The sequence below is a fragment of the Pseudomonas sp. PDM05 genome (genome assembly GCF_014851685.1).
In the GTDB taxonomy this organism is placed as follows: domain Bacteria; phylum Pseudomonadota; class Gammaproteobacteria; order Pseudomonadales; family Pseudomonadaceae; genus Aquipseudomonas.
In genome coordinates this window covers 228,022-339,374 of the sequence record NZ_JACVAC010000005.1, presented here as the reverse complement: position 1 = coordinate 339,374, position 111,353 = coordinate 228,022, and the positions used below count along the sequence as shown (strand labels likewise).

The 111,353-nt window shown below is 61.1% G+C and carries 96 protein-coding genes, 8 tRNA genes and 2 pseudogenes; 42 read left to right on the top strand and 64 right to left on the bottom strand.

Annotated features, from left to right (window positions below):
• Nucleotides 1–174 precede the first annotated feature (174 nt).
• Nucleotides 175–915, bottom strand: a complete 741-nt coding sequence (locus IB241_RS13605) for an FKBP-type peptidyl-prolyl cis-trans isomerase (protein ID WP_192298880.1) — start codon at nucleotides 913–915, stop codon at nucleotides 175–177.
• A gap of 247 nt (nucleotides 916–1,162) precedes the next feature.
• Between IB241_RS13605 and IB241_RS13600 the strand changes: the two genes are divergently transcribed.
• Entirely contained in the window at nucleotides 1,163–2,971 is a 1,809-nt protein-coding gene (locus IB241_RS13600) for a di-heme-cytochrome C peroxidase (RefSeq protein ID WP_192298879.1), read from the top strand.
• The gene (locus IB241_RS13595) at nucleotides 2,968–4,134 is read left to right on the top strand and encodes a catalase family protein (RefSeq protein ID WP_192298878.1); all 1,167 of its coding nucleotides are present in this window, start codon (nucleotides 2,968–2,970) and stop codon (nucleotides 4,132–4,134) included. Before IB241_RS13600 ends, IB241_RS13595 begins: the two co-directional genes overlap by 4 nt.
• A gap of 228 nt (nucleotides 4,135–4,362) precedes the next feature.
• Here the strand turns inward: IB241_RS13595 and IB241_RS13590 are convergent, their stop codons facing one another.
• The 6 genes from IB241_RS13590 to IB241_RS13565 all read right to left on the bottom strand — a co-directional run bounded on the left by IB241_RS13590 (nucleotide 4,363) and on the right by IB241_RS13565 (nucleotide 10,920).
• Nucleotides 4,363–5,634: an MFS transporter gene (locus IB241_RS13590; protein WP_192298877.1), complete on the bottom strand. Its 1,272-nt coding sequence runs from the start codon at nucleotides 5,632–5,634 to the stop codon at nucleotides 4,363–4,365.
• A gap of 6 nt (nucleotides 5,635–5,640) precedes the next feature.
• A complete protein-coding gene (locus tag IB241_RS13585; RefSeq protein ID WP_192298876.1) occupies nucleotides 5,641–6,576 on the bottom strand; it encodes a LysR substrate-binding domain-containing protein in 936 nt (311 codons plus the stop codon).
• 173 nt (nucleotides 6,577–6,749) lie between these two features.
• Nucleotides 6,750–8,759, bottom strand: a complete 2,010-nt coding sequence (locus tag IB241_RS13580; RefSeq protein WP_192298875.1) for a CocE/NonD family hydrolase — start codon at nucleotides 8,757–8,759, stop codon at nucleotides 6,750–6,752.
• 84 nt (nucleotides 8,760–8,843) lie between these two features.
• Nucleotides 8,844–10,427, bottom strand: coding sequence for a BCCT family transporter (locus tag IB241_RS13575; protein WP_192298874.1), 1,584 nt, complete (start codon nucleotides 10,425–10,427; stop codon nucleotides 8,844–8,846).
• A gap of 321 nt (nucleotides 10,428–10,748) precedes the next feature.
• Nucleotides 10,749–10,825: transfer RNA gene (locus IB241_RS13570), tRNA-Asp, on the bottom strand.
• 19 nt (nucleotides 10,826–10,844) lie between these two features.
• Nucleotides 10,845–10,920, bottom strand: a tRNA-Val gene (locus IB241_RS13565).
• Between the two features lie 200 nt (nucleotides 10,921–11,120).
• Between IB241_RS13565 and IB241_RS13560 the strand changes: the two genes are divergently transcribed.
• The 3 genes from IB241_RS13560 to IB241_RS13550 all read left to right on the top strand — a co-directional run bounded on the left by IB241_RS13560 (nucleotide 11,121) and on the right by IB241_RS13550 (nucleotide 15,140).
• A complete protein-coding gene (locus IB241_RS13560) occupies nucleotides 11,121–11,639 on the top strand; it encodes a sigma-70 family RNA polymerase sigma factor (protein ID WP_192298873.1) in 519 nt (172 codons plus the stop codon).
• Nucleotides 11,640–11,645: 6 nt separating this feature from the next.
• Nucleotides 11,646–12,629 (top strand): FecR family protein, encoded by a 984-nt coding sequence (locus IB241_RS13555; protein ID WP_192298872.1) that lies wholly within the window; start codon nucleotides 11,646–11,648, stop codon nucleotides 12,627–12,629.
• A 78-nt stretch (nucleotides 12,630–12,707) separates the two neighbouring features.
• Nucleotides 12,708–15,140, top strand: coding sequence for a TonB-dependent siderophore receptor (locus tag IB241_RS13550; RefSeq protein WP_192298871.1), 2,433 nt, complete (start codon nucleotides 12,708–12,710; stop codon nucleotides 15,138–15,140).
• A gap of 71 nt (nucleotides 15,141–15,211) precedes the next feature.
• Here IB241_RS13550 and IB241_RS13545 read toward each other — a convergent pair whose 3' ends face one another.
• The 3 genes from IB241_RS13545 to IB241_RS13535 all read right to left on the bottom strand — a co-directional run bounded on the left by IB241_RS13545 (nucleotide 15,212) and on the right by IB241_RS13535 (nucleotide 16,273).
• Nucleotides 15,212–15,517 carry a hypothetical protein gene (locus IB241_RS13545; RefSeq protein ID WP_192298870.1) on the bottom strand — a complete coding sequence of 102 codons (306 nt, stop codon included), beginning with the start codon at nucleotides 15,515–15,517 and terminating at the stop codon, nucleotides 15,212–15,214.
• A gap of 584 nt (nucleotides 15,518–16,101) precedes the next feature.
• Nucleotides 16,102–16,178 (bottom strand) — tRNA-Asp (locus IB241_RS13540).
• Between the two features lie 19 nt (nucleotides 16,179–16,197).
• A tRNA-Val gene (locus tag IB241_RS13535) sits at nucleotides 16,198–16,273 on the bottom strand.
• Nucleotides 16,274–16,432: 159 nt separating this feature from the next.
• On the opposite strand from IB241_RS13535, the gene rdgC reads away from it, so the two are divergent.
• The 3 genes from rdgC (at nucleotide 16,433) to sugE (ending at nucleotide 18,917) form a co-directional block, all read left to right on the top strand.
• Nucleotides 16,433–17,353 (top strand): recombination-associated protein RdgC, encoded by a 921-nt coding sequence (gene rdgC, locus IB241_RS13530; RefSeq protein ID WP_192298869.1) that lies wholly within the window; start codon nucleotides 16,433–16,435, stop codon nucleotides 17,351–17,353.
• A gap of 174 nt (nucleotides 17,354–17,527) precedes the next feature.
• Nucleotides 17,528–18,493 (top strand): bile acid:sodium symporter family protein, encoded by a 966-nt coding sequence (locus IB241_RS13525; protein WP_192298868.1) that lies wholly within the window; start codon nucleotides 17,528–17,530, stop codon nucleotides 18,491–18,493.
• Nucleotides 18,494–18,602: 109 nt separating this feature from the next.
• Complete coding sequence (gene sugE / locus IB241_RS13520; protein ID WP_105524638.1) at nucleotides 18,603–18,917, top strand: quaternary ammonium compound efflux SMR transporter SugE; 315 nt, start codon at nucleotides 18,603–18,605, stop codon at nucleotides 18,915–18,917.
• Nucleotides 18,918–19,035: 118 nt separating this feature from the next.
• Here sugE and IB241_RS13515 read toward each other — a convergent pair whose 3' ends face one another.
• The 3 genes from IB241_RS13515 to IB241_RS13505 all read right to left on the bottom strand — a co-directional run bounded on the left by IB241_RS13515 (nucleotide 19,036) and on the right by IB241_RS13505 (nucleotide 23,398).
• Nucleotides 19,036–20,904: an MFS transporter gene (locus tag IB241_RS13515; RefSeq protein WP_192298867.1), complete on the bottom strand. Its 1,869-nt coding sequence runs from the start codon at nucleotides 20,902–20,904 to the stop codon at nucleotides 19,036–19,038.
• 67 nt (nucleotides 20,905–20,971) lie between these two features.
• Nucleotides 20,972–22,120: a TDT family transporter gene (locus tag IB241_RS13510; protein WP_192298866.1), complete on the bottom strand. Its 1,149-nt coding sequence runs from the start codon at nucleotides 22,118–22,120 to the stop codon at nucleotides 20,972–20,974.
• A gap of 93 nt (nucleotides 22,121–22,213) precedes the next feature.
• On the bottom strand, nucleotides 22,214–23,398 hold the full coding sequence (locus tag IB241_RS13505) for an MFS transporter (protein WP_192298865.1): 1,185 nt from the start codon (nucleotides 23,396–23,398) through the stop codon (nucleotides 22,214–22,216).
• A 91-nt stretch (nucleotides 23,399–23,489) separates the two neighbouring features.
• Here IB241_RS13505 and IB241_RS13500 point away from each other — a divergent pair, with 91 nt between their 5' ends.
• Nucleotides 23,490–24,029, top strand: coding sequence for a TetR/AcrR family transcriptional regulator (locus IB241_RS13500; protein ID WP_192298864.1), 540 nt, complete (start codon nucleotides 23,490–23,492; stop codon nucleotides 24,027–24,029).
• 134 nt (nucleotides 24,030–24,163) lie between these two features.
• Here IB241_RS13500 and IB241_RS13495 read toward each other — a convergent pair whose 3' ends face one another.
• The 4 genes from IB241_RS13495 to IB241_RS13480 form a co-directional block, all read right to left on the bottom strand.
• Nucleotides 24,164–24,943: an ABC transporter permease gene (locus IB241_RS13495; protein ID WP_017737220.1), complete on the bottom strand. Its 780-nt coding sequence runs from the start codon at nucleotides 24,941–24,943 to the stop codon at nucleotides 24,164–24,166.
• Nucleotides 24,940–25,872, bottom strand: a complete 933-nt coding sequence (locus tag IB241_RS13490; RefSeq protein ID WP_192298863.1) for an ABC transporter ATP-binding protein — start codon at nucleotides 25,870–25,872, stop codon at nucleotides 24,940–24,942. Before IB241_RS13490 ends, IB241_RS13495 begins: the two co-directional genes overlap by 4 nt.
• A gap of 134 nt (nucleotides 25,873–26,006) precedes the next feature.
• Complete coding sequence (locus tag IB241_RS13485) at nucleotides 26,007–26,624, bottom strand: glutathione S-transferase family protein (RefSeq protein ID WP_192298862.1); 618 nt, start codon at nucleotides 26,622–26,624, stop codon at nucleotides 26,007–26,009.
• 43 nt (nucleotides 26,625–26,667) lie between these two features.
• Nucleotides 26,668–27,327 carry a transglutaminase-like domain-containing protein gene (locus IB241_RS13480; RefSeq protein ID WP_192298861.1) on the bottom strand — a complete coding sequence of 220 codons (660 nt, stop codon included), beginning with the start codon at nucleotides 27,325–27,327 and terminating at the stop codon, nucleotides 26,668–26,670.
• 158 nt (nucleotides 27,328–27,485) lie between these two features.
• Between IB241_RS13480 and IB241_RS13475 the strand changes: the two genes are divergently transcribed.
• Nucleotides 27,486–29,933 carry an acyl-CoA dehydrogenase gene (locus IB241_RS13475; RefSeq protein WP_192298860.1) on the top strand — a complete coding sequence of 816 codons (2,448 nt, stop codon included), beginning with the start codon at nucleotides 27,486–27,488 and terminating at the stop codon, nucleotides 29,931–29,933.
• Between the two features lie 75 nt (nucleotides 29,934–30,008).
• Nucleotides 30,009–30,416 carry a PA2817 family protein gene (locus IB241_RS13470; RefSeq protein ID WP_192298859.1) on the top strand — a complete coding sequence of 136 codons (408 nt, stop codon included), beginning with the start codon at nucleotides 30,009–30,011 and terminating at the stop codon, nucleotides 30,414–30,416.
• 131 nt (nucleotides 30,417–30,547) lie between these two features.
• On the opposite strand, the gene IB241_RS13465 is transcribed toward IB241_RS13470, so the two are convergent.
• Nucleotides 30,548–31,480 (bottom strand): LysR family transcriptional regulator, encoded by a 933-nt coding sequence (locus IB241_RS13465; RefSeq protein ID WP_192298858.1) that lies wholly within the window; start codon nucleotides 31,478–31,480, stop codon nucleotides 30,548–30,550.
• Nucleotides 31,481–31,569: 89 nt separating this feature from the next.
• Between IB241_RS13465 and IB241_RS13460 the strand changes: the two genes are divergently transcribed.
• The 4 genes and pseudogenes from IB241_RS13460 to IB241_RS13450 all read left to right on the top strand — a co-directional run bounded on the left by IB241_RS13460 (nucleotide 31,570) and on the right by IB241_RS13450 (nucleotide 34,920).
• Nucleotides 31,570–32,244, top strand: a complete 675-nt coding sequence (locus tag IB241_RS13460) for an alanyl-tRNA editing protein (RefSeq protein WP_192298857.1) — start codon at nucleotides 31,570–31,572, stop codon at nucleotides 32,242–32,244.
• A 27-nt stretch (nucleotides 32,245–32,271) separates the two neighbouring features.
• Nucleotides 32,272–32,460: pseudogene (locus tag IB241_RS27505) on the top strand (phospholipase); the annotation flags it as partial.
• Between the two features lie 86 nt (nucleotides 32,461–32,546).
• The gene (locus tag IB241_RS13455; RefSeq protein ID WP_192298856.1) at nucleotides 32,547–33,020 is read left to right on the top strand and encodes a hypothetical protein; all 474 of its coding nucleotides are present in this window, start codon (nucleotides 32,547–32,549) and stop codon (nucleotides 33,018–33,020) included.
• A gap of 160 nt (nucleotides 33,021–33,180) precedes the next feature.
• Nucleotides 33,181–34,920 (top strand): dipeptidase, encoded by a 1,740-nt coding sequence (locus tag IB241_RS13450; RefSeq protein ID WP_192298855.1) that lies wholly within the window; start codon nucleotides 33,181–33,183, stop codon nucleotides 34,918–34,920.
• Between the two features lie 103 nt (nucleotides 34,921–35,023).
• On the opposite strand, the gene IB241_RS13445 is transcribed toward IB241_RS13450, so the two are convergent.
• The 4 genes from IB241_RS13445 to IB241_RS13430 all read right to left on the bottom strand — a co-directional run bounded on the left by IB241_RS13445 (nucleotide 35,024) and on the right by IB241_RS13430 (nucleotide 35,437).
• Nucleotides 35,024–35,099: transfer RNA gene (locus tag IB241_RS13445), tRNA-Gly, on the bottom strand.
• Nucleotides 35,100–35,102: 3 nt separating this feature from the next.
• Nucleotides 35,103–35,178 (bottom strand) — tRNA-Glu (locus IB241_RS13440).
• 104 nt (nucleotides 35,179–35,282) lie between these two features.
• A tRNA-Gly gene (locus IB241_RS13435) sits at nucleotides 35,283–35,358 on the bottom strand.
• Between the two features lie 3 nt (nucleotides 35,359–35,361).
• Nucleotides 35,362–35,437 (bottom strand) — tRNA-Glu (locus IB241_RS13430).
• Nucleotides 35,438–35,795: 358 nt separating this feature from the next.
• Here IB241_RS13430 and IB241_RS13425 point away from each other — a divergent pair.
• Nucleotides 35,796–36,566: a hypothetical protein gene (locus IB241_RS13425; protein WP_192298854.1), complete on the top strand. Its 771-nt coding sequence runs from the start codon at nucleotides 35,796–35,798 to the stop codon at nucleotides 36,564–36,566.
• A 204-nt stretch (nucleotides 36,567–36,770) separates the two neighbouring features.
• Nucleotides 36,771–37,583: an alpha/beta fold hydrolase gene (locus IB241_RS13420; RefSeq protein WP_192298853.1), complete on the top strand. Its 813-nt coding sequence runs from the start codon at nucleotides 36,771–36,773 to the stop codon at nucleotides 37,581–37,583.
• 36 nt (nucleotides 37,584–37,619) lie between these two features.
• Here the strand turns inward: IB241_RS13420 and IB241_RS27945 are convergent, their stop codons facing one another.
• From IB241_RS27945 to IB241_RS13405, 4 genes and pseudogenes are all read right to left on the bottom strand, one after another.
• The gene (locus tag IB241_RS27945) at nucleotides 37,620–38,462 is read right to left on the bottom strand and encodes a methyl-accepting chemotaxis protein (protein ID WP_412547874.1); all 843 of its coding nucleotides are present in this window, start codon (nucleotides 38,460–38,462) and stop codon (nucleotides 37,620–37,622) included.
• 15 nt (nucleotides 38,463–38,477) lie between these two features.
• Nucleotides 38,478–38,705 (bottom strand): annotated as a pseudogene (locus IB241_RS27940) (HAMP domain-containing protein); the annotation flags it as partial.
• A gap of 996 nt (nucleotides 38,706–39,701) precedes the next feature.
• On the bottom strand, nucleotides 39,702–41,114 hold the full coding sequence (locus IB241_RS13410) for a PLP-dependent aminotransferase family protein (RefSeq protein ID WP_192298851.1): 1,413 nt from the start codon (nucleotides 41,112–41,114) through the stop codon (nucleotides 39,702–39,704).
• A gap of 202 nt (nucleotides 41,115–41,316) precedes the next feature.
• Nucleotides 41,317–42,078, bottom strand: a complete 762-nt coding sequence (locus IB241_RS13405) for an SDR family oxidoreductase (protein WP_192298850.1) — start codon at nucleotides 42,076–42,078, stop codon at nucleotides 41,317–41,319.
• 228 nt (nucleotides 42,079–42,306) lie between these two features.
• Between IB241_RS13405 and IB241_RS13400 the strand changes: the two genes are divergently transcribed.
• A complete protein-coding gene (locus IB241_RS13400) occupies nucleotides 42,307–43,314 on the top strand; it encodes an NADP-dependent oxidoreductase (protein WP_192298849.1) in 1,008 nt (335 codons plus the stop codon).
• A gap of 152 nt (nucleotides 43,315–43,466) precedes the next feature.
• Here IB241_RS13400 and pyrF read toward each other — a convergent pair whose 3' ends face one another.
• Nucleotides 43,467–44,165 carry an orotidine-5'-phosphate decarboxylase gene (pyrF, locus tag IB241_RS13395; protein ID WP_017734306.1) on the bottom strand — a complete coding sequence of 233 codons (699 nt, stop codon included), beginning with the start codon at nucleotides 44,163–44,165 and terminating at the stop codon, nucleotides 43,467–43,469.
• Between the two features lie 259 nt (nucleotides 44,166–44,424).
• Between pyrF and IB241_RS13390 the strand changes: the two genes are divergently transcribed.
• A complete protein-coding gene (locus IB241_RS13390; RefSeq protein ID WP_192298848.1) occupies nucleotides 44,425–45,189 on the top strand; it encodes a response regulator in 765 nt (254 codons plus the stop codon).
• Nucleotides 45,189–46,226, top strand: a complete 1,038-nt coding sequence (locus IB241_RS13385) for a sensor histidine kinase (protein WP_192298847.1) — start codon at nucleotides 45,189–45,191, stop codon at nucleotides 46,224–46,226. The genes IB241_RS13390 and IB241_RS13385 overlap by 1 nt, the downstream gene beginning before the upstream one ends.
• Before the next feature lie 146 nt (nucleotides 46,227–46,372).
• On the opposite strand, the gene IB241_RS13380 is transcribed toward IB241_RS13385, so the two are convergent.
• The 9 genes from IB241_RS13380 to IB241_RS13340 form a co-directional block, all read right to left on the bottom strand.
• On the bottom strand, nucleotides 46,373–47,434 hold the full coding sequence (locus IB241_RS13380; RefSeq protein ID WP_192298846.1) for an AI-2E family transporter: 1,062 nt from the start codon (nucleotides 47,432–47,434) through the stop codon (nucleotides 46,373–46,375).
• A 72-nt stretch (nucleotides 47,435–47,506) separates the two neighbouring features.
• Nucleotides 47,507–48,325: a DUF4892 domain-containing protein gene (locus IB241_RS13375; protein WP_192298845.1), complete on the bottom strand. Its 819-nt coding sequence runs from the start codon at nucleotides 48,323–48,325 to the stop codon at nucleotides 47,507–47,509.
• A 102-nt stretch (nucleotides 48,326–48,427) separates the two neighbouring features.
• A complete protein-coding gene (locus IB241_RS13370; protein WP_192298844.1) occupies nucleotides 48,428–49,282 on the bottom strand; it encodes an alpha/beta hydrolase in 855 nt (284 codons plus the stop codon).
• A complete protein-coding gene (locus tag IB241_RS13365) occupies nucleotides 49,279–50,082 on the bottom strand; it encodes an alpha/beta fold hydrolase (RefSeq protein WP_192298843.1) in 804 nt (267 codons plus the stop codon). Before IB241_RS13365 ends, IB241_RS13370 begins: the two co-directional genes overlap by 4 nt.
• 97 nt (nucleotides 50,083–50,179) lie before the next feature.
• On the bottom strand, nucleotides 50,180–50,623 hold the full coding sequence (locus IB241_RS13360) for a hotdog fold thioesterase (protein ID WP_192298842.1): 444 nt from the start codon (nucleotides 50,621–50,623) through the stop codon (nucleotides 50,180–50,182).
• Between the two features lie 31 nt (nucleotides 50,624–50,654).
• Nucleotides 50,655–52,304 carry an AMP-binding protein gene (locus tag IB241_RS13355; protein WP_192298841.1) on the bottom strand — a complete coding sequence of 550 codons (1,650 nt, stop codon included), beginning with the start codon at nucleotides 52,302–52,304 and terminating at the stop codon, nucleotides 50,655–50,657.
• Between the two features lie 85 nt (nucleotides 52,305–52,389).
• Entirely contained in the window at nucleotides 52,390–52,839 is a 450-nt protein-coding gene (gene sixA / locus IB241_RS13350; RefSeq protein WP_192298840.1) for a phosphohistidine phosphatase SixA, read from the bottom strand.
• Nucleotides 52,836–53,183 (bottom strand): DUF4389 domain-containing protein, encoded by a 348-nt coding sequence (locus IB241_RS13345; protein WP_192298839.1) that lies wholly within the window; start codon nucleotides 53,181–53,183, stop codon nucleotides 52,836–52,838. Before IB241_RS13345 ends, sixA begins: the two co-directional genes overlap by 4 nt.
• A gap of 10 nt (nucleotides 53,184–53,193) precedes the next feature.
• Nucleotides 53,194–54,219 (bottom strand): NAD(P)H-dependent glycerol-3-phosphate dehydrogenase, encoded by a 1,026-nt coding sequence (locus IB241_RS13340; protein WP_192298838.1) that lies wholly within the window; start codon nucleotides 54,217–54,219, stop codon nucleotides 53,194–53,196.
• A 195-nt stretch (nucleotides 54,220–54,414) separates the two neighbouring features.
• Between IB241_RS13340 and IB241_RS13335 the strand changes: the two genes are divergently transcribed.
• From IB241_RS13335 to IB241_RS13305, 7 genes are all read left to right on the top strand, one after another.
• The gene (locus IB241_RS13335; protein WP_318652599.1) at nucleotides 54,415–56,535 is read left to right on the top strand and encodes a TonB-dependent receptor plug domain-containing protein; all 2,121 of its coding nucleotides are present in this window, start codon (nucleotides 54,415–54,417) and stop codon (nucleotides 56,533–56,535) included.
• Between the two features lies 1 nt (nucleotide 56,536).
• Nucleotides 56,537–57,466: an ABC transporter substrate-binding protein gene (locus tag IB241_RS13330; RefSeq protein WP_192298837.1), complete on the top strand. Its 930-nt coding sequence runs from the start codon at nucleotides 56,537–56,539 to the stop codon at nucleotides 57,464–57,466.
• The gene (locus IB241_RS13325; RefSeq protein ID WP_192298836.1) at nucleotides 57,463–59,364 is read left to right on the top strand and encodes an ATP-binding protein; all 1,902 of its coding nucleotides are present in this window, start codon (nucleotides 57,463–57,465) and stop codon (nucleotides 59,362–59,364) included. Before IB241_RS13330 ends, IB241_RS13325 begins: the two co-directional genes overlap by 4 nt.
• Before the next feature lie 248 nt (nucleotides 59,365–59,612).
• Nucleotides 59,613–60,128 (top strand): 3-hydroxyacyl-[acyl-carrier-protein] dehydratase FabA, encoded by a 516-nt coding sequence (gene fabA / locus IB241_RS13320; protein ID WP_010211704.1) that lies wholly within the window; start codon nucleotides 59,613–59,615, stop codon nucleotides 60,126–60,128.
• Nucleotides 60,129–60,139: 11 nt separating this feature from the next.
• A complete protein-coding gene (gene fabB / locus IB241_RS13315; RefSeq protein WP_192298835.1) occupies nucleotides 60,140–61,360 on the top strand; it encodes a beta-ketoacyl-ACP synthase I in 1,221 nt (406 codons plus the stop codon).
• Between the two features lie 238 nt (nucleotides 61,361–61,598).
• Entirely contained in the window at nucleotides 61,599–62,015 is a 417-nt protein-coding gene (locus IB241_RS13310; RefSeq protein ID WP_192298834.1) for an OsmC family protein, read from the top strand.
• 64 nt (nucleotides 62,016–62,079) lie between these two features.
• Complete coding sequence (locus tag IB241_RS13305) at nucleotides 62,080–62,946, top strand: pirin family protein (RefSeq protein ID WP_192298833.1); 867 nt, start codon at nucleotides 62,080–62,082, stop codon at nucleotides 62,944–62,946.
• Nucleotides 62,947–63,042: 96 nt separating this feature from the next.
• Here IB241_RS13305 and IB241_RS13300 read toward each other — a convergent pair whose 3' ends face one another.
• The 4 genes from IB241_RS13300 to IB241_RS13285 all read right to left on the bottom strand — a co-directional run bounded on the left by IB241_RS13300 (nucleotide 63,043) and on the right by IB241_RS13285 (nucleotide 66,751).
• Complete coding sequence (locus IB241_RS13300; protein WP_192298832.1) at nucleotides 63,043–63,765, bottom strand: dienelactone hydrolase family protein; 723 nt, start codon at nucleotides 63,763–63,765, stop codon at nucleotides 63,043–63,045.
• Nucleotides 63,766–63,831: 66 nt separating this feature from the next.
• Nucleotides 63,832–65,736: a molecular chaperone HtpG gene (gene htpG, locus IB241_RS13295; protein ID WP_192298831.1), complete on the bottom strand. Its 1,905-nt coding sequence runs from the start codon at nucleotides 65,734–65,736 to the stop codon at nucleotides 63,832–63,834.
• A gap of 89 nt (nucleotides 65,737–65,825) precedes the next feature.
• Nucleotides 65,826–66,278 carry a PaaI family thioesterase gene (locus tag IB241_RS13290; protein WP_192298830.1) on the bottom strand — a complete coding sequence of 151 codons (453 nt, stop codon included), beginning with the start codon at nucleotides 66,276–66,278 and terminating at the stop codon, nucleotides 65,826–65,828.
• Complete coding sequence (locus IB241_RS13285) at nucleotides 66,275–66,751, bottom strand: PaaI family thioesterase (protein ID WP_192298829.1); 477 nt, start codon at nucleotides 66,749–66,751, stop codon at nucleotides 66,275–66,277. Before IB241_RS13285 ends, IB241_RS13290 begins: the two co-directional genes overlap by 4 nt.
• A gap of 158 nt (nucleotides 66,752–66,909) precedes the next feature.
• Between IB241_RS13285 and IB241_RS13280 the strand changes: the two genes are divergently transcribed.
• The gene (locus tag IB241_RS13280; protein ID WP_192298828.1) at nucleotides 66,910–67,161 is read left to right on the top strand and encodes a hypothetical protein; all 252 of its coding nucleotides are present in this window, start codon (nucleotides 66,910–66,912) and stop codon (nucleotides 67,159–67,161) included.
• A gap of 89 nt (nucleotides 67,162–67,250) precedes the next feature.
• Here the strand turns inward: IB241_RS13280 and IB241_RS13275 are convergent, their stop codons facing one another.
• The 11 genes from IB241_RS13275 to sdhC all read right to left on the bottom strand — a co-directional run bounded on the left by IB241_RS13275 (nucleotide 67,251) and on the right by sdhC (nucleotide 81,384).
• Complete coding sequence (locus tag IB241_RS13275; RefSeq protein WP_192298827.1) at nucleotides 67,251–67,988, bottom strand: DUF599 domain-containing protein; 738 nt, start codon at nucleotides 67,986–67,988, stop codon at nucleotides 67,251–67,253.
• Nucleotides 67,989–68,235: 247 nt separating this feature from the next.
• Nucleotides 68,236–69,549 carry a branched-chain amino acid transport system II carrier protein gene (gene brnQ, locus IB241_RS13270; RefSeq protein ID WP_192298826.1) on the bottom strand — a complete coding sequence of 438 codons (1,314 nt, stop codon included), beginning with the start codon at nucleotides 69,547–69,549 and terminating at the stop codon, nucleotides 68,236–68,238.
• 417 nt (nucleotides 69,550–69,966) lie between these two features.
• Nucleotides 69,967–70,848, bottom strand: a complete 882-nt coding sequence (gene sucD / locus IB241_RS13265; RefSeq protein ID WP_071496227.1) for a succinate--CoA ligase subunit alpha — start codon at nucleotides 70,846–70,848, stop codon at nucleotides 69,967–69,969.
• Nucleotides 70,848–72,014, bottom strand: coding sequence for an ADP-forming succinate--CoA ligase subunit beta (sucC, locus tag IB241_RS13260; protein ID WP_003233235.1), 1,167 nt, complete (start codon nucleotides 72,012–72,014; stop codon nucleotides 70,848–70,850). Before sucC ends, sucD begins: the two co-directional genes overlap by 1 nt.
• A 204-nt stretch (nucleotides 72,015–72,218) precedes the next feature.
• Complete coding sequence (lpdA, locus tag IB241_RS13255) at nucleotides 72,219–73,655, bottom strand: dihydrolipoyl dehydrogenase (protein WP_192298825.1); 1,437 nt, start codon at nucleotides 73,653–73,655, stop codon at nucleotides 72,219–72,221.
• 106 nt (nucleotides 73,656–73,761) lie between these two features.
• A complete protein-coding gene (gene odhB / locus IB241_RS13250; RefSeq protein WP_192298824.1) occupies nucleotides 73,762–74,982 on the bottom strand; it encodes a 2-oxoglutarate dehydrogenase complex dihydrolipoyllysine-residue succinyltransferase in 1,221 nt (406 codons plus the stop codon).
• Nucleotides 74,983–75,026: 44 nt separating this feature from the next.
• On the bottom strand, nucleotides 75,027–77,858 hold the full coding sequence (locus IB241_RS13245) for a 2-oxoglutarate dehydrogenase E1 component (protein WP_192298823.1): 2,832 nt from the start codon (nucleotides 77,856–77,858) through the stop codon (nucleotides 75,027–75,029).
• A 261-nt stretch (nucleotides 77,859–78,119) separates the two neighbouring features.
• Nucleotides 78,120–78,824, bottom strand: coding sequence for a succinate dehydrogenase iron-sulfur subunit (locus IB241_RS13240; protein WP_003172807.1), 705 nt, complete (start codon nucleotides 78,822–78,824; stop codon nucleotides 78,120–78,122).
• Between the two features lie 11 nt (nucleotides 78,825–78,835).
• The gene (sdhA, locus tag IB241_RS13235; protein ID WP_192298822.1) at nucleotides 78,836–80,608 is read right to left on the bottom strand and encodes a succinate dehydrogenase flavoprotein subunit; all 1,773 of its coding nucleotides are present in this window, start codon (nucleotides 80,606–80,608) and stop codon (nucleotides 78,836–78,838) included.
• A gap of 3 nt (nucleotides 80,609–80,611) precedes the next feature.
• Nucleotides 80,612–80,980: a succinate dehydrogenase, hydrophobic membrane anchor protein gene (gene sdhD, locus IB241_RS13230; protein ID WP_016974690.1), complete on the bottom strand. Its 369-nt coding sequence runs from the start codon at nucleotides 80,978–80,980 to the stop codon at nucleotides 80,612–80,614.
• On the bottom strand, nucleotides 80,974–81,384 hold the full coding sequence (gene sdhC, locus IB241_RS13225) for a succinate dehydrogenase, cytochrome b556 subunit (protein ID WP_177429371.1): 411 nt from the start codon (nucleotides 81,382–81,384) through the stop codon (nucleotides 80,974–80,976). Before sdhC ends, sdhD begins: the two co-directional genes overlap by 7 nt.
• A 331-nt stretch (nucleotides 81,385–81,715) precedes the next feature.
• Here sdhC and gltA point away from each other — a divergent pair, with 331 nt between their 5' ends.
• On the top strand, nucleotides 81,716–83,005 hold the full coding sequence (gene gltA / locus IB241_RS13220) for a citrate synthase (RefSeq protein ID WP_192298821.1): 1,290 nt from the start codon (nucleotides 81,716–81,718) through the stop codon (nucleotides 83,003–83,005).
• A gap of 179 nt (nucleotides 83,006–83,184) precedes the next feature.
• Here gltA and IB241_RS13215 read toward each other — a convergent pair whose 3' ends face one another.
• From IB241_RS13215 to IB241_RS13205, 3 genes are all read right to left on the bottom strand, one after another.
• Complete coding sequence (locus tag IB241_RS13215) at nucleotides 83,185–84,843, bottom strand: cation acetate symporter (RefSeq protein ID WP_192298820.1); 1,659 nt, start codon at nucleotides 84,841–84,843, stop codon at nucleotides 83,185–83,187.
• Nucleotides 84,840–85,151, bottom strand: coding sequence for a DUF485 domain-containing protein (locus IB241_RS13210; RefSeq protein ID WP_192298819.1), 312 nt, complete (start codon nucleotides 85,149–85,151; stop codon nucleotides 84,840–84,842). Before IB241_RS13210 ends, IB241_RS13215 begins: the two co-directional genes overlap by 4 nt.
• Nucleotides 85,152–85,427: 276 nt before the next feature.
• Entirely contained in the window at nucleotides 85,428–86,279 is an 852-nt protein-coding gene (locus tag IB241_RS13205; protein WP_192298818.1) for a glycine betaine ABC transporter substrate-binding protein, read from the bottom strand.
• 332 nt (nucleotides 86,280–86,611) lie between these two features.
• Between IB241_RS13205 and IB241_RS13200 the strand changes: the two genes are divergently transcribed.
• Entirely contained in the window at nucleotides 86,612–88,165 is a 1,554-nt protein-coding gene (locus IB241_RS13200) for a glycosyl hydrolase family 17 protein (protein ID WP_192298817.1), read from the top strand.
• A 113-nt stretch (nucleotides 88,166–88,278) separates the two neighbouring features.
• Here IB241_RS13200 and IB241_RS13195 read toward each other — a convergent pair whose 3' ends face one another.
• Nucleotides 88,279–88,647 carry a hypothetical protein gene (locus tag IB241_RS13195; RefSeq protein ID WP_192298816.1) on the bottom strand — a complete coding sequence of 123 codons (369 nt, stop codon included), beginning with the start codon at nucleotides 88,645–88,647 and terminating at the stop codon, nucleotides 88,279–88,281.
• A gap of 237 nt (nucleotides 88,648–88,884) precedes the next feature.
• On the opposite strand from IB241_RS13195, the gene IB241_RS13190 reads away from it, so the two are divergent.
• Nucleotides 88,885–90,183, top strand: a complete 1,299-nt coding sequence (locus IB241_RS13190) for a serine/threonine protein kinase (RefSeq protein ID WP_192298815.1) — start codon at nucleotides 88,885–88,887, stop codon at nucleotides 90,181–90,183.
• Complete coding sequence (locus tag IB241_RS13185) at nucleotides 90,176–90,964, top strand: VacJ family lipoprotein (RefSeq protein WP_192298814.1); 789 nt, start codon at nucleotides 90,176–90,178, stop codon at nucleotides 90,962–90,964. The genes IB241_RS13190 and IB241_RS13185 overlap by 8 nt, the downstream gene beginning before the upstream one ends.
• A 53-nt stretch (nucleotides 90,965–91,017) precedes the next feature.
• Here IB241_RS13185 and IB241_RS13180 read toward each other — a convergent pair whose 3' ends face one another.
• The 7 genes from IB241_RS13180 to IB241_RS13150 all read right to left on the bottom strand — a co-directional run bounded on the left by IB241_RS13180 (nucleotide 91,018) and on the right by IB241_RS13150 (nucleotide 98,851).
• A complete protein-coding gene (locus tag IB241_RS13180; RefSeq protein WP_192298813.1) occupies nucleotides 91,018–91,932 on the bottom strand; it encodes a DUF808 domain-containing protein in 915 nt (304 codons plus the stop codon).
• Nucleotides 91,933–91,979: 47 nt separating this feature from the next.
• On the bottom strand, nucleotides 91,980–93,266 hold the full coding sequence (locus IB241_RS13175) for a histidine-type phosphatase (protein WP_192298812.1): 1,287 nt from the start codon (nucleotides 93,264–93,266) through the stop codon (nucleotides 91,980–91,982).
• A gap of 69 nt (nucleotides 93,267–93,335) precedes the next feature.
• Nucleotides 93,336–94,613 carry a histidine-type phosphatase gene (locus IB241_RS13170; protein ID WP_225595467.1) on the bottom strand — a complete coding sequence of 426 codons (1,278 nt, stop codon included), beginning with the start codon at nucleotides 94,611–94,613 and terminating at the stop codon, nucleotides 93,336–93,338.
• 16 nt (nucleotides 94,614–94,629) lie between these two features.
• Nucleotides 94,630–95,382, bottom strand: coding sequence for a porin (locus tag IB241_RS13165; RefSeq protein WP_329959603.1), 753 nt, complete (start codon nucleotides 95,380–95,382; stop codon nucleotides 94,630–94,632).
• 69 nt (nucleotides 95,383–95,451) lie between these two features.
• Nucleotides 95,452–96,822, bottom strand: a complete 1,371-nt coding sequence (locus IB241_RS13160) for an MFS transporter (RefSeq protein ID WP_192298809.1) — start codon at nucleotides 96,820–96,822, stop codon at nucleotides 95,452–95,454.
• Between the two features lie 61 nt (nucleotides 96,823–96,883).
• Complete coding sequence (locus IB241_RS13155; RefSeq protein ID WP_192298808.1) at nucleotides 96,884–97,708, bottom strand: inositol monophosphatase family protein; 825 nt, start codon at nucleotides 97,706–97,708, stop codon at nucleotides 96,884–96,886.
• Nucleotides 97,709–97,855: 147 nt separating this feature from the next.
• A complete protein-coding gene (locus tag IB241_RS13150) occupies nucleotides 97,856–98,851 on the bottom strand; it encodes a LacI family DNA-binding transcriptional regulator (RefSeq protein ID WP_318652598.1) in 996 nt (331 codons plus the stop codon).
• Nucleotides 98,852–99,016: 165 nt separating this feature from the next.
• Between IB241_RS13150 and IB241_RS13145 the strand changes: the two genes are divergently transcribed.
• Both IB241_RS13145 and IB241_RS13140 read left to right on the top strand, forming a co-directional pair.
• The gene (locus IB241_RS13145; RefSeq protein ID WP_192298806.1) at nucleotides 99,017–99,622 is read left to right on the top strand and encodes a TetR/AcrR family transcriptional regulator; all 606 of its coding nucleotides are present in this window, start codon (nucleotides 99,017–99,019) and stop codon (nucleotides 99,620–99,622) included.
• 210 nt (nucleotides 99,623–99,832) lie between these two features.
• Nucleotides 99,833–100,291, top strand: a complete 459-nt coding sequence (locus IB241_RS13140; RefSeq protein ID WP_192298805.1) for an REP-associated tyrosine transposase — start codon at nucleotides 99,833–99,835, stop codon at nucleotides 100,289–100,291.
• Nucleotides 100,292–100,416: 125 nt separating this feature from the next.
• On the opposite strand, the gene IB241_RS13135 is transcribed toward IB241_RS13140, so the two are convergent.
• Nucleotides 100,417–100,857, bottom strand: a complete 441-nt coding sequence (locus IB241_RS13135; RefSeq protein WP_192298804.1) for a GlcG/HbpS family heme-binding protein — start codon at nucleotides 100,855–100,857, stop codon at nucleotides 100,417–100,419.
• Nucleotides 100,858–101,113: 256 nt separating this feature from the next.
• Between IB241_RS13135 and gcl the strand changes: the two genes are divergently transcribed.
• From gcl to IB241_RS13095, 8 genes are all read left to right on the top strand, one after another.
• A complete protein-coding gene (gene gcl, locus IB241_RS13130; RefSeq protein ID WP_192298803.1) occupies nucleotides 101,114–102,889 on the top strand; it encodes a glyoxylate carboligase in 1,776 nt (591 codons plus the stop codon).
• Between the two features lie 10 nt (nucleotides 102,890–102,899).
• Entirely contained in the window at nucleotides 102,900–103,682 is a 783-nt protein-coding gene (gene hyi / locus IB241_RS13125; protein WP_192298802.1) for a hydroxypyruvate isomerase, read from the top strand.
• 174 nt (nucleotides 103,683–103,856) lie between these two features.
• Complete coding sequence (locus IB241_RS13120) at nucleotides 103,857–104,747, top strand: 2-hydroxy-3-oxopropionate reductase (RefSeq protein ID WP_192298801.1); 891 nt, start codon at nucleotides 103,857–103,859, stop codon at nucleotides 104,745–104,747.
• 200 nt (nucleotides 104,748–104,947) lie between these two features.
• Nucleotides 104,948–106,228, top strand: coding sequence for a glycerate kinase (locus tag IB241_RS13115; protein ID WP_192298800.1), 1,281 nt, complete (start codon nucleotides 104,948–104,950; stop codon nucleotides 106,226–106,228).
• Nucleotides 106,218–107,633 carry a pyruvate kinase gene (pyk, locus tag IB241_RS13110; protein ID WP_192298799.1) on the top strand — a complete coding sequence of 472 codons (1,416 nt, stop codon included), beginning with the start codon at nucleotides 106,218–106,220 and terminating at the stop codon, nucleotides 107,631–107,633. The genes IB241_RS13115 and pyk overlap by 11 nt, the downstream gene beginning before the upstream one ends.
• A gap of 119 nt (nucleotides 107,634–107,752) precedes the next feature.
• Nucleotides 107,753–108,628 carry an urea transporter gene (locus IB241_RS13105; RefSeq protein WP_192298798.1) on the top strand — a complete coding sequence of 292 codons (876 nt, stop codon included), beginning with the start codon at nucleotides 107,753–107,755 and terminating at the stop codon, nucleotides 108,626–108,628.
• Nucleotides 108,629–108,659: 31 nt separating this feature from the next.
• Entirely contained in the window at nucleotides 108,660–109,484 is an 825-nt protein-coding gene (locus IB241_RS13100) for an ion transporter (RefSeq protein ID WP_192298797.1), read from the top strand.
• 105 nt (nucleotides 109,485–109,589) lie between these two features.
• Nucleotides 109,590–110,594, top strand: a complete 1,005-nt coding sequence (locus IB241_RS13095; RefSeq protein WP_192298796.1) for a sulfate ABC transporter substrate-binding protein — start codon at nucleotides 109,590–109,592, stop codon at nucleotides 110,592–110,594.
• Nucleotides 110,595–110,736: 142 nt separating this feature from the next.
• Here the strand turns inward: IB241_RS13095 and IB241_RS13090 are convergent, their stop codons facing one another.
• Nucleotides 110,737–111,351 (bottom strand): DUF5666 domain-containing protein, encoded by a 615-nt coding sequence (locus IB241_RS13090; protein ID WP_192298795.1) that lies wholly within the window; start codon nucleotides 111,349–111,351, stop codon nucleotides 110,737–110,739.
• Nucleotides 111,352–111,353 lie beyond the last annotated feature (2 nt).

The window sequence follows — 111,353 nt, the reverse complement described above, 5'->3', positions numbered from 1 at the left end:
GGAGACTCTTGGTTCCAGGGCATGATCAGTTACCTCCTGATCATGCGTATTAACCTGTAAACCATGTCCCCGGTTAGATATGTAAACGATGTCCCCGGTTTGTACCGGGGCAAGCCCGCTCACTACAAACAACAACGCCCCGTCGAGACGGGGCGTTGTGTGTTCAGGCGCCGATTACTTCTTGGCGGCGGGTGCAGCAGGTGCCTCAGGGGCTTCAGCCTTGGCTGGGTCCTTGATGGCCAACAGTTCCAGGTCGAATACCAGCACGGAGTTGGCTGGAATCGCCGGGCTCGGGCTCTGGTCGCCGTAGGCCAATGCGGAAGGAATGAACAGCTCGACCTTCTCGCCTACGTGCATCAGTTGCAGGCCTTCGACCCAACCCGGAATCACACCGCTGACCGGCAGGTCAATCGGGCTACCGCGATCCACGGAGCTGTCAAAGGTGGTGCCGTTGGTGAGCTTGCCGGTGTAGTGCACAGTCACCACGTCGGTCGGCTTGGGCTGGGCGCCGTCGGCTTTCTTGATGATCTTGTACTGCAGGCCGGAAGCCGTGGTCACGACGCCGTCTTTCTTGGCGTTGTCTTCGAGGAATTTCTTGCCGGCGGCTGCCGACTCTTCGCTCATTTTGGTCATGCGTTCTTCAGCACGCTTTTGCAGGGCGGCAAACGCTTCAACCAGTTCGTCGTCTTTGAGCTTCTGCTCTTTCTTGCCGACGGCATCTTCAATGCCTTGGGCTACTGCTTTGGAATCCAGGTCATCCATGCCTTCTTGGGCAAGGCTTTTGCCCATGTTCAGGCCGATGCCGTAGGAAGCTTTCTGCGCCGGGGTTTTCAGCTCTACGCTGGTCTGCGAATCACAACCCGCAAGTACCAGGCTAACCAGGGCCACCGCCGCCGCCAACCGATGCTGTTTCATGCTATTTCCTTGTTCATGCGCCTAAAGGGCATTCGAATAAAGTCGCGAGCTTATCAGGCGGCCACGACCAATGGCTACCGGCATGTGAGCCGAAAACTTCTGATAAGTTCACGTGTTTAAAAGCATTTTCATTCATGATGGAGGCCCGCGATGGATCGCGGGACCACCTCAAACGAGGCTCATGGCCACTTGCCGCACCTGTGGCGTAGTGGCATAACAGCGCTACCACTCGACAAGGATAGTTATCTTGCGCATTTTTTCCCGCGTTTTACTCCTGATCCTCGCGGCTCTGGGGCTGATCCTGGCCGTGGTGCTCTATTACGTCGTCAATCCCAAGCTGCCGGACTACGTGCCCGTGCAACAGGTGCACTACGGGGACCAATGGAGTGCCGCCGACCGCCAGATCTATTACTTCACGCCCCAGGGCACCCAGGTAAAAGGCCTGCACTACGACTGGTTCACCGCCCTGGAACTGCCGTTCTCCGAGCAGCGCTTCGCCACGCCGGAATACCTGGCGCGCTTCGGTTTCCTGGTCGACCCCAAGCAAGTGCCCAGCGCTCAAAACCCCGGCAACCTGCCCGTGGGTTTCGCCCGGCACAAGAACGCCGACAGCACCGCCGAATACCTGGACATCACCTGCGCCGCCTGCCACACCGGCGAGCTGCATTTCAAAGGCCAGGCCCTGCGCATCGACGGCGGTTCGGCCCAGCATGTGCTGCCCTCCAGCGTACCGACCCTGCGCGGCGGCAGCTTTGGCCAGGCCCTTGTCGCCAGCCTTGCCGCCACCTACTACAACCCGTGGAAGTTCGAACGCTTTGCCCGCCAGGTGCTGGGGGATCGCTACGACGCCGAACACAGCCAACTGCGCCAGGACTTCAAACAGTCGCTGAACACCTTCCTCAAAGTCGCCTGGAATGACACCCATCGCGGCCTCTACCCCACCGAAGAAGGCCCCGGCCGTACCGACGCATTTGGCCGTATCGCCAATGCCAGCTTCGGCGACGCGATTTCCCCAGAGAACTATCGCATCGCCAATGCACCAGTGGACTACCCGCAGCTGTGGGACATCTGGACTTTCGACTGGGTGCAATGGAACGGCTCGGCCCAGCAGCCCATGGCACGCAACATCGGCGAAGCCCTCGGCGTCGGCGCCACCCTGACCTTCTTCGACAACGCCGGCCAACCCCTGCAAGGCGCTGCGCGTTACCCCTCCAGCGTGCGAGTGCGCGACCTCAACAGGATCGAAGAAACCCTGCAACGCCTCAAGCCACCGACCTGGCCCGAGGACCTGTTCGGTGCCGTGGACAAACCCCTCGCCGCCAGAGGCCGCGCGCTGTTCGCCGAAAACTGCGCCGGCTGCCACGTACCCAGCGTCACCCAGGAAAACGGCCGCCCGGTGCAACAGCTGAAAATGCTGCCGGTGGACTACATCGGCACCGACCCCGGCACCGCCAATAACATCGCCGACCAACGCTACGACCTCAGCGCCCTGCAATGGGACCCGGCCGAGCTGGCCCAACTGAATGTGCAACTGCACCCCACGCCGACCGACCCCCTGGACCTGAAGAAAATGTCCGTGGCCAAGGGCCTGGCCTACGTCACCGCATTCGTCGAAGAGCACGCCTACCGCGCCGCCGGCGTGACCCCGGCCGAGCGTCCGCGCCTGGACGGCTACAGCCTGCCCATCGGCGTGCGTGAGTTGCGCGCCTACAAGGCGCGACCACTGGCCGGTGTGTGGGCCACGCCACCGTTCCTGCACAACGGCTCGGTGCCGACGATCTACCAGTTGCTCTCGCCCCAGGACGAACGCAGCACCACCTTCTATAAAGGCACCTTCGCCTACGACCCGCGTCACCTGGGCTTCGAAACCGCCGCGTTCAAGAACGCGTTCCTGTTCGATACCAAAATCACCGGCAACCACAACAGCGGCCACGAATTCCGTGCAGGCCAGCGTGGCAATGGCGTCATCGGCCGCGGCTTGCTGCCGCAGGAACGCTGGGCGCTGCTGGAATACCTCAAAGTGCTGGGCGGCCCGCTGGAGCAACAACTGCCATGATTATCCGTTCTCGATACGACCAACCCTCCCTGCTCGCCCGCCTCTGGCTGCGCATCGGCGCGTTTCTCGGCAAGACCCTGCTGTGGCTGGTGGGCCTTGGCCTGCTGGGATGGCTGGCCTCCAGCGCCTGGTTCGCCTGGCAACACAGCGGCCCGGTGTCGCCGGAGGAGCAGATCCCGGCGGGTGAAGCCGCCATGACCCAAGGCATTATCCAGACCGCGGTGCGCATCGTTGACCAGCACCGCGAAGGCACGCGCTACCTGCGTGACGCCCATGCCAAGGCCCATGGTTGCGTGAAGGCCGAAGTCAGTGTACTCGCCGACCTCGACCCGGCGTTGCGCCAGGGCGTGTTTGCCCAACCGGGCAAGACCTGGCAGGCGATGATGCGGTTGTCCAACGGCAACGCGTACCCGCAGTTCGACAGCATCCGCGATGCTCGCGGCATGGCGATCAAGCTGCTGGATGTACCGGGCAAGCAGCTGTTGGCCGACCAGCAAAGCCGCACCGAGCAGGACTTCGTGATGTTCAGTCACCCGAATTTTTTCGTCAGCGATGTGGCCGAGTACGCACAGAACATCGGCGCCCAGGCTGACGGCAAAAAGGTGCTGGCGTTCTTCCCCAAGGCCGACCCGCGCAGCTGGCAGGTACGCCATCTGTTTATCGCCCTGGCGACCCTGGCCCCCGCACCGGCGAGCCCGACGCAGACCACATACTTTTCCGTATCGCCCTACAAGTTCGGCGCGGCCAACGCCAAATTCCGTGTCGCGCCCGACCCGCAAAGCTGCCCGCAATACCAGTTGCCGAAGCAGAACCAGGACCTGCCGAACTTCCTGCGCAGTGCGTTGAACCAGCAGTTGTCGACCGACCGCGTAGCGGTGTGTTTCGTGTTGCAGATCCAGCGGCAGAACCCGCAGAAATTCATGCCGATCGAAGACACTAGCATCGAGTGGAAGGAAAGCGATGCGCCTTACGAAACCGTGGCGAAAGTGACGATCCCGGCGCAGGACTTCGACACCCCGGCATTGAACCTGGCGTGCGACAACCAGTCATTCAACCCATGGTTCGGCGTCGCCGAACACCGCCCCATCGGCGGCATCAACCGCTTGCGCAAAGCGGTGTACGAAGCGGTCAGCGACTACCGTCACAGCCGTAACGCCCCGTAAAGAGTGCGTAACAATGGGCCCGACACCGTAAGGAAAACGTCGGGTCTATTGAGGCTCTTTCGCCCCGCCACTACGGTGAACACCTACCCCATCACGTAGGAATTCACCGTGGAAAGCTCAACCCTCGGCATGCTCGTACTGACCCTGATCGCCGTGTTCGGCACCGCGTCGTTTTGTTTCGAGCATTTGGCCACGCGCCGGCCGCGCAAGAAAAAAGCCGAATAGCCGTCACACCTTGATGTCGGGCGGCGGGTCGTTGATCACCAGCGCCTCGGGGATTTCGTCGACACGCGGATCGAGTACCGCGCCCATTGGATGTTCGGGCATGGCGACGTGGTGCAACGGTGCGCCGTCGACCAGGTATTCGCCGGTGACCTGCTTGGGCTGCACGCGCCAGATCAGCAGCAGCGCACAGGCGGAAAACAGCATGTAGAACGCGCCGTGGCCGTAGCTGTTCATCAACGCGCCGCTGAGTATCGGCCCCAGGCTGGCACCAATGCCGTGGGTGGCGAGCATCATCGCGCTCAACGGTACACGTCGCGGCTGCTCGACGTTGTCATTGGCCAGCGCCACCGCCAACGGGTAGAGGGTGAACAGCAGCAAGCCGCTGAGAAAACCGAACAGCAACAACCACGCGTAAGGCAGTTGTACCAGCCCCCACAGCGGGACCACCAACAGCCCCAACGCCAACGCGCAGGCGCGGATCAAGCGCGAGCGGTCAATGCGGTCCGACAGCCAGCCGATGGGCCACTGACCGCACAGCCCGGCAAAAATCGACACCGCGACAAACGTACTTGCCTCACCCGTGCTCAAGCCGTTGCGTGTGGCAAACACCGGGGCCAGGGCGTAGAACGCGCCGATCATCAGGCCGGTGACAAACACGGTGGTCAGCGCCTGGGGCACCCGTTGCCAGAAAAACCCCACTTCCAGCGGTGCCGCTACCAGCTTCGCCGGGTGCAGGCGCTTGGTCATGGTCACCGGCAGCAGGCAGGCGGCAAAGCAGATCGCGACGATAATCAGCGGTTTGAAATCCAGCTCCGGACGCCAGATCAGCACGCCCTGCCCCAGCATCAAGCCCAGGGACACCGCAACCATGTAACCGGCGAACACCGCGCCGCGCCGGTTGTTTTCCGCCTGCTCGTTGAGCCAGCTTTCGATGACCATGTACTGGTTCATCATCACCAGGCCCATCACAAACCGCAGCGCCAGCCAGAACGCCAACTGCTCGAACAACACGTGCAGCAGCACGATGATGGTGGCGACTCCGGCACAGGCCACATACGAGCGCACGTGCCCGACGCCGGCGATCATGCGGTGGCCGAACTTGGCACCGCAGACCATCCCCCCGTAGTACGCCGCCGTCAGCGCACCGATCCACACTTCGTTGATGCCCTGGCTACTCAAGCGCAGGCCGATAAAACTGAAAAACAAGCCGTTGCCGGTGAGCATCAGGATGGTCGCGCTGTACAGCGCGGGGAAGGTCAGAAAAGTCAGGTTCATGGTGGCTCAGAGAGGCTTGTTCACATGGCTGGCATGGGCCAGCAGCCATTGGCGAAAACTGCGCGCCGCCGATGGCGGGTTGCGGTGATGGGGTTGCATCAGGTGCAGGCGCCCCCGGCTGTGCATGGTGTGGGGCAAGGCCATTTGCAGGCGACCGGCGTCGAGTTCACCTTGCAGCAGACTCTTCCAGCCGAGGGTCACGCCATGGCCCATGACCGCCGACTGCATCAACAGCTGATAGCTGTTGGTGCGCAGCGCATGCCGCGGGGTGTGGTAGTGGGCGCCGACATCGGCAAACCAATCGGTCCAGGTCAGCCAGTCGTGGTAGTGGTCCTCGACGATCAATAAGGTGTGGGCGTGGAGCAAGTGCTCCACATCGCGAATCGGACCGTGACGCTCTATATAGGCAGGGCTGCACACAGTGATGACCTGCTCGTTGTCGAACACCGGCGACAGCTCCAGGCCATGGGGCGCCGGCAGTTCGTCGAGGTGATAGAACAGGCCCAGGTCATATTCGCTGACATCCAGGTGGCCGGGGCTTTCACTGCATAGGATGCGGATGTCCAGGTCCGGGTGTTCGCGCTGGAATTGCGGCAACAAGCCGGCCAGCCAGATCGAGCTGATGGTCGGCGTGCTGGCCAGGGTCAACTGGCGGTCGGCGCCGCGTCGGCGCAGTTCGGCGGACTCACGATCGAGTTCGCGCAGCAGGCGCTGGATCGTGCGGAAGTAACGCACCCCGGCGGGTGTCAGGCTCAGCCCCTGGGCCAGTCGATAGAACAGCGGGCGGGCGAGGTCTTCTTCCAGGCGCTTGACCTGGCGGCTGACCGCGCTCTGGGTCAGGTTCAATTCATGGGCGGCCTGGGTAAAACTCAAATGGCGGGCCGCCGCTTCGAAAGTCTGCAAGCAATTGAGCGGGGGAAGATCGACGTTTCGGCGCGACATGACAGGTTCCAATAGCAGAGACAGACTCGGGTGCCCTTGATGCCAGCCAGTCAAGCACCCGAAAGCGTAAAACGTCACCTGTGGCGAGGGAGCCAGCTCCCTCGCCACAGGTAGTGCGTTCGCCCTTTACTGACGACTGGCATTCGTTGGCAGGCATCCTGCCAGTTGCCCGCTTACAGCGCGACCCTGGCCAAGCGCTTGCTCCATTGGCGGCGGTGCTCCAGCTGGCCGTTCTCCCAGGCAGTCTGCTCCGCTTCGACATAGAACCACTCGGCATCGGCGTGCACGCTCAGACGGCTTTCCACCTCCACCGCCCATTCGTCGCGACCGACGCGGTAGTGCCACTGGATGTCGGCGCGGGTCGACAACGGGTCCCAGGCAGAGGTGCGGTATTGCTCAGTGCAACGTTGGTCCACCGCCAGGCCGTGGTCGGTGAAACGCACCGAGCCGAGGTCGTCCTCGATCTTCACGCAGACTTCGCCACTGCCCACGTCTTCGATCAAGGTGCGTTTCGGCGCCGCGGCGCGCAGCACTTGCAGGGCAACCGGAGTGGCGGCCTGCGGCGCTTCGAACGGGCAGTCCACCGCCGCGCCGCTGAACACCGGCAGTTGCAGGCTTTGCAGGGCGGGCAGCAAGGTCAGGGTGGTCAGCTCACGGCTCGGCCACAGCAACGGGAAACTCGCGGTGCTCAAGGCCAGGCGCAGACGATAGCCAGCGGGCAAGCGCATGCCGATGTGGTCCAGGCTCAGGTGCACGTCCATTGGTGCGCCAGGGACTACAGGGGTAACACGGGAAAAGTCCTCACGAAGCGTGAGATTGAGTACGCCATAGCTGATCTGTGTGACCTGGCCATCCGGCGCAATCGCATTCAGCCGCGCCACCAATTGGCCGCAAGCCGTGTCACTGGCCAGGCGCAGCGTGAGACGCGCATCGCCCAAAAGCGCCAGCGGGTCGGTCAGCACCGGCGAGTCGAAGCACAGCGAATGAGCGTCGTCGCGGCGCTGGTCAGTCGGGCCGTCGGGGCCGAACCAGATGGCGCAGTACTCGCCCTGGTGCAGGCCGGTGGTCAGCGGCGAGCAGATACTGCGCGGCGTGGCCAACGGTTGTCGGCCAGGGATCAGGCCGTGCTCGCCGAGGCTGAAATCAGTCCACTGCACCTGGGGCGCCGGCCACCCCGCCGTCTGCACCCAGATCCCCGGTCGCTCGGCGTAACTGCCCTTGGGCGGCAGCACATCCTGTAGGAAGAATGTGCAGGCTGCATCATCCATTACCCCGTTATCGATGCCTTTCAACCAGTGATCCCACCAGCGTTTGGCTTCTTGCAGAAAGCCGATGGCCGGATTCGGCACGGCGAAGTGTGGGTATTTGTGAATCCACGGGCCGATCATTGCCTTCTTCGGCCCCGGAAGATGCTGCATCAGCCGCGACACGGTATTGCGGTAGGCATCACCCCAGCCGCCCACCGCATACACCGCCGCCTTGATCTGTGAATAGTCCTCGCACACCGAGCCGTGGCGCCAGTAATCGTCGCGGGTCTGGTGTTGCAACCAGGTTTCGGCGAGCAGCGGCATGCTGTCCAGGCGTTGCTGCCAAAGGGTTTTCCAGGCGTCGCCAACCAGCAGCGGGTCGGGCACGGCAGCGCTGAAATTGAGCATGGTCGCGGCCCAGCCAAAGTTCTCCAGCAGCAGGTTGCCGCCCTTGTAGTGGATGTCATCGGCGAAGCGGTCGTCGGTGGAGCACAGGGTGATGATCGCCTTCAGCGCCTCGGGTTGGCGCGCCGCGACTTGCAGGCCGTTGAAGCCGCCCCAGGAGATGCCCATCATGCCGACGTTGCCGTCGCACCACGGCTGCTGGCACAGCCAGTCGATCACTTCGAGGGCGTCGTCCTGTTCCTGCAACAGGTATTCGTCGGCCATCAAGCCTTCGGATTCGCCGTTGCCGCGCATGTCGACACGCACGCACACGTAGCCCTGCCCGGCCATCCACGGGTGAGTCAGCGCATCGCGCACGGCCGTACCGTCGCGTTTGCGGTACGGCAGGTATTCGAGGATGGCGGGGAAGGTTTGCAGGCCGGCGACTTCCGGCAGCCAGATGCGCGCAGCCAGCTGGGTGCCGTCCTTCAGCGGGATCAGGCAGTGCTCGATTTCACGGACCTTGTAGGCAAATTCGGTAACGATTTCCATCGGTAACTCCACACTTTTATTGCGAACAAACGACGCCCCCGCGCTCGTCGTGGAGCGCGTGGGCAGACACACAGGTTTGAGGGTCTAGCGGGCAAATTCGGTGACGGCGCTGGTACCACGCAGCTCGGGCTCAGCGGTCGGTCGCAAGCGTTTCACGTCGAGCAACGCCGGGTTCTTCAGCCAGAAAATCAGTGAGGTACTGGCCAGCAGCACCAGGATCATCCCCGGCAAACCACCGAGGTTGGACAGCATCTTCACCCCGTCGATGCCGATGAACGACACCATCACCCACGACACTGTGCCGATGATCACGCCCCACACGATCTTCAACATCGGGTTGCCGTCGAGGTCGGAGTCGGCAGTCACACCTTTGCTGCACAGGTTGGCGATCACGTCGGTGCTGGAGTCCGCCGCGGTGACAAACGAGATGAACGCCACGAACAGCAGGAACGCGATCATCAAGCCGCTGGCCGGCAGGTGTTGGAACATCTGGTACAGCACATGCTCCACGCCCTGTTCGTTCAATACGCGGTTGAGGCTGCCGTCGCCGAGCGCATCGAAATACAGGCTGGCGCCGGAGAAGATGCAGATCCACACCGCCGTGAACAACGCCGGGTAGAGCATGTTGATATGGATGAATTCACGCACGGTGTAGCCCCGACCGATCTTGCCGAGAAACAGCGCGCTGACCGGCGCCCAGGCAAACCACACCGACCAGTAGAACACCGTCCAACTCTGCGGCCAGGTGTCGCCGCTCGCGGCGCCGGTGGACAGGCTGCGGCTGAAGAAGGTGTCGAGGTACACGCCGAGGGATTCGACGCCGAGGCTGAACATGTACAGGGTCGGCCCGCACAACAGCACGAACAGGCCGAGGGCGAGCATGATCCAGGTGTTGAACGACGACAGCATCACAATGCCGCGCTGCAGGCCGCTGGCGGCCGAGGCGACAAAGGTGATGACGATGATCGCGATGATGATCGCTAAACGGAACGGTGTAGTTTCGCCGCCGATGTATTGGCTCAGGCCACCGGCCAGAGTCAGTGCGCCCGTGCCCAGGGACGAGGCCATGCCGGCGACCAGGGCGAACATCGCCAAGGTGTCGATCAGCCCGGCGTAGCGCTTGACCCGCGCCGCGCCCAGCAAGGGTTCGAGCATCGCGCCAATCGAGAAGTTACTGCGGCGGTTGTAGAACACCAGCGCAAATACCAGGGACGGCACCAGGTAGATGGCGTACGGGGTGATGGTCCAGTGCAGGAACATGGTCGACATAGCAAAGCTTTTCGCCGCTGAACTGCCCGCTTCAATCGGCAGGCTGGTCGGTGGGGAATACAGGTGGTAGAGCGGTTCGGCAGTGGTCCAGAACAGCACGCCGACGGCCAGCGTGGTGCACAGCGCCACCATGAACCAGCGCCATTTGCTCAGCAACGGCCGAGCGTCCTCACCGCCGATGCGCACCTTGCCCAATGCGGAGAAATACACGATAGCGGTCAGCACCACCATGGCAAACGAGCCAGCGCTGAACAGCCAGGAGAAGTTCTTGAGGATCAGGTTGTTGAGCTGCTTGCTCAGCGCAAGGAATGCATTCAGGTCGACGTAGCTGGCGATCACCGCCGCCAGCAGGATCAGGAAAGTTGGCCAGAACACCAACGGACGCAATGGATATTTCATGTAGAGCCATTCCCCTTGCAGACTATTTTTATCGCCTTGAAAGGCCATTGTTAGAGGGCGGGCACCGCAGCATCCTGCCGTCGGCAGCTCGCCTGGAAGTCTTCGCGTGGCTATAGATAACCGTTTAAGCGGCCAGGGGCGCAATCGACCAATGTGCATGGGGGTATTCCCCCACGTCATGGCGCACCGGCACAGTTCAAGGTGAACGTGCAGTGCACAACGGCAAGGCGCCAAGAGGAAAATCGCAGACGAAAAAAAGCCCGCTCAATGAGCGGGCTTTCTAGTGGTGACCTGGCGTTCAGTGTTCCAGGTTACCGAATATGGCGCAGCGGACGGGACTCGAACCCGCGACCCCCGGCGTGACAGGCCGGTATTCTAACCGACTGAACTACCGCTGCGCGTAACACTTGAAGCGAATGGTGGGTGATGACGGGATCGAACCGCCGACCCTCTGCTTGTAAGGCAGATGCTCTCCCAGCTGAGCTAATCACCCTTCGTTTCGGTGTGGGCGGCATCATACATCAAAAATCCGCAATGTCTTGATTTAAATGCAATTTATTTGAAATATTTTTCTGTAGACGGCGCAAACCCCGTAAATACGGGCTTGCGGGGCCCAAACGCGACTCTATTGCGTTTACCCGACACTTGGCCTCACAATTAAAAACCATTCTCAATAACGCTCGAGCCACGCCTATGTCTGTGGGTGAACCGCCCTTCCAGCGGGAAATTACCGCGCTCTACAGCGAGCATCACGGCTGGCTGCTGGCGTGGCTGCGGCGCAAATTGGGCTGTCGCCAGAACGCGGCGGACCTGGCGCAAGACACCTTTGCGCGCATCCTCAATGCACGCGAATCCGTGGCGCACATCCGCGAACCACGGGCGTACCTGAGTACCACGGCGCGACGCCTGATAATCGATCAGGCGCGACGCAGGCAGATTGAACAAGCGTATCTGCAAGAGTTGGCACTGACGGTGGACGCCCTCGAAGGATTCCAATCGCCGGAACAGATCCACACCACCCTCGAAGCCTTGGAGCAGATCGCGTTTATCCTCGAAGGCATGCATGAGTACTCGCGCCAGGCGTTCGTACTCTATTACCTCGAAGAATTGACCCAGCAACAGATCGCCCAACAGCTGAAGTTGTCGGAACGCACCGTGCGCAAGTACCTGATCCAGGCACTCATGCATTGCAGCCATAGCCTGGATACTTGATCGCACATGCCCGACGCCCGCCAACAGATCGAAGAGCAAGCCGCCGAATGGATGCTGCGCCTGCACGAAGGGGAACTGAGCGAGGCCCAGCAGCTGGCATTCGAATGCTGGAAGCAACAGGGCCCGCACTACGCCGCAGCGGCCGCGCGCATGGAAGAAGTCATCACCCGGATGCAGGCCCTGCGTGGCACCAGGTCGCCGGCGCGGTCGGCATTAAGCGCGGCGTTTGCCCACCAGAAAGCCCATCGCCGCAAAAATGCCGTACGCGCCCTGCTGCTGGCGTGCAGCCTGGCGATTCCAGCGGCGGCGCTGCTGGTCAGCCCGTACCCGCAACAATGGATGGCCGATGTGCGCAACGGTCCGGGTCAGTGGCAAACCCTGCAACTGGCGGACGGTTCCACGTTGACGCTGAACGGGATCAGCGCGGCGAATCTGCATTTCGACGCCGTGCAGCGCCGCATCGAGCTGCTGCAAGGCGAGATCCTGGTGGAGGTGGCTCACGACCCGGCCCGGCCGTTTATCGTGCAGACCGCCCAAGGCACCTTGCGGGCGCTGGGCACGCGGTTTGTGGTCAAGCGTGACGGTGATGTCACCGTATTGAGCATGTTGCAGTCGCGGGTCGCGGCGCAGAGCGCGAACACCCAGCAGACCCTGGAAGTCGATGCCGGCACCCAGGCCCTGCTCAGCCACGACGGCGTGCGCCTGAGCGGCCGCATCGACCCCGCCAGCATCAATGATGCCTGGCGCCGTCACCAATTGGTCGTGGACAACCGGCCATTGCCCGAGGTGCTCGATGAGATCGCCCGTCACCATGCCGCACATGTGCAATTCGACCGCGCCGCCCTGCAAAACCTGCGCGTATCGGCGGTGATCCCCCTGGACGACAGCAACCACGCCCTGCAGTTACTCGCGCAAACCTTACCGATCAAGGTCAGAAACTTTACCAACTGGCTGATCTTCGTCGACCGCGACGACAGCGCCAAAAAATAATTATTCGCATTAGCTTCCGGTTTTCTCAGACTTGCCCGTCAAGCAAGGTAATTCGACACGTAAAGGATTGCCTTCACCATGCAGACCCCTTCCTACTCACGCGGGCGCTTTGACCTACTGAAAATCGCGCCCCTGTCCTTGGCCATACTCACCGCCACCGTGCTGAACATCAGACCGGCGCAGGCCGACACGGCCAACGTCGTCGCCCCCGCCTACGACATCCCCGCAGGCCCCCTGGGTGCATCGCTCAATCGCTTTGCGCAACAGGCCGGCGTGGCCATCGTGTTTCAATCCCCCGCGCTGGAGGGCCTCAACGGCCCGGGGTTGCAAGGCAACTACGCCATCCAGGAGGGCTTCGACCGCCTGCTGCAAGGCAGTGGTTATCGCGCGGTTAAAGACGGCCAGGTATATGCGCTGCAGCCCGCCCCCACCGCCGACAACGGCACCCTGGAACTGGGCCCGACCCAGGTCAGCGCCAACCTGCTGGGCAACGTCACCGAAGACACCGGTTCCTACACACCCGGCGCCATCGCGACCTCGACCCGCCTGGTGCTGACGCCCAAGGAAACCCCGCAATCGGTGTCGGTGGTCACCCGCCAGCACATGGATGACTTCGGCCTGAACAACGTCGACGACGTGATGCGCCACACTCCCGGCATCACCGTGTCGGCCTTTGACAGCGAGCGCAGCAACTACTATGCGCGCGGCTTCTCGATCAACAACTTCCAGTACGACGGCATCCCCTCGACCGCGCGCAACGTCGCGTACTCGGCGGGCAACACCCTGAGCGACATGGCGATCTACGACCGCGTCGAAGTGCTCAAGGGCGCCACCGGCCTGCTCACCGGCGCCGGCTCACTGGGCGCGACCATCAATCTGGTGCGCAAGAAACCCACTGCAGACTTCCAGGGCCACGCGAGCCTCGGCGCCGGCTCGTGGGACAACTATCGCAGCGAACTGGACGTCAGCGGCCCGCTGACCGACAGCGGCAACGTGCGTGGCCGGGCCGTCGCGGCGTACCAGGACAAGCATTCCTTCATGGACCACTACTCGCGCCAGAGCCCGACGTACTACGGCATCATGGAATTCGACCTGTCACCCGATACCCTGTTGACCGTAGGCGGTGACTACCAGGACACGCTGCCAAAGGGCTCGTCCTGGTCGGGCAGCTTTCCGCTGATCGACTCCCAGGGCAATCGCAACAGCGTCAAGCGCTCGTTCAACAACGCCGCCGAGTGGAGCAGTTGGGAGCAATACACCCGCACGGTATTCGCCATGCTGGAACATGACCTGGGCAATGGCTGGGTCACCAAGCTGCAACTTGACCACAAGATCAACGGCTACCACGCGCTGATGGGCTCGATTCAGGGCGACCAGCCGCAGCCGGACGGCACCGCGCAGTTGACCTCGGGCAAATACACCGGCGAGACCGTCAGCGATTCCGCCGACCTGTATGTGAGCGGGCCGTACAGCCTCGGCGGGCGTGAACATGAGTTGGTGCTGGGCGGTTCGATCAGCGCGTCGGAATGGAACGGCAAAGGCTATTGGAACCTGGCGCCCAATATTGTCGACTTCAATCACTGGCGCGGCCACGCGACGATGCCGGACTGGGGCAAGGCGCAATCGCTGATCGACGACACCGTGCGCCAGACCGGCGCCTACGCAACCACGCGCCTGAACCTCGCCGACGACCTCAAGGTGTTGCTCGGCGCACGCCTGGTCAACTATCAGGTCACCGGCTACAACCCCAACTATCGCGAGTCCGGGCGGGTCGTGCCGTATGTTGGTGCGGTCTACGACCTGAACGACACGTACGCGGTGTACGCCAGCTACACCGACATTTTCATGCCCCAGGAAAACTACAACCGCGACCGCGACAACAAGCTGCTGGAGCCGGACGAAGGCCAGAACTGGGAGCTGGGGATCAAGGCCGACTTCCTCGATGGCCGGGTCAACGCCAGCGCAGCGTACTTTGAGATCCATGAGTCCAATCGCGCGCTGTCTGACGACGAGTACAACAACCTCAAGCCGACACCGAGCAACTATGCCTACAAGAGCAGCAAGGCGGTAACCAAGGGTTATGAAGTGGAGATGTCCGGCGAAGTCGCCCCGGGCTGGCAGCTCCAGGCGGGCTACACACACAAGATTGTGCGTGACGATCAGGGCGTGAAAATCTCCACGTTTGAGCCTGAAGACCAGGTCAAGCTGTACACCACCTACAAACTCAAGGGCAACCTCGACAAGTTGACCGTCGGCGGCAGCGTGCGCTGGCAGAGCGTGGGCTGGCAGGACATCTACAACAGCCCGCGCGGCGGCTATGAAGAGTTTTCCCAGGATGCTTATTGGCTGGTGGACCTTATGAGCAAGTATCAGATCAGCAAAAACCTGTCGGCGACGTTGAACGTCAACAATATCTTCGACAAGTCCTACTACACCAACATCGGCTTCTATAACTCTGCGGCCTATGGCGAGCCGCGCAACTTCATGGTCACTACCCGCTGGGATTTCTAAACGCCAACAGACCTTGTGCCTACAAAAATCGCAGACAAAAAAAGCCCGCTCATTGAGCGGGCTTTCTACGTTCAATCATAGTTGAAGTTTGTTTTAACCTGGCCTCCACGCCGATAGGACATCACAAAAGAACGCCAGCACTCACCGCGCTCCCTGGCATTTTTATTAAGCTGCTTGGCAAGCATATACAGCGCCGTATCATCGAAATCAGTTCGGGCATCAGTGATCTCAACGCCGTCTCTCTCAACGGCCAGGCCTGTATCGATGAAGCCGTCGCCCACTGTTACGTCATAACAAAAATAATCATAACCATCGACAATACCGGCATCGATGATTGAAAAAATCTCTTTAACGACTTCGATATCTTCAGTAATCACTCTTCAACCCTCTGAAACTCTATTGGCTGCTTGAGCCGAAGCCGCCACCAGTGTAATCAGGCCAAGCCCCAGCATCATGGCAAAACGCAAAGGCGTCAGCCGCACTTCGCAGACGGGTGCAACCGTTGCGCAACCCACGCTACCGGCGGCTTTGGCGCCACTGCTGACGTTCTCGGCAACCACCATTGAGAGGGGTTGCGCTGAACAGGTCATAGGCAACCTGCGCATATCCGCCGCACAGACCAACGACCCAGCCCAACAGGCCAGCGCACGAACAAATGGATGGGGTATAAAAAACATGACACGTCCCTGATAGTGAAACTTCCTACACGCGCCGTTAGTCCGTGAGTCAGCAGAAAAGTGCACTTCAGAGAGGCAAAGAAACCGTCGAGGACGCCTTTTGTGGCGTAGCTCTCATTTATCGGAGCGTGCGCGTGGGCAAGAAGCGGCACGTAACCGCGCGCCACATCCAAGGTGTGTTCATATGAAAATATGCAAGGAAGGAATTTCAGGCACAAAAAAGCCCGCTCAATGAGCGGGCTTCCTGTGGTGACCTGGCGTTCAGTGTTCCAGGTTACCGAATATGGCGCAGCGGACGGGACTCGAACCCGCGACCCCCGGCGTGACAGGCCGGTATTCTAACCGACTGAACTACCGCTGCGCGTAACACATGAGGCGAATGGTGGGTGATGACGGGATCGAACCGCCGACCCTCTGCTTGTAAGGCAGATGCTCTCCCAGCTGAGCTAATCACCCTTCGTCTCGGTGTGGCGCGCATTCTACGGAGCGACCCAAGGTCTGGCAAGCACTTTCTTAAATCTTTTTTTTGAGGCCTTCCAATGGCTTAGGCAGGGTTGGCCTCAGACGTGATCAAGACAATAATGCCCGCCTTTGTATAAAGGAGAGACTCACCCCATGTGGTTCAAGAACCTGCTTATCTATCGCCTGACCCAAGATCTGCCCGTTGATGCCGAGGCGTTGGAAGCGGCCATGGCCACCAAACTGGCGCGCCCGTGTGCCAGCCAGGAGTTGACCACTTACGGTTTCGTCGCGCCTTTCGGTAAAGGTGAAGACGCTCCCCTGGTTCACGTCAGCGGTGACTTCCTGCTGATCGCTGCGCGCAAGGAAGAACGTATCCTGCCGGGTAGCGTGGTGCGTGACGCACTGAAAGAGAAAGTCGAAGAAATCGAGGCCGAGCAAATGCGCAAGGTCTATAAGAAGGAACGCGACCAGCTCAAGGATGAAATCATCCAGGCCTTCCTGCCGCGCGCCTTTATCCGTCGTTCGTCGACCTTCGCCGCCATCGCGCCGAAACAGGGCCTGATCCTGGTGAACTCGGCCAGCCCGAAACGCGCCGAAGATCTGCTGTCGACGCTGCGTGAAGTGATCGGCACCCTGCCCGTTCGCCCGCTGACCGTAAAAACCGCGCCAACCGCGATCATGACCGACTGGGTCACCACCCAGAAACCGGCCGATGACTTCTTCGTCCTCGACGAATGCGAACTGCGCGACACCCACGAAGACGGCGGCATCGTGCGCTGCAAGCGCCAGGACCTGACCGGCGAAGAGATCCAGCTGCACCTGACCACCGGCAAAGTCGTGACCCAACTGGCCCTGGCCTGGCAGGACAAGCTGTCCTTCATGCTTGACGACAAGATGACCGTCAAACGCCTGAAGTTCGAAGACCTGCTGCAAGACCAGGCGGAACAGGACGGCGGCGACGAAGCCCTGGGCCAACTGGACGCAAGCTTCACCCTGATGATGCTGACGTTCGGCGAGTTCATCCCGGCACTGGTTGAAGCCCTGGGCGGTGAAGAGACGCCACAAGGCATCTAAGCCATGTGAAGTTCTACCTATAGAAGCGGGCTTGTGCGGGAGCGGGCTTGCTCGCGAATGCGGCGGATCAGTCGCCACCACGGTTGACTGACACAGCGTATTCGCGGGCAAGCCCGCTCCCACATTTGATTGGGTTTCCAAGCAGAATCATTCACTAATAACAAGGACACTCCCATGCGCGCACTCGCCGCCCTGAGCCGCTTCGTCGGCAATACCTTCGCCTACTGGGTGCTGATTTTCGCGGTACTGGCGTTCCTCGAACCGGGCTGGTTCATCGGCCTGAAAACCGCCATCGTGCCGCTGCTGGGCCTGGTGATGTTCGGCATGGGGCTGACCCTCAAGATTGATGACTTCGCCGAGGTCGCCCGCCATCCGTGGCGCGTCGCCCTGGGCGTGGTCGCGCACTTTGTGATCATGCCGGGCGTGGCGTGGTTGCTGTGCCAGGCCTTCCACCTGCCGCCGGAAATTGCCGTCGGCGTGATTCTGGTCGGTTGCTGCCCAAGCGGCACCTCGTCCAACGTGATGACCTGGCTGGCCCGTGGCGACCTGGCGCTGTCGGTGGCCATCGCCGCCGTCACCACCCTCCTCGCCCCGCTGCTCACCCCGGCGCTGATCTGGTTGCTGGCCTCGGCCTGGCTGCCGGTATCGTTCATGGAGCTATTCTGGTCGATCCTGCAAGTGGTGCTGCTGCCGATCGTGCTCGGCGTAGTCGCGCAGCGTGTGCTCGGCGAACGCGTACGGCATGCGGTGGACGTGTTGCCATTGGTATCGGTGGTGAGCATCGTGATCATCGTCGCCGCGGTGGTGGCCGCCAGCCAGGCGAAGATCGCCGAATCAGGCCTGCTGATCATGGCCGTGGTGATGCTGCACAACAGCTTCGGCTACCTGCTGGGCTACTTCACCGGCCGCGTGTTCAAGCTGCCATTGGCGCAGCGCAAGTCGTTGGCGCTGGAGGTCGGCATGCAGAACTCCGGGCTCGGCGCCGCATTGGCCAGTGCACATTTCTCGCCGCTGGCGGCGGTGCCGAGTGCGCTGTTCAGCGTCTGGCACAATATTTCCGGGGCATTGCTGTCGACCTACTTCCGCCGCATGAGCGAGAAAGAAGACCGTCGCATACTGGAAAACACCCCACAAACTTGATCCGCCGGGCACAGTTCGGCACTCTAACGAACTTCGCGGGGACGACCCCGTGACGCTCTCAAGCGCCTAATCCGGGGACGACCCCACGTCTATATAGAAGAGGGTCAGCATGTCCTGGATCATTCTGTTTTTTGCCGGATTGTTTGAAGTCGGCTGGGCCGTCGGCTTGAAATACACCGATGGCTTCAGCAAGCCCCTGCCCACCGCCCTGACGATTGTCGCCATGGCCATCAGCCTTGGCCTGCTGGGGCTGGCCGTGAAGGAACTGCCGCTGGGCACCGCCTATGCAGTCTGGACCGGCGTGGGCGCCGTGGGTACGGTGATTGCCGGGATTATCCTGTTTGGCGAATCCATGGCGTTGTTTCGGTTGGCCAGTGTGGCGTTGATTATTTGCGGGCTCATTGGGCTCAAGATCAGCACTTAGGCCACTACCGCTTTCGCGAGCAAGCCTGCTCCCACATTTGACCGCGTTCCACTTTTGGAATACGGGCGAATGTGGGAGCGGGCTTGCCCGCGAAGAGGCCCGCCCCTTCAACACAAACCTACCTGACACTTCCCCGCAACCCACCAACCACCTCCTGCAATCTTGCAGGCGTCGGCTCTGGCACTGGCTCACCTGCCACCAACACCACCCGCGACCAGATCCGGTGAAAGAAGCCCTTGTTCGGATCGCGACTGAAAAAGCTCCCCCACAACCCCTGCAACGCCAGCGGAATCACCGGCACCGGCGTCTCCTCCAGAATCCGCGTCACCCCACCGCGAAACTCATTCATCTCGCCGTCAGCCGTCAACTTGCCTTCCGGAAAGATGCACACCAACTCACCGTCCTTCAGATACTGCGCAATCCGCGTGAAGGCCTTTTCGTAGATCTGAATGTCCTCATGCCGCCCGGCAATCGGAATCGCTCCGGCTGTGCGGAAGATAAAGTTCAGCACCGGCAAGTGGTAGATCTTGTAGTACATGACGAAGCGAATCGGCCGACGCACCGCGCCGCCAATCAACAGCGCATCGACAAACGACACGTGGTTGCACACCAGCAATGCCGCCCCCTCATCCGGGATCGCTTCCAGGTTGCGGTGCTCCACGCGGTACATGGAATGGCTGAGCAGCCAGATCATGAAACGCATGGTGAACTCGGGCACGATCTTGAAGATGTAGGTGTTCACCGCGATGTTGAGCAGCGACACCACCAGGAACAACTCCGGAATCGACAGCTTGGCCACGCTGAGCAGCAGGATCGAGACAATCGCCGACACCACCATGAACAACGCATTGAGAATGTTGTTCGCCGCGATCACCCGTGCGCGTTCGTTCTCGGCAGTACGCGACTGGATCAGCGCATACAGCGGCACGATATAAAAGCCGCCAAACACGCCCAGCCCGAGGATGTCGAACAACACCCACCACGCCTGGCCATGGCTCAACACCGCGAGCCAATCGTTGGCCTGTACGTTCTGCGCAAAGCCACCGGAGTGCCACCACAGCAGCAGGCCAAACACCGTCAGGCCGAATGAACCGAACGGCACCAGGCCGATTTCCACCTTACGCCCGGAGAGTTTTTCGCAGAGCATCGAACCGAGGGCGATACCCACCGAGAACACGGTGAGGATCAGCGTCACTACGGTTTCGTCGCCGTACAACCACTCCTTGGCGTAGGCCGGGATTTGCGTCAGGTAGATCGCACCGACAAACCAGAACCACGAGTTGCCGACAATGGACCGTGACACCGCGGGTGTCTGCCCCAGGCCCAGGCGCAAAGTGGCCCAGGATTCACTGAAGATATTCCAGTTCAAACGCAGCCCCGGCGTCGACGCCGCCGCCCGCGGAATGCTGCGACTGGCCAGGTAACCGAGCACCGCCACGCCGACAATCGCCACCGCTACCACCGGCGCGTAATGGGTCGACGACATCATGATCCCGGCGCCAATGGTGCCGGCCAGGATCGCCAGGAACGTCCCCATCTCCACCAGGCCGTTGCCGCCCACCAGCTCATCTTCGTGCAGGGCCTGGGGCATGATCGAGTACTTCACCGGCCCGAACAGCGCCGAATGGGTGCCCATGGCAAACAACGCCAGCAGCATCAATTCCAGATGGTTGGTCAAGAAGCCCGCGGCGCCCACGCCCATGATCACGATCTCGCCGATCTTGATCGCGCGGATCAACGCGTCCTTGTTGAATTTCTCGCCAAACTGCCCGGCCAGGGCCGAGAACAGGAAGAACGGCAGGATGAACAGCAACGCGCACAGGTTGACCCAGATCGAACGGTCACCGTCGATGGTCAGCTTGTAGAGAATGGCGAGGATCAGCGATTGCTTGAAGATGTTGTCGTTGAAAGCACCCAGCAACTGGGTAATGAAAAACGGCAGGAAGCGCCGTGTGCGCAGCAAGGTGAATTGCGAGGGGTGGCTCATCGTCCGTGTTCCTGCGTGGCCTGTTTTTTTGTAAAAGCATTCAGGCCACGACTTTACCTAATCCGGCTTACTTATTCCCTAGTCCTGCAATACACGGCGAAACAAAAAGCTCACCTTTATAGGCGCCCTGCACGGTGCGCCTGGCGACGATCAGCCACATCAACGCCAACGTCAGCACCAGCACACTGCCGAACACACTGAAGAACCCCAGATGCAGCAGGCTCGCCAGCTTCAACGTGGCCAGCGCATACACGCCCAGTGGAAAGGTAAACCCCCACCAGCCGAGGTTGAATGGGATGCCCGCACGCAGGTAACGCAGGGTGATCAACACGGCGATCAGCATCCACCACAAACCGAAGCCCCACAGGGTAATACCGGCCACCAGGCCCAGGCCGTTGGCCATCTCGCCGACACCGGGCATGCCGTTGGCGGCAAAGATCGCCGGGGCGTCGCCGCCGAGCAGCAACATACCCAGGGCACCGGTGCCGATCGGGCCAAGGGCCAGCCAGCTCGACGCAGCCATATTGGCGTGGGGCAGTTTATGCAGGGCCATGCGCAACATCAGGATGGTCAGGATGCTGAACGCCACCGGCAGGGAAAACGCCCACAGTACGTAGCCTGTCACCAGCATCACCAGTTGCCCATGGGCATCGGCCAAGTGCGGCGCCAACAGGCCACCGCTGGCAGCGGCCACTTCAGCAGCGACCACGGGCAGCAGCCACACGGCCGTCATCTGGTCGATGCTGTGTTCCTGGCGGGTGAACATCATGAATGGGATCAACACGCCACAGGCCAGGGCCATTGCCACGTCCAGCCACCACAGGGCTTCGACCAGCGGTATCACATCACCGCCCCAGCGCGGCAAGCCGAACAGCAGCAAACCGTTGAGAATGGTCGCCAGGCCCATGGGGATGGTGCCGAAGAACATCGAAACCGTGGAGTGCCCGAAGATCCGCCGCGCCTCGTGGAAAAACATCACCCAGCGGGCCGCATACAATCCGCTGAACAATACAAACAGGCCGATGGTGAGCCACCACAAGCCTTCGGCGATGACGTACAAGCCCGGCAGGTTGACCGGCACCTGCGCCAAGGCCAGCGCCAGCACGCCGGTGCCCATGGTCGCGGCAAACCAGTTGGGGGTGAACTGGCGAATCACTTCCCGTGGCCGGGCCAGGTGACTGAAGGGTTTGTAACTGATGGTATTCGAGCAGGTCATGATAATTATCCTCTTCCTCGCATGAGGTTGAGACCATGGTAGAACCCAATCGAATATCTATATAACGGGTAATTTCTCTAACTGTTATCTGTTTTACCTATAAGCACGTTTTACCGAGCCCTGTACCAGCAGACCGCCCAGGGCACCAAGCGATAGCAGGATCAGCACAACGCCATAGCCATCGGTGGTGGCGATCAGGCCGAAACTGCGGATCAGGTTGCCCGCCAGCAGCGACGGCAGGCAGAACGCCAGGTAGCTCAACACATAAAACGCCGACATCAGGCCGGCTCGCTCGTGGGGCAGCGCCAGGGGCACCACGCTGCGCAACGCGCCAAGAAAACCGGCGCCGAAACCGCTGCCCGCAACCAGCGTGGCCATGAAAAACAGCGGCAGACTGGCACTGTGCACCGCCGTGAGGATCAGCCCCACACCGACAGCCAGCAGGCTTGCCCCCAGGCGCAGGACTTTGTCGGCAGGCCGATTGCGCAGGCTGAAGATCATCAACGCGCCGCTCAAGGTCAGCACCGCCACCAGCCCACCGCCGATCAGGTTGGACGTGGACCCGGTCGCTGCCCGTACCAGCGAGGGCGCCAACGACAGATAGAACCCGCCCATCGCCCACACCGCCACATCCACCGGCAGCGACAACCACAAGGCCCGGCGCGCCTGGGGTGGCACATGCAAGGTCGGGCGCAACGAGGCCAAGGCTCCCGGAATGCGGCTCACGGTTTCCGGCAGACGCCATACGTACAGCGCCTGCAACAGCATCAGCACGAACAGTGTCCAGTAGATCAACTGCGTCGGCAGCGGCGCGAACTCCACCAGCACGCTGCTGCCCATCGCACCGCACGCCATGCCCAGCAACGGCGCCACACTGTTGACCAGCGGCCCCTGCTGGCGATCATGGTCGAGCAGCGCGGCACCGAGCACGGCGGTGGCCATGCCAGTGGCGAAACCTTGCAACGTGCGTGCAGCAATAAGCCAGGCCACGCTGCCCTCATTGATAAACAGCAACATCGCCAGCATATCCAGGACCAGCGCGGCGAAAATCACCGGCTTGCGCCCCAGGTGGTCCGACAGCGAGCCCACGGTCAACAACGCCGCCAGCAAGCTGATGGCATAGACCCCAAAGATCAGCGTGAGCATGCCCGCGGAAAAATGCAGGCCTTCCTGATACAGGTGATACAACGGCGTCGGCGCGCTGGACGCGGCAAGAAACGTCAGCAAGGTGATCGCCAGGAACACCAGGCTGGAACGGTTAGAAGGGTTGCTGGACATGGGCACGCTCCGCTAAAGCTAATATTTTGCTTTTGCGGAGTGTGCTACTGGCCGGCGCTTAAAGCAAATTCTTTGTGTTAAGGTCGCAAACATGGCGATAAAAGAAGGCCTCCGCCCGGGGGGCCGTAGTGCCCGGGTCCAAGAATCCGTCCATAAGGCGGTGCGCGAATTGCTGGAAGCCCATGAGCGTTCCAGCGTCACCGTGCCGATGATTGCCGCGCGCGCAGGCGTCACGCCGTCGACCATCTACCGGCGCTGGGGCGACCTTTCGGTGCTGCTGGCCGATGTGGCCCTGGCACGCCTGCGCCCGGACAGCGAACCGGCCAACACCGGCAGCCTGCGCGGCGACCTGCAAGCCTGGGCCGAGCAGTATCTGGATGAGATGAGTTCAGAGCCGGGACGCCACATGATGCGCGACGTGCAATGCAGCCAGACGCCGGGGTATTGCGTGGCGCTGATTGGCGGGCAGTTGCAGGTTATCGTGGATCGCTATCCCGGCGAACAGGCGCCCAGCGTGGAGCGGTTGATCAACCTGCTGGCGGCGCCGACGGTGTTCAGGATTCTGTTTGCGGATGCGCCGTTGCAGGTTGAAGAGCTGCATGCGCTGATCGAGTTGGCACTAAAGCCATAATGCCTTGCAGAAAACCAAATGTGGGAGCGGGCTTGCTCGCGAAAGCGGTGGGTCAGTGAATACATCTTTGACTGATACACCGTCTTCGCGAGAAAGCCCGCTCCCACATTTTCTGACCGCATGCAGTCAGTGAGTCAGGTACGCATCCCCCGCCCGCTCACCAGCAGCTTCGCGCAGCCGATATACAGCACCACGGTCGCCACCAGCATGAAGGTGATCGCCACGCTGATCTTGATGTCCGACACCCCCAGAATGCCGTAACGGAACGCGTTGACCATATGCAGCACCGGGTTGGCCAACGACACGGTCTGCCAGAACGGCGGCAACAAGGTGATCGAGTAGAACACCCCGCCCAGGTAGGTCAGCGGCGTCAGCACGAACGTCGGGATGATCGAAATATCATCGAAGTTGCGTGCAAACACGGCGTTGATGAAGCCCAGCAGCGAGAAGATCGTCGCCGTCAACACCACTACCAGAATGGTGACCCCGAGGTGATGCACCTGCAGGTGGGTGAAGAACAGTGACAGCAACGTCACGATCACGCCGACCATCAGGCCACGCAGCACGCCGCCCACGGTGTAGCCGATCAGGATGGTATGCGGCGACACCGGCGACACCATCAGTTCCTCGATCGAACGCTGGAACTTGCTGCCGAAGAAACTCGACACCACGTTGCCGTAGGCGTTGGTGATCACCGACATCATGATCAGCCCCGGCACGATGTACTCCATGTAGGTAAAACCACCCATGTCGCCGATCTGCCGGCCGATCAGGTTACCGAAGATCACGAAGTACAGGACCATGGTGATCGCCGGCGGTAGCAGGGTCTGCGGCCAGATCCGGGTAAAGCGTTTCACTTCGCGATAGATGATGGTTTGCAGCGCGACGAGGTTGGGTTGCAGTTCGGAACTCATAACGCCACCTTCGCCAGATTTTTCTCCACCAGGGACACGAACAACTCCTCAAGGCGATTGGTTTTGTTACGCAGGCTCAGCACTTCGATGTTCTGGGTCGCCAACTGCGTGAACAGCGCGGTGATGCCCATGGCTTTGTCCACCTGCACTTCCAGGGTGTGGCTGTCGACCAGGCGGCTCGGGTAGCCGAGCAGCTGCGGCGGCACCGACAGATTGTTCTTCAAGTCGAGCAGGAAGGTTTCCACATGCAACTGGCCCAGCAGGTTACGCATGCTGGTGTTCTCGACAATGGTGCCGTGGTCGATGATGCCGATGTTGCGGCACAGCTGCTCAGCCTCTTCCAGGTAATGGGTGGTGAGGATGATGGTGATGCCCTTCTCGTTCAGTTCGGTGAGGAAGGTCCACATCGAGCGGCGCAGTTCGATGTCCACGCCGGCGGTGGGCTCATCGAGGATCAGCAGGCGCGGTTCATGCACCAGCGCGCGGGCAATCATCAGGCGCCGCTTCATGCCGCCGGACAGCGAGCGCGAGGGGACGTCGCGCTTGTCCCACAGGCCCAGTTGGGTCAGGTATTGCTCGGCACGTTCCTTGGCGATTTTCGCCGGGATGCCGTAGTAACCGGCCTGGGTCACGACGATGTCGAAGGTCTTTTCGAACTGATTGAAGTTGAACTCCTGGGGCACCACGCCGATGGAACGCTTGAGCGCGGCCGGGGATGTGTCCAGGTCATGACCGAAGATGTTCACTGTGCCGCTGGTCTTGTTGACCAGGGTCGACAGGATGCCGATGGTGGTGGATTTGCCGGCACCGTTGGGGCCGAGCAAGGCGAAGAAATCACCTTCGGCAACGTCCAGATCGATACCACTCAGGGCCTGGAAACCGTTGCCGTAGGTTTTGGTTAGCTGCCGGATGGACAGAGCGGAACTCATATCGGATTACGCACCAAAGAAGGGAATAGGAAGAATAGATGAAGGCGCACGCCACGAAGTTCAACGGCGGCGCATGACAGGCATGGTGGCTGCCCGCGCCGCACAAGTACAGTCACCTGTATTAATAGTCAGTATTAAGTCAACGCGGTCATGACCGCTTTGCGATAGGCCGGGCGCTGTTGCAGGCGTTGGTACCAGGCCTCTAGATTGGGCATCGCAGGCCGTTCGATAGGCATTTCGAACCAGGCGTAGATAAAGCAGCCCAGGGGAATATCACCCATGCCGAATTCGCTGCCCGACAGATACGGCTGCTCGGCGAGGGCTTTTTCCACGGTGCCGAGCACATCGATGCAGGCTTGGCGCGCGGCGTGAATGCTGTCCCAGTTCTGTTTTTCCGCCGGGGTGCGCAGGATGCCCCAGAACACCGTCTTGAACGGCTCGGCGAGAGTGGAAGTGGTCCAGTCCATCCACTTCTCGGCGCTGGCGCGCGCCTTCACATCACTGGGATACCAACTCCCCCCCTGCTTGGCGCAGAGGTAACGCACGATGGTATTGGACTCCCACAGTACAAAGTCGCCATCCTCGATCATCGGCACCCGGCCGTTGGGGTTCAGCGCCCGGTACTGCGGGGTGTCGACCACACCAAACGCCCCACCCGCATCGATTGACTCATAGTCCAGGCCGAGTTCTTCGGCGCACCACAGTGCTTTCCTGACGTTTGATGAATTTTTACGACCCCAGATTTTCAGCATGACCGTGCCTTATTGTGTGGTGAGCGCAGCAGCATACGCCGGTTCACCCACGGCTTGAATCGGTGTGCATGTCACCGAGCAACGGCGGACTGTCTGCGGCAAACAGATGCGGGTAACACGTACGAATATGCTCGAAGAAAAACGCTTCAGGCACATCGGAAAACTGCCCATGGTCGACGATGTACTCCATCGAGCGCTGCCCCTGGCGGTTGAACGCGTGGAACACACTGTCATTGATCCCATCGAATTCCAGCGGCGGCACATCGAACACGTCACACAGCTGCCTGTTGAACGCCGGGGTGGCCTTGACCCAACGCCCGCGCAAGTAAAGTTCGGTGTAACCGTGCATGGCGAATACATCGCTTTTGAGTAAAGCGAGCAGGCGCGGCGTCGACAGATGATTGCGCACATCCGCCAGGCCGATACGCGCCGGGATGCCGCAGTGGCGGGCGCAGGCAGCGAGCAGGTTGGCCTTGGGCACGCAATAGCTTTCACCGCTGGCCAAGGCGAAGCTGGCATTCAAGGTGCTGGGATCGCGGCTGAAGGTATAGGGGTTGTAGCGAATCGCCTCACGTACGGCGTAATAAAGACTGACTGCCTGGTCATTAAAATCCGCACTGGTACTGCGATGTTTTTCGGCGAACTCCACCACCGCAGGGTGGTCACTATCGATGAAGCGGCTGGGACTCAGGTACGTATCCATGAGCGTTATCTCCGAAGGAAGCCTGGAGTCTAACCACAGGCCTGCCATCGAGATAACGACGAATCGGCCAAATCTCGTTACACCCGGATCACCCCGCTTGCTCGGATGCCGACTAAGCTCCCTGGTGGTTTCGCCCCTGGTTTCACGGAGGATTGAATATGCTGTTGTTGTGGATACTGGTTCTGGTGGTCGGCATTGCCTACCTGGCACACCGCCGCACCGCGCCCCTGCCCGCCCTGGGCGTGGTCGCCGTCTACCTGCTGGCGATGGGCGCATGGAGCCACGCGCCGGGCTGGCTGCTGCTGGTTTTCTGGGTACTGATCGCCGTTGTCGCCGCGCCGTTGCTGCTGCCCGACCTGCGCCGCCAATACTTCACCAAGCCGCTGTTCAGCTGGTTCCAGAAAGTCCTGCCACCGATGTCCGAGACCGAACGCGATGCCATCGACGCCGGCACCGTGTGGTGGGATGGCGAACTGTTCAGCGGCCGCCCGGACTGGGACAAGCTCCTCGCTTACCCCAAGGCCCAACTGACCGAAGAAGAACAGGCGTTTATCGACGGCCCCACCGAAGAACTCTGTGCAATGGTCAGCGACTGGGACATCGGCCAGGCCATGGACCTGCCGCCCGCCGCCTGGGAGCACATCAAGACCCATGGCTTCTTCGCCCTGATCATCCCCAAGGAATACGGCGGCAAGGGCTTCTCGGCCTACGCCCACTCCCAGGTGGCGATGAAACTCGCGACCCGCAGCGGCGACCTGGCGTCAACCGTGATGGTGCCCAACTCCCTCGGCCCGGCCGAACTGCTGCTGCACTACGGCACCGAGGAGCAACGCAACCACTACCTGCCGCGCCTGGCCCGGGGCGACGACATTCCATGCTTCGCCCTCACCGGCCCGCTGGCCGGCTCCGACGCCGGTGCCATGCCCGACACCGGGGTGATCTGCAAAGGTGAATGGCAAGGCAAGGAAACCCTCGGCCTGCGCCTGAACTGGGAAAAACGCTACATCACCCTGGGCCCGGTCGCGACCCTGCTCGGGCTGGCGTTCAAGGCCCATGACCCGGATCACCTGCTGGGTGAAGAGGAAGACCTGGGCATCAGCCTCGCGCTGATCCCCACCGATACACCGGGTGTGGAAATCGGCCGTCGCCACCTGCCGCTGGGCGCCGCGTTCATGAACGGCCCCAACTCCGGCAAGGACGTGTTCATCCCCCTGGAATTCCTGATTGGCGGCCAGGAGATGCTCGGCAAGGGCTGGATGATGTTGATGAACTGCCTGTCCGTGGGCCGTTCGATTTCCCTGCCTGCCGTGGGCACCGGCGCCGCCAAGTTCACCAGCCTGGTCACCGGCCAATATGCCCAGGTCCGCGAGCAGTTCAACGTCCCGCTCTCGGCGTTCGAAGGTATCCAGGAAGCCCTGGCGCGGATCGGCGGCAATGCCTGGCTGATGGACAGTGCGCGCATGCTCACCGCCAACGCGGTGGACCTTGGGGAGAAACCCTCGGTGCTGTCGGCGATCCTCAAGTACCACCTCACCGAACGCGGCCGCGAGTGCATCGGCCACGCCATGGACGTGCACGGCGGCAAGGGCATCATCATGGGCCCGAACAACTACCTGGGTCGCAGTTGGCAAGGTGCGCCGATCTTCATCACCGTGGAAGGCGCGAATATCCTCTCGCGCAACCTGATGATCTTCGGCCAGGGCGCGATCCGCTGCCATCCGTTCGTGCTCAAGGAAATGGCCTTGGCCGGTCGTGAAGACCACGATCAGGCGCTGAAGGAATTCGACGGCCTGTTGATGCAACACATTGGTTTTGCCGTGAGCAACGCCGCCAGCACCCTGGTGTTGAACCTGGGCATCGGTCACTTCGAGAAAGCACCGGGCAACCGCTTGAGCCAGGGTTATTTCCGCGCGCTGAACCGTCAGGCCGCGGCGTTCGCCCTGCTCGCCGACCTGAGCATGATGCTGCTGGGTGGCGAACTGAAACGTCGCGAACGCCTGTCGGCACGCCTGGGCGATGTACTCAGCCACATGTACCTGGCCTCGGCGGCGCTCAAGCGTTACCACGACCTGGATTCGCCGGGCCACATGGAGCCGCTGTTCGCCTGGGCCATGGAGGAAAGCCTGGGTGAATCGGAGCGCGCACTGGACGAACTGCTCAGCAACTTCCCGAACAAGGTGCTCGGTTGCCTGCTGCGGGTGATCGTGTTCCCGTTCGGCCGTCGGCATACCGGGCCATCCGATGCGCTGGATGCCGAAGTCGCCGCAGTGATCGGCCGCGCCAAGGGCGATCCGACCCTGGAAGAGTTGCTGGCTGGCTGCTACCGCCCGCAATCGGCGCAAGACCCGGTCGGCGCCCTGCAACATGCCTACGACCTCCTGGGCGCCAGCCATGCGTTGCAGAAGAAACTGCATACCGCGCTCAAGAGCGGCCAGGTCAAACCGGCGGCTGGCGAGCATGCCATCGACGCGGCGCTGGAAGCGGGCGTGCTGCAACCGGCCGAAGCGCAAACCCTGCGCGACGCCGAAGCGGCGCGGCGCAAGGTGATCGACGTGGATGATTTCAGCAAGGAAGAGCTGGCCCAGGCAGAGGGCACAGTCCGCTGATACCGGCGGTCATATAAATACGGGCACGAGGGCTATATACTCTCGCGCCCGTTTTTGCTTTAGAGGACTTATCTCGTGTCCAACGTCGTTGCCGATCATCTCGTCTTGCTCGACCACCTGCGCAGCATCCTGGTTGCCGTCGGCGAAGCCGAACAGGTGCCCGAGGAAAGCCACACCTTGTTCCTGGAGCGCTTCGACGAATTGCGCGCCCTGCTGCCGATCGACCCGATCGAAAGCCAGTACCTGGGCCAGGACCTGATGAGCCAGGTCATCTTGCGCTACCCACAAATCGCCCATCTGGTGCCACGCGACCTGCTGTGGTTCTTTGGCGGCGATTGCCTGCACTTCATGCCGGACGAAGAACTGGACATGTACCAGGCCCTGGAAGAGCGTCGCTTCGAAGCCGAACAGAACGACGAACCGTTCGACTGGAACCAGGAAAAGCAGCTGCTGGCCATGCCTGAAGACCAGAGCAAGCACTGATAGTCGAAACACCGCAGAACCCATTGTGGGAGCGGGCTTGCTCGCGAATACGAAGTGTCAGTCAATATATTCATCAACTGGCAGACCGCTTTCGCGAGCAAGCCCGCTCCCACATTTTTTAGACCGCGTATCTACCGTCGGCGCAACGTCGGCTCCTTGGCCATGCACTCCACCAGATAATCAATAAACACCCGCAACTTGGGCGGCAGATACCGCGTTGGCGAATGCAGCAGCCACACATCGCCGTGGTACGACGCAATAAAATCCCACTGCGGCAACACCTGCACGACCCTCCCCGCGTCCAGATCATGGCGCGCCGTAAAGTACGGCAGACTGCCAATACCCACATGCTGCAACACTGCATCCAACCGCACGCCGGTATGGTTCGCCGCATAACGCCCACGCACCCCGACCGTCACCGTCTTGCCAGCCTGGCGAAACTTCCAGCGCGCATCCGCGGCAGTTTCTCCCAGGTAGATGCAACTGTGCTCCAGCAGGTCATGGGGATGCTCCGGTGTGCCGTACTCAGCCAGATACTGCGGCGTCGCGCACAGCAAGTGTTCGATGGGAAACAATGGCCGCCCCACCAACCCCGGCGGCGGGCTTTCGGAGATGCGCAGGATCAGATCCAGGTTGTCGTCGATCAAATCCACCGGCCGGTCTTCCAGGATCAACTGCACATCCACTTTGGGATAACGGCGCAAGAACTCCGGCACATGGGGATGCACCACAAACCGCCCCACCGCCTTGGGCACGCTGACCCGTACCAGGCCTTCGGCCTCATGGGTAAATTGGCCGCTGACCTCCATCACCGAGCGCGCCGCGTTGACCATGTCCTGGCAACGCTTGAACACCTCTTCGCCGCCCTCGCTCAAACGCAATTTGCGCGTGGTGCGTTGCAGCAAACGCGTGGCCAGGGCTTTTTCCAGGCGCGAAATACTGCGGCTGACCGATGACGGCGAAGCGCCCATTTGCCGGGCGGCTGCGGAAAAGCTGCCGGTTTCCACCACCTTGACGAAAATCGCCATTTCGCCCAGCAGCGGCAAAGGAAGATTGATGCTCATGACGCACAGGTCCATTGATAGTTGAGCGGATTATCACCTATTGACGCACTATTTATACTGCGCGCAGAACCCTGATGCGGATGTAGAAAATGACCGAGCGCCTGTTTTTCACCCATGACCACCTGACGGCTGAGCTCGAAGTGCTCAGTTGCACGCCCCACGAGGCGCAGTTTGCAGTCATCCTGCAGTCGACGATCTTCCATCCCCAAGGCGGTGGCCAGCCATTCGATACCGGCTGGCTCGGTGATAGCCAGGTATTGCGCGTCATCCAGGAAGCCGACCAGGTGGTGCACTACGTTGATCAAGCGGTCGCCCCTGGTCCGATCAGCGCGCGCGTCGATGAGACACGCCGCGCCCTGCACACCCGCCTGCATTCTGCCGGGCACCTGATCGGCAACGCCGGCGAAAGCCTCGGCTGGATGCCGATCAAGGCCCATCACTGGCCGGGCGAAGGCAAGATCACCTTTATCCGTGGTGAAGCGGCACAAACCATCGACGCCGAGACCATCCAGCAACAGGTCAACCAATGGATCGCCGCAGATTACTCGCGCCATATGGCCTTGGATGAAGGCACCCGCGAAGTCGGCTTCGGCGAGTTGCCCGCCTACGCCTGCGGCGGCACACACGTCCAGGCCCTGAGCGAACTGGGCCAGGTAAAAATCCTCGCCCTCTCGGAAAAAAAAGGCGCCCTATCCGTCCGCTACGAGCTTTGTAGTGAGCAGGCTTGCCCCGCGCCGGGGGGCGAAGCCGCCCCAAAACCGTAAACCGCGGTATTTCAGAAAGACCGAGGCGCCTGGATTGGCACCAGCAACTGGTTGGGCGGCTACCTGGATAATTCACGCAACCTGGAGGTGGTGATGCGCAATGAAGCGATGGCTAAACGTGTAGGGCAACTGCATGAACAGTTGTGGGACGGGCCCTATACCAAAGCGCTGGAGGTGACAGACGAGTATCCAGCCCCACACCCAGGCACCTTGTAAAATGTCGTTCGCTTGCTAGCCTTGCACTCTCTGGGCGCAGCTTTAGCGGTGCTGCGCGTTCAGGTCACTCACATGAGAGCCCGTCCATGAAAACCGCCGCCCTTCGCTTTTCTTGCATGTTGCTGTTGCTTATCCCGCTGAGCGCCTGCGTCAACAACGCGCAAACACTCACCCTCGTCACCCTCGCCGACGGTACACGCGGCCTCAAAAACGCAGTCGATATCGGGCCTGTGGGCCCCTCCCAAGGCGATCTTTTTGTATTCGATCAACCCTTGATGGACCAGGACCGCAAAGACATCGGCAGCAACAGTGGCTACTGCGTCACCACCCTGCCGGGGGTACACAGCCAATGCCAATGGACACTGCTGTTCTTCGGCCCCGATAAAACCGTCATAGGCACTATCGTCGTAGGCGGGCAGGAGCTTGAAGCGGGTCAATCCACAGTCGCCGTCATCGGCAGCACGGGAAAATATGCCGGGGTTACCGGCACAATGACTTCCGAGCCCAACCTTGATGGAACATTCACCCAAACCCTGTATTTGGTTCGTCATCTACCGTGAAAATCGCCGCTTCTGATCGGGCAGTGATTGCAGAGCGAAGCAGAAAAATTCCCTCAATCGGGTCTCCCACCCCCTCCTTTGCAGTGTTAGTGTGTGGAAATGTTTCTGACACTTCAGTCAGAAACCTCTTACTCACTACCTGCAAAGGAATGCTCCAACAATGCACTTCCCACTCAAGCAACTGGCGGCTGCCAGCCTGTTCGCAGCCAGCCTCTCGGCGATCGTCACCCCCGCCCTCGCCAACATCTCCGTCGAGCAAAGCACCGCGATTCTCAAGAGTTTCAACGAAACCTCCGTCACTGATTTCCGTGGTTTCCTCGGCACCCTGGCCAAGGGCGACCTGGGCAAGACCGCCGACGTAGGCCCAGCGATCAGCGCCTTTCTCGACAACAAGCCACTGAACGCCGACCAGCAGAACGAGATCAATCGCCTGCTGGGCATTTATACCCGCGTGAAGTACGGCAAAGCCGCCACCGAAACCCTGCGCGAGCTGGTGGAAATTCCGACCTTCAACATCGACGGTATGCCGCAGTACAAAAACCCGGAGTTCCTCAGGATCGCGGCCAAGATCAAGGACCTGGCAGAGGCCTTCAACCTGAACTTCCGCAATATCGACAACCGCGTGTATGAAATTTCCCTGGAAGGCGCCAGCGATGAAGTGGTCGGCATTCACGCCCATGCCGACGTAGTGCCGGTCACGCCGGAAAACTGGGTGTTGAAAGATGGCACCAAGCTCGACCCATTCAAGGTCACGCTGATCGGCGACCGCATGTACGGCCGTGGCACCGAGGATGACAAGAACGGCATCGTGGTGGCGATGTATGCCATGAAGGTGATCAAGGAAGAGAAGCTGCCGTTGGCGCGCACGTTCAAACTGCTGGTGGACACCACCGAGGAAACTTCCGGCGATGCGATCCCGTATTACTTCGAAAAGAACCCGACACCGCAGTACAACCTGGCGCTGGACGGTGGCTATCCGGTGGTGATTGCCGAGAAAGGCTACGGCACCGTAATGGCCACCTTCCCGCGCCGTAAAGGCGAAGGCAAGGGTGCGGAAATCATCGCGATGACCGGGGGCATGGCGACCAACCAGATTCCATCGGCCTCGGTGGCGACCTTTGTCAGCGACAAGCCCGCCGAACTGGCGGCCAGCCTGCAAAAAGCCGGAGCGGCGTATGCCAAGGCCAATGGCGGCGACTTCGAGGTGGCAGCCAAGGCGGTCGGTAAAGAAGTGAAGCTGACGGTGACCGGTGTTTCGGCGCACTCCTCCGAGCCTGAATCCGGCATCAACCCGGTGGCGCGCATGCTCGAGTTGATCCACAGCATCGACGGCAAGATCGCCCTCAAGCACAACCACATCACCGACGCCGCGCGTTATGCGTCCGACAACTGGGGCCTGGACTACCTGGGCGGCAAGCTGGGGGTGGGTTTCTCCGACGAGTTCATGGGGCCGCTGACCACCTCGCTGACGTTTGTCGGCCAGGATGACAACGCCTTCAAACTGGCAGTGAACCTGCGGGTGCCGAAGGGTAAATCCCCGGAGAAGTTGAAAGCGGAAATCGCCGACAAACTCAGCGCCTGGGACAAGCACGCCAAGGTCAAGGTGGATTTCACCTACTCGGTGGCCGAGCCGATGTACCGCAACCCGGAAGGCGAGTGGGTCAAGGCGCTGCTGGCAGTGGCCAGCGAAAACCTGGGCATGGAGCACAAGTTCGGCACGTCGGCCGGGGCGACCTCGGTGCATGAACTGCCCAATGGCGTGCAGTTCGGCCTGGCGCGGCCCGAAGTGAAGTACACCGGGCACACCGACAATGAGTTCAAGACAGTCGAGCAGTTCCTGCTGGATTTGCAGATCGTCACTGAAATGATGGGGCGTGTCGGGCAGTTGCCGAAGCTCTGATCTCGACAAGGGAGCCCGCCGCGATGGCGGGCTTTTTTCATCGGCCATCAATCACGCACAAACAAAAACGCCGATCATCGCTGATCGGCGTTTTTGTTGAATATGGAGCGGGAAACGAGACTCGAACTCGCGACCCCGACCTTGGCAAGGTCGTGCTCTACCAACTGAGCTATTCCCGCAAATGGCGTCCCCTAGGGGACTCGAACCCCTGTTACCGCCGTGAAAGGGCGGTGTCCTAGGCCACTAGACGAAGGGGACACGCTACTGAAACACATGGTGTGTATTCCAGTGCCCAGAGGTTGGATCCGAAGATCATGCCCTGGTTTCACTCAGTGCCACCCGAGGGCAACACTGCTTAAATTTGGAGCGGGAAACGAGACTCGAACTCGCGACCCCGACCTTGGCAAGGTCGTGCTCTACCAACTGAGCTATTCCCGCATATGGCGTCCCCTAGGGGACTCGAACCCCTGTTACCGCCGTGAAAGGGCGGTGTCCTAGGCCACTAGACGAAGGGGACACACGTACAACATTCACTACTCGCCGCGTTTCGCTGTGTGCTTTACGCTTTAAGTGGCGCGCATTCTATGGATGGATTGGGAGGTCGTCAACCCCCAAGGATAAATTTATTAAAATCAATGACTTCGCCCCTCTTTACGAGACCGGGCACGCATTCTGTACAGCAGGGCTTTGACGCCTATATTCTGGCACCCCACAAGACGCTATAGTTCGCTGCAGCCGATGATGGCAATGTGCATCCATACATGGAACGTTCACCTATATAGAAGAATCTACCTGGGCAACTGGTCGATCAGTCCTATCCGCCGGCCAGCCCAGTCACTACACTCCACTGCAAACCCTATAAAGAGGTCACACCGGTGACACCACTCATGATCACCCTGCTGGTAATAGCCGGGATCGCAATACTGATCGCCATTGGCTACATGAACCACGTGGTGGAAAACAACAAGTTGGAAAAACAGCGCACTGTGATCGAGCTCAATGATCGCCTGCGTCGTTGCGGTGAAATCACCGAGACATTCCCTGGCCAGTTGATGAACCCGGCGCTCAAGCTGTTGATGACCCGCCTGGAACTGAACGTCAACCAGCGCCTGCTCAACCTCGACAAGACCAGCGCACCGCTCAAGGCCCGCATCGCCGAACTGAATGCACTGGTCTCCCAGGGCGAATCGATCCCGGTGAACAATCCGCCGGCGCCGATCCAGACCGAAGCCAAGGCCAAGGACGTGCGTTTCCTCCTCGAAGCCCTGCACGGCCAAGTCACCCGCGCCGCCCAGGATGGCTTCCTGCCGTCCAACGAAGCCAAGCACTGGATCAAGGAAATTCGCCACATCCTGGTACTGCTGCATATCGAATTCTTCAACAACCTCGGCCAACATGCCCTGCAACAAGGCCAGCCTGGCCAGGCACGCCTGGCGTTCGAACGTGGCGTGCAGTACCTGCGCAAACAGCCGGAACCCGTGCTCTACAGCGCGCAGTTGCAACACCTGGAAGGCCAACTGGCCCGCGCCAACTCCACGGTGCTGACCAACAGCAAGCCTGCCGAGGATGAAGTCAACGAACTGACCCAAGGCCTCAAGGCGGACGACGCCGACGCCGAGTGGAAAAAGAAAGTCATCTACGACTGACCGCTTGTAGTGAGCGGGCTTGCCCGCGCTGGGTGGCGAAGCCGCCCCAAACCCAGGCAACGCGGTGTTTCAGTAAGACCGAGGTGCCTGGGTTTAGGGCGGCTTCGCCACCCAGCGCGGGGCAAGCCCGCTCACTACAACTATCCATGGCGCGCCGAGTAGCGTAAAAAAGTGCCCCTCACTCCGTGAAGTCAGAGGCCTGCTATGCCTGTCACCGTGATAGATGGACAACCGCTGCACTACCTCGACCAAGGCAACGGCCCCGCCGTCCTGCTTGGTTCGAGCTACCTGTGGGACCGCGCCATGTGGACCCCGCAGATCGAAGCCCTGTCGCAACAATACCGCGTGATCGTCCCCGAGTTGTGGGGCCACGGCGAATCGGGCGCGCTGCCCGCACACACCCAATCCCTTGATGACCTGGCGCGCCAGGCCCTGGCGCTGCTCGACCATCTGGACGTCGCCCAGGTCAACCTGGTGGGCCTGTCGGTCGGCGGCATGTGGGGCGCCCGCCTGGCATTGCTGGCACCCGAGCGCGTCAACAGCCTGGTGCTGATGGACACCCACCTTGGCGCCGAGCCCGAGGCCACGCGCCAGTATTACTTCTCGCTGTTCAAGCTGATCGAAGACGCTGGCGCCATTCCCGAGCCGTTGCTGGATGTGATCGCACCGATCTTCTTTCGTCCGACCATCGGCCGTGAGTCAGCGCTGTATCAGGGTTTTCGCCAAACGCTGCAAGGCTTTTCCCGCGAGCGCCTGCTGGACAGTATCGTGCCCCTGGGTCGGCTGATCTTCAGTCGCGAGGATGTACTGGAACAACTGCCACGGCTGGACGCCGACACCACGCTGGTGCTGTGCGGCGAGCAGGACAAACCCCGGCCACCCGCCGAGTCCCGGGAGATGGCCGAGCTGATCGGCTGCGGTCTGATCCTGATCCCGGACGCGGGACATATCAGCGCCCTGGAGAACCCGGATTTCGTCAATGAAGCGCTGCTGACCTTCCTCGCCAACCACGCCTGAGCGCCCTGCCCCTTGATCGCTGCACCTGTGCAGCGATCAGAGGCGGAAGTGCCCGACCATGCCTTTGAGCTCCGCCCCCAGTTGCGCCAACTGAATGCTCGACGCGGCATTGCCCTGCATGCTCAACGCCGATTGGTCGGCACTCGCGCGGATGCTGGTGACGCTACGGTTGATCTCTTCGGCCACCGAGCTCTGCTCCTCGGCCGCCGCCGCGATCTGCTGGTTCATCTGCTGGATCAATGACACCGCCGTGGCGATGCTGCCCAGGGCGCTTTCGGTTTCCAGCGCATCGCTGACGGCCAGCTTCACCAACTCGCCGCTTTGCTGGATCTGCTGCACCGAAGACTGCGCGGCGCTGCGCAAGGTGCTGACCAGGCGCTCGATCTCTTCGGTGGACTGTTGCGTGCGCTTGGCCAGCGCCCGCACCTCATCGGCCACCACCGCAAAGCCCCGGCCCTGTTCACCGGCGCGGGCCGCTTCGATAGCGGCGTTCAACGCCAACAGGTTGGTCTGCTCGGCCACGCTCTTGATCACACTCAGCACGGTGCCGATGTTCTGGATCTCGGCACTGAGGCTGTCGATACTCGCACTGGCGCTGGCACTCGAACTGGCAAGCTGCTCGATGCGCTGCAGACTCTGGCGCACCACCTGCTGGCCACTGTCGACCTTGTCATCGGCGGTCTGCGCGGCCTGTGCGGCTTGTTCAGCGTTGCGCGCCACGTCGTGCACCGTGGCGGTCATCTGGTTCATCGCCGTGGCCACCTGCTCGGTTTCTTCCTTCTGGCTGCTGACCTCGACATTGGTCTGCTCGGTGACGCTGGACAGCGAATGCGCCGAGCTGGCCAATTGTTCGATACCGGCCTGCAACCCGCTGACCATCTCGCTCAGGCCATTGCCCATCTGTTGCATCGCCTGCATCAGCTGGCCGATTTCATCACGCCGGCTGACCTCCATCCGCCCGCTCAAATCACCCGCTGCAATCTGCTGCGCCACCGCGATCACCCGGCGCAGTGGCGAGACGATCAAGCGTGTGATCACCAGCGCCGCAATCAACCCCACCAGTAGCGCGAGGGCCGACGAAGCGATGATCAGCAGAGTGCTTTTCTTCAATTGTTCCTGCATTGACTGGTCTTCGGCGGCATACGCCTGGTTGACCCGGCTGACCACTTCCCCGGCCCGATCATGCAGCTGTTTGTAGACGATCTTTTCCTGCGCCAACAGGCCGGTGTACTCACCGAGTTTTTCGCTGAAGGCGGCAATATGCCCGGAGACTTCGTTCAGCACCGTCTGATAGCCAGGGTCCTTGACTGAAGTCTTCAACTGTTCGACCTGCGCCAAGGCCTGGTCAGCCTGTTCGATCTTGCCTTGCTCGGCGCCGTCCTCATCGCCCTTGCGGCTCTGGTCCAGGCGCACATGGGCTTCGTTCATGGCTTGCAACATCAAGCGCGACACCTGGCTGACCTGCCCCGCCTGCTCGATAAACTCTGCGCCCTCCTTGCCCTGGCTCTCCTTGAGGCCATAGGCGCCATCGTCCGCCAGGCCGGCCTGCAGCACATCGAGGTTATTTGCCACGCTGGACACCGACCAACTGGCCATTTCCAGCGCCAGATCCTTGGTCTGGGTCAGCTCGACAAACTCGTCGAACGCCTTGCGGTAGGCGGCCAGGGCCTGCTCGACGTCCGTCATCGCCGGCACATTGGCCGCCGATTGGGTCTTGAGAGCGGCCGCCAGGGCCGCCAGGGCGTCGACGCTCTCATGCAAGGCGTCGACGGACTTGGGGTCGGCATGCAGTGCGTAGTCCTGCTCGATCAAACGCACCTTGAGCAAGCCGCTGTTGAGCGAAGACATGCTGTTGAGGCCTTCAAAACGCTGCCCCACGGTTTGCAGCGACCATACGCCGATCGCCGCGACCACTGCCGTCAGCAACAGCACCAAGAGGAAGCCCAAGCCCAGTTTCTTCGCCATACCGAGGTTGGCGAAACGTCGTTGCACGCCCGTCATCATTGCACTTGAGTCCTCTAGCAATGGCAGATGCCATCAAGCCCGATTTACCAGTAGCGAGATTCGCAACCACGGGCCACCGACACAAGCCGTTGGCGCCGGAATAATGGCAAAAAGCTACACGCTCGTCGTTTTCAGAATGGTAGAGGTCGATCTGGCCGGCCCCATGGCGCGCAGCAACGCCACGGCACGCTGATCAGTAGCATAGGCTACATTGATGCGCAGCCAGTCACTGTGCTCTGCCGTCGGGCTGAACAGCGCCCCCGGTGACAGCAACACACCGAGGCGCCGCGCGCTGGCCTGCAACTGCGAACAATCCGCCACCCCAGGGCGCGCCCACAGGAACATGCCTCCGGCGGGGGCGGCAAACACCTGCCACTCCTCATCCTCCAGCACTTGCAGGGTCGCCGCCATTTGCGTGCCCAGGCGTTTGCGCAGGCGTTGCACCCACTTGCGATAGGTGCCGTTGGCCAACAGCGTCGCCACCACCGCCTCGGCGAAACGCGACGTACCGATGCCGGTCAGGGTCTTGAGGTTGACCAATTGCGGGATAAGCGCACTGCTGGCACAGAGATAGCCGACCCGCAAGGCGCTGCTCAAGGTCTTGGAAAAGCTCGAGACATAGATCACCCGATCATCATGGGGCAGCGCCGCCAGGCGTGTGCAACTGGCATGTTGCAGGTCGCCGTAGACGTCTTCTTCAATGATCAGGAAATCCTTGGCCCGGGCCAGTTGCAGCAAACGCTCGGCCACCGCGAGGCACAGGCTGGTGCCGGTGGGGTTGTGGTACAGGCTGCTGATGAACAGGCATTTGGGGCGATGCACCGCAAGCAACGCTTCCAACGCCGACAGGTCCGGCCCGCCTCGGGTACGCGGTACTTCCAGCAGTGTGACGCCATGAAACACCAACTGGCGATACAGGTTGCCGTAGCCTGGGGTCTCGACCACCACCGTGTCGCCGGCCCTGAGCAGCGTACGTATCAACAGGTCCTGGGCCTGGCTGGCGCCCTGGGTGGTGAGGATGCGGTCCAGGCTGGTCGCCACGCGCATGCGGGCCAGGTGCTTGAGCAATTGCTCACGCAGCGCTAGCAGCCCCAACGGCGTGCTGTAGTTGAACACGGCGGCGGTGTCGGTGCGGCTGACTTCACGAATGGCGTAGCTGATGTCATCGCTTTCGCGCCAGGCATCCGGCAACCAACCGCAGCCCAGCTTCAATTCGCCCAGGGGGCTGTCGGTGAACGCCCCCCAGCCCTGCTCCGCCCCTTCATACCAATGCTGTTCATGCTGGGCCGGGGGCTCGGCCACCACATACCCCGAACCCGGCCTGGAGGCCAGCAGCCCTTGGGCGACCATGCGTTCGAAGGCCTCGATGACACTGGACTGGCTGAGGAGGTTGTCGAGGGCCAATTGGCGGATGGACGGCAGGCGCGTGCCAGGGCTTGCCCCGCTCTTGCGAATCCAGTCCGCCACCGCGCTGATGATTTGCTGCACCACTGGTACAAGGGCTTGTCGATCTATCCCTAAATCCATGAACCACTCACTTCACTGTCTGTTATTCAACCCGCAAGAGTTAAGCACAGAAGTTCGGCGCAGCCGGCTTACAAGTTTTACTAAAGTATTGATTTTATTGAATTATTTACCTGCTGATACATATTAGCGCACGGCGTTTTGCCAGCTATGGAAACGCCCCACAGCACCCCGATCCTTTTCGATTGGGGCGCGTTTACAGGTCCTAAATGGCGGTCGCGCCGCCGTCCACCGCCAGCGCATGGCCGGTGGTGAACGCCGCACCATCGCTGCACAGGTAAAGCACCGCAGCGGCGATTTCCTCGACTTTGCCGATGCGCCCGACCGGGTGCATGGCTGCCGCGAAATCCGCCTTGCGCGGGTCGGCTTCATAGGCACGACGAAACATATCGGTGTCGATCACCGCCGGGCACACTGCGTTCACGCGAATCTGCTTTTTCGCATACTCGATGGCCGCCGATTTGGTCAGGCCGATCACCGCATGTTTGGACGCCGCATAAATGCTCATCTTCGGCGCCGCCCCCAAACCGGCCACCGACGCGGTGTTGACGATTGCCCCGCCGCCCTGGGCCAGCAGCAGCGGCAACTGATACTTCATGCACAACCACACGCCTTTGACGTTGACGCCCATGATGGCGTCGAACTCATCCAGGCTGCCGTCGGCCAGCTTGCCTTTTTCAATCTCGATCCCGGCATTGTTGAACGCGTAATCCAGCCGGCCATAAGCGGCAACCGTCTGCGCCATCAGTTGCTGCACATCCGCCTCAAGGGTGACGTTGCAGCGCACAAACAGCGCCTCACCGCCGGCCTGCCGGATCAGCGCCACAGTGCCCTCGCCGCCTGCCTCGTCCAGGTCGGCGACCACTACCTTCAAGCCTTCAGCGGCGAACGCCAGCGCGGTGGCGCGGCCGATACCGGCAGCGGCGCCAGTCACCAGGGCGACCTGGCCGGAAAACGTCATGCTCATGGGGGATGTCCTTTGTGAGAAATTGCCGTGCGGCGAGTCTAGCCAACGCGGCGCCGGGCGCGTCAGCACTATCAGAAGGCCGGTTGGCGCTGCATGGATCACAGTGATAAAACCACCGGCGTGACTATCAACATGACCTATCGAGGGGCATTCGCACCGACGGTGAACCTTGCTCCCGAGCCGTTGCGGGTCTATCAATCTAGGCTCACTTCTAAAAGAGTCCTTGCCATGCCTGCCCAGACCAACCGCCAATTCCTGCTCGCCAAACGCCCGGTCGGTGCCGCCACGCGGGACACCTTTACGTATCAGGAGATCCCGGTGGGCACGCCGCAGGACGGGCAAGTGCTGGTGCGCAATGAATACCTGTCCCTCGACCCGGCCATGCGTGGCTGGATGAATGAGGGCAAGTCCTACATCCCCCCGGTCGGCATCGGTGAAGTGATGCGTGCGCTCGGCGTAGGCAAAGTGATTGCCTCGAACAACCCGAAGTTTGCGGTCGGCGACTACGTGAACGGCGCCCTGGGCGTGCAGGATTACTTCCTTGGCGAGCCGCGCGGCTTCTACAAAGTCGATCCGAAACTGGCGCCACTCCCGCGTTACCTGTCAGCCCTGGGCATGACCGGCATGACCGCCTACTTCGCGCTGCTCGATACCGGCGCACCCAAGGCGGGTGAAACGGTGGTGATTTCCGGCGCAGCCGGTGCGGTAGGCAGCATTGCCGGGCAGATCGCCAAGATCAAAGGCTGCCGCGTGGTGGGCATTGCCGGGGGGGCCGACAAGTGCAAGTTCCTGGTGGAGGAACTGGGCTTCGACGCCGCCATCGACTACAAACACGAAGACGTACCCGCCGCGCTCAAGCGCGAGTGCCCCAAGGGCGTGGATGTGTATTTCGATAACGTCGGCGGCGATATTCTAGACGCAGTGCTCAGCCGCCTGGCGCTCAAGGCCCGGGTGGTGATTTGCGGTGCGATCAGCCAGTACAACAACAAAGAAGCGGTGAAAGGCCCGGCCAACTATCTGTCACTGCTGGTCAATCGCGCGCGCATGGAGGGTTTTGTGGTGATGGACCACGCGGCCAACTTTGCCGCCGCCGGGCAAGAGATGGGCGGCTGGATGGCCCAGGGCAAGCTCAAGAGCAAGGAGGATATTGTGGAAGGGCTGGAGACGTTCCCGGAGACGCTGATGAAGCTGTTCAACGGCGAGAATTTTGGGAAGTTGGTGCTGAAGGTTAACTGAGGCACCACGCGGTAAACGTGAGCGTAGACCGTGTGGGAGTCGGGCTTGCCCGCGATGCAAGCGCCTCGGCGTATCAGTCAACCCGAGGTGATGCTATCGCAGGCAAGCCAGCTCCCACACAAGCCTGCTCCTACCGTTTAGATCGGTGACGGTCAGGCGATCTCGGCGACGACTGCCGCCAACGCCTTGGCCGGATCGGCCGCCTGGCTGATCGGGCGGCCGATCACCAGATAGTCGGAACCGGCATCCAACGCCTGGCGCGGAGTCAGGATGCGACGCTGGTCGTCCTGGGCGCTGCCCGCCGGACGAATCCCCGGGGTCACCAGTTGCAGCGACGGGTGTGCGGTCTTCAGTGCCTGGGCTTCCAGCGCCGAGCACACCAAACCATCGAGGCCGGCTTTCTGTGCCAGGGCTGCGAGGCGCAGGACCTGCTCCTGGGGCTCGATGTCCAGGCCGATGCCGGCCAGGTCTTCACGCTCCATGCTGGTCAGCACGGTCACACCGATCAACAACGGTTTGGGGCCGCTGCGCTGCTCCAGCACTTCGCGGCACGCGGTCATCATGCGCAGGCCGCCGGAACAGTGCACATTGACCATCCACACGCCCATCTCGGCCGCGGCTTTCACGGCCATGGCGGTGGTGTTGGGGATGTCGTGGAATTTCAGGTCGAGGAACACTTCGAAGCCTTTGTCACGCAGGGTGCCGACAATTTCTGCGGCGCAGCTGGTGAACAGTTCCTTGCCGACCTTGACCCGGCAAAGCTTCGGGTCCAACTGGTCAGCCAGCTTCAGTGCGGCGTCACGAGTGGGGTAATCCAGGGCGACGATGATAGGAGTCTGGCAGACGGACATTGGAATGGGCTCTCAGGCAAGTCGAAATCGGCGCGGATTGTAGCGCAAGCGGCGCCGTTGCGGGATCCGATGATCGGTAAATACTGACAGAGCGCATGGCAACGGGCATTTCAGCCAATTATTTCAAAGCTGATACATTCACGACATGCCTGCAACACGCCCCACCACTAGCCTCGCCCGCACGACCCACCGACCAGCACTTCCAGCCATGGGGCTGGGCGCCTATGCTGACCGCAACGACCAGGCAGATGATCGCACTATGCATACCTCTCCCGTCTCTACGAATGACGAGCACAAAGGCGCGGTGACCGCCGATGACAAGCGCTGGAACACCCGTGCGCTGATTGTCGACGACGATGTGCCGATCCGCGAACTGCTGATCGATTACCTGGCGCGCTTCAATATCCTCGCCACCGGCGTGACCGACGGCGCGGCCATGCGCGTGGCGATGCAGGCTGAAACCTTTGATGTGGTGGTGCTCGACCTGATGCTGCCGGGCGAAGACGGCCTGTCGTTGTGCCGTTGGCTGCGTGCGGAATCGGACATCCCGATCCTGATGCTCACCGCCCGCTGCGAACCCACCGACCGCATCATCGGCCTGGAACTGGGCGCCGACGACTACATGTCCAAGCCGTTCGAACCGCGCGAACTGGTCGCGCGCATCCAGACCATCCTGCGTCGGGTGCGCGATGACCGCACCGAACAACGCGCCAACATCCGCTTCGACAACTGGCGCCTGAACAGCGTGTTGCGCCAACTGGTGGCCGACGATGGCCTGGTGGTGCCGCTGTCCAACGCCGAATTCCGCCTGTTGTGGGTATTCATCGAACGCCCGCGCCGGGTGTTGAGCCGCGAGCAACTGCTGGACGCTGCCCGTGGCCGCTCCATCGAAGCCTTCGACCGCAGCATCGACTTGCTGGTCTCGCGCCTGCGCCAGAAACTGGGCGATGACCCGAAAGCACCGCAGTTGATCAAGACCGTGCGCGGCGAGGGTTACCTGTTCGACGCGCGGGACATCGGTTGATGCGCGCCCCCTTCAATACGCTGTTTGGGCGACTGTTCGGCGTATTGCTGGTGGCGATCATCCTGGCCCACGTGTTGGCGATCGCCTGGTTCCGCCACTACGGCCCGCCACCGCCGCCGCCCCAGGAAACCTTTGTCGAACAGCCGGACGGCCGCATGGTGCCGCTGAACAAGGAACATCGCCGCCCCTGGTTTGGTGGCCCGGTGGTGCCGCTGACGTTCCAGTTCATCTCGCTGATCATTGCCGCCTGGTACGGCGCCAAGCTGCTGAGCCGGCCGATCCAGCGCCTGAGCGAAGCGGCCGAGCGCCTGAGTCTGGACCTCGACAGCCCGCCCCTCGACGAGTCCGGGCCACGTGAAGCGAAACAAGCGGCATCGACCTTCAACCTGATGCAACGGCGTATCCGCGAACAGGTCAGCCAACGTGCGCGCATGCTCGGCGCCGTGTCCCATGACCTGCGCACGCCGCTGTCGCGCCTCAAGCTGCGCCTGGAGCAGATCGACGACCCCAAGTTGCAGGGTCAGATGCGCCAGGACCTCAACGACATGATCGGCATGCTCGACGCGACCCTGAGCTACCTGCACGAGCAACGCACCAGCGAGACCCGGCATTGGCTCGACGTGCAGGCACTGGTCGAGTCCATGAGCGAGAACGCTCAGGACCAGGGCTGCGACGTGCAATTCGCCGGCACCTGCGTGCCGTTGCAGGTGCAGCCGATGGCCTTGCGCTCGTGCCTCAACAACCTGATCGACAACGCGTTGCGCTACGCCGGCACGGCGCGGGTGGAACTGGAGGACAGCCGCGAGGCCCTGATCATCCGCGTGATCGACCACGGGCCAGGGATTGCGGCTGATCAGCGTGAGGCAGTGTTTGAACCGTTCTTTCGCCTCGAAGGCTCACGCAACCGCAATTCTGGTGGCGTCGGCCTGGGCATGACGATTTCCAGGGATGCGGCGGAGCGCCTGGGCGGGCGCCTGAGCCTGGAGGAAACTCCAGGGGGCGGGTTAACCGCAGTGATGTGGCTACCACGGACCTAGCAGGCTGGCGCAGGCCAATAATGTGGGAGCGGGCTTGCTCGCGAAAGCAGCGTGCCAGTCAACACATCTGGTGACTGAACCACCGCCTTCGCGAGCAAGCCCGCTCCCACACAAGCCCGCTCCCACACTGATCTGCACTCGCTAGGTTACAGAGGTTTGTCTTCCCGGCGGCTTTGGGCCTGGGTCGCACTCCAATCCATCAGCAAGCTATACGCCACCGCCAACAACGTCGGGCCGATAAACAATCCGATAAACCCAAACGCAATCAGGCCGCCGAACACCCCAAGCAGCACGATCACCAACGGCAGGTTGCCACCTCGGCTGATCAGGTACGGCTTGAGCACGTTGTCCACGCCGCTGATGATGAACGTACCCCACACCCCCAGAAACACCGCATAGGTGTAGTCGCCCTTCCATGCCAGCCAGGCCGTGGCCGGGATCCACACCAGCGGCGGCCCCATGGGGATCAGGCTGAGCAGGAAGGTGACGATGCCCAATACCAGCGCGCCCGGCACCCCGGCGATCAGGAAGCCAATCAGCGCCAGCAGGGCCTGGGCGGCGGCGGTACCGATCACGCCGTTGACCACCCGCTGCACGGTGCCCGCCACCAGTTCGATGTAATAGCCCGCACGCTCGCCGATCAGGCGCTCCAGCAAACGGTGCACGAACATCGCCAGGCGCGGCCCGTCACGGTAGAAAAAGAACACGAACACCAGGCTCAGGGTCAGCTCCAGGATGCCACCGCCAATCTGCGCACTGCGCGCCAGCAACCAGTTGCCGACCTGGCCCAGGTAGGGTTTGAGCGTGACCATCAACGCGGCGCCCTGCTGGTCGATGCTGTCCCACATCGCTACCAGCCGCTCACCGACAAAGGGAATCGAGCCCAGCCAGGTCGGCGCCTCGGGCAGGCCATCGACCTGAATATCCTTGATCAGCGCCACGGCATCGCGCACATGATCCGCCAGGTTGAACCCCAGCCACACCAGCGGCACCGCCACCAGCAGCATCCAGCCCAGGGTCAGGATGCCGGCGGCCAGGGATTCGCGGCCACCCAGCACGCGGGTCAGCAAGCGCATCAGCGGCCAGCTGGCAAACGCCAGCACCGCGCCCCAGAACAGCGCCGACCAGAACGGCGCCATGACCCAGAAGCTGGCACCAAACAGCACCAGCAGCAGGATTTGCACCAGCAGGCGATCGTTATTGAGCATGGGGTATCTCTAGAAAAAGGCGTTAAGAAGACAGCTTAGGCGAACGGCGCGGGGCCGTTCGCCGGGGAACGCCTAGCGTATCAGATGCAGGTGCAGGCCCTTGGCAGCGCCGGTGCCGGATTCCAGGCGCGCGGCGCGGACGCCGCTGTCGATCAGGCCCTGGCGCCAGGCTTCGGCCGTGGGCCCGCTCAAACTCACGCGCAACGTGGTGTCGAGGTTGAGTCCGCGGGAAATCAGGGTCAGCCAGGTGGGGTCGGGCTCGGCGCCCAAGGCCGGGAAGTCCAGCTCGCCGGTGCTTTTCAGTTCACGCAGCAAGGTGGCCGACGTGGGCAGCAGGACGCCCAGTGGCGCGCTGGCGTCCAGTTGCTCCACATGCAGGTAGGCACGCCGGTTGCCACGGGTGATGCCGTACAGGGCGATCAGGGCATTGTCTTGCGGGGCGGCCAGACGCAGGAGCAGGTATTCCTGCTGGCCATCAGCGCCCACCAGCTTGGCGTTGCCGAACACTTCATTGGCCCACAGGCTGCTTTCGCCGCAATCGCGGGCCTGGCACCAGAACAACAGCTGCGCGCCCTTCGCCTGCAACGCTTCGCGGGTCGCGGTAAACGCGGCGCTGGAGCTGTGCTCGGCAGGCAATTCATAGGTAATCGCGGTGGCTTGGCCGCGTGCGGTGGCCTGGCCTTCGTAGCGCAACTGGCCGCTGATCTTGCGGATCGCACCCATGGGGTAGATACGCTCCTTTTCTTCGGCGGGGCGGTAATCGACGATCTGTGCGTCGATTTGACGGGCTACGGTGGGCAGGTCCTGGCTTCCCGGCACGTCGGCGGCGAATACCAATGGGCTGAGCAGGCTCAGCCCGAGGATACGGATACAGCCGTTGCGCACGCTCATAGGATCAACGAGCCGTGGCCAACGGAGGTCATAGCAGTGTTGAGATGGTTCATGGTTGACTCCCTTTCAATCCGCCCAGCCTCGGCAGTTGACCCCGCCAAGTCAAGGCGTGGAGAAGAACCGATTGAAACAGTCTGCAACAAGAGCGGCGCCGGGCGCGTCATTCAGGTGCAAATGATGGCCGCCCGGCAGGGTGGTTACGGTGAAGGGTAGCTGGGAAAGCAATTCCGGATGTTTCGCCAGCATGCCGTCGGCAGCCACCACCAACTGCGTAGGGCACGCCACCCGCCGCACGAAAGACATGGCTTGTTCATCCGTCAGGCGCATCGGCGAGGCCAGGGTCAGGCGGCTATCGGTGCGCCAGGTGTAACCGCCCGGCACCGGCATCAAACCGCGCTGGGCCAGCAGTTCGGCGGCTTCACGGCTGACGGCGACCACGCCTTTCATGCGCGCCTCCACAGCGCGATCCAGGCTGCCGTAGACCGGCTTGCGCTTGTCCTGCAGGTTCATTTGCGCCTGCAGCGCCATGCCCAGGCGCTCGGCGGCGTGCTCGCCACTGGCGGTCGGCGGGATCACGCCGTCGATCAATCCCAGATGCGTCACGCGCTCAGGCAGTGCGCCGGCCAGCACCAGGGAGACGATGGCGCCGAGGGAGTGGCCAAGTAATGCAAAACGTTTCCAGCCCAATTGTTCGGCGACTTGCAGCACATCGTGGACGTAATCCCACAAGGCATAACCGGCCCCGGCAGGACGATGCGCCGAATGCCCATGCCCGGCCATGTCCAACGCCACGATGCGCAAGCCCTGCAACTGCGGCGCCAACCGTGCAAAGCTGTTGGCGTTGTCCAGCCAGCCATGCAGGGCGATCACCGGCAAGCCGTCTTCGGGACCAAACAAGTGAGCCGCCAACTCGATATGGGGCAGGCTCAGGCGCACTTCCTCGACCGGCGTACTCATGCGCAACTGCGCTCGCGGGCCTGCCAGCGGGCGAACAGGTTCTTGATCAAGGTCGCAGTGTCCTGGGGACGTTCCAGCGGGAACATATGGCCGCCGGGCATGGTGAGCATTTCGCCCATGGGCATGCGGTCGACGCCGCTGGCGTGGTGACGCATCACCACCCGGCTCTGGCGCCCACGCACCACTGCCAGCGGCACTTTCAACTGGCGGACCTGGCCGGGGCTGGTGTGGGGCACACCGCGGTAGATGCTGATTTCGGTGGCCGGGTCGAAGCGCAAGCGCAGGCGATCGCCCACTTGCTGCAAGCCGTGTTGCAGGTACGCGTCGAAACATTCCGGATCAAAACCGCGAAACAGGGTCTTGCCCGCGAAGTAGCTGCGTGCGCTGTCCAGGTCGTGGAACTCTTCTCGCCGGCCCAGGGTGCGCCCGGCCGGGGTCAGGCGGTCGATGAAGCCAAAACGCTTGGCCGCGCGGATCACCCAGCGGTCGGCGCGAGTCAGCACGGGCGAGTCGAGCATCACCACACCGCGATACAACTGCGGGCAACGCATGGCCGCGTGCAGGTGCAACACACCGCCGAGGGAATGACCCACGCCCCACACCGGCTCCGGCTGTTGCTCCAGATGATGGATCAATTCGTCCACCAGGTTCTGCCAGTTATCGTCCACCGGAAACCTGGGGTCGTGACCGTGCTGCGGCAAATGCGCCACCGCATACTCCGGGGCCAGAGCGGCAAACAACTTGCCGTACGTAGCCGAAGGGAAACCATTGGCGTGGGCAAAAAACACGTGCTGCGACATACCGGATCCATCTGACTGAACAGAAATCGATTGTCACCACGCCCGACCACAACAGCAATGACTGTAACTGCCAGGAATGATGACACTCACGCCACGCCTATCGCGCCGGCGGCTGCTCGCCCAGGGGCACCACGGCCATGGTCAGGCGCGAGACGCAGCTGGTTTTGCCTTCATCATTGGTCAAACGGATGTCCCATACCTGGGTGGTACGCCCGATGTGGATCGCTCGCGCCACCGCCGTGACCCGCCCGTTGCGCACACCGCGCAGGTGGTTGGCGTTGACCTCCAGGCCCACGCAATAGAACTTGCTGGCATCAATGCACAGGTAGGCCGCCATGGAGCCGACGCTTTCCGCCAGTACCACCGAGGCGCCACCGTGCAGCAGGCCATAGGGCTGATGGGTGCGCGGGTCGACCACCATGCTGGCCGTCAGGGATTCGTCGTCGAAGCTTTCGAAGCGAATATCCAGCAGTTCACCGATGGTGTTTTTCTGGATCGCGTTGAGTTGTTCGATGTTCGGTTGGGTGCGCCACAAGCCCATGGGAGTAGTCCTTGTCTGTTTTATGATGAGCCTAATCCTGCCACAGAACCGATTCGGAACGCTCGCTCCAGGTTTGCAAATGTGCACCGTAAGTCGATTCGATCACGTTGCGCTTGATCTTCAGGGTCGGCGTCAGGAACCCGTTCTCCACTGCCCAGCTGTCCTTGACCACCACCAACTGGCCCAGGCGCTCATGTTTATCCAGCGCCTGGTTGACCTGTTCCAGCCAGCGCTCCAGGTTGGCGCGCAGGGTTTGCCGATCGAGGTCCAGCGTCGACAGCACGCATAAGCCTATCGGCGCGCCCAGGCCATCGCCGACCACGCACACCTGCTCGATGTGCGCGTGTTCGGCCAGGCGGTTTTCAATCGGCGCCGGCGCCACATATTTGCCTTTGCTGGTCTTGAAGATTTCCTTGAGCCGCCCGGTCAGGCGCAGGCGGCCGTCGGCATCCTGCTCGCCCTTGTCGCCGGTACGCAGAAAGCCGTCGGCAGTCAGGGTCTCGGCGGTTTTCTCGGGGTCCTTGAAATAGCCGAGCATGGTCGCGCCACTGCGCACCTGCACTTCGCCCGAGGCGTCGATGCGCACTTCAACCCCAGGGCACGGCAGGCCGATCCAGCCGATTGTCTGCTGGCCGGGACGACACACATGGGAGTAGCCGCAGCTCTCGGTCATGCCATACACCTCCAGCACATCCAGGCCCAGGCGCTGATACCAGCGCAGCAGTGCTTCGGGCACGGGCGCCGCACCGGACAGGGCAATGCGCAACTGATCCAGGCCGAGGCCCGCCAGCACTTTATGGCCGATGCGCCTACCGATAAATGGCAGGCGCAACAGCAGGTCGAGGCGTTTTTGCGGGATCTTGGCGTAGACGCCCAGCTGGAATTTGGTCCAGATACGTGGCACGCCAAACAACGCCGTCGGCCGCGCCCGGCGCAGGTCAGTCAGAAACGTATCGAGGCTTTGCGCGAAAAATACTGTTTGCCCGGTGTAGATGGCCGCCATTTCCACAAACATCCGTTCGGCCACATGGCACAGCGGCAAGTACGACAACAAGCGGTCGCCCTCCCCCAGCCCAAATAATTCAGTGCCGCGCGTGGCCGCGAACCCCAGGGCGCCGAAGCTGTGCATCACACCCTTGGGCAAGCCGGTGGTGCCGGAGGTATAGATGATGGTCGCGAGGTCCGACGCCGCAGGTGTGGGGTTATCCTGGATCGGCGAGCAGGCCTGCAAGTCGGCCCAGCGGAAATCGAACGCGCCCACCGGGCATAGCGGCAGGCTGATGGTCGGCACCCCCTTCGGCACGCCCGGTGCCATCGCGGGCCAGTCGTCCAGCTTGCCGATAAACGCCAACGCGGCCTCGGAGTGCGTCAGCACATGGGCGACGGAATCGGCGGTGAGGTTGGGGTAAAGGGGGACGCAGACGTGCCCGGCCATCCAGATCGCCAGGTCGGCAATGATCCAGTGCGCGCAGTTTTTCGAGATCAGGGCAATGTGCGAACCGTGGGGCAACTCGCGGGCGCGCAGCCAGTGCGCGGCGCAACGGGCCTGATGGCCCACCTCGGCCCAGGACAGGCGTTGCACTTCGCCGCCGCCGACCGGCTGCACCAGGAAAGTCTGGCGCGGATGGCGCGCTTCGCGTTCAAAGAAGACCTGCAACGGCAAACGAAAAGCGACGGGCATGGGACGCGCTCCTGTGTGGTCCGATCATAGCCAACCAAGCACTTGCTTGGTTGACTATATATCACACACAAAGCAGCGATCCATCCTACGGATTCTTGACGCTGACCAGGCTCATCAGCCCCGCCAGCGGAAAATCCCCTTCCAGTTCCGCGAGGCTTGCGGTGTGCATCGGTTGCGGCTGGCGCTGATGGCCGTGTTGCAAAAAGCTGATCAGGCTGCCCACCAACGGCTGGTGGCTGACTAGCAGCACATTGTCATCCGTGTCGAGGTGTTCCAGCACCTGCAACGGATTGCCCTCGGGGGTCAGCCACGGCACCGTAAGGATCTGTGGCTCAAAGCCGAGCGCCTGGCGCACCAGTTGCGCGGTCTGCTGCGCCCGCACATAGGGGCTGGCGATGATTGCGCTGATGGGCTGGCCGATCAGGTGCGCGGCGCTGCGCAACACTTCGCCGCGACCGTGCTCGGTGAGATTGCGCTCGGCATCCGTGCGGGCGTGCCCTTCGGCTTCACCGTGGCGCAGAATCCACAGCTTCACAGTTTCGGCTCTTCATCACGCACCGGGTGCGGTGCCGGCGGCACGCTGTGGGCGGCTTCGCCCTCGGGTGCGCGCGGGGTGGGCCAATCGGCGAACGGCCAGGGCTTTTGCTCGGTATGGAAGCTGCCGAAACGGCCGATCTGCGCAAGGAACTGGCTGAGGCTATCGCCAAAGTTCATCAGGCCCAGGTTGGGCGCGCCGTAGATCAAGCGGTAGATCAACTGCACCACCACCAACGCGCCGAGCAGGAACTGCGCGACTTGCCACACCAGGGCAAACACCAGCATCCACAGGATGCGCAGGACAATGGATTCGTACTTGGGCGCTGCTTTCGGATCGTTCATGACGCGTTCCTCAGTTGAAACCACTGGTGGAAATAAAGTCGACATCGGTTTTCGGTTCGGCGCGCATCAACAGTTCGATCACCTGGTTCAAGGTACGCCCTTCAAACAGGATCGCATGCAACCCGGCAACCAACGGCATGTACACCCCGACTTCCTGGGCCTTGGCCTTGAGGACCTTGAGGGTGTTGACGCCTTCGGCCACTTCGCCCAGGCGCGTCACCGCGTCTTCCAGGCTCAAGCCCTGGCCCAGGGCGAAACCGACTTGGTAGTTGCGGCTTTTCGGCGACGAGCAGGTGACGATCAAGTCGCCCACGCCCGCCAGCCCGAGAAAGGTCATCGGGTTGGCGCCCTGGTTCACCGCAAAGCGGGTCATCTCGGCCAGGGCGCGGGTGATCAGCATGCTCTTGGTGTTTTCGCCCATGCCCAGCGCCACCGCCATGCCGGCGATGATCGCGTAGACGTTTTTCAACGCACCGCCCAACTCGACGCCAAACCGGTCGCCACTGGCGTAGACGCGGAAGGTACGCCCGTGCAACACCGCCTGCACGCGCTCGCACAGCTCTTCGTCTTCACTGGCGATGACCGTGGCGGTCAGCGCGTGTTCGGCGACTTCCCGCGCCAGGTTCGGCCCGGACAGCACGCCAATACGCGCCTGGGGAGCGATCTCGGCGAGGATTTCGCTCATCAGCATGAAGGTCTGCGCCTCGATGCCCTTGGTCAGGCTGACCAGCAGCTTGCCCGCCAGGCGCTCGGCGTGGGGCGCCAGTACCGTGCGCAACGCGCTGGACGGCAGCGCGACGAAGCACAGGTCGCAGTCCGTCAGTGTCGCCAGCAAGTCCGTCACGGGCTCGACCGCCGGGTGGATCTTGATGCCTTTAAGGTAACGGGGATTTTCGCGGTGCACCCGGATGGCTTCGGCCTGCTCGGGATCACGCATCCACTGGCGTACCACGTGGCCGTTCTCCGCCAGCAGGTTAGCCACGGCGGTGCCAAAACTTCCGCCTCCAAGGACCGCAATAGGGCGCTGTTCAGTCATATGCAATCCGTTAATCCATACCAATGGCGATGGCCGCATTATACGGGGCGACCCGCTTGCGGCCAGCCCCCGTGTCAATTCGTTCACATGTCGGAAAATGCCACACCCGTGTGAAGTAATTGCAAGTCCTACGACTGGCAAAAGGCCCGACCTCAGTTAACATGGGCGGCTATCCGTCATTATCAAGGCCGTTCCGTGTATTTGGGCCCTCCTCCCCGTTCATCAGTGTTGTGGCTGCTGCTGTGCAGCGGCGCGGCCATGGCCGACGATCTGTTCCTCGACAACCAGCCGTTGCCGCAGGTCCTGACCGCGACGCGCCTGAAGCAATCGGCGGCGGCCGTGCCGGGCAGCATGACCGTGATCGACAGCGAGTTGATCAAGGCCAGCGGCGCGCGGGACATCAGCGAGCTGCTGCGCCTGGTGCCGGGGATGATGGTCGGCTACACCACCGGCAACCAGGCGGCGGTGAACTACCACGGCACCAGCGCCAGCGATGCGCGACGCATGCAGGTGTTGATCGACGGACGCTCGGTGTACCGCGCAGGCCTGGCGACCGTGGACTGGAGCGACATTCCAGTGGCGATGGAAGACATCGAGCGCATCGAAGTATTCCGCGGCCCCAATACCGTGAGTTACGGCGCCAACGCGCTGATGGCGGTGGTCAATATCCTCACTCGCTCGCCGGCCAACAGCCAGGGCACGCGGGTCAAGGTCATCCGTGGCGAACGCGGGATCAACGACTTCTACGCCAGCCAGGGCGTGCGCTGGGACACTGGCGACTTGCGCCTGTCGCTGTCGGGGCAACAGGACGACGGCTTTGACAGCGATGCCGCCGGCGCCGACCGCCGTGACAGTCGCCGTCTCAACCGCTTCAGCCTGGCCGTGAGCCAGACGTTGAACGCGCAACAAAGCATCGACTGGCAGCTGAATGCCAAGGAAGGGACCAACCAGCGGCCCTACACCTACATGCCGGTATTCGCGGGGATTACCGAAGGTGGCGACAATTCGGACGTCACCGCCAAGGACTACGCCGGCTCCCTGCGCTGGAACTTCGATTTCAATCCCGAGCACAGCCTGTATATCCAGGGCTCTGCCCAGCAGTGGGATCGCCGGCAGATCTGGAAGGCCTGCGACGCCAAGGTCTCGTTCAGCCCGGAACTGACGCGCCTGTGGCAACTCAATCCCAACTATGCCGAGCAACTGGCACGGCACATGGACAGCTACAGCCAGGGTGTCGCCCCGCCCGGCAGCGCCGACGAGCAAGCACTGGGTAACCAGGTCCTGGACCAGTGGCGCAACGGTGCCAGCCAGAGCGTGTGCGGCGACATCAACCAGAGTACCCGTGAAAACCGCTACGACCTGGAGATCCAGGACACCCTGAGCCTGTCCGACAGCCTGCGCCTGGTCAGCGGTGTGAATTATCGCTATGACCGCGCCGACTCCGACACCTACTTCAACGGCACCCTGGACGACACCACCTGGCGCCTGTTCGGCCAGTTGGAGTGGCGCGCCAGCGAACACTGGTTGTTGCAGGGCGGCGCGATGTTCGAAGACACCCACCTCAGTGGCAGCTCGCTGACGCCACGGGTGGCGGTCAACTACCTGATCAACCCGCGCCACGGCCTGCGTGCGGTGTACTCCGAGGCGATCCGTTCGCCGGACATGTTCGAAAACAACGTCAACTGGAGCTACCGCGTCACCAACCTCAGTTCGCCGACCTACGGGCAGAATTCCGGCCAGTACTTCGTGGTGACACGCGGCCCGGGCAACCTCGACAAAGAGCTGATGCGCTCGCGGGAACTGGGCTACAACGGCTTCTTCGCCGACCTCGGGCTGAACCTCGACGTGAAGCTGTTCTACGACGAGATCACCGAGATGATCAGCTCGCCGCTGCGCAACAACCAGTTCATCGCCAGCAACGCCAACAGTTCGCGGTTTACCGGTGCCGAATCGCAGTTCGACTGGCGCATGAGCAGCGCCGACCGCCTGCGGCTGACCTATGCTTACGTCGACGCCACCACCAGCAACCCCCGGGACAAAGCCCAGACCGCGCGTAACAGCGGTTCGGCCGGCTGGCTGCGGGAATGGGGCCAGGGTTGGTCCAGCGCGCTGTTCTACTATGGCGACGACGCACTCAATCAATATCGCTTCGAACGGGTCGACCTGCGGGTGGCCAAGCGCATTGCCCTGGGCAAAGCCAACGTGGAGCTGGCCGGCATGTTGCAACAACGCCTCGATAACCAGCCCACCACCTGGGCCGACAACAATTACGACCACCGCCACGTGCTCTACTTCAGCGCCGAGTTAGAGTTCTGACATGGGCGCAAAGTCAAGGATGACCCTCCTCTCAATACTCAGGCTTTGGCGGCGCGCCCTGCTGCTGGCGTGCCTGCTGCCGAGCACGCCAGCGTGGAGTGCCGACATCCTGCTCACCGCCGCCGAAGACGGTGCCGGCGTGCAGGCCTTCGTCGACGCCCTGGCCAAAGAGCGCCCGGAAGACCGCGTGACCTTCACCCCGCTCAAGGACCTGCCCGCGCCGAGCCGCCTGCCTGCGGCCACGCACCTGATCCTGCTGGACCTGGCCGGCCTCGACTGGCGCCTGCAAGACAGCCTGGGCCCTCCGACCCTGGTGCTGCGCATTAGCCGCCTGCAAGCGCGGCAACGCCTGGGCAACCATCTTCCGGCGCGGATCAGCCTGCTCTGGAGCGACCCGCCGCTGGCGCGCCAATTGCGCCTGATCACCCACATCCTGCCCCAGGCCCGGCGCATCGGCGTGCTCTACGCCGCCGACAGCGAATTCCTGCTGCAAGAGGTGCGCGAGTACGCCAAGTCCATGGGCCTGGAGGTGGTGCCACAGCTGTGGGACAACACCAACGACAGTCGCCCGCTGCAAAACCTGTTCAAGAGCAGCGACGTGCTGCTCGGCCTTGATGACCCGCAGCTGTACAACCCGAAAACCGTGAAGAACCTGCTGTTGAGCAGCTACGCCCGGCAATTGCCGCTGGTGGGGCCCAACGCCGGGTTTGTCCGCGCTGGCAGCCTGGCCAGTACCTACAGCGATCAGGCCGATTGGCTGGCGGTGCTCGACCGCCTGCTCGACCAGCCACCGGCCACCTGGCCGCGCACGCTGTACCCGGAACATTTCAAAGTCGCGGGCAACCCGCAAGTCGCACGTTCGCTGGGGCTCGAAGAGGTCGATGAACGCGACGTCGCCGCCCGGCTGGCCGCAGGAGAAAAACGCCCATGACCTTACGCCGTCGTTGGGACATCAACACCCGCACCCAACTCATCACCCTGGGCCCGGCGCTGTTGCTGACGCTGCTGTTGATCAGTTTCTTTACCTTCGTGCGGATCCAGGACCTGCGCCAGGAACTCGACCACACCGGCCAATTGATCGCCAACCAGTTGGCACCGGCCACCGAGTACGGGGTGATTTCCGGCAACAACGATGTGCTTGAAAGCCTGTTGCGCGCGACACTGGCCACGCCCCACGTGCGTTTCCTGGAGATCCAGGACAGTGCCGAAAACATCCTGGTGTACGTCGAGCAGCCGTCGGAAAGACATGACCGCTCGCTGTCGGTCAAAGTCTTCCAGGCGCCGATCCGCTTGCAGCATATCCAACTGGGCAATGACTTTTTCCAGGACAACCTCAACGAACCCAAGGCGCCGCGTGCGGATTATCTGGGCCGGGTGATCGTCGGCATGTCCAACGATGCGTTCAGCCAGCGCCAGCAGGAAATCCTGCTCAAGGCCGGCATCCTGGCGATGTTTGCCCTGCTATTCACCTTTCTGCTGGCACGCCGTCTGGCGGCGAGCCTGTCGCAGCCGATCAGCGCCATGGGCAATGCGGTCAAGGCAATCCAGCAAGGCGACTACAAAACGCCGCTGCCGATCGTCGATGACTCGGAATTGGGCGACCTGTCGCGGCATATCAACAACCTGGCCGAAGGCCTCAACCAGGCCAGCCGCGAGCAGCACCAGGCCATGGCGCAGTTGATCCAGACCCGTGAGGAAGCGGAGCGGGCGAACAACGCCAAGTCGGATTTCCTCGCAATGATGAGCCATGAGCTGCGCACGCCGATGAACGGCGTGCTGGGCATGTTGCAGCTGCTGGAAACCACCGAGATGACCGAGGAGCAGACCGAGTACGCGGCACTGGCGTCCGAATCCACCGAACATCTGCTCAAGGTGATCAACGATATTCTCGACTTCTCGCGTATCGAACGTGCCGCCCTGGAGCTGGAGCATATTCCGTTCAACCTGGCAGACCTGATCAACAGCTGCGCCCAGTCCTTCCAGCACAGCGCCCAGCAACGCGGGCTGACCTTGGAGCTGCCGATTCCGGCGGGGATCGAGGCGCTGCAGGTACAGGGCGATCCGACGCGAATCCGGCAGATCCTGGTGAACCTGATCGGCAACGCACTGAAATTCACCGAACACGGCACGGTGACCATCGAGCCCCAGTGGCAGGTCCTCGATCACGAACTGTTGTGGTTTACCTGCACCGTGCGCGACAGCGGCATCGGCATTTCGGCCGAGCGCCTGGAGCTGATGTTCGATGCGTTCCAGCAGGCCGACAGTTCCATTTCAAGACGTTACGGCGGCACCGGCCTGGGCCTGCCGATCGCCCGCACCCTGGCCGAACGCATGGGCGGCACCTTGCGGGCGCAGAGCGAAGAAGGCCGTGGTTCGGTGTTTACCCTGGAAATCCCGTTGGCCATCGACCAGCAATACCTGCCGAAGATTGCCCATGACAGCGAAGGTAAAAACAGTGCCGGTGATGGCCGCCATGTGCTGCTGGTGGAAGACAACCCGGTCAACCGCACCGTGGTCGAAGCCATGCTGCGCAGCCTGGGCTTTGAAGTGAGCCTGGCCATCGATGGCGCCGAGGCGATCCGCAGTGCCGAGAGCCTGATTTTCACCGCGATCCTGATGGACTGCCGACTGCCGTTGGTCGACGGCTACGAGGCGACCCGGCAAATCCGTCAACTGCCGGGCTGCGCCGACCTGCCGATCATCGCCCTGACCGCCAACGCCTTGCAGGGCGACCGCGAAGCGTGCCTGGCCGCCGGAATGAACGATTACCTGGCCAAGCCATTCAAACGCACGGATTTGCAGCAAATTCTGCAGCGCTGGGTGCAATAGCGCCGCGCCATCAGCCAACTCCGACTGGCGTGAAAGACGAAAGTGCGGCAGTCTTAGGCACCCAAACGGACCGATAAACAGGCCCGGTTTAAAATTTCAGTGAACAAGTGTACATTCAGTGCCTTGCCGCTGTGACTTTCACTACAACGCAATAGTCTATGTGTAGGCTGCCGGTATGAAGCGTAACGCTTCAGTCGGTTCGGGAAGATCTACCCTACCCTGCCGCATGGGATTATTGAGGAGCTCGCATGACCAAACAAAACGCCTTTACCCGGGAAGACCTGCTGCGCTGCAGTCGCGGTGAGCTGTTCGGCCCAGGTAACGCGCAACTGCCCGCCCCGAACATGCTGATGGTGGATCGCATCACCCATATCAGCGAAGAGGGTGGCAAGTACGGCAAAGGTGAATTGGTCGCCGAGCTGGATATCACCCCGGACCTGTGGTTCTTCGCCTGCCATTTCGAAGGCGATCCTGTAATGCCAGGCTGCCTGGGCCTCGACGCCATGTGGCAGCTGGTCGGCTTCTTCCTTGGCTGGCAGGGTCTGCCGGGCCGCGGTCGCGCCCTGGGTTCGGGCGAAGTGAAGTTCTTTGGCCAGGTCCTGCCGACCGCCAAGAAAGTCACCTACAACATTCAAATCAAGCGCGTCCTCAAGGGCAAGCTGAACCTGGCCATCGCCGATGGTTCGGTGAGCGTCGACGGTCGCGAGATCTATACTGCCGAAGGCCTTCGGGTCGGCGTATTCACTTCCACTGACAACTTTTAAGGGTTATCCGCATGCGCCGCGTCGTTATCACTGGTCTGGGCATCGTTTCTTGCCTGGGCAATGACAAAGAGACCGTCACCGCTAACCTGCGTGCAAGTCGCCCTGGCATCCGCTTCAACCCGGAATATGCCGAAATGGGTCTGCGTAGCCAGGTTTCCGGCTCCATCGACCTGCCCCTCGAAGAACTGATCGATCGCAAGATCTATCGCTTCGTCGGCCACGCTGCCGCCTACGCCTACCTGGCCATGAAAGACGCCATCGCCGACTCCGGCCTGAGCGAAGACCAGGTTTCCAACGTACGCACCGGCCTGATCGCAGGTTCCGGCGGCGCATCGACCCTGAACCAGATGGAAGCGCTGGACATCCTGCGCGAAAAAGGCGTGAAGCGCGTTGGCCCGTACCGTGTCACACGGACCATGGGCAGCACCGTTTCGGCCTGTCTGGCCACGCCGTTCCAGATCAAGGGCGTGAACTACTCGATCTCCTCCGCGTGCGCCACCAGTGCTCACTGCATCGGTACTGCCGTTGAGCAGATCCAGTTGGGCAAGCAGGACATCGTATTCGCCGGCGGCGGTGAAGAAGAGCATTGGAGCCAATCGTTCCTGTTCGACGCCATGGGCGCCCTGTCCACCCAGTACAACGAAACCCCAGAGAAGGCCTCCCGCGCCTACGACGCCAAGCGTGACGGTTTCGTCATTGCCGGCGGCGGCGGCATGGTGGTGGTCGAGGAGCTGGAACACGCCCTGGCCCGTGGCGCGAAGATCTACGCGGAAATCGTCGGTTACGGCGCCACTTCCGACGGCTACGACATGGTTGCCCCAAGCGGTGAAGGCGCCATCCGTTGCATGCAGATGGCCATGTCCACCGTGGATACCCCAATCGACTACCTGAACACCCACGGCACTTCGACCCCGGTCGGCGACGCCAAGGAAATGGAAGGCGTGCGTGCGGTATTCGGTGACAAGGCCCCGGCCATCAGCTCCACCAAGAGCCTGTCCGGCCACTCCTTGGGCGCCGCCGGCGTTCACGAAGCGATCTACTGCCTGCTGATGATGGAAGGCAACTTCATGGCGGGTTCGGCCAACATCGACGAGCTGGACCCAGCCGTTGCTGATATGCCGATCCTGACCAAGACCCGTGAAAACGCAAAAATCGACACCGTGATGAGCAACAGCTTCGGCTTCGGTGGCACTAACGCCACCCTGGTGCTGAAACGCTGGCAGGGCAAGTAAGGCCTGTAGCTTGATTGCATGAAAAAGCCCCGACTGGTTCGGGGCTTTTTCATGGGGGTATGGAATCCATGTGGCAAGAGCGCTTGCTGCAATTGCGCGAATCTGGCTAAGACGAAAACGCGATATAAACCCCTAACACAATCGCGGCGAAAGTGATTGTAGAAAACATGGAACACCCGAACGCCGCCATGCTCTATAACTGCATGACCTTCATCCTGCCCCCCTTGTGAGGTTCGCCATGCCTGTTACCGTCAATACGCTCAACCACGACAACTTTCGCCACAGCCTGAACATCGACAACCACGAGCTGTTCACCGACCTGCCCAAGAGCCTGGGCGGCGATGACTCGGCGCCCTCCCCCCACGACTACTTCGACGCCGCCCTGGCCTCGTGCAAGGCATTGACGGTCAAGCTCTATGCGCAAAAGAAAGACATCCCGCTCACCGGCGTGACCGTGGAAGTCACCCACGACGCAACTGAAGAGCAGAAAGGCAAATACAAGCTCAACGTCAAGCTGACCCTCAAGGGCGTGCTCACCGACGCCCAGCGCGATGAACTGCACCGCGTGGCCGACCGCTGCCCGGTGCACAAGCTGATGACGACGGCCGAGATCAGCATCGACACGCAATTGTCCGAAGGCGCGTTCAGCCAGTAACAGCAACATCCTCCCGAGCGGGTTATGCTCAACGGCATCCAACCCGCTCAGACTGGGATGCACCATGACCACCCTCACCGTGATCCGCCCTCGCCCCGAAGATGTCGAAGGCCAGCCGATCCTGCGCCCGCTGCCATCGCGTGAATGCCGCAGTGTCGGGCCCTTCGTGTTTTTCGACCATATGCTGCGCACCCAATACGCACCGGGCAGCGGCATGAATATCCGCCAGCACCCGCACATCGGCCTGTCGACCCTCACCTACCTGTTCGAAGGCGCCTTGCAGCACAAGGACAGCCTCGGTTCGGACCAGGTGGTGCAGGCCGGCGATGTCAGCTGGATGACCGCCGGCAGCGCGATTGCCCACGTCGAACGTACCCCCGCAGCGCTCCAGGCCAGCGGTTTCAGCCTACACGGGCTGCAAGTGTGGCTGGCCTCGCCGAGGGACCACGAAACCGGGCCGGGGCATTACAGCCACCACCCGGCGGCGAGCCTGCCGGTGAGTGACAACCTGGGGGTGCAGATCCGGCTGATCGCCGGCAATGGCTTCTGCCTGAAATCACCGGTGCCGGTGCTGTCGCCGACGCTGTATGCCGAAGTGCGGATGCAGACGGCCACGACCCTGCTGATTCCGGATGAGCATGAGGAACGCGCGGTGTACCTGCTGGCAGGCGAAGCGCAATTGGACGGTGAGACGCTGGAGGTGCACAGCCTGGCGGTGTTGCCGGCAGGCCAGGAGATGGCGTTGTTTGCCGAGACGGATTGCCACCTGGTGATATGTGGCGGCGCGCCACTGGATGGGCCGCGGCGGATCAATTGGAATTTTGTCGCGAGCGATCCGGCGGTTATCGAGCAGGCGCGGCAGCGTTGGGCGGCGGGGGATTGGCCGACGGTGCCCGGTGAAACAGACAGGATAGAGTTGCCGGTGAGATAGCCATCGCGGGCCCCCACTCCCACATTTTGATGTGTGAATACATTCAAATGTGGGAGCGGGCTTGCCTGCGATGAGGCCAGCACAGGCGCTGAACAATCAGCCCCGGAACACTTCATCCAACAAATCATGCATCGACTTGAACGCCCGCTTGGCGGTCTTCGCGTCATACATCATCTTGCCCGGCACGTTCGCATGCGGATCGGTGAAGGAATGCACCGCACCGCCGTAGCTCAGCAATTGCCAATCTACACCGGCTGCGTTCATTTCCTCTTCGAACGCGGGCAGTTGCTCTCTCGGCACCAATGGATCGGACGCACCGTGCAGCACCAGCACTGAACCCTGGATGTGCTTGGCGCCTGCCGGGTTCTGGGTGTCGAGAGTGCCGTGGAACGACACGGCAGCCTTCAACGGCGCTCCGGTACGCGCCAGTTCCAGCGCACAGAAACCGCCAAAGCAGAAACCAAAGGTCGCCAGCTTCGAGGTATCCACCTCGGCCTGGCCCTGCAGTTGCGCAAAGGCCGCCTGCAAGCGTTTGATCAGCGCCGGGTTGTCTTGCTTGAGCGGCATCATCGCCGCACCGGCTTCATCGCCATTCGAGGGGCGCACGGTTTGCCCATACAGGTCGGCGATCAGCACCACGTAGCCTTTGCTGGCCACGCTCTTGGCGATCTCCTCGGCACCCGCACTTACCCCCATCCAGTTCGGCGCCATCAACAGGCCCGGCAGCGAACCCTTGTGGCTGGCATCGAACGCCAGGCGGCTTTCGTAGGACTGGCCATCAATCTGATAGACCACGGAACGCACAGTGACTTGGCTCATCATTTACTCCAGTTGAGGTGCACTAGAACGAAAAAGCCCGCCGAAGCGGGCTTTTCTACAACGGTGTCAGACCGACAGTTCAACCAACAGCTTGTTCAGGCGGCGCACATAGGCGGCCGGATCTTTCAAGCTGTCGCCAGCGGCCAGGGCCGCCTGGTCGAAGAGGATGTGCGACAGGTCGCCAAACCGCTCTTCGTTCTGCTCGCCGTCGAGTTTCTCGATCAGCGGGTGAGCCGGGTTGAATTCGAAGATCGGCTTGGAATCCGGAACCTTCTGACCGCTGGCTTCAAGGATCTGACGCATCTGCAGGCCCAGATCCTGCTCGCCGATGGCCAGGATCGCCGGGGAGTCGGTCAGCCGGTGGGAAACCCGCACTTCACTGACCGCATCGCCCAGGGACGCCTTGATACGCTCAACCAGGCCTTCTTTGGCCTTGGCGACTTCTTCGGCTTCTTTCTTCTCTTCTTCGGAGTCCAGGTTCCCCAGATTCAGGTCACCACGAGCCACGTCGACGAAAGACTTGCCGTCGAACTCGCTGAGGTAGCTCATCAGCCACTCATCGATACGATCGGTCAGCAGCAGCACTTCGATGCCTTTCTTGCGGAAGACTTCCAAGTGCGGGCTGTCCTTGACTGCTTCGTACTTCTCGCCGGTCAGGTAGTAGATCTTGTCCTGACCTTCCTTGGCGCGTGCCAGGTACTCGGCCAGGGACACCACCTGCTCGCCGTCGTCGCCCTGAGTGGAAGCAAAACGCAACAGGCCGGCGATTTTTTCTTTGTTGGCGAAATCTTCAGCCGGGCCTTCTTTCATGACCTGGCCGAAGTTTTTCCAGAAGCTTTTGTATTGCTCAGGCTCGTTCTTCGCCAGTTTTTCCAGCATGTCGAGCACGCGCTTGGTCAGCGCCGACTTCATGGAGTCAATGATCGGGTCTTTCTGCAGGATTTCCCGCGACACGTTCAGCGACAGGTCATTGGAGTCGACCACGCCTTTGATAAAGCGCAGGTACAGCGGCAGGAAGGATTCCGCCTGGTCCATCACGAACACGCGCTGCACGTAGAGCTTGAGGCCTTTTGGCGCTTCACGCTGGTACAGGTCGAACGGCGCACGGGTCGGCACGTAGAGCAGCGAGCTGTATTCCAGCTTGCCTTCGACCTTGTTGTGGCTCCAGCTCAGCGGGTTTTCGTAGTCGTGAGCGATGTGTTTGTAGAACTCCTGATATTCCTCGTCCTTGATCTCGGTACGCGGACGGGTCCACAGGGCGCTGGCGCGGTTAACGGTTTCCCATTCCTGCTCAGGCTGTTCCTCGCCTTCGACGGCAGCCTTTTCTTTCGGCAGCTCGATCGGCAGAGGGATGTGGTCGGAGTACTTCTTGATGATGTTGCGCAGACGGTAACCGTCGGCGAACTCATCTTCACCAGACTTCAAGTGCAGCACGATGCGGGTACCGCGGTCGGCCTTTTCGATAGTGGCGATCTCAAATTCGCCCTCACCCTTGGACGACCAGTGCACGCCTTCGCTGGCAGCGAGGCCGGCACGACGGCTGAATACTTCAACTTTGTCGGCAACGATAAAGGCCGAGTAGAAGCCCACGCCGAACTGGCCGATCAGGTGCGAATCCTTCTTCTGGTCACCCGACAGGTTCTTCATGAAATCAGCAGTGCCGGATTTGGCGATGGTACCCAGATGGGTAATCGCGTCTTCACGGCTCATGCCGATACCGTTGTCTTCGAGGGTGACGGTGTTGGCGTCCTTGTCGAAGCTCACGCGGATTTTCAGTTCGGCGCCACCTTCCAGCAACTCAGGCTTGGACAGGGCTTCGAAACGTAATTTGTCGACGGCGTCAGAGGCGTTCGAGATCAATTCGCGAAGGAAAATTTCCTTGTTGGAATACAGCGAATGGATCATGAGGTGCAGCAGCTGCTTCACCTCGGTCTGGAAGCCCAGGGTTTCCTTTTGAGTTTCCACACTCATGGTCATCAAACTCCAATTGGATGGCAGTGGCCGCGCCCTTGAGGGTTGGCGGCGGGTTGTCATCAAAGTTGGGGGCTAAGACAGGGATTTCAAGGGCGGCTCGCTTCCTCGATTTTGAAATGCGCACGGGCAGTGGCAATCGGTTCCGCCGCGGTGCTCTGCCACGCAGTGATCGCGACATTCGCCACCCGTCGGCCCTGACGCCACACCTGGCATTTGGCGTAAGTGTCGCGAAACTGGCCCGCGCGCAGGTAATCCAGGGAGAAATCGATGATTTTCGGCAACCCCGGCGCGCCGGTGAACACCAGCAGGTGCAGCGCCGCCGACAACTCCATGAAGCCTGCAATTACGCCTCCGTGGAGCGCCGGCAATATGGGGTTACCAATATTGTCCTTACTGGCCGGCAAGCGAAACAGCAACTCATCGCCCAAACGGGTGCATTCGATGCCGATCAGTCTGGCGTAGGGGATCTGCTCCAGCAGCGCTGCATAGTTGCCGCGTGCGTGGGCCTGTTCCAGGCGGGTCTTGAATCGATGGGTCATGCCTGTGCTCCCCGGATGGTGCTGCCCAATCCTTGTGTGCCTTTAAGCCGCTTGCCCATACGCATGAACGTGCCCACCACATGGGCGATGGGTTGCTGCGGGTCATCCTGATAGGCGAAGCCGCGGGTAAAGATCACGTCGGTGGTGACCCGGTAGCATTGGGCGAAGCCGTACACCGGCTTGTGGGGTTCGGCGGGATGCATGTAGTCGATGCGCAGGTCGAGGGTTGGACACACCTCGAACTCCGGCAGGACGCACAGGGTCGCCATGCCGCAAGCGGTGTCCATCAAGGAGGTCAAGGCGCCGCCGTGGATCACGCCGGTGTGCGGGTCGCCGACCAGGTGCGGGGCATACGGCATGAGCAGCGTAATACCCTCCCCGCTGGCCCCATGGGCGGTAATGCCCAGCACCTGGCAATGGCGCAAGGCCGATACAAAGCGCGCCGCGCGCTCTAACAAAGGGTTTTCGGTCATTCGTTCGAGACTCTTATTAGTGTTGATCGAGGCTATCGGTGGCGCCGGAAAAAGTTCCTTTAAGTCAGTGGTTTATATATCTGTGAAACAAAAGGAACTAATGCTGGAGCCCCATGCTCGAAAGGCCAGTAGATATCTTCAATAAGGAGAAACAACCCATGCGCAAGACTTTAGCTATTTCCATGATGCTGGCCGCTGCCCTCGGTCTGGCTGCCTGCGACAAAAAATCCGAAGACAAAGCCCAAGACGCTGCTGCACATTCCGAGCAAGCTCAGAAAGACATGTCGAAGGCTCAGGATAAAGTGAACGACGCTGCGAAAGAAAACGCCGAAGCTGCCAAAGCTCAGGCTGAATCGAACGCCGCCGCCGCAAAAGAAGCAGCACCTGCTACTCCAGCCACCGGTTCTTGAGACCGCGGTTTGAAATAGCCTGACTGCAAAAAGAAAGCCCGCTTAGATTGCGGGCTTTTTTGCGGCTGCTGTTTGAGCTGAAACGTTAATCAAGCCAGCTCTTTAACCGCCTCCGGCTGTGCCGTATCGGTCGGGGTAAACACCATCACTTGCAGTACGTCGGAATGAAACTCCCGGCGATACAGCACCAGCACCACCCCGCTGCTCATCAGCATGAACAACCAGGGGCTGACAAACCACGCCAGCATGGTCATGCCGAAGTAGTAAGAGCGCAGGCCAAAGTTGAATTGGTTGGCTGCCATGGAAATCACGCGGGCCGCTCGCAGGGCGAACGCCTGACGTTCCTGCTCGGACACGTGCCGCTCACCGATCATCGGCGCAGACCCCACCAGCACTGCCGCAAAGTTGTACTGGCGCATGCACCAGCTAAAGGTGAAGAAGGCGTAGACGAACACCAGTGCCAGGCACAGCAACTTGATTTCCGACATACCCTGGGACGCCTGCTGCACCATCGGAATGTCCGCCAACAGCGACACCGCCCGCTCCGAGGCGCCCAGCACCGTGAGAATACCGGCGAGGATGATCAAGGTGCTGGAAGCGAAGAACGAGGCGTTACGCTCCAGGTTGCCGATCACGCTGGCGTCGGCGATGCGGTTGTCGCGCATCAGCATGCGGCGCATCCAGTCTTCGCGATACAGATGCAACACACTGGCCAGGCAGGCCGTGTCCCGGGCCTTCCAGGTGGCATAGCGGGTGTAGCCACCCCAGCACAGGGCGAACCAGAAGGCGGCAAGCAGGTGGATCTGATTGGTTTCGATGAACGACATGCGGGCCCCTATGACGAGCGCGATCAGTGTGGGAGCTGGTTTGCCTGCGATGGCGCCTACTCAGTCACTGTTGTGCCAACTGACAGTCCGCTATCGCAGGCAAGCCAGCTCCCACACTGACCGCGTTTCAACTTGAATTTTTCTTAACCTGTTCGACGTTAGCCCAGGCGAAAAGACACTGCCTGACACTCAAAAAAAATGCCCCGTATCGATTGATACGGGGCATTTCGGTAGAGCATTTAGGCGATCAAGCGATCGCTTCGCTGCGCTTGCCGAGCAGAAGATCAACCCCAAACGCCACTATCAGGGTCAATGCCGACGGCACCAGCCACGCCAGGCCCTGCTCGCTCAGCGGCAGGTGCGCCAATTGCGACGGCATCCAGTCGGCCAGACCAGCGCCTTTGAGCGCATCGATGCAGCCAAAGATGAACGACACCAGCATCACCGGCCCCACGATACGGCCCTGCTCCTGCCAGAAATCTTTGCAGAAGCTCAACGCCACCAGCACGATGCACGGCGGGTAGATTGCCGTCAGTACCGGGATCGAGAACGCGATCAGCTTGGTCAGGCCCAGGTTGGACACGAACAGCGAGAACAGCGCCAGAATCACCACCAGCGTCTTGTAGGACAGCGGCAGGATACGGCTGAAGTACTCGGCGCAGGCACAGGTCAGGCCTACAGCTGTCACCAGGCAAGCCAGGGAGATCAGCACCGCCAGGAAGCCGCTGCCCAGGGAACCAAAGGTGTGTTGCACGTAAGCGTGGAGCACCGCTGCGCCGTTACTGGCACCGGCGGCAACGGCATGGCTGCCCGAGCCCAGGCGGAACAGGCTGAAGTACACCAGGGCCAGGCCCACGCCGGCAATCAAGCCCGCAATGATGGCGTAACGGGTGATGAGCTTCGGCGACTCGACGCCACGGGAGCGGATGGCATTGACAATCACGATGCCAAACACCAGGGCGCCCAGGGTATCCATGGTCAGGTAGCCCTGGATAAAGCCTTGGGAAAACGGTGCAGCGACATATTCGGGGGTAGCGACGCCCACGTCACCGGCCGGCAAGGCAAACGCGGCAATGCCGAGCACGGCCAGCGCGATGATCTTCAGCGGTGCCAGGAAACGCCCAACGGTGTCCAGCAAACGCCCCGGATACAGGGAAACGAAGAACACCACCAGGAAGTACACCGAGCTGTAGAGCAACAGTGCCAGCGGGCTTTCACCAGTCAGCGGCGCCAGGCCCACCTCAAAGGACACGGTCGCGGTACGCGGGGTGGCGAACAGCGGCCCTACCGCCAGATACGCCGCCGCCGCGAGCAGGCCACCGGCGATCTTGCCGATCGGGCTGCTCAACGCGTCCATACCGCCGCCGACCTTGGCCAGGGCGATCACGGTAACCACCGGCAAACCCACTGCGGTGATCAGGAAGCCCAGCGCTGCCATCCAGACATGAGGCCCGGACTGCAAACCTACGATAGGCGGGAAGATGATGTTGCCGGCGCCCACGAACAGGGCAAAGGTCATAAAGCCCAGCGCCAGGACATCCTGGCTTTTCAACACTTTCATTTCGGGAAATACCACACTACTGAATCGGAATTTAGAGAGGGATTCCCTGTGGATGAGGGAACTACTGTCGACCCTGATGGGGGTCGACCGGTCTAGCGCGGGGCTTCCTTTTGGGAGGCACACGCATAAAGAGGCGGCTAGGGTACAGAATTTGGCTGACAAGCGCACTGTTGCGGGGCGCACTGTCCGATAAGCGACATCCAAATGTCGCGTTTTCATACTTAACCTGGCAGACCAACCCAATGTGTGTGTGGGCTTGCTCGCGAATGCGGTGTATCAGTCAACTTATCTGAATCTGACACTCCGCATTTGCGAGCAAGCCCGCTCCCACATTTTTGATCTTCACCAGATCCAGAATGCACAAAGGCCACCCGAAGGTGGCCTTTGTGTTGGTGAAGCGTCAGTTAAGCGCGAGGCTTACTTGACAGCCCAACCGGTCAGCTCGGCCAGGGCCTTGCCGATGTCTGCCAGCGAACGCACGGTTTTAACGCCTGCGTCTTGCAGCGCAGCGAATTTCTCGTCTGCAGTGCCTTTGCCGCCAGAGATGATTGCGCCAGCATGGCCCATGCGCTTGCCAGCAGGGGCAGTCACACCAGCGATGTAGGAAACAACCGGCTTGGTCACGTGTGCCTTGATGTAGGCAGCCGCTTCTTCTTCAGCCGAACCGCCGATCTCACCGATCATCACGATCGCTTCGGTCTTCGGGTCTTCCTGGAACAGTTTCAGGATGTCGATGAAGTTCGAGCCTGGGATCGGGTCACCGCCGATGCCGACGCAAGTCGACTGACCGAAACCGGCGTCAGTGGTCTGCTTGACCGCTTCGTAGGTCAGGGTGCCGGAACGGGAAACGATACCGACTTTACCTGGCAAGTGAATGTGACCTGGCATGATGCCGATCTTGCATTCGCCTGGAGTGATCACGCCTGGGCAGTTAGGGCCGATCAGGGTAACACCCAGCTCGTCGCACTTAACTTTAGCGTCCAGCATGTCCAGGGTAGGAATGCCTTCGGTGATGCACACGATCAGCTTGATGCCGCCGAATGCTGCTTCCAGGATCGAGTCCTTGCAGAAAGGAGCTGGAACGTAGATCACGCTGGCAGTGGCGCCAGTGGCAGCTACAGCATCTTTCACGGTGTTGAACACTGGCAGACCCAGGTGTTCGGTGCCGCCTTTACCAGGAGTTACACCACCAACCATCTTGGTGCCGTATTCGATGGCTTGCTGGGTGTGGAAACTACCTTGGGAACCGGTAATACCCTGGCAGATAACTTTGGTGTCTTTATTGATCAGGACGCTCATTATTTGCCCTCCGCAGCTTTGACAACTTGTTGAGCAGCGTCGGTCAGGCTGGTAGCCGCGATGATGTTCAAACCGCTTTCTGCCAGTACTTTAGCGCCCAGTTCAGCGTTGTTGCCTTCAAGGCGAACAACAACCGGGATTTTAACGCCGACTTCTTTCACTGCACCGATGATGCCTTCGGCAATCATGTCGCAACGAACGATGCCGCCGAAGATGTTGACCAGTACTGCAGCGACGTTGGAGTCGGACAGGATGATCTTGAAAGCTTCGGTTACGCGTTCTTTGGTAGCACCACCGCCCACGTCGAGGAAGTTGGCTGGTTTGCCGCCATGCAGGTTGACGATGTCCATGGTACCCATGGCCAGGCCAGCACCGTTGACCATGCAACCGATGTTACCTTCCAGGGCTACGTAGTTCAGTTCGAACTTGGCAGCGTGCGCTTCGCGCGGATCGTCTTGCGACGGATCGTGGAAAGTCTTCAGCTTAGGCTGACGGTACATGGCGTTGGCGTCGATGTTGATCTTGGCATCGAGGCAATGCAGATCGCCGTCGGCCTTGATCACCAGCGGGTTCACTTCCAGAAGGGCCAGATCGTGATCCTGGAACAGTTTGGCCAGACCCACGAAGATCTTGGCGAACTGGGCAACTTGCTTGCCTTCCAGGCCCAACTGGAAAGCCAGCTCGCGACCCTGGAATGGCTGAGCGCCAACCAGTGGATCGATAGTGGCTTTCAGAATTTTTTCTGGGGTTTCGTGAGCGATCTTCTCGATGTCCACGCCACCTTCGGTGGAAGCCATGAACACGATGCGACGGCTCGAACGGTCAACGACAGCGCCCAGGTACAGCTCTTTAGCGATATCAGTGCACGATTCAACCAAGATCTTGGTGACTGGCTGGCCATTGGCATCAGTCTGGTAAGTCACCAGACGCTTGCCCAGCCACTGCTGTGCGAAGGCCTTGGCGTCTTCTTTGCTGCGAACCAGCTTAACGCCGCCCGCTTTACCGCGACCACCAGCGTGGACCTGGGCTTTGACAACCCACTCGGTACCACCGATTTTGTCGCAAGCTTCTGCTGCTGCTTCCGGGGTGTCTACTGCGTAGCCCTTGGATACTGGCAGGCCGTATTCAGCGAACAGCTGCTTACCCTGATACTCGTGAAGATTCATGCTTTTTACCGTCTTCGTTAGGTACTGCGCATTCGGCGCTGCGCTCATTATGAGTGCCGCGCCACCTGTGACTGCTGCTTGCGCAACTTGCGGGGCTCAAGGCCCGTAAAGCTGCGCAAGGCTGCGTCCAGCGGATATTCCGCGGTGAGTCTTGCGCACAAGGCTCACGACGGGCAACTCCGCCGTGGTTTCTTATTATCTCGCTTAGCGCTTCTTGCGGTTGGCGATGTGGATGGCGCCGCCATTCACTGCCAACGCTGCTTCGTGCAATGCTTCGGACAGGGTCGGATGGGAGAAGACCATCATGCCCAGGTCCTCGGCACTGGTGCCGAATTCCATACCGATTGCGCCTTGCTGAACCAGTTCTGCAGCGCTTGGGCCAATCACGTGGACGCCCAATACGCGGTCAGTCTTGGCATCAGCGATGACTTTGACAAAACCACCGGTGTCGTTCGCTGCCATGGCACGGCCAGAAGCGGCAAACGGGAAGGTGCCGACGTTAACTTCAACGCCTTCAGCTTTCAACTGCTGTTCGTTCTTGCCGACCCATGCGATTTCCGGGTGGGTGTAGATAACCGAAGGGATCAGGTCGTAGTTCATCTGGGTCTTGTGGCCCTTGATGCGCTCGACAACCATGATGCCTTCTTCGGAAGCCTTGTGCGCCAGCATCATGCCGCGAACCACGTCACCGATGGCGTAGACGCCCGGCACGGTGGTGGCGCAGTGATCGTCAACGTGCACGTAGCCACGCTCGTCGAGGGTCACGCCGCTGTCGGCTGCCAGCAGGTCGGTGGTCACTGGACGGCGACCCACGGCTACGATCAGCTTGTCGAAAGTGATGGTTTTTTCGCCATCCTTGTCGGTGTAGTTGACAACAACTTCTTCACCGTTGACTTTCGAACCGGTCACGCGAGCGCCCAGCTTGATGTCCAGACCTTGTTTGGTCAGGGTTTTCAGCGCTTCTTTGGACACGGCGGTGTCGGCAGCCAGCAGGAACGTGTCCAGGGCTTCCAGCACAGTCACTTCGGCACCCAGGCGGGACCATACCGAACCCAGTTCCAGGCCGATCACGCCAGCGCCGATCACGCCCAGACGCTTGGGAACAGCCTGGAATTCCAGGGCGCCTGTCGAATCAACGATCACGTTGTTGTCGACTGGAGCCGGTGGAATGTCGATTGGGCGCGAACCTGGAGCCAGGATCACGTTTTCGGCTTCGATGATCTCGGTCGAGCCGTCTGGCTTGGTGATTTCAACTTTCTTGCCGGCCAGCAGCTTGCCGTGGCCTTGCAGGGAAGTGACGCCGTTGGCCTTGAACAAGGTCGCAACGCCGGAAGTCAGGCCTTTAACGATGTTGGCTTTACGGCCGACCATTGCTGGTACGTCCATGGTCACGCCAGCATGGTTGATGCCGTGAATCGCGAAGCCGTCTTGGGCTTCGTGGAATTTCCAGGAGCTGTCCAGCAGCGCCTTGGAAGGAATGCAACCGACGTTCAGGCAAGTACCGCCCAGTGCCAGTTTGCCTTCCTTGTCGGTGTATTTTTCGATGCAAGCAGTCGAGAGGCCCAGTTGTGCGGCCTTGATGGCGGCAACATAGCCGCCAGGACCTGCACCAATCACTACGACGTCAAATTTCTGTGTCATGAAAATAGATCCTCTATTAGCTTCAAGCTTCAAGCTCGGAGCTTCAAGCTGCAAGCCAAACTGCGTTTACTTGCAGCTTGTAGCTCGCAACTTGAAGCTGCTTCAATCAAATATCCAGAAGAAGACGAGCCGGGTCTTCCAGCAGGTTCTTGATGGTCACCAGGAAAGTCACGGCTTCTTTACCATCGATCAGGCGGTGATCGTAAGACAGTGCCAGGTACATCATCGGGCGGATCACGACTTGGCCGTTGATGGCCATCGGACGCTGGATGATGTTGTGCATGCCCAGGATCGCAGCTTGTGGCGGGTTGACGATCGGGGTCGACATCATCGAACCGAAGGTACCACCGTTGGTGATGGTGAACGTACCGCCGGTCATCTCGTCGATGGTCAGCTTGCCGTCACGGGCTTTCTTGCCGAAGGTGGCGATGCCGCCTTCGATTTCAGCCAGGCTCATCAGTTCGGCGTTACGCAGGACCGGCACCACCAGGCCACGGTCGCTGGATACGGCTACGCCGACGTCTGCGTAGCCATGGTAAACGATGTCGTTGCCGTCGATGGAAGCGTTGACAGCCGGGAAGCGTTTCAGCGCTTCGGTGGCCGCTTTCACGAAGAACGACATGAAGCCCAGGCGCACGCCGTTGTGGGACTTCTCGAACAGATCCTTGTACTTCGAACGCAGGGCCATGACTTCGGTCATGTCGACTTCGTTGAAAGTGGTCAGCATCGCCATGTTCGACTGGGCTTCAACCAGGCGCTTGGCCACGGTGGCACGTACACGGGTCATCGGTACGCGCTTCTCGGTGCGGTCGCCGGCAGCGAACACAGGGGCAGCGGCAGCCGGAGCAGCAGCCTTGGCAGGCGCGGCAGCTGGAGCGTTTTTCTTGGCTTCAACAGCAGCAACCACGTCTTCCTTGGTCACACGGCCGTCTTTACCGGTGCCTTTGATGGAAGCCAGGTTGATGCCGTTTTCTTCAGCCAGTTGACGCGCAGCTGGAGCAGCGATCGGGTCTTCAGCGCCAGCAGCCGGGGCGGCAGCAGGTGCCGAAGCAGCTGGCGCAGCGGCAGCAGGAGCAGCGGCAGCAGCGCTGCCCTCTTCGATCGAACCCAGTACCTGGTTCGACAGAACGGTAGCGCCTTCTTCAGCCACGATTGCGCCCAATACGCCGTCAGCCTCGGCCAACACTTCCAGAACAACTTTGTCGGTCTCGATGTCGACGATCAGGTCGTCACGCTTTACAGCGTCGCCTGGTTTCTTGTGCCAGGTGGCAACGGTGCCATCGGCAACCGATTCCGGGAATGACGGGGCTTTGATTTCGATAGCCATTATCTGTGTGTCCTTAAAATTCGGTTTCAGTCAGCGCGAAGGCGTTAAACAGTGAAAGCATCTTGCAGCAGTTTTTCCTGCTGCTCGGCGTGCATCGACGCATAACCACACGCAGGTGCAGCAGAAGCATCACGACCGGCGTATTCAAGGCCCAGGGCCTTGTTATGGTTGCCGATGCTGCGACGCAGGTGATGCTGGCTGCTGTACCACGCGCCCTGGTTCATCGGTTCTTCCTGGCACCACACCACATTGGTGAGGTTGGTGTAAGGCGCGATGGCCTCCATCAGGTCGTCTTCCGGGAACGGGTAAAGCTGCTCGATACGCACGATGGCGATGTCTTCGCGGCCTTCGGCACGACGTTTTTCCAGCAGGTCGTAGTAGACCTTGCCGCTGCACAGGACCAGGCGAGTCACCTTGGCCGCGTCCAATGCATCGATTTCTGGAATCACGGTCTGGAACGAGCCTTCGGCCAGATCTTCCAGGGTCGAGATGGCCAATTTGTGACGCAACAGCGATTTCGGAGTCAGCACTACCAGCGGCTTGCGCAGCGGGCGGATCACCTGGCGACGCAGCAAGTGGTAGATCTGGGCCGGCGTAGTCGGTACGCACACCTGGATGTTGTGCTCGGCGCACAGCTGCAGGTAACGCTCCAGACGGGCCGAGGAGTGCTCCGGACCCTGACCTTCATAACCGTGTGGCAGCAGCATGGTCAGACCGCACAGGCGGCCCCACTTGTGCTCGCCGCTGGTGATGAACTGGTCGATAACCACCTGGGCACCGTTGGCGAAGTCGCCGAACTGGGCTTCCCAGATCACCAGCGCGTTAGGCGTGGTGGTGGAGTAGCCGTATTCGAACGCCAGCACGGCCTCTTCGGACAGGAACGAATCGTACAGGTCGAAACGTGGCTGGCCTTCGTACAGGTGCTTGAGCGGCACGTAGGTGCCCGCGTCTTTCTGGTTGTGCAATACCGCGTGACGGTGCGAGAACGTACCACGGCCGATGTCCTGGCCGGTCATGCGGATCGGGTGACCTTCGAACGCCAGGGTCGCGTATGCCATGGTTTCGGCATAACCCCAGTTGATCGGCAGGCCGCCGGCTTGCATCTTCTGACGGTCTTCGTAGATCTTCGCAACCTGGCGCTGTACGACGAAGCCTTCCGGGATTTCCAGCAGCTTGGCAGACAGTTCCTGCAGGGTTTTCAGATCGAACGAGGTGTCGTGACGCGCGGTCCAGGTGTGACCCAGGTACGGACGCCAGTCGACGAACAGCTCTTTGTTCGGCTCTTTGACCAGGCTCTTCACTACGTGCAGACCGTTGTCCAGCGCGTTGCGGTATTCATCGATCTTCGCCTGAACACGTGCATCGTCGACCACACCGGCCTTGATCAGGCTTTCGGCGTACAGCTCACGGGTGGTGCGCTGCTTGGTGATCTGCTGGTACATCAACGGCTGGGTGCCGCTTGGTTCGTCGGCTTCGTTGTGACCGCGACGGCGGTAGCAAACCAGGTCGATCACCACGTCACGCTTGAACTGCATGCGGTAGTCGACAGCCAGTTGGGTCACGAACAGCACGGCTTCCGGATCATCGCCATTCACATGGAGGATCGGTGCCTGGATCATCTTGGCAACGTCGGTGGCGTACTCGGTAGAGCGTGCGTCCAGCGGGTTGCTGATGGTGAAGCCGACTTGGTTGTTGATGACGATGTGAACCGTACCGCCGGTCTTGAAGCCGCGAGTCTGCGACATCTGGAACGTTTCCAGGACCACGCCTTGACCGGCGAATGCCGCGTCACCGTGGATGGAAATCGGCAGGACTTTTTCACCGGTCGCGTCGTTGCGACGATCCTGGCGCGCACGGACCGAACCCTCGACCACTGGAGAAACGATTTCCAGGTGGGATGGGTTGAAGGCCATGGCCAGGTGAACTTCACCGCCGGTGGTCATCACGTTGGACGAGAAGCCCTGGTGGTATTTAACGTCACCGGAACCCAGCTCGACCTTCTTCTTGCCTTCGAACTCGTCGAACAGTTCACGCGGGTTCTTGCCGAAGGTGTTGACCAACACGTTCAGACGACCACGGTGAGCCATGCCGATCACGATTTCCTTGGTGCCGTAGGAACCGGAACGCTGGATCAGCTCGTCGAGCATCGGGATCAGGCTTTCGCCGCCTTCCAGACCAAAACGCTTGGTACCTGGGTATTTGGTGCCCAGGTATTTTTCCAGGCCTTCGGCAGCGGTCACGCGCTCAAGCAGGTGGCTGCGTACGTCAGCGGACAATACCGGACGACCACGCACGCCTTCCAGACGATGCTGGAACCAGTGGCGTTGCTCGGAATCGGTGATGTGCGTGAACTCAGCGCCAATGGTGCGGCAATATGTCTGCTGCAACGCTTCGTGAATTTCGCGTAGGCTCGCTTCCTCTTTGCCGATGAACAGGTCTCCGGCACGGAAGGTCGTATCAAGATCGGCATTGGTCAAGCCGTAATGATTGATCGACAGGTCAGCAGGTGCAGGACGCTGCCAGAGCCCCAGCGGGTCAAGCTGGGCCGCCTGGTGGCCACGCATCCGGTAAGCCTGGATCAGTCGCAGTACTTCAACTTGCTTCTTCTCATGCTCACTGCTCACGCTGCCGGCGGAAACCGGTTGGGCGCGGCGCTGGTTCTTTGCCAGCAGCACAAATTGATCGCGAATTGTTGCATGCGATACATCGGTGGCAGCGTTGCCGTCTGAAGACAACGTCTGAAATTTGGTGCGCCATTCTTCTGGCACAGCGTTAGGGTCGTGCAGGTAGAGCTCATAAAGCTCTTCCACATAGGCAGCGTTACCACCTGAAAGATAGCCGCTGTTCCACATGCGCTGCATCACGCTTTCTTGCATGCTTGGTCACCCTCGATTTGGGGACACCACCGGCGAAAACACCGAGTTTGCTTGCAAAAGGCCAAGTGCAGCGACCAAAACAAGCCACTTAGGATCACGCTGATAGTTCGGGTACCAACCCGAATGCCCCTGCTTGTCTCATTTCTTCAAAATAAGAGCTGCGGCTTTGTAAGTCGCTGCTCAAGTTAAAACTACGGCGCCGGTTGAAGCCTGCGCCGCAGCATTTACGGGCACAACGGTCCTGCTTTGCTACAACGTCAGTTACACGCCGCTTTGCAGCAGCATGTTACGGATGTGACCAATGGCCTTAGTCGGGTTCAGGCCTTTGGGACATACGTTGACGCAGTTCATGATCCCGCGGCAGCGGAATACGCTGAACGGGTCATCCAGTGAAGCCAGACGCTCGGAGGTCTTGGTGTCACGGCTGTCTGCCAGGAAGCGGTACGCTTGCAGCAGGGCAGCTGGACCCAGGAATTTATCCGGGTTCCACCAGAAGGATGGGCAAGAAGTCGAGCAGCAAGCGCACAGGATGCACTCGTACAGACCGTCAAGTTTCTCACGCTCTTCCGGGGACTGCAGACGTTCGATGGCCGGAGCCGGCGTGTCGTTTTGCAGGAACGGCTTAACTTTCTCGTATTGCTTGTAGAAGATGCTCATATCGACAACCAAGTCACGGATAACCGGCAAACCTGGCAGCGGACGAACGATCAGCTTGTTACCTTTAACCACGGCGGACAGCGGCGTGATGCACGCCAGGCCGTTTTTGCCGTTGATGTTCATGCCGTCGGAACCGCACACACCTTCACGGCAAGAGCGACGATAAGAGAAACCTTCGTCCTGCTCTTTGATCAGTGCCAACACATCCAGCACCATCAGGTCTTTACCACCGGTATCGACCTGGAATTCCTGCATGAACGGCGCAGCGTCCTGATCAGGGTTGTAGCGATAAACACTGACTTTCAACATGGCAGCCACCCTTAGTAAGTCCGAATCTTCGGTTCAAACGTCGGAACCGTCTTCGGCGAGAAGTTCACGGCACGCTTGGTTACGCGCTTGTCACCCGGGAAGTACAGGGTGTGGCACAACCAGTTTTCGTCGTCGCGATCTTCAAAGTCTTCACGGGCGTGGGCACCACGGGATTCTTTACGAACCTCGGCAGCGATTGCGGTCGCTTCGGCCACTTCCAGCAGGTTTTGCAGCTCAAGGGCTTCGATACGAGCGGTGTTGAACGCCTGGCTCTTATCGTTGATCTTGACGTTGGCGATGCGCTTGCGCAGGTCGGCCAGCTGGGCGATGCCCTTCTGCATGTACTCGCCGGTACGGAACACACCGAAGTAGTTCTGCATGCAGCTTTGCAGCTCGCGACGCAGGGTTGCTACGTCTTCGCCATCAGTACGCTCGTTCAGAGCGTTCAGACGCGCCAGGGCAGCTTCGATGTTGGCGTCGGTGGCGTCATCGTATTCGATGCCGTCGGTCAGCGCTTTTTCCAGGTGCAGGCCAGCAGCACGGCCGAATACCACCAGGTCGAGCAGCGAGTTGCCGCCCAGACGGTTGGCACCGTGAACCGATACGCAAGCCACTTCGCCTACCGCGAACAGGCCGTGGATGATCTCGTCTTCGCCTTCGGCGTTCTGGGTGATCGCCTGGCCATGAATGTTGGTCGGCACGCCGCCCATCATGTAGTGGCAAGTCGGAACAACCGGAACCGGAGCAACCACCGGGTCAACGTGAGCAAAGGTCTTGGACAGCTCGCAGATACCTGGCAGGCGGCTATGCAGGACTTCTTCGCCCAGGTGATCGAGCTTCAGCAGTACGTGGTCGCCATTCGGGCCACAGCCGTTGCCGGCGATGATCTCTTTAACCATCGAACGGGCCACAACGTCACGACCAGCAAGGTCTTTCGCGTTCGGAGCATAACGCTCCATGAAACGCTCGCCGTGCTTGTTGATCAGGTATCCACCTTCACCACGGCAACCTTCGGTAACCAGTACACCTGCGCCGGCGATGCCGGTCGGGTGGAACTGCCACATTTCGATGTCTTGCACCGGCACGCCGGCACGCAGTGCCATGCCAACGCCGTCGCCGGTGTTGATCAGGGCATTGGTGGTCGAAGCGTAGATACGGCCTGCACCGCCAGTCGCCAGCACGGTAGCCTTGGCGCGGATGTAGGTGGTTTCACCGGTTTCGATGCAGATCGCGATCACGCCGACGAACTCGCCTTGCGAGTTCTTCACCAGATCAACCGCGTAGTACTCGTTCAGGAACGTGGTACCGGCTTTCAGGTTGCCCTGATAAAGGGTGTGCAGCAGCGCGTGACCGGTACGGTCGGAAGCGGCGCAGGTACGGGCAGCCTGCCCGCCTTTGCCGTAATCCTTCGACTGGCCGCCGAATGGACGCTGGTAGATACGACCCTGTTCGGTACGGGAGAACGGCAGACCCATGTGGTCCAGTTCGAACACCGCAGCCGGGCCTTCCTGACACATGTATTCGATAGCGTCCTGGTCACCGATATAGTCGGAACCCTTGACGGTATCGTACATGTGCCAGCGCCAGTCATCGTTCGGATCGGCGGAGGCGATGGCGCAGGTGATGCCACCCTGGGCCGATACGGTGTGGGAACGGGTCGGGAACACCTTGGTGATCACGGCAGTCTTGTGACCGCCCTGTGCCAGCTGCAGCGCAGCGCGCATGCCGGCACCGCCACCACCAATAATGATGGCGTCGAATGAAATAGTTGGAATGTTAGCCATGGATCAGATACCCCAAAGAATCTGCACACCCCAGACGAAGTAAGCGAACATCGCGACGCCGCAGACTGCCTGGAAGAGGAAACGTACTGCGGTCGCGGACTTGCCCAGCGCCATTGGCGTCAGGTAGTCGGTCGCGATGGTCCACATGCCGACCCAGGCGTGAGCGCCCAGGGCTACAAGGGCCAGCAGACTGAAGATTCGCATCGCATTATGGGAAAACAGGCCGTGCCATTGCTCATAGCTGATGCCTGGATTTGCGACGAGGTATCCGATCAGGAAGATGAAATAAGCCGCGAGAACGACCGCAGACACACGCTGCGCCATCCAGTCATAGAGGCCCGAACGCGAAAGGTTCGTAACGCTGGTTACCATATCCAAACTCCTGCCAGAACGATCAGCACCACGGAAATGGCGATGATGATTTTCGAGCCCAGGCGGCCGCCTTCCAGCGTCTCACCGATACCCGCATCCATGATCAAGTGGCGCACACCGGCTACCAGGTGATACAGCAGAGCGGACAGGAGGCCCCATGCTACGAACTTGGCCAGCGGGCTGGTCAAGCATGCCTTCACCTCGGCGTAACCTTCCTCGGAACCCAGGGATTTGCTCAATGCGTAAAGCATGATGCCCAAGCCCAGGAACAGGATGATGCCGGAAACACGGTGCAGGAACGACGTAACGCCGGTGATGGGGAGTTTGATGGTCCTTAGGTCTAGGTTTACAGGTCGTTGGCTATTCTTCACGGCTTTTTTTTCACACTGAAGAGCCCCTAACAATCAGGGCAAAGTTGTAGGGGAGTGCACTGGTCAGGTAGCACCACCCAGGGAGTGCGACCCCCAATGAAAGCAAGCCCAAAAGCCCTTGGCGGTCGGTGGCCGAGTATAGACAGTTAGGTTACTAATGACAACGCGCCTGCCTCACCCTAATAGCTGATTGCGCTGGCGGTATAAAAGGCGTAAATGGCAGGCAATTTCGAGGAAAAAGTACGGTTAAAGCCTTCTGGTGCAAGACTTTAGGCAAATTGACATCTGGATTTATATCAATATAGTGGTGCGGGCCCTGCGTGGGGGGTCTGTCTGATGATTTGAAGCATAAATAGGAGGCCACATGGCTGACAAAAAAGCGCAGTTGATCATCGAGGGCGCAGCCCCCGTCGAGCTGCCCATTTTAACCGGCACCGTTGGTCCCGATGTTATCGACGTACGGGGCCTGACGGCCACGGGCCGTTTTACATTCGACCCAGGCTTCATGTCGACCGCCTCTTGCGAGTCGAAGATCACCTACATCGATGGTGATAATGGCATTTTGCTGCATCGTGGCTACCCGATCGAGCAACTGGCCGAGAAATCGGACTACCTGGAAACCTGCTACCTGCTGCTAAATGGCGAACTGCCAACAGCCGAGCAGAAAGCCCAGTTCGTCAGCACCGTGAAGAACCACACCATGGTTCACGAGCAGTTGAAGACCTTCTTCAACGGCTTCCGTCGCGACGCCCACCCAATGGCCGTCATGTGCGGTGTGGTCGGCGCCCTGTCGGCCTTCTATCACGACTCCCTCGACATCAATAACCCGCAGCATCGCGAAATTTCCGCGATCCGCCTGGTTGCCAAGATGCCGACCCTGGCCGCAATGGTTTACAAGTACTCCATGGGTCAACCCATGATGTACCCGCGCAACGACCTGACGTACGCGGAAAACTTCCTGCACATGATGTTCAACACCCCGTGCGAGATCAAACCGATCAGCCCGACGCTCGCCAAGGCCATGGACCGGATCTTCATCCTCCACGCCGACCACGAGCAGAACGCATCGACCTCCACCGTGCGCCTGGCAGGCTCCTCGGGTGCCAACCCGTTCGCCTGTATCGCCGCCGGCATCGCCGCACTGTGGGGCCCTGCCCACGGCGGTGCGAACGAAGCCGTATTGACCATGCTCGATGAAATCGGTGATGTCTCGAACATCGACAAGTTCATCGCCAAGGCCAAGGACAAGAACGATCCGTTCAAGTTGATGGGCTTCGGTCACCGGGTCTACAAGAACCGCGACCCACGTGCCACCGTCATGAAGCAGACCTGCGACGAAGTGCTGAAGGAACTGGGCATCAACAACGATCCGCAACTCGAACTGGCCATGCGCCTGGAAGAGATCGCCCTGACCGACCCGTACTTCATCGAACGCTCGCTGTACCCGAACGTCGACTTCTACTCGGGGATCATCCTCAAGGCGATCGGCATTCCAACCAGCATGTTCACCGTGATCTTCGCCCTGGCGCGGACCGTGGGCTGGATCTCCCACTGGAAAGAAATGCTCTCCAGCCCGTACAAGATTGGCCGCCCGCGCCAGCTGTACACCGGCTACGAGTCGCGTGACATCACCAAGCTGGAAGATCGGCACTAAATCCCAGCCAAATAAAACGGCCTCTTGATGAGGCCGTTTTTTTTGGCTGGGATTTAGTGAGCGGCAAGCCGCAAGCCGCAAGCCGCAAGCAAAAAAATACCCCTGCCTCACAACAGGGGTACTTCTCTACACAACACTACTTCTAACTTGCAGCTTGTAGCTTAAAGCTTGCAACTGCCTCAATGATTAACCGCCCCACTCGCCCCCAGGCCAGTCTGCGAACGCACAAACTGCGGGAAGTACAGTGCACGTTCCTTCTCTGCCGCCGCCGACTTGTCGGTGATGGAGAAGAACCAGATGCCGATGAACGCAATGACCATCGAAAACAGCGCCGGGTACTCATAAGGGAAGATGGCTTTTTCATGGTGCAGGATCGAGACCCAGATGGTCGGACCGAGGATCATCAGGCCAACGGCACTGACCAGGCCCAACCAGCCGCCAATCATCGCGCCACGGGTGGTGAGGTTTTTCCAGTACATGGAAAGCAGCAACACCGGGAAGTTACAGCTGGCGGCAATGGAGAACGCCAGGCCAACCATGAACGCGATGTTCTGGCTTTCGAACAGGATACCCAGACCGATCGCCAATACACCCAAGGCCACGGTGGTGATCTTCGACACGCGAATCTCGTCTTTCTCGTTGGCCTTGCCTTTCTTGATCACGCTGGCGTACAGGTCATGGGACACCGCCGACGCACCGGCCAGGGTCAGGCCGGCAACCACCGCGAGGATGGTCGCGAACGCCACCGCCGAGATGAAGCCCAGGAAGATACTGCCACCCACCGCGTTGGCCAGGTGCACCGCCGCCATGTTGTTGCCACCGAGCAAGGCGCCTGCTGCATCCTTGAACGCCGGGTTGGTGCTGACCAGCAGGATCGCGCCGAAGCCGATGATGAAGGTCAGGATATAGAAGTAGCCAATGAAACCAGTGGCGTACAGCACGCTCTTACGCGCTTCCTTGGCGTCGCTTACGGTAAAGAAGCGCATCAGGATGTGCGGCAGGCCGGCGGTACCGAACATCAGTGCCAAGCCAAGGGAGAATGCCGAGATCGGGTCTTTCACCAGGCCGCCAGGGCTCATGATCGCTTCACCTTTCGGGTGAACCTTGATCGCCTCGGAGAACAGCACGTTGAAATCGAAGTTGACGTGCTTCATCACCATCAGTGCCATGAACGAGGCACCGGACAGCAGCAGCACTGCCTTGATGATCTGCACCCAGGTGGTCGCCAGCATGCCGCCGAACAGCACGTACATGCACATCAGGATGCCCACCAGAATCACCGCAACGTGGTAGTCCAGGCCGAACAGCAGTTGGATCAGCTTGCCCGCGCCCACCATCTGCGCGATCAGGTAGAACGCCACCACCACCAGCGAACCACAGGCCGACAGGCTGCGGATCTGGGTTTGCCCGAGGCGGTAGGACGCCACGTCGGCAAAGGTGTACTTGCCCAGGTTACGCAGGCGCTCGGCGATCAGGAACAGAATGATCGGCCAGCCCACCAGGAAGCCGATGGAGTAGATCAGGCCATCGTAGCCGGAGGTGAACACCAGCGCGGAAATCCCCAGGAAGGACGCCGCCGACATGTAGTCACCGGCAATCGCCAGGCCATTCTGGAAACCGGTGATCTTGCCGCCGGCCGCATAGTAGTCGGCCGCCGATTTGTTGCGCTTGGACGCCCAGTAGGTGATGCACAGGGTGGCGCCGACAAACGCGACAAACATCACGATGGCCGACACGTTCAGGGGTTGCTTGTGCACTTCACCGGTCAATGCGTCCGCAGCCCAGAGGGCCGGAGCAAACAGCGAAGCGACGAATACTGCCAGTAGACGCCCGATCATTGCGCAGCCTCCTTGAGAATCGCATTGTTCAGGTCGTCGAATTCGCCATTGGCGCGGCGCACGTAGATGCCGGTCAGGACGAAGGCAGACACAATCAGCCCGACGCCCAGGGGAATACCCCAGGTAATCGAGGAACCGGGGCTGATCTTGGCCCCCAGCACTTGTGGCCCGTAGGCGATCAACAGGATGAAAGCGGAGTAAAGCCCGAGCATGATCGCCGAGAGAATCCAGGCGAATCGTTCCCTTTTTCTCACCAGCTCCTTGAAACGCGGGCTGTTTTGAATCGAGAGGTAAATGCTGTCGTTCATTGTTTTTATCCTCGCAGCACAGCTTTTTTATTATTTTGGAACGTATCCACTGTATGCGGCTGCCGTAGAGGTTCCAGACGACCTTAGTCTTAGATCGAGTGTAGCGAGGGATTGTGTGAACGCAGGAGGATTTGCAAAAGGTCAAATAAGTGTGGGAGCGGGCTTGCCCGCGAAGGCGGCGTGTCAGTACCGAATCGATCGGCTGACACACTGCAATCGCGGGCAAGCCCGCTCCCACATCAGGTTGGCGGCGTGCTTGTTGCTACAGGTGAAGGGTTATTTAGCGGTCCACTCGGCAACACGCTCAGGGTGCTTGGCTACCCAGTCCTTGGCTGCTGCATCGGGCTTGGCGCCCTCTTGGATTGCCAGCATGACTTCGCCGATCTCATCCTTGGAGGCCCACTGGAATTTCTTCAGGAAGGCCGCGACTTCCGGCGCTTTCGCCTCCAGGCCCTTGCTGCCGATGCTGTTGACGGTCTCAGCAGCGCCATAAACGCCTTTTGGATCTTCCAGGAAACGCAGTTTCCACTTGGCAAACATCCAATGTGGCACCCAACCAGTGACCGCAATGGATTCCTGCTTGTCTTCGGCGCGGGTCAGTTCGGCGATCATCGCTGCGCCCGAGCTGGCTTGCAGTTTGTAATCGAGGCCGTACTGCTTAATGGCTTCGTCGGTCTTGAGCATCACGCCTGAACCGGCGTCGATGCCGACGATCTTGTTCTTGAAGGTGGTGTCGGTCTTGAGGTCTTCGATGGACTTGGCTTTCACATACTCCGGCACGATCAGGCCGATTTTTGCATCCTTGAAGTTGGGGCCGTAGTCGACCACCTTGTCCTTGTTCTTGGCCCAGTACTCACCGTGGGTCACTGGCAGCCAGGCGGAGAGCATGGCGTCGAGTTTGCCGGTAGCCACACCCTGCCACATGATCCCGGTGGCGACCGCCTGCAGTTTCACGTCATAACCGAGCTTGGCCTTGATCACCTCTGCCGCCACGTGGGTGGTGGCAACGCTGTCGGACCAACCGTCCACGTAACCGATGCTCAGGGTTTTGCTGTCGGCGCTGGCCAGTGTGGAGCTCATCGCAACTACCAGAGTGGCAGCTGCGCCCAAGAGTCGTCGCATCTTCATCGTACTTCCCCGAAAGTGCTGCGCCCGGCGGATGCCGAGCGACGTCAACCTGTTGTTATGTGGTGCGCCGCGCTCCCATCACGCGCATCGATCCGGCTGCTGCGGCGTCAGTGGAGTGCTGACACCTCGATCATCAACCCGTCGGGACTTGGAACCTGCTCTGTCAGCGACCTTACCCAAGCAAGAAACGACATCACAACGCCAGCAGGAGGCTTTGTAGGAAATGACGTCAAAATTCCGCCCGAACTTTGCATGTCAAAATCATGTGGCCCCACTGGGACCGGCCAAATCCGGGTAAGATGCGCGCCTTTGCTCTCCCAGATAAGCCGACCATGCCTGCGACTGCCCGCTTCCCTGCCCTACCCTATTTCTTCGCCTTGATCCTCGGCCTGCTGGCCCTGGTCGGTTACTGGTATGGCCTCGGCCGTCCCGTGGTGCTGCCGGATGTGGCCAGCGCCAGCCACAAGATGCAATGCGCGTCCTATACGCCGTTCGACAAGGACCAATCACCGTTCGACCAGCCGTTCAAGCTGCGCCCCGAACGCATGGACGCGGACCTCGCCTTGCTGGCCACCCGTTTTGAATGCATCCGCACCTACTCCATGACCGGCCTGGAAGCCCTGCCAGAGATGGCACGCAAGCATGGCCTGAAGGTCATGGCGGGCGCCTGGGTCAGCAGTGATCCCGTCGCGACCGAAAAGGAAATCAACGAACTGATCGCCTCGGCCAACGCCAACCCTGATGTCGTCACCGCGGTGATCGTTGGCAACGAGGCGCTGTTGCGCAAGGAAGTCACCGCCAAGCAGCTGGTGACGTTGATCCACACCGTCAAAAGCCAGATCAAGCAGCCGGTGACCTACGCCGATGTGTGGGAATTCTGGCTGCAACACCCGCAAATCGCCCCGGCAGTGGACTTCCTCACCATTCACCTGTTGCCCTATTGGGAAGATGATCCGTCCGGCATCGACCAGGCGCTCAAGCACGTCGGCGATGTGCGCCAGACCTTTGGCAACAAATTCGCGCCCAAGGATGTGCTGATCGGTGAAACCGGCTGGCCCAGCGAAGGCCGCCAGCGTGAAACCGCGGTGCCGAGCCGGGTCAACGAGGCCAAATTCATGCGCGGTTTTGTAGCCATGGCCGAGGCCAATGGCTGGCACTACAACCTGATCGAAGCGTTTGACCAGCCGTGGAAACGCGCCAGTGAAGGTGCCGTGGGTGGCTATTGGGGCCTGTTCGATGCGGACCGCCAGGACAAGGGCATCCTCGCCGGGCCGGTGACCAACGTGCCGTACTGGCCGCTGTGGCTGGGCGTGGGCGGGCTGATCCTGCTGGGCACATTGGCACTGGGTGGCCGCGTGCGCAGCGCGCCTGCCGCGCTTGCCCTGCCGCTGCTGGGCGCGGTGGCGGCCTGTTCCATCGGGACGTGGGCCGAACTCACCCGCGTCACTGCACGCTTTGGTGATGAATGGGTGTGGGCCGGCTTGCTGGTGCTGCTGAACCTGCTGGTACTGGCCCACGCCGCCCTGGCCTTGAGTGCCCGGGACAGTTGGCGTGAACGGGCGTTCAACTGGCTGGAGCAACGTGCGGGCTGGCTAGTGGCGATTGCCGGTTTTGCGGGGGCCGTGATGATGCTGGCGTTGGTGTTTGACCCGCGTTATCGCAGCTTCCCGAGTGCGGCGCTGGTGTTGCCGGCGTTGGTTTACCTGGTGCGTCCGGTCACTGGTCCGCGCCGGGAGATCGCCTTGCTGGCCTTCATCATTGGCGCCGGCGTTGCGCCGCAGTTGTACCGTGAGGGGCTGATGAACCAGCAGGCTTGGGGCTGGGCACTGGTCAGCGTATTGATGGTAGGGGCATTGTGGCGCTGCTTGCGGGTGCGCAAGGCTTAAGAGCGCTATCGCAGCGATGCGGCGACCCGACAAGCCAGCTCCCACAGTTGACCGAGTACATCCTTTGGAATGCGCTCAAACGTGGGAGCTGGCTTGCCTGCGATGGGACCCTATCAGGCAACCCGAGGCTTCCTGACCAACCGCAACCCCGCAACCACCAGCGCAAACACCGCAAACGTGGTGTTGTACAACGCCAACGCCGGCAACCCGAACACCATCCCCAGCAACGCCAGCCACCAGCCCACGCGGCCCGGCACAAAAAATGCGACGAGCGACGCCACCAACGCCACCCAGCCCAGCACCTTGAAGTGGATCATCAAGCCCAGGTTCGAACGCAACTGGCACTCCCAGCGCCCGGCTTCGTCGGCGCAGATCCCCACCCAGCTGCCATCCTCCATAAAACCGTAGCGCGCGCCATAACTGGCGGCCAGCCATAGCGGCAGGGCAATAAGCAGCAGGATCAGCGGCAAACGACGGGACATGGGGGCACTCCGATAGGCAAAAACGGCGCTCAGCTTAATGCCCCGGCAGCCGTTAGCAAGGCGCATACACACAATTTGTGTCCATCAACGCGTGGCAAAGTGTATCGTCTGGCAACTATTACCCCGATTCCGACGTTATTTACCGACATTTCGTGCCGAGTGATGGCACTTCGGCGACAACGCGGTGGTCATAGCCTGCGAACTTCATTAAGCACGTTTCCTCTTAGGGATTTAGTCATGCTCCGTTCCTTGCGCTGTGCCGCCCTCTTGGGCAGCCTTTTTCTGAGTGCGTCAGCACTGGCGGTCGATATTGACCAAGCCAGCTATGGCTACCCTTTGACCAACCCGTTTGAAGCGACCATCGCCACCACCCCGCCCGACCTTCGGCCAAAACTGCCGAGCGACGACGAGATCAACCAGTCCGACTACACCCTGACGATGCGTCCCGAGCGCGAATTCAGCCTGCCCGACAACTTCTGGCCGGTAAAGAAGCTCACCTACCGCATCGCCAAGCAGGACCGCGCCGCACCGCTGATCTTCCTGATCGCCGGCACGGGTGCGCGGTTTGACAGCAGCATCAACGAATACCTGAAAAAACTGTATTACCAAGCCGGCTACCATGTGGTGCAGCTGTCGTCGCCGACCAGCTTCGACTTCATCAGCGCCGCCTCGCGCTTCGCCACCCCGGGGATCACCCAGGAAGACGCCGAAGACATGTACCGCGTGATGCAAGCCGTGCGTGCGCAAAACGCCTCCTTGCCGGTGACCGACTTCTACCTCACCGGCTACAGCCTCGGCGGCCTGGACGCGGCGTTCGTGGCCAAACTGGACGAGACCCGTCGCAGCTTCAACTTCAAGAAAGTCCTGTTGCTGAACCCGCCGGTCAACCTCTACACCTCGATCACCAACCTCGACAAGCTGGTACAGACCGAGGTGAAGGGCATCAACAACACCACCACCTTTTATGAATTGGTGCTGAGCAAGCTGACCCGCTACTTCCAGCAAAAGGGCTATATCGACCTCAACGACGCCCTGCTCTACGACTTCCAGCAATCCAAGCAGCACCTGACCAACGAACAGATGGCCATGCTGATCGGCACCTCGTTCCGCTTCTCGGCGGCCGATATTGCCTTTACCTCGGACCTGATCAACCGCCGCGGCCTGATCATCCCGCCGAAGTACCCGATCACCGAAGGCACCAGCCTCACGCCGTTCCTCAAGCGTGCGCTGCAATGCGACTTCGACTGCTACCTCACCGAACAAGTGATCCCGATGTGGCGCGCGCGTTCTGACGGCGGCAGCCTGCTGCAACTGGTTGACCAGGTCAGCCTGTACGCCCTCAAGGACTACCTGCACAACAGCAAGAAAATCGCGGTCATGCACAACGCCGACGACGTGATCCTCGGCCCTGGCGACCTGGGTTTCCTGCGTAAAACCTTCGGCGATCGCTTGACCGTCTACCCGCTGGGCGGCCACTGCGGCAACCTCAATTACCGCGTCAACGCCGACGCCATGCTGGAGTTCTTCCGTGGCTAAATATCTTCTGCTGCTCGCCGCCTTGATGTGTGCGGGCGTGGCCAATGCCGACAACAGCAAGGCCCACGAACCGACCAAGGTCGACGCCGATGGCTTCAAGGAGCCACTGTCCAAGCTCAAGTTCAACCCCGGCATGGACCAGCGTGAGTTCGAACGCTCGTCGCTGACCGCACTCAACGTCTACGACCCGCTGGAGGCCTGGAACCGTCGCGTGTACCACTTCAACTACCGCTTCGACCAATGGGTGTTCCTGCCCGTGGTCAACGGCTACACCTACGTGACCCCAAGCTTCTTGCGCACCGGCGTGAGCAACTTCTTCAACAACCTGGGTGACGTGCCCAACCTGTTGAACAGCCTGCTGCAACTCAAGGGCCATCGCTCCCTGGAAACCAGCGGGCGCCTGCTGCTCAACACCACCATCGGCATCGCCGGCCTGTGGGACCCGGCTACCGCCATGGGCCTGCCGCGCCAGAGCGAAGACTTCGGCCAGACCCTGGGTTTCTACGGCGTACCCGGCGGCGCGTACTTGGTTCTGCCGGTCTTCGGCCCGTCGAACCTGCGTGACACCACCGGCCTGATCGTCGACTACAGCGCCGAAAGCCAGATCAATTTCCTCAACGTGTCCGAAGTCAGCTCCAACCACCCGGAAATCTGGGCCCTGCGCGCGGTAGACAAGCGCTACCAGACCAGCTTCCGCTATGGGCAGATGAACTCACCGTTCGAATATGAAAAGGTGCGCTACATCTATACGGAATCACGCAAATTGCAGATCGCCGAGTAACCCGCCACAAAAAAGGCCATTCGAAAGAATGGCCTTTTTTTATGCCGCGACGCTCAAGCCTTCACGGTGTTCCAGAGCTTGCCCAGCACACTGACCACCGCCAGCACCACCGCCCCCGCGACAATCCCCGCCAGGCCATTGAGCAATACCGGCACCAACCACGCCACCCCACCCGCGCCCAGGCTGACGGTCTCGATCCAGTGATGCACCACCGGCACGCCATGGGTAAGGATGCCGCCGCCGACCAGGAACATCGCCGCCGTACCGATCACCGACAAGCTCTTCATCATGTATGGCGCCGCCCGCAGGATCGCGCCGCCGATGCTGCGCGCTGCTTGGCCTGGCTTTTGAGTGAGCCACAGGCCCAGGTCATCGAGCTTGACGATGCCGGCCACCAAGCCGTAAACCCCAATGGTCATGACGATGGCAATGCCCGACAGCACGATCACCTGCTGCATCAGCGGCGCATCCGCCACGGTACCAAGGGTGATGGCAATGATTTCGGCGGAGAGGATAAAGTCGGTGCGGATCGCGCCTTTGATCTTGTCCTTTTCGAACGCCACCAGATCGGTCGCCGGGTCCGCCACGGCTTCGACCAACTGCGCGTGCTCGGCCTGGTCTTGCGCCTTGCTGTGCAGGAATTTATGCGCGAGCTTCTCGAAGCCTTCAAAGCACAGGTAGGCGCCTCCGAGCATCAACAACGGCGTGACCGCCCACGGCGCGAACGCACTGATCAACAGCGCCGCGGGCACCAGGATCAACTTGTTGACGAACGACCCTTTCGCCACCGCCCACACCACGGGAATTTCCCGCTCGGCGCGCACACCGCTGACCTGCTGGGCGTTGAGCGCCAAGTCATCGCCGAGCACGCCGGCGGTTTTCTTGGCGGCCATTTTGGTCATCAACGCAACGTCATCGAGCACGGCGGCAATGTCGTCGATCAGTACCAGTAAGCTGCTGCCTGCCATGTTCCATTCCTCGGAAAAGTTTTGCCGAGGATAGGTGGCTGACAGGGTTATGGATAGTGGTACGGCGTCAACGCGGTACGGTCGATGTTTTGATCCAACCGTTGCAAGGCAGCGTCCAATGGGCACAACACCCCCACCGATGCCGTGATGCAGCCCTGAGTGCCGGTCATATCGGCATGCAGCGGCGGCTGGGCCCTTGTCAGCGGCGTCAACTGGCGAATCTGCTCCAAGGACTGGGCCTCGAACGCGACCCGCAGGAAGTAGCGTCCGCTCGATAGCTGCTTGTAGCGTTCGAATTGCAGGCTGCCCACCGGCGGGATATTGCCCTCCAGGTAGTCGCCCAGGCTCCAGCGAAACCCGAGCAGCGTGCGCAGGTAGGAAATGTTGGTGTCATGGGCCACCAGCAGGGTGAAGCGTGTGTCGGGCGGCATCCCCAGGGGATCGTCCTTGGCCTGGGGCGTGCCTTGTCCGAGCGCCAGGGCAATCTGGTTCATCAGCTGCGAGCCGCCACGGCTGGCGATGTAAGGGCTGTCATTGATGAAGTCGTATTTGGCCTTGGTCAATGCCGTCAACTGGGACACTTGCCGCGCGCTGCGCCCGTGGCCAAACGCGACCTGGTCCAGCGGCAGGCCTTCGCTGTACTCCAGGCGGAACGTCTCGCCCAGGTTGGCCTGCGTGCCCAGGCCCTTGATCGCCAGCCGCCCATCTTCGTCCTGGGTCAATTGCCAGGGTTGCTCGGCGTAGCTGCATGGGGCGGAGCCCGCGCAGATCACGTTGCGCAGTTGTTGTTCCGCGTCCCGGTAGCGGGCCTGTGCGCCGGCGACGCTGCCGCCCATGCGGGCGAGCACGCTGTCTTCGGCACGTTGGGGGTCCAGGCGGGCAAAGGGCATTTTGTCGGCCTGGAACAATGCATCCTTGTCGCCCTGCACCACGCTAGGCTGCAGGCCACAGCCCGGAAACAACCCGTCGAGCAGCGCCAAGGCCGTAGCCTGGGTGCGCTGCAACGGGCTGGCGCGCACAAACACTTGCCCGGACGCCGGACAACCATCGGGCAACAGGCCGGCGGAGCGCAAAACCTGGCCGCGATAGCGGCCCATTTCCACCGCCGCAGCGTAACCGTGACCGGTCAAATGCCCATCCGGCACCGACCAACGGGGTTGCGCACGGCCGGTGACCTTGGCCAGTTTCGCGCTGTCAGTGGGTGGACGCACGCCGTGACGGCTGACCTGCACCACCTTGTCCAGCACAAAGTCATCGGCGGGTGCCGCGTGGACCTGGAGTGAAATCAGGCTGGCCAGGACCAGCGGGGTGAATCTTACGAAGCAAGTGAACATAACGGTGTCCTGTGTCGGATCTACGGATGGCCATCCCCGCCCGGAGCGAGCGGGAGTGGCCGCGCCGGGTCAGGGATAGCGGTAGGCCGTCAGCGCCGAGCGGTCGATGGCACGCCCCGTGCGCTCGACGAACTGCGCCATCGGACACAGGGTGCCGACCGAGGTGTGCCGGCAGCCCGGCTGATCGAAATCGGCCTGCAACGGTGGATGCTCCGGACTCAGGCGCTGCAAGGCACGTATCTGATCCATGCCCTGGGTGATGAACCGCGTGCGTACAAAGCGCTCGCCGGTCTGGGTGTCGCGGTAGCGCTCGAACGCCAGGGTGCCGGTGGGCGGGATATTGCCTGGCTGGTACTCGCCCAACTGCCAGGTAAACCCGAGCATCGTACGCAAGTGCGAGATATTCGTGTCGTGAGCCACCAGCATCAGCAGGCGCGCCGCCGGCGGGTTGCCCAGCGGATCGTTTTTCTCCATCGGCGTGCCCTGCTCCAGGGCCAGCACAATCTGGTTCATCAACTGCGAGCCGCCACGGCTGGCAATGTACGGCGTGTCATTGATGAAGTCATATTTGGCCCGGTGCAGGCGCCCCAGGGCCGAGACTTGCGCGGCATCGCGGGCATGGCCGAAGGCGACATCGGCCAGGGGCATGCCTTCGCTGTATTGCAGGCGAATGGTCTCGGCCATCGACGACGCCTTGTCCAGCCCCTTGATCTTGAACCGGCCGCCATCGCCCTCCTTCAACACCCACGGCGTGTCGAAAAACGGACACGCCTTGCCCACTTCGCACACCGCGTTCTTCAGGCGCTCCAGGTCCGGGCGCAAGCGCTCCTGGGCGGCTTGCAGGTTACCGCCCAGGGCTTGCAGGATCTGCGCCTTGGCCATGGCCGGATCGAGTTTGGCGAACGGCATTTCGTCGGTCTGGAACAACGGGTCCGGCTGGGTGCGCGCCAGGGCTTTTTCGCCACAGCCAGGAAACATGCCATCCAGCAGCGCCGCCGCGGTAGAGCGCGTGCGTTGCTTGGGGCTGGCCACCGCGACCAGGCTGCCAGGTTGCGGACAGCCACTGGCCAACAGCCCGGCCTCCCGGTAATACGCCGCCTGCCAGGCGCCCATGTAACTGGCAGCCAGGTAGCCATGGCCGGTCAGCTCACCGTCCTGCACCAGCCAGGGGGTCCAGGCACGGCCGGTGGCCTTGACCAATTTGTCGGTATCGGTAGGCGAGCGCACGCCATGGCGGCTGACCTGCACGGCTTTTTCCAGCACATAGTGGTCGGTTTCGGACGCTTGGAGGCCGGTACACAGGGTCAGCGCAGCCAACGCCAGGCCCGTACGATTGAGTAGGGTCATGTTCAGGTTCCTTGGATCAGAATTCGTAGGAGAAGCCCACGCGGTAGCGGGCCTGGCGCTGGTCAGTGTTCTTGTCGACATACACGTCGGCCACTTCCAGGTACGGAGTCAGGCGTTTGGTCAGTTTGTATTCGAATAACACCTTGTTGCTGTAGTTCTTGCGCGTGCCGTCGAACACAATCTGGTTGCTGTAAATCTGCTTACGCCCGACACCGACCGACAACAGGCCGAATTTATACTTGGCACCCAGCTCGACCGCGTTGTCGTGCTTATCGGCCTTGCCCTCTTCGTCGTAGCGCGTGAGCTTGTGGTAATAGCCCGGCGTAATGGAGAACCGGTCGGTGATGGCATAAGACACTTTCAGCGCCGGCTTGTAGGATTTCTTATCCTTGCCGTCGGCATAGGTGAACTTGGGCTTGACCTTCCAGTGGGCCCCCAACTTGTGGCTGTACTTGACCTTGGCCTTGAGCTCGTCCTTGGTCAGGCGGGAAAACGCCTTGCCCGGCTGGCCGTCGCCGTCGGGAGCCGTGGCCATCACCGCTTCGAAGGAAAACGCCAAGCCATTGTCCAGGGCCTGGGTCAGCATCACCTTGTCCTTATGCTCTCGCTCGACCTCCGAATACTGGTGCTGGTAATCCAGTTCCAGTGCCTGGGTGGTGGTCGAGGCAATGACCAGGCCAATAAACGTATACCGCCTCAACGCTTTCTTATGCTGCCCAGCACTCAATTTCTTCATGTCTTCACCTGTTATTTTTATTGTGGATGGCACCACTGCGTCACTTTTCGAGCGCGCAGCGGTACCGCTTCCGACGACTCGGAACGGTTGAAAAAGGGATGATCAGTCTGTGAGCGGTTTATCGACCAACAGCCGCTGTGTTCGCTTGCGGCGATGGATTTGCCCGGAGAACAACGCGGTCATCAAGACCGAAATCAGCGAGGCACCCAGCCAGAACAACGACAGGGCGTGGAAGTCGTACAGCTTGCCGCCGTCCTGGGCCAGGGTGGTGCCATGCTCGATCAAGACCCCGGTAAGGATCTCCCCGGCGGCCGCACCGGCATAGCTGGCAATGCCGATCATGCCCAGCGCCGCACCGGCCGCGCTTTTGGCGGCGATATCCACGGCCATCAGGCCGCCGAGGAAACACAGCAGCGCGCCCATGGACAGGCCGAACAGCATCATGGCCATTGCATCCAGCCAGTAATGGCCGCCGGGCAGGAACAGGAACAGGCCCAACGAAGCGCTGTTCATCAAGCCGAACAACACCGCCAGGCCATGGCGCCGGCCGCCGAAAAAGCGATCGGAAACCAGCCCGCTCAGGCCCGTGCCGACAATGCCGAACACCCCGGTGATAGAGATCAGCGCCGAGGCTGACAACGTGTTGTAGCCCTTGGCGTTTTCCAGGAAAAACACCCCCCAGGAAATCACCGCATAGCGGCCGATATACATCAGGCAGGAGGCCAGGGCGAGCAACCACAGCGCAGGATTTTTCAGCAGTGCCAGTTGCGCGCCCCATTTGCCGATGGTCTTGGACGCGGCGTCTTCGCGGCCGCCGTGCACTTCGGCAAAGCCTGCGCTTTGCGGTGAGTCAGCCATAAACAGGTAGATCAGCAATATGCCGAGTACGCCCATGGCAGTGGCGAGGAAATAACCATACTGCCAGCCCCAGGTGACGATCACGGCGGCGACGGCGATGTACGTCAGTGCCTCGCCCAGGCTGTGGGCAATCGACCAGAAACCATAGAACGTGCCGCGGTCCTTGTCGGTATACCAGCGCGACAACGACACCACGCACGGCCCCACGCCCATGGACTGGGCCCAGCCGTTAAGGCCCCAGGCCAGGGTGAGGAGGATCGCATTGGTGGTCAGGCCCATGCAGGCGTTGACCACCGCACTGATCAGCAACCCAAGCATCATGAAGCGCCGCACGTTCGCATGGTCGGCCAGGAAACCGTTGACCAGCTTGCCCACCGCATAGGTGAAGAACAGCGCAGAACCGATCATGCCCAATTGGGTGGGAGTGAGTAGGTTCTGCCCCACCAGCGCCGGCTTGGCCACATTGAAGGACAGCCGACACACGTAGAACAGCGCATAGCTCAGCGACATGGACAAAAAGGTCAGCCAGCGCACCCGGCGCAAACGTCGCCCGTCAGGGTCGACCACCAATGGCTGCGCAGGCGCGGCGTGAAACAAGGACAGCAGGGATTTCATGGCGGACAGTCTCCTATTGTTATTATTCGCTGTACGTTGAAACGCAGAGGGTGAAACGCGCTCAAGCCTCCAGTGACGGGCCGATCAACCCGGCCAGTTGCGGGTACACCTGTGGACTGGCCACCAGCAGCGGGTTGCCGCCGAGCAAGCCATCGCCACGCAGGAAATCGCTGCAACGGCCACCGGCTTCACTCACCAGCACCAGCCCTGCGGCACAATCCCAGCTGTTGATATGGGTTTCGTAGTAGCCCACCAAGCGCCCAGCCGCGACGTAAGCGATCATCAGCGCGCCGGAGCCATTGCGGATAAACATGCCGCCGCCGTTCAGCAGACCGGAAAGAAACGGGATGAAATGCTCGCTGCCGCGCCGATGGGAGGTGCCCACGCCGGTTACGCCGTAGCGGATATCCGCCGCCGCGCTGACCCGGATCGGCGTGTCATTCACATAGGCGCCCAGGCCGCGGCAGGCGTGGAACAGTTCGTTGTGATTGGCATCGGCCACAGCGCCGAGCCAGGGTTGGCCATCCACCAGCAAGCCGATGGACACACACCAGGTGTGCAGGCCGTTGACAAAGCAACTGGTGCCATCGATAGGGTCGACCACCCAGACACAACGTGCCTGCAAATCGGCGCGGCCCCCCTCCTCGCCCACAAAGCCATCGTCGGGAAACTGCTCGGCCAGGCGCTCCTTGATAAACACCTCCAACTCGCGGTCGGCGATGCTCACCACATCCTGGGGGACTGAATCCTTGTGTTCGACATCCAACTGCTCGCGCTTGCGGTAATACGCCATGCCACGCTGCGCGGCATCCATCGCCACCTGACGCACCAGCGCGTAGCGCGCCGCCAGGTGATCACGGTCCAGTAACGTCTCTGCTTGCGTCATAAACAAGGCCTTCAGCATGGATTGCACACGTGTGCAAATGATCCGGAAAAAAAAGTGAAGGCACGGCCCTTTGGATAGGCCAGCCACTCACCGCTTACTGCCCATACAACACGAAATAAATTTTCCCTTCAAGCAATTATTGAAATTTTATTTCTGAATTATCGTAGTGCCGCGCTGGATCAGGGTCACCGGCACCGGCTCGAACCGGGCGACCCGCGTGAAGTTTTCACCCCGTGCGACGATCGCGTCGACGGCGCGTTGCGCCAGTTCCACGTTGTCCTGGCGCACCGTGGTCAGGTCATAGGCCAGTTGCGCGGCCTGGGCGATGTCGTCAAAGCCGATGACCTGCACCTGTTGCGGCACCTGCAGGCGCAACGAAAAACGCAGGGCATCCATCACCCCCAGCGCCAGCATATCGGTTGCGCAGAATATCCCGTCCGGCCCTTCCCCCTGGCTGAACAGCGCCGGCACCGCCTGCATTCCGCCCTGGTAACCCGGGGTCTCATTGACCACCGTCTGCGCCTGCACCCCCGCTTCGGCCAGACGCTCGGAAAACCCCAGCCAACGCTCGCGGCTGCTGAAGTTATGCGCGCCCTGGCCCACAAACGCCAGGCGCCGCGCACCGCCCTTGAGCAACGCATCGGCAGCCATACGCCCACCGGCACGGTTATCACTGCCCACCACTTCGGCCCCGGCCAGTTCATGGCCACGGTTGATCATCGCCACCGGAATCTGCCGATCCAGGTAATGCCGGACCACCGACAACGGCGGCGAGGCCGAGGTAAGGATCACCCCGGCAATCTGGTAGCTGAGCAGCGCCTGCAATGACTGCTCAAGCTGGGCAGGGTCATCGGCGTTCATCAACAAGGGCATCAGGCCGCGACGGCTCAGGCTGTGGGCGATGGGACTCAAGAGGCTGGCCCGAAACGCGCTGTCGAACCCCGCCGTGACCACGCCGACGAAGTTGCTGCTGCCCTTGTTCATGGTGCGGGCAATCATATTGACCTGATACCCCAGGGCCTTGGCCGAGGCCAGCACCTTTTCCCGCGTGGCCGGAGCCACGCTGGCGCCCGGGGTAAACGTACGCGACACCGCCGAGCGCGAAACACCCGCATGCCGGGCTACATCCAAGGACGTAATCACGTTTTTTTCAGAGGAGTCCATCGGCCACTGCCCACTGCGAAAGAGCCGCTACGGTAATGGCAAACGCGGTACAGGGAAAGAGTGGCCAATGCCCATTCTTGAGGGCCTCACGAAGCCGGTGCTACTATGCCCGACCGCCTGTACTGGCAAGGAACCCCCAGGTTTATGAGCACCATTCGCGAGCGCAACAAAGAAAAGATCCTGCGGGCGGCGAGCGAGGAGTTCGCCGACAAGGGCTTCGCCGCGACCAAGACCAGCGACATTGCCGCCAAGGCCGGGCTGCCCAAGCCCAACGTCTATTACTACTTCAAGTCCAAGGACAACCTCTATCGCGAGGTGCTCGAAAGCATTATCGAGCCGATCCTGGCCGCCTCCACGCCGTTCAACCCGGACGGCGACCCCAAGGAAGTACTGAGCAACTACATCCGCTCAAAAATCTGCATCTCCCGTGATTTGCCGTTTGCCTCCAAGGTCTTCGCCAGCGAAATCATGCACGGCGCCCCGCACCTCAGCGCCGACCAGATCGAGCAGTTGAACGCCCAGGCCAAGCACAACATCGAGTGCATCCAGAACTGGGTGGATCGCGGCCTGATCGCGGCGATTGACCCCAATCACCTGATGTTCAGCATTTGGGCAGCGACGCAGACCTATGCGGATTTTGACTGGCAGATCTCGGCAGTGACCGGCAAGGCCAAGCTGGATGAAGCGGATTATGAGGCGGCGGCGCAGACGATTATCCGGTTGGTGCTCAAGGGGTGTGAGCCGGGCTGATACACCGCGGTGCCTGTGCCATTCGCGAGCAAGCCCGCTCCCACAGGGGTTTTGTGCCAGACACACAATGTATGAACACCGCAAACCCCATGTGGGAGCGGGCTTGCTCGCGAAAGCGCCCGCCCAGACACATCCTGCCAAAAGCCTGCCAATCAGCATCAACCACCCAGATCTAGCCTCTCAGAACCCCCACTGAAAAGAGGCCACGGAATGCCTGATCTAGCCACCTCACACCGCCTGCGCATCGGGCGGTTCAGCGAACCCAACCGTATCTACCTGATCACCACCAACACTCATGAACGTGTGCCGATATTCAGTGATTTTCATCTGGGTCGCTTGGTGGTCTGGCAATTCAGGCTCGCTCAATATCAAGGCTTGGCGAACTCCCTGGCGTGGGTAGTAATGCCAGACCATTTCCACTGGCTGCTCGAACTGCAAAAGGGCTCGCTGGGCGATCTGATGTGTCAGGTGAAGTCGAAAAGCACTCGAACCGTGAATGGCGCCACAGGCCGCAAAGGCAGACTATGGCAATCCAGTTTTCATGATCGGGCACTGCGCAAGGAAGATGACTTGGTAAAGATGGCTCGGTATGTAGTGGCCAATCCATTGCGAGCTGGATTGGTGGAGCGCATTGGCGACTATCCGCTGTGGGATGCAGTCTGGGTATAAGACCTAGACCGAGTTGCCCCTTTCGCGAGCAAGCCCGCTCCCACAGTTTGACTGCATTCCAAAGTTGGAGCCCGGTCAAAATGTGTGGGCTTGCTCGCGAAGAGGCCCTACCAGTCACCCAAAGATCAAGCCGAACCCCCCGCATCCGCCAACAACCCCACCCCCTCAATCGCCGTAATCGCGCACTGCTCGTCAATATCCGACGTATCCCCGCTGATCCCGATCGCTCCCAGCACTAAGCCCTGCTGATCCCGAATCAACACCCCACCCGGTGCCGGCACAACGCTGCCCTGCCCCAAGCTGTTCAACGCGGCGATAAACGCCGGCCGCTGTTGCGCGTCCAGCGCCAGTAAGCGCGAGCCCTTGCCCAGCGCGATCGCGCCCCATGCCTTGCCGATGGCGATCTGCGGGCGCAGCAGGCTGGCGCCGTCTTCCCGTTGCAGGGTGATCAGGTGCCCACCGCTGTCGAGCACCGCGATGGTCAGCGGCGCCGCTGAAATCGTGCGGCCTGCGGTAAGGGCCTGGCTGGCCAGTTGGGTGGCTATTTTCAAGGTTAAAGCGCTCATGGTGCCGTCCTTATCTTGTTATGGAAAAAGCGGTGGAGGTCTAAATCGTCAGATGCTCGATCAAACAAATAGAACACAATGACATTTGTTTTTGTATACAATATTTTCGCACAAACCCTCCATACGTCGAAAAAATGCCTTCCGACGAACGTTCAAGCCAATAAACAAAATGAATTGACCTGCGCCGCTCGCCGTGAATACACTTTGACGAGAAACCACTTGTATACAATTACAAAACGCAAGAGGCACCAAAACCATGAGCAAAATGAGAGCAATCGAAGCCGCCGTTCTGGTAATGCGCCGTGAAGGCGTGGACACCGCCTTCGGTATCCCAGGCGCCGCGATCAACCCGCTGTACTCGGCCTTGCAGAAGGTGGGTGGCATCGATCACGTCCTTGCTCGCCACGTTGAAGGCGCCTCCCACATGGCCGAGGGTTACACCCGCACCAAGGCCGGCAATATCGGCGTGTGCATCGGCACCTCCGGCCCGGCGGGCACCGATATGGTCACCGGCCTGTACAGCGCCTCGGCCGACTCGATCCCGATCCTGTGCATCACCGGCCAAGCCCCTCGTGCCCGGATGCACAAGGAAGACTTCCAGGCCGTGGACATCACCAGCATCGTCAAGCCAGTGACCAAGTGGGCAACCACCGTCCTCGAACCCGGCCAGGTGCCTTACGCGTTCCAGAAAGCCTTTTATGAAATGCGCTCCGGCCGCCCAGGCCCGGTGCTGATCGACCTGCCGTTCGACGTGCAGATGGCCGAGATCGAATTCGACATCGACGCCTACCAGCCGCTGCCGCTGGCCAAGCCACTGGCCACACGCATCCAGGTGGAAAAAGCCCTGGCCTTGCTCGATCAAGCCGAACGCCCACTGTTGGTCAGTGGTGGCGGCGTGATCAACGCCGACGCCAGCGACCTGCTGGTGGAGTTCGCCGAACTGACCGGCATCCCGGTGATCCCGACCCTGATGGGCTGGGGCACGATCCCCGACGATCATCCGCAAATGGTGGGCATGGTCGGCCTGCAAACCTCCCACCGTTACGGCAACGCGACGATGCTCAAGTCGGACGTGGTGCTGGGCATCGGCAACCGCTGGGCCAACCGCCACACGGGGTCGGTCGAGGTGTATACCGAGGGTCGCAAGTTCATTCACGTCGACATCGAGCCGACGCAGATTGGCCGCGTGTTCACCCCGGACCTGGGTATCGTGTCCGACGCCGGCTCGGCCCTGACAATGTTCATTGAAGTGGCCCGCGAGTGGAAAGCCGCCGGCAAGCTCAAGGACCGCAGCGCCTGGCTCAACGACTGCCAGCAGCGCAAGGCCACCCTGCATCGCAAGACCCACTTCGACAACGTACCGGTCAAGCCGCAACGGGTGTACGAAGAGATGAACCAGGTGTTCGGCAAAGACACCTGCTACGTCAGCACCATCGGCCTGTCGCAGATTGCCGGTGCGCAATTCCTGCACGTCTATAAGCCACGTCACTGGATCAACTGCGGCCAGGCCGGTCCCTTGGGCTGGACCATTCCGGCGGCCCTTGGTGTGGTCAAGGCCGATCCGAGCCGCAAGGTCGTCGCGCTGTCGGGGGACTATGACTTCCAGTTCATGATCGAAGAATTGGCGGTGGGCGCACAGTTCAAGCTGCCGTACATCCACGTGGTGGTGAACAACTCCTACCTCGGCCTGATCCGCCAGGCCCAGCGCGGGTTTGAAATGGACTACTGCGTGCAGTTGTCCTTCGACAACCTCAACGCCCCGGAACTCAATGGCTATGGCGTCGACCACGTCGCCGTCGCCGAAGGCCTGGGCTGCAAGGCCCTGCGAGTGTTCGAGCCTAGCCAGATCGCACCGGCCCTGCGCCGCGCCGAGGCAATGATCGAAGAGTTCAAGGTGCCGGTGATCGTCGAGATCATCCTGGAGCGCGTGACCAATATTTCCATGGGCACCGAGATCAACGCCGTCAACGAATTCGAAGATCTGGCCCTGGTCGGCAATGACGCGCCGACCGCCATTTCCCTGCTCGATTAAGGAGAACCCTATGCCGCGTTTTGCCGCCAACCTGTCCATGCTGTTTACCGAGCAAGACTTTCTTGCTCGCTTCAAAGCGGCCGCCGATGCGGGCTTCGAAGGTGTCGAGTACCTGTTCCCGTACGAATTCAGCTCGGCTGAAATCAAGGCACACCTGGACGCCAACGGCCTGACCCAAGTGTTGTTCAACCTGCCGGCCGGCGACTGGGCCAAGGGCGAGCGCGGCCTGGCGTGCCACCCGGACCGGGTCGAGGAATTCCGCGCCGGGGTCAAGCTGGCCATCGCCTATGCCCAGGTCCTGGGCAACACCCAGATCAACTGCCTGGCGGGCATCCGGCCACCGGGCGTGGACGATGCCACCCTGGAAAAGACCTTCGTCGCCAACCTCAAGTACGCCGCCGACAAGCTGCAAGCCGCAGGCATCAAGCTGGTGATGGAGATGATCAACACCCGCGACATCCCCGGCTTCTACCTGAACAACACCGCGCAAGCCCTGTCGATCCGCGAGCAGGTGGGCAGTGCCAATCTGTTCCTGCAATACGACATCTATCACATGCAAATCATGGAGGGCGACCTGGCCCGCACCATGGCCGCGCACCTGGGCGAGATCAATCACATCCAGCTGGCGGATAACCCAGGACGCAACGAGCCGGGGACCGGGGAGATCAACTATCGGTTCCTGTTCGAGCATTTGGACCGCATTGGTTACAAGGGCTGGGTGGGTTGCGAATACAAACCGCTGACCACCACCGAGGCAGGTTTGGGCTGGCTCAAGAGCCACAACGCCATCTAACTGGCACAACACAAAACAAAATGTGGGAGCTGGCTTGCCTGCGATGCAGACACCGCGGTGTTTCAGGCAAAACCGGTGGATGCCATCACAGGCAAGCCAGCTCCCACATTGGATCGTCTGTGTTTGGCAGGCTGAGACAGGCCTACCCATCTAATAAAAAGAGGTTTTTTCGTCATGGCTAAAATCGGATTCATCGGCACCGGCATCATGGGCCAACCCATGGCCGCCAACCTGCAAAAGGCAGGTCACCAACTGTTCCTCTCCGAACATCACGGCAAAGCCCCGCAAGCCCTGCTCGACGCCGGCGCCATCGCCCTGGCCAACCCGCAGCAAGTCGCCCAGGAAGCCGAGTTCATCATTGTGATGGTGCCCGACACCCCGCAGGTCGATGACGTGCTGTTCCGCGCCGACGGCGTGGCCGCCGGCCTGTCGCCAAACAAAGTGGTGATCGACATGAGCTCGATCTCCCCCACCGCCACCAAGGCCTTCGCCGCCAGGATCAACGAGGCCGGCGCGCACTACCTGGATGCGCCCGTGTCCGGCGGTGAAGTCGGCGCCAAGGCCGGCACCCTGAGCATCATGATCGGTGGCGAGCCGCAGACCTTCGAACGCGCCCTGCCGCTGTTCCAGGCCATGGGCAAAAACATCACCCTGGTCGGCGGCAATGGTGATGGGCAGACCGCCAAGGTCGCCAACCAGATCATCGTCGCGCTGAACATCCAGGCAGTGGCCGAAGCGCTGCTGTTCGCCGCCAAGAACGGTGCCGACCCGGCCAAGGTGCGTGAAGCGCTGATGGGCGGTTTTGCCTCGTCGAAGATCCTTGAAGTGCATGGCGAGCGCATGATCAAGGGCACCTTTGACCCGGGCTTTCGCATCAACCTGCACCAGAAGGATTTGAACCTGGCGCTGGCCGGGGCCAAGGAACTGGGGATCAACCTGCCGAACACCGCCGGTACGCAGCAGGTGTTCAGTACCTGCACCGCAATCGGTGGCGGCAACTGGGACCACTCGGCGCTGATCAAGGGCCTGGAGCACATGGCGAATTTCTCGATTCGCGACAAGTAAGTCCTGACTTGAAATGCAAGCCAGTGTGGGGCTGGCTTGTGTGGGAGCTGGCTTGCCGGCGATAGCATCACCTCAGTTTGCCTGATACACCGAGGTGTTTGCATCGCAGGCAAGCCAGCCCCCACACAAGCCAGCTGCCATATTTTGGTCCTTGTTCCAGGTCTCACCTCTAATAACAAGAAGCCCCCGGGAGCCCGCTTATGTCGGTCGATCCGCAACACCTGCTTCGCGAGCTGTTCTCCACAGCCATCGACGCCGCCCACCCCCGGCAAGTCCTTGAACCCTACCTGCCCGCCGACCGCAGTGGCCGAGTGATCGTGATCGGTGCCGGCAAAGCCGCCGCCGCCATGGCCCTGGTTGTCGAAAACAGCTGGCAAGGCGAAGTCACGGGCCTGGTCGTCACCCGCTACGGCCATGGCGCGCCGTGCAAGAAAATCGAAGTGGTCGAAGCCGCTCACCCGGTCCCCGACGCCGCCGGCCTGGCGGTGGCCAAGCGCGTGCTGGAACTGATCAGCAACCTCGGCGAAGACGACCGCGTGATCTTCCTGCTGTCCGGTGGCGGCTCGGCCCTGCTGGCCTTGCCCGCCGAAGGCATCACCCTGGCCGACAAGCAAGCCATCAACAAAGCCCTGCTCAAGTCCGGCGCCACCATTGGAGAGATGAATTGCGTGCGCAAGCACCTCTCGGCGATCAAGGGTGGCCGGCTGGCCAAGGCGGCATGGCCGGCCACGGTCTACACCTATGCGATTTCCGACGTGCCGGGCGACCAGGCCACGGTGATTGCATCCGGCCCCACCGTCGGCGACCCAAGCACCTCGGCACAGGCGTTGGCGATCCTCAAACGCTACAACATCGATGCCCCCGCATCGGTGCGCAGCTGGTTGCAGAACCCCGCCTCGGAAACCGTCAAGCCGGGCGACCCGATTCTCGCCCGCAGCCATTTCCAATTGATCGCCCGCCCGCAGCAATCCCTCGAAGCCGTGGCGGTCAAAGTGCGCCAGGCCGGGTTCAGCCCGCTGATCCTCGGCGACCTCGAAGGCGAAGCGCGGGACGTGGCCAAGGTGCACGCCGGCATTGCCCGGCAAATCGTGCAACACGGCCAACCACTGGCGGCGCCGTGCGTGATCCTGTCCGGTGGCGAAACCACCGTGACCGTACGCGGCAATGGCCGTGGCGGGCGCAACGCGGAGTTCCTGCTCAGCCTTACCGACAGCCTCAAGGGCCTGCCCGGCGTATACGCCCTGGCCGGTGACACCGACGGCATCGACGGTTCCGAAGACAACGCCGGCGCGATCATGACCCCGTGCAGCTATTCACGCGCCGAAGCGCTCGGCCTGTCGGCCAGCGACGAGTTGGACAACAACAATGGCTACGGCTACTTCGCGGCCCTCGATGGGTTGATCGTCACCGAGCCGACGCGCACCAACGTCAACGACTTGCGCGCCATCCTGATTCTTGAGACTGCCAAACATGACGCCTGACAAGAAGGTCAAAATCCTCGCCACCCTGGGCCCGGCCACCGACGGTATCGATGACATCCGCGAGCTGGTCGAAGCCGGGGTGAATATCTTCCGCCTCAACTTCAGCCACGGTGAGCACGCCGACCACGCCCAGCGCTACCAATGGATCCGCCAGGTGGAACGCCAGCTGAATTACCCGCTGGGCATTCTTATGGACCTGCAAGGGCCCAAGCTGCGGGTCGGACGTTTTGCCGACGGCAAGGTGCAACTGGTGCGCGGCCAGGCGCTGCGCCTGGATCTGGACGAAGCCCTGGGCGACGAACGCCGGGTGAACCTGCCCCACCCGGAAATCATCGCCGCGCTGGAGCCGGGCATGGACCTGTTGCTGGACGACGGCAAGTTGCGCCTGCGGGTGATCACCAAGCATGCCGATGCCATCGACACCACCGTGCTGAACGGCGGCGAATTGTCGGACCGTAAAGGTGTGAACGTCCCACAAGCGCTGTTGGAACTGAGCCCGTTGACCGCCAAGGACCGCCGCGACTTGAGCTTCGGCCTGGAACTCGGTGTGGACTGGGTCGCGCTGTCGTTCGTGCAGCGCCCGCAAGACATCCGCGAGGCCCGCGAGCTGATCGGCGACCGCGCCTTCCTGATGGCCAAGATCGAGAAACCTTCGGCAGTGCAGCGCCTGCGGGAGATCGCCGAATTGAGCGACGCAATCATGGTGGCCAGAGGCGACCTCGGCGTGGAAGTGCCGGCCGAAAGCGTGCCGCAAATCCAGAAAGACATCATCAGCACCTGCCGCCAGTTGGGTAAGCCGGTGGTGGTTGCGACGCAGATGCTCGAATCCATGCGCTTCTCCCCGGCGCCGACCCGCGCCGAAGTCACCGACGTGGCCAATGCGGTTGCCGAAGGTGCCGATGCGGTGATGCTCTCGGCGGAAACCGCCTCCGGCGAGTACCCGCTGGAAGCCGTGCAGATGATGAGCAAGATCATCCGCCAGGTGGAAAGTGGTCCGGATTACCAGGCCCAGCTGGATGTGAGCCGCCCCAAGGCGGACGCCACGGTGTCGGATGCGATCAGCTGCGCGATCCGGCGTATCAGCCACATCCTGCCGGTGGCGGTGCTGGTGAACTACAGCGAGTCGGGCGCCTCCAGCCTGCGCGCGGCGCGGGAGCGGCCGGTGGCGCCGATCCTCAACCTCACGCCAAACCTGTCCACGGCACGGCGCTTGAGCGTGGCCTGGGGCGTGCATTCGGTGGTCAATGACCGGCTGCGGCAGGTGGATGAGGTGTGTTCCACCGCGCTGGAAATTGCCCAGGCCCAAGGGATGGCGGAGCGGGGGGATACGTTGGTGATCACGGCGGGGGTGCCGTTCGGGCAGCCGGGGTCGACCAATTCGCTGCGTATCGAGACGTTGATTTAGCGTCTGTAAGGGCCCCTTCGCGAGCAAGCCCGCTCCCACATTTGACGGCGTTCACAAATCAAAATGTGGGAGCGGGCTTGCTCGCGAAGGGGGCAACTCGGTCTAGCTGACTTACCTCTATGCACAACCCTACCTGCCCCGACTGGGCCGAAGCCCTGCTCAACGGTTTCAGCCAAATCTTCCTCCAGCGCCAACCGCTGTGCGGCCTGCTGTGCCTGCTGGCCATCCTGATCGGCGCCCCGGCCTTGTTCGGCGGGGCGTTGCTGGGTGGCATCGCGGGTTTGCTCACGGCCCAGCGTCGGGGTTATCCCAAGGCCGAGCGCCAGGCCGGCCTGTATAGCTACAACGGCGTACTGCTGGGGTTGTTGGTCAGCCAGCACTTCGCCTGGTCTGCGCTGTTGCCGCCGCTGATCCTGGCCTGCGGCGGTGTGGCGGCGATGCTCACGCGCCAATGGCTGAAACATGCAACCCACCCGCAGGCCTTGCCCGCCTATACCGCGCCGTTTGTCGGCCTGGGCTGGTTACTGCTGGGCAGCGCGCCAGAGAGCACCTTTACCCTGACCACCCCGCAAACCGTCTCCGTCCTCAGCGCGCCCTTTACCGGGCTCGCGCAAATCATGCTGCTGGACACCCCGCTGGCCGGCGTCTTGATTGCGCTCGGCCTGTGGTTGGCGAACCGCCGCGCCGCCATCTGGGCCTTGATCGGCGCCAGCACCGGCATGCTGGTTGCGCTGCTGCTGGACGAACCCACCAGCGCCCTCCTCGGCCTGCACAGCTACAACCCGGCGCTGGCGGCACTGGCCTTGAGCCAGACACGTCGCCAGCCGTGGCTGGCGTTGCTCGGCATCGGCCTGGCGATCGTGCTGACGTCAGCTTTCGCCACGCTGCATCTGCCAGCACTGACAGCGCCCTTCATTCTGGCCTGCTGGCTGGTACACACAGGCGCCCGCCTGCTTCAGAAACCGCGCATGGACAGCCCCTTCGAATCCCCCTAGGCTTGCTCGATATTCGTTTCAGGCGGGCTTTATGGACAGCAACAACGACTGGCGCCAACGGCTCTACGTCATGATTTTCCAGAGCGACACCCTTGCCGGGCGGCGTTTTGACGGCATCCTGCTGCTGATCATCCTCGCCAGCCTGGTGATCGTGATGCTCGACAGCATCGACGACATCCACCAGAACTACGCCGACGTGCTGGCCTACATCGAGTGGGGCTTCACCATCATCTTCGCCATCGAGTACGGCTTGCGGCTGTATTGCTCGCCCAAGCCGCTGCGTTATGCCTTCAGTTTTTACGGGCTGGTGGATTTGCTCGCGATCGTGCCCGGCATCCTCGCCCTGTATTACAGCGATGCGCAGTACCTGTTGATCATCCGCATCATCCGTATGTTGCGCATCTTCCGGGTGCTCAAGCTCAGCCCCTACCTCAAGCAAGCCAACTACCTGATGGCGGCGCTGCGCGGCAGCAAACAGAAGATCGTGGTGTTCCTGGTCAGCGTGTGCACGCTGGTGACAGTGTTCGGCACCCTGATGTACGTAATCGAAGGCCCGGAGCACGGGTTTACCAGCATTCCCAAGGGCATTTACTGGGCCATCGTGACCCTGACCACCGTGGGTTTTGGCGACATCGTGCCGAAGACCCCGTTGGGCCAGGTGATTTCGTCGCTGGTGATGATCACGGGTTACTCGATCATTGCCGTGCCCACCGGGATTTTCACCGCCGAACTGGCCAGCGCCATGCGCGGTGAACAACTGCAACACGACTGCCCGGTGTGCAAGAAGAGCACCCACGAACCCAACGCCGCATTCTGTTCGCGCTGCGGCAGTAATCTTTTTCGTAAAGTGGAATAAGCAAAGTGCGTTTTAATCTTTAAACGTCTATACGCGCCCGGCTATAGTCGCTGGCAAATTGCCGTCACTTACCCCGTCATTTTCTCGAACAACAAGGAATGAGCAGTGAAAAAACTCGTTAGCGCCTCTCTCCTGGCCGCCGGCCTCGCCCTGGCGGGCGCCGTCCAGGCTGCCCCCGTGACACTGCTCAACGTCTCCTACGACGTGATGCGCGATTTCTACAAGGACTACAACGCGGCGTTCCAGAAGCACTGGGACGCCGAGCACCCGAACGACAAGCTGACTTTGCAGATGTCCTTCGGCGGCTCCAGCAAACAAGCGCGCTCGGTGATCGATGGCCTGCCCGCTGACGTGATCACCATGAACATGGCCACCGACATCAACGCCCTGGTGGACAACGGCAAACTGGTGCCGGACAACTGGGTCACGCGCCTGCCGAACAACAGCGCACCGTTCACCTCGGCCACCGTGTTCATCGTACGCAAAGGCAACCCGAAAGCCCTGAAAGACTGGCCGGACCTGTTGAAAGACGGCGTGCAAGTGATCGTGCCCAACCCGAAAACCTCGGGTAACGGCCGCTACACCTACCTGTCGGCCTGGGGTTATGTGTTGAAGAACGGCGGCGATGAAAACAAGGCCAAGGCCTTTGTCGGCAAACTGTTCAAACAAGCCCCGGTGCTGGACACCGGCGGCCGTGCCGCCACCACCACGTTCATGACCAATCAGATCGGCGACGTGCTGGTGACTTTTGAAAACGAAGCGGAAATGATCGCCCGTGAATTCGGCCGCGACCAGTTCGAAGTGATCTACCCAAGCGTCTCCGCCGAAGCAGAGCCGCCGGTGTCGGTGGTCGACAAAGTGGTCGAGAAGAAAGGCACCCGCGTCGCGGCCGAAGACTACTTGAAGTACCTGTGGTCGGCCGAAGGCCAGGAAATCGCGGCGAACAACTACCTGCGCCCACGTGATCCAAAAGTGTTGGCCAAGTACACCGACCGCTTCCCGAAAGTCGACTTCCTGTCGGTAGAGAAGACCTTTGGTGACTGGCGCACCGTGCAGAAGACCCACTTCAATGATGGTGGGGTGTTTGACCAGATCTATAGCGGTCAGTAACTGAATAAGCCCAATTAAAACTGAGAGGGCTTGTGTGGGAGCGGGCTTGCTCGCGAATGCGGTGGATCAGTCAATTAATCTGGTGACTGACACACCGCATTCGCGAGCAAGCCCGCTCCCACATTGGATTCTGCGCCAGTCGTTACATCGGTGGTGTCACACCATCTTTACCGGCTGAAATAGCCTGCGCCGTGATGGTCCCATCCGCGCCCTTCACCGCAAACAACACCACCTTCACCCCCGGTTTCAACAAGCTGCGATCCCCCGGTTCGAGGTTGACGATCGGCACGTCCTGCGGCACCACGATCTTCTGCTCACCGCCCTTGTACTTCACCGTCAGCGTGCGCCCGTTGCTCACCACCAGGTCGCCCACGGTGCCGTTGGTCATGCTGCTGCCTTCCTTCAAGTCGAACGCCCGGTGCCCGTCACCGGTGCCGGCCATGGCCGGTGGGAATACGTGCACTTCCAGGGCGGTCAGGCTGCCGTCGGCATTGGGCATGGCGGCGGAGCCGATGTAGCTGCCCGGCTTGATCTCATCGATCCTGGCCAGGGTGACGGCGCGCACCTGGGTGTCCCGGGTCAAGTGCACGGTGACGTCTTCGCCGCTGTTGACCTTGACCTGTATTGCGTCGCCCTCGACAGCGGTGATGGCACCGCGCACGCCCACACGCGGCGCATCGGCGGCGTGGGCCAGGCCAACGGCCATGGCGGCGGCAAGGGTTGACGCCAGGAGCATCTTGTTCAGCGTGATCTTCATGG

Coding starts and splice junctions, on each gene's coding strand:
- IB241_RS13605 (WP_192298880.1), bottom strand. CDS start 915: ATGAAACAGCATCGGTTGGCGGCGGCGGTGGCCCTGGTTAGCCTGGTA.
- IB241_RS13595 (WP_192298878.1), top strand. CDS start 2,968: ATGATTATCCGTTCTCGATACGACCAACCCTCCCTGCTCGCCCGCCTC.
- IB241_RS13590 (WP_192298877.1), bottom strand. CDS start 5,634: ATGAACCTGACTTTTCTGACCTTCCCCGCGCTGTACAGCGCGACCATC.
- IB241_RS13585 (WP_192298876.1), bottom strand. CDS start 6,576: ATGTCGCGCCGAAACGTCGATCTTCCCCCGCTCAATTGCTTGCAGACT.
- IB241_RS13580 (WP_192298875.1), bottom strand. CDS start 8,759: ATGGAAATCGTTACCGAATTTGCCTACAAGGTCCGTGAAATCGAGCAC.
- IB241_RS13575 (WP_192298874.1), bottom strand. CDS start 10,427: ATGAAATATCCATTGCGTCCGTTGGTGTTCTGGCCAACTTTCCTGATC.
- IB241_RS13560 (WP_192298873.1), top strand. CDS start 11,121: ATGTCTGTGGGTGAACCGCCCTTCCAGCGGGAAATTACCGCGCTCTAC.
- IB241_RS13555 (WP_192298872.1), top strand. CDS start 11,646: ATGCCCGACGCCCGCCAACAGATCGAAGAGCAAGCCGCCGAATGGATG.
- IB241_RS13550 (WP_192298871.1), top strand. CDS start 12,708: ATGCAGACCCCTTCCTACTCACGCGGGCGCTTTGACCTACTGAAAATC.
- rdgC (WP_192298869.1), top strand. CDS start 16,433: ATGTGGTTCAAGAACCTGCTTATCTATCGCCTGACCCAAGATCTGCCC.
- IB241_RS13525 (WP_192298868.1), top strand. CDS start 17,528: ATGCGCGCACTCGCCGCCCTGAGCCGCTTCGTCGGCAATACCTTCGCC.
- sugE (WP_105524638.1), top strand. CDS start 18,603: ATGTCCTGGATCATTCTGTTTTTTGCCGGATTGTTTGAAGTCGGCTGG.
- IB241_RS13515 (WP_192298867.1), bottom strand. CDS start 20,904: ATGAGCCACCCCTCGCAATTCACCTTGCTGCGCACACGGCGCTTCCTG.
- IB241_RS13510 (WP_192298866.1), bottom strand. CDS start 22,120: ATGACCTGCTCGAATACCATCAGTTACAAACCCTTCAGTCACCTGGCC.
- IB241_RS13505 (WP_192298865.1), bottom strand. CDS start 23,398: ATGTCCAGCAACCCTTCTAACCGTTCCAGCCTGGTGTTCCTGGCGATC.
- IB241_RS13500 (WP_192298864.1), top strand. CDS start 23,490: ATGGCGATAAAAGAAGGCCTCCGCCCGGGGGGCCGTAGTGCCCGGGTC.
- IB241_RS13495 (WP_017737220.1), bottom strand. CDS start 24,943: ATGAGTTCCGAACTGCAACCCAACCTCGTCGCGCTGCAAACCATCATC.
- IB241_RS13490 (WP_192298863.1), bottom strand. CDS start 25,872: ATGAGTTCCGCTCTGTCCATCCGGCAGCTAACCAAAACCTACGGCAAC.
- IB241_RS13485 (WP_192298862.1), bottom strand. CDS start 26,624: ATGCTGAAAATCTGGGGTCGTAAAAATTCATCAAACGTCAGGAAAGCA.
- IB241_RS13480 (WP_192298861.1), bottom strand. CDS start 27,327: ATGGATACGTACCTGAGTCCCAGCCGCTTCATCGATAGTGACCACCCT.
- IB241_RS13475 (WP_192298860.1), top strand. CDS start 27,486: ATGCTGTTGTTGTGGATACTGGTTCTGGTGGTCGGCATTGCCTACCTG.
- IB241_RS13465 (WP_192298858.1), bottom strand. CDS start 31,480: ATGAGCATCAATCTTCCTTTGCCGCTGCTGGGCGAAATGGCGATTTTC.
- IB241_RS13460 (WP_192298857.1), top strand. CDS start 31,570: ATGACCGAGCGCCTGTTTTTCACCCATGACCACCTGACGGCTGAGCTC.
- IB241_RS13455 (WP_192298856.1), top strand. CDS start 32,547: ATGAAAACCGCCGCCCTTCGCTTTTCTTGCATGTTGCTGTTGCTTATC.
- IB241_RS13450 (WP_192298855.1), top strand. CDS start 33,181: ATGCACTTCCCACTCAAGCAACTGGCGGCTGCCAGCCTGTTCGCAGCC.
- IB241_RS13420 (WP_192298853.1), top strand. CDS start 36,771: ATGCCTGTCACCGTGATAGATGGACAACCGCTGCACTACCTCGACCAA.
- IB241_RS27945 (WP_412547874.1), bottom strand. CDS start 38,462: ATGGTCAGCGGGTTGCAGGCCGGTATCGAACAATTGGCCAGCTCGGCG.
- IB241_RS13410 (WP_192298851.1), bottom strand. CDS start 41,114: ATGGATTTAGGGATAGATCGACAAGCCCTTGTACCAGTGGTGCAGCAA.
- IB241_RS13405 (WP_192298850.1), bottom strand. CDS start 42,078: ATGAGCATGACGTTTTCCGGCCAGGTCGCCCTGGTGACTGGCGCCGCT.
- IB241_RS13400 (WP_192298849.1), top strand. CDS start 42,307: ATGCCTGCCCAGACCAACCGCCAATTCCTGCTCGCCAAACGCCCGGTC.
- pyrF (WP_017734306.1), bottom strand. CDS start 44,165: ATGTCCGTCTGCCAGACTCCTATCATCGTCGCCCTGGATTACCCCACT.
- IB241_RS13390 (WP_192298848.1), top strand. CDS start 44,425: ATGCATACCTCTCCCGTCTCTACGAATGACGAGCACAAAGGCGCGGTG.
- IB241_RS13385 (WP_192298847.1), top strand. CDS start 45,189: ATGCGCGCCCCCTTCAATACGCTGTTTGGGCGACTGTTCGGCGTATTG.
- IB241_RS13380 (WP_192298846.1), bottom strand. CDS start 47,434: ATGCTCAATAACGATCGCCTGCTGGTGCAAATCCTGCTGCTGGTGCTG.
- IB241_RS13375 (WP_192298845.1), bottom strand. CDS start 48,325: ATGAGCGTGCGCAACGGCTGTATCCGTATCCTCGGGCTGAGCCTGCTC.
- IB241_RS13370 (WP_192298844.1), bottom strand. CDS start 49,282: ATGAGTACGCCGGTCGAGGAAGTGCGCCTGAGCCTGCCCCATATCGAG.
- IB241_RS13365 (WP_192298843.1), bottom strand. CDS start 50,082: ATGTCGCAGCACGTGTTTTTTGCCCACGCCAATGGTTTCCCTTCGGCT.
- IB241_RS13360 (WP_192298842.1), bottom strand. CDS start 50,623: ATGGGCTTGTGGCGCACCCAACCGAACATCGAACAACTCAACGCGATC.
- IB241_RS13355 (WP_192298841.1), bottom strand. CDS start 52,304: ATGCCCGTCGCTTTTCGTTTGCCGTTGCAGGTCTTCTTTGAACGCGAA.
- IB241_RS13345 (WP_192298839.1), bottom strand. CDS start 53,183: ATGAACGATCCGAAAGCAGCGCCCAAGTACGAATCCATTGTCCTGCGC.
- IB241_RS13340 (WP_192298838.1), bottom strand. CDS start 54,219: ATGACTGAACAGCGCCCTATTGCGGTCCTTGGAGGCGGAAGTTTTGGC.
- IB241_RS13330 (WP_192298837.1), top strand. CDS start 56,537: ATGGGCGCAAAGTCAAGGATGACCCTCCTCTCAATACTCAGGCTTTGG.
- IB241_RS13325 (WP_192298836.1), top strand. CDS start 57,463: ATGACCTTACGCCGTCGTTGGGACATCAACACCCGCACCCAACTCATC.
- fabA (WP_010211704.1), top strand. CDS start 59,613: ATGACCAAACAAAACGCCTTTACCCGGGAAGACCTGCTGCGCTGCAGT.
- fabB (WP_192298835.1), top strand. CDS start 60,140: ATGCGCCGCGTCGTTATCACTGGTCTGGGCATCGTTTCTTGCCTGGGC.
- IB241_RS13310 (WP_192298834.1), top strand. CDS start 61,599: ATGCCTGTTACCGTCAATACGCTCAACCACGACAACTTTCGCCACAGC.
- IB241_RS13305 (WP_192298833.1), top strand. CDS start 62,080: ATGACCACCCTCACCGTGATCCGCCCTCGCCCCGAAGATGTCGAAGGC.
- IB241_RS13300 (WP_192298832.1), bottom strand. CDS start 63,765: ATGAGCCAAGTCACTGTGCGTTCCGTGGTCTATCAGATTGATGGCCAG.
- htpG (WP_192298831.1), bottom strand. CDS start 65,736: ATGAGTGTGGAAACTCAAAAGGAAACCCTGGGCTTCCAGACCGAGGTG.
- IB241_RS13290 (WP_192298830.1), bottom strand. CDS start 66,278: ATGACCCATCGATTCAAGACCCGCCTGGAACAGGCCCACGCACGCGGC.
- IB241_RS13285 (WP_192298829.1), bottom strand. CDS start 66,751: ATGACCGAAAACCCTTTGTTAGAGCGCGCGGCGCGCTTTGTATCGGCC.
- IB241_RS13280 (WP_192298828.1), top strand. CDS start 66,910: ATGCGCAAGACTTTAGCTATTTCCATGATGCTGGCCGCTGCCCTCGGT.
- IB241_RS13275 (WP_192298827.1), bottom strand. CDS start 67,988: ATGTCGTTCATCGAAACCAATCAGATCCACCTGCTTGCCGCCTTCTGG.
- brnQ (WP_192298826.1), bottom strand. CDS start 69,549: ATGAAAGTGTTGAAAAGCCAGGATGTCCTGGCGCTGGGCTTTATGACC.
- sucD (WP_071496227.1), bottom strand. CDS start 70,848: ATGAGCGTCCTGATCAATAAAGACACCAAAGTTATCTGCCAGGGTATT.
- sucC (WP_003233235.1), bottom strand. CDS start 72,014: ATGAATCTTCACGAGTATCAGGGTAAGCAGCTGTTCGCTGAATACGGC.
- lpdA (WP_192298825.1), bottom strand. CDS start 73,655: ATGACACAGAAATTTGACGTCGTAGTGATTGGTGCAGGTCCTGGCGGC.
- odhB (WP_192298824.1), bottom strand. CDS start 74,982: ATGGCTATCGAAATCAAAGCCCCGTCATTCCCGGAATCGGTTGCCGAT.
- IB241_RS13245 (WP_192298823.1), bottom strand. CDS start 77,858: ATGCAAGAAAGCGTGATGCAGCGCATGTGGAACAGCGGCTATCTTTCA.
- IB241_RS13240 (WP_003172807.1), bottom strand. CDS start 78,824: ATGTTGAAAGTCAGTGTTTATCGCTACAACCCTGATCAGGACGCTGCG.
- sdhA (WP_192298822.1), bottom strand. CDS start 80,608: ATGGCTAACATTCCAACTATTTCATTCGACGCCATCATTATTGGTGGT.
- sdhD (WP_016974690.1), bottom strand. CDS start 80,980: ATGGTAACCAGCGTTACGAACCTTTCGCGTTCGGGCCTCTATGACTGG.
- gltA (WP_192298821.1), top strand. CDS start 81,716: ATGGCTGACAAAAAAGCGCAGTTGATCATCGAGGGCGCAGCCCCCGTC.
- IB241_RS13215 (WP_192298820.1), bottom strand. CDS start 84,843: ATGATCGGGCGTCTACTGGCAGTATTCGTCGCTTCGCTGTTTGCTCCG.
- IB241_RS13210 (WP_192298819.1), bottom strand. CDS start 85,151: ATGAACGACAGCATTTACCTCTCGATTCAAAACAGCCCGCGTTTCAAG.
- IB241_RS13205 (WP_192298818.1), bottom strand. CDS start 86,279: ATGAAGATGCGACGACTCTTGGGCGCAGCTGCCACTCTGGTAGTTGCG.
- IB241_RS13200 (WP_192298817.1), top strand. CDS start 86,612: ATGCCTGCGACTGCCCGCTTCCCTGCCCTACCCTATTTCTTCGCCTTG.
- IB241_RS13195 (WP_192298816.1), bottom strand. CDS start 88,647: ATGTCCCGTCGTTTGCCGCTGATCCTGCTGCTTATTGCCCTGCCGCTA.
- IB241_RS13190 (WP_192298815.1), top strand. CDS start 88,885: ATGCTCCGTTCCTTGCGCTGTGCCGCCCTCTTGGGCAGCCTTTTTCTG.
- IB241_RS13180 (WP_192298813.1), bottom strand. CDS start 91,932: ATGGCAGGCAGCAGCTTACTGGTACTGATCGACGACATTGCCGCCGTG.
- IB241_RS13175 (WP_192298812.1), bottom strand. CDS start 93,266: ATGTTCACTTGCTTCGTAAGATTCACCCCGCTGGTCCTGGCCAGCCTG.
- IB241_RS13170 (WP_225595467.1), bottom strand. CDS start 94,613: ATGACCCTACTCAATCGTACGGGCCTGGCGTTGGCTGCGCTGACCCTG.
- IB241_RS13160 (WP_192298809.1), bottom strand. CDS start 96,822: ATGAAATCCCTGCTGTCCTTGTTTCACGCCGCGCCTGCGCAGCCATTG.
- IB241_RS13155 (WP_192298808.1), bottom strand. CDS start 97,708: ATGACGCAAGCAGAGACGTTACTGGACCGTGATCACCTGGCGGCGCGC.
- IB241_RS13145 (WP_192298806.1), top strand. CDS start 99,017: ATGAGCACCATTCGCGAGCGCAACAAAGAAAAGATCCTGCGGGCGGCG.
- IB241_RS13140 (WP_192298805.1), top strand. CDS start 99,833: ATGCCTGATCTAGCCACCTCACACCGCCTGCGCATCGGGCGGTTCAGC.
- IB241_RS13135 (WP_192298804.1), bottom strand. CDS start 100,857: ATGAGCGCTTTAACCTTGAAAATAGCCACCCAACTGGCCAGCCAGGCC.
- gcl (WP_192298803.1), top strand. CDS start 101,114: ATGAGCAAAATGAGAGCAATCGAAGCCGCCGTTCTGGTAATGCGCCGT.
- hyi (WP_192298802.1), top strand. CDS start 102,900: ATGCCGCGTTTTGCCGCCAACCTGTCCATGCTGTTTACCGAGCAAGAC.
- IB241_RS13120 (WP_192298801.1), top strand. CDS start 103,857: ATGGCTAAAATCGGATTCATCGGCACCGGCATCATGGGCCAACCCATG.
- IB241_RS13115 (WP_192298800.1), top strand. CDS start 104,948: ATGTCGGTCGATCCGCAACACCTGCTTCGCGAGCTGTTCTCCACAGCC.
- pyk (WP_192298799.1), top strand. CDS start 106,218: ATGACGCCTGACAAGAAGGTCAAAATCCTCGCCACCCTGGGCCCGGCC.
- IB241_RS13105 (WP_192298798.1), top strand. CDS start 107,753: ATGCACAACCCTACCTGCCCCGACTGGGCCGAAGCCCTGCTCAACGGT.
- IB241_RS13100 (WP_192298797.1), top strand. CDS start 108,660: ATGGACAGCAACAACGACTGGCGCCAACGGCTCTACGTCATGATTTTC.
- IB241_RS13090 (WP_192298795.1), bottom strand. CDS start 111,351: ATGAAGATCACGCTGAACAAGATGCTCCTGGCGTCAACCCTTGCCGCC.